Genomic DNA, 113,258 nt, shown 5'->3' with positions numbered 1-113,258 from the left:
GACCTGCGGGGCGATGGACACCGCGAGCAGGCTGTTGATGCCGAGACCGGCGGCGATCGCGAACGGATAGTTGGCGACAAGTCCGAAGACGATCGACATGATGCCCGCGACCAGTGCCGTGACGGCCGCCACCTGGGCCATCGGGAGCACGTTGCCCAGGACATCTGCGTTCTTGGAGTTCCCGGGAACGCCGCCGATGATGATCGGGTTGAGCACCACGATGTAGGCCATCGTGAAGAAGGTGACGAGGCCGCCGCGAATCTCGCGGGAGAGCGTCGAATTGCGTTGGGTGATCTTGAAATACCGGTCGATCGCCGACACCGGTTCCTTCTGTTCGGTGTCGTTGCTGCTCTCGATTGCCATCCCGCGTGCCCATCCCGGTCGACCGACAATGGTCGCAACCGATTCGTCCGCGATCGTACAAAGGATTCGCCGGCTGATACAAACGTCTGTGCCAGGCGGTTTGGGTGTCTGCTGGTTTCAGCGCGGACGGCGTGACAGCGTTTGTGTTTACAACGTGAGATGACAGGGAATCTTCTGCCGCAAGACCCACCGCGCCGACCGTGGTGGGTCGACCTACCGCAGATCGACGCGAGGAGCCTGACCGATGGTCGCAACACAGCCACTGCCGACAACACCGATCGTTGATGTGGCAACGGTGTTCGATGTGCTGCGCGTGCCCACCGGCGTGTATGCACCCCAGGATGATTCACGGCTGCTGCTGACGGCGATGGCCGAGCGGGATCTCGTCGCGGGCCGTCGGGTGCTGGATTTGTGTTCGGGCAGTGGGATCCTGGCCATCGGTGCCGCACTCCTGGGTGCCGACGAGGTCGTGGCCTTTGACATCTCGGCACCCGCGGTTGCCTGTGCCATCGACAACGCGACCGTGTGCGGCGTGGAGATCGATGCGCGAGAGGGGTCGCTGCCGGAGGCACTCGCGCTCGGGCCGTACGACGTTGTCGTGTCCAACCCGCCCTACGTCCCCGACAGCAACGCCCTGCCACCGAAGGTGGGATTGTCCCGCGCCTGGCATGGTGGCCACGACGGGCGTTCGGTGCTCGACCCGCTGTGCCTGGTCGCGCCGGAGCTGTTGTCGGATGACGGGACGATGCTGTTGGTCCAGTCCGAATTCGCCGATGTCGAACGATCGCTGACGATGTTGCGTGCGGGCGGACTGCATGCGCGTGTTGTCGAACGTCTGCGCATTCCGTTCGGGCCGGTGTTGACCGCGAATGCCCGGTGGCTCGAAGCGGTCGGGATGCTCGAATCAGGCCGACGCTACGAGGAGCTCTGTGTGATTCGCGCGGACAAGTCGGCGGGCTCGGGCCATGATCTCGGCGGCTGATCGACGCGTGGTCCGGGTGGTGGCGGGCGGACCACTCATGGTCGAGGGGCCGGTGAGCATCGAGATGCCCGACGGCAGGGTCGTCGAGTCCGACCGGTTCATGGTGGCCATCTGCGCCTGCAAGCGCAGCAAGAACTTCCCGCTCTGCGATACCAGTCATCGGCGGAAAAGCTCGACGAGTCAGGCAGATTGACTCAGGCAGATTGACGTTCGTCGACGCGCCCCGGTGATCAGCGCTCGGGTGTGATGAGCGAGGTGCGGCCTTCGCTCCAGCACGACATCAGGTGATCGGCGAATTTGTCTTCCAGATACAGGAAAGCCGCGACTCCGAAGACCAGGTCTGCTTCGAGCTCGGGCTCGCGGTCCAACAGGTCGCTGATCACGTCGTGCCGCACCACCTGTTCGTGCATGGCGTCGGCTTCGACGTGTTCACGGTAGAAGTGCACGCAGGCGTCGGGGGCCTCGAGGCGTTCGAGCGCCTGCACCAGTCGCGCCGACCCTGGCGGCGAGGTGATCTCGGTGGCCGCGAAGTGGCCGATCGTCGCTGCCCGACGACTGCGATGCAATCCGAACATCGACATCAGGTTCACCAGCGCCAGGGACTCACCGGGAACCTGTTCGAGATACGCAAGGTAGTCGGCATCCAGGCCGGCGGCCTCCAGGAGATCGCCGAACAGCTTCTGGTGCACGTGTTCTCCGTGGCCGCCGCCGTATTCGTCGAACTCGATCGCAACAAATGAGGCCTTGGCCTGTCCGGTGAGCCGCGGGATCGCGAACGCGTGTGGGTCGGCTTCCTTGAGGTGGTAGATCGAGCGATGGATGAAGTACTCCCGCATCTGATCCCACGTGCCGGTGTCCTTCAGAAACCACGAGGGCCCGCTGCCGTGTGCCGGCTCGGTCAGCAGCGCGTTGACGGCCTCGGTCGCGCCGCCGGCGGGGTTGACGTCGGCGGTGAGTGCGGTGGAGAACCGATGCTCCAGCTCGGCACGGAACCGAAGCAGGTCAGGATTCCATTCCCAGTCGTCGTCGACGTCGGTGAACCCGCGATAGTGCAGCTCGTAGCAGATGTACAGCGCGAGTTGCAGGTCGACACCGTAGGGATCGCAGTCGACGGTCTCGACGGAGATCGGGCTGCTCGACGATGCCGGGGCGGACAGCGCAGCGATGAGCGCCGACGACAGCGGACCGCACGGGCGGGGCAATGCCCGTGTTGTCGACCGTGCGGTGGAGACCTTCGATGGTGATGTCACTCGGTACTCCTACCCGGTGTCGAAGTGGTGGAAACCTGGCGGTACTCAGACCCTGGTCGCGGCGCTCAACGCCAAGCGAACACCGGTTGTTCGAAGTCGGCAACCCGGGTGCTGCGCCCACTGAGGACAACTTCGGCGAACTGGTGCATCACTGCTCCGGTGGGGGCGTGGATCAACGAACCGACCAGCGGCATCTGGATCACCGGACGTTCTGATTCCGGGATGGCGATGAACCGCGGTGTCACCTGCAGGTCGTTCATCGGGATGAAGAACAGGCGAGCCACTTCGCCCGGATTCGGGTTTGTCTCGCGGTCGGGCCCAGCCCAGCAGACGATCGGTGTGATCACGTATCCGGACCTGGTCACGTAGTCGTCGAGGCGTCCTAGGACATCTGCGCGATCGACGTCGACTCCGAGCTCTTCGTGGAGCTCACGGAGTGCGGCGGTGGCATAGTCTTCGCCCTCGTCGATCCGCCCACCCGGCAGGGCGAACTGGCCCGGATGTTCTCGCATTCGTGACGGTCGTCTGGTGAGCCAGATGCCGTACTCGCCGTCGCGGCTGGTCACCGCGAGCACCACCGCTGCCGCTCGGGCGCCGTTGAGCTCTGCGGTGTGATGGTCGAACGTATCCAGCGTGGCGACGATGGTGGCGCGGATCGATTCGGGATCGCCGCTCTCCCAGAACCTGGAACCCGGATTCGCCTGTGTGTCGCCGCTCATCACTTCACTGTGCCGTATCGGCCGGATGAACCGAACTCAGGCCTCGGTGGAGTCGTCGTCGGGCTGCACTTTCTCGTAGCGCTCGTGGAGGCGGGCCCTGATGTCGTCGGGCGTATATGCATTCCGCTGGCGGACATCTCGCCCGACCAGCACGCCGCCTGCGGCCACCCCGACAACACCCGCGAGTCCGACCCATTTCCACGCACTGTGCACACGTCGAACAATAGCCGCCGAGCAATCGGCGCGCTGCCGATGACCGCGGCGTTTAGTCTTTCGGTTGTGCATCCGAAAAGGACCGAGGCGATTTCCCTCGACAAAGCGCTCGAGTCCACCCGTACGGGCGACGTGTGGCTGTTTCGGGGCAAGTCCGGGCCTGACCGCGCGATCCAGGCGCTCACGAACAGTCCCGTCAATCACGTGGCGATGGCTGTGGTGCTCGAGGACCTGCCCCCGTTGATGTGGCATGCCGAACTCGGCAACAAACTGACAGATATGTGGACCGGCAGCAATCATCGTGGCGTCCAGCTCAATGACGCGCGTGAGGCCGCGCTGCAGTGGATGGAGAAGTACGGCCAGCGTTGCTGGATCCGTCAGATCACCCCGATGGCGGGCCGTGAGCAGGAGGATCTGCTGCTCAAGGTGATCGCCCGGATGGACGGAACCGCATTTCCCACCACCGCCAGGCTGGCCGGGCGGTGGTTCAAGGGGCGGGTGCCCACGGTCGGCGAGATCACCAAGGGTGTACCGGTTCTGGACAAAACTCTGCGCAAGCGAATCGGCAGACATCGAGATGTCAACGACGACAAAACGGGACTCGAGACGGCATATTGTGCCGAGGTCGTGGCCATGACATACGAGGCGATGGGTCTGCTCGAGACCGAGAAACGCTCGAATTGGTTTGACCCCGGTCGATTCTGGAGCGGCGACAGGTTGCCGATGGCCCCTGGATATGCGCTCGGCTCAGAAATCGCGGTAGAAAACTAGGGTGGTTCGCCCGGAAGCCGCCGAGCGTGCCTTTGTCCGCTCGAATGTTCCTCGACGGCTCACCCGGTGATGGACAAAGGCACGCTCCTCGGCGTCAAGCCGGCTGTGTCACAGCTCGAACCGATGGTTCGGTCAAACTACAGAACGATGTTGATCGTGAGGCTGATGAAGTCGCCACCGAACACGTAGAAGCTGTCCAGGAACTGGGTGAGTGCGGGAAATAGGTCTGTCATCGGGTACCCCTCGTGTCGTGTGTGTTCCGCGTTCTGCGGCCACCAGATCATTGCATAGCCTACCCTTACTTCCAAGTGGGATGGGCGGTCGGTCGCAAGGCCTATGTCTGGTATTTGAACGATCGTGGAGGATGCATTGACGACTTTGGGCCGTCGAGCGTGCCTCCGTCGGACTCGAATGCTCCCCAAAAGGCTCACCCGGTGGTGGACGAAGACACGCTCGTTGGCGTCAATTCAACTGAATCGCAACCAGACTTGTCGTCATGGGGCGCAGCGTCGGGTCTGACATTAACTCGGCATCGGCCAATCTGCGTCGAAAATCGGAATTCTCGATTACCCGCCCGCCCACTCGAGGAGTCGTGTAAGTGGCCACGTGGTGACGATGCGGTCGGGATCGATCCCCAGCCTCTCGGCGCGTTCGCAGCCGAGCGCTTTGAAGTCGAGTTGGCCGGGTGCGTGGGCATCGGAATCGATGGCAAACAGGCAGCCGAGGTCGATGGCGATCTCGATGAGATCGTCGGGTGGGTCGACACGTTCGGGTCGTGAGTTGATCTCGACCGCGGTGCCTGACTCCGCGCACGCCTCGAATACCTTGTGGGCGTCGAACTTTGACTGCGCGCGTTTGCCACGTCCGCCGGTCACCAGCCGGCCGGTGCAGTGTCCGAGCACGTTGACATGCGGGTTGCGGGCGGCGGCAACCATCCGCCGCGTCATCGGACCGGAATCCATCGCAAGCTTGGAATGGACTGACGCCGTGACGATCTCGAGCTGGTCGAGCATGTCCTCGGTCTGATCCAGTGATCCGTCGTCGAGGATGTCCACCTCGATGCCGCGCAGCAGCCGAAACCGGTCGCCCAGTGCGCTGTTCATCTTGTCGACGACCCGGATCTGTTCGGCGAGGCGCTCGGCGGTCAGTCCGTTGGCCACGGTGAGACGAGGGGAGTGGTCGGTCAGCGCCAGCCAACTGTGATCGAGTTCGATCGCGGACAGGAGCACCTCGTCGATGGGGGATCCGCCGTCGCTCCAATCGGAGTGACAGTGCAGATCGCCGCGGGCCGCGGCGTAGAGATCGACGCCACCCGATGCCAGGGACTCGATACTCTTCTCCTGCAAAGACTTCAGGTAGTCGGGTAGCTCACCGCCGGATGCCTGCGTGATCACCGCGGCGGTCGACTTTCCGATGCCGCTGATCTCGGTCAACCTCCCGCCGGACACCCGGGTTCGCAACTCGTCCGGTGGGATCTTCTGGACAACCTTGAGTGCCTTGCGAAAGGCCTCGACCCGGTAGGTGCCCTCGCGGGACCGTTCGAGCAGGAAAGCGATGCGGCGCAACGCCTCCGCAGCACCAACCGGCGCGCTCAGCGGTTCGATTGATCTCACCGGTTGAGCTTATCGCTGACCCGTGGATCCTCGGCCGGAGTTGTGTCGTCTTCGTCCTGATGCATGCCGTCGAGCCGTGGAATCCATTCGAGCCATGTCGGGAACCACCAATTTGCCTTGCCCAATATCTCCATCGTCGACGGGACGAGCAGCAACCGGACGACACTGGCGTCGATGAACACGGCAACGGCCAGGCCGACACCCAGGATCTTCAGACTGCGGTCTGGCAGGAACACCAGCGACAGGAACACGCAGATCATGATCAGCGCCGCGCAGGTGATCACGCGGGCCGTGCTGGCCAGACCTTCGGCAACCGACGTGGTGGCATTGCCGGTGCGTACGTACCGTTCCTTGATCCGGGACACCAGGAACACCTCGTAGTCCATCGACAGTCCGATCGCGGTGACAAACAGCATCATCGGAACCCAGCTGTCGATCGGCCCAGCTCGTCCGACACCGAATATTCCTGCACCCCAGCCCCATTGGAAGATCGCGACGATCACGCCGAAGGCCGCGCCGAGTGACAGGACGTTGACGATGACCGCCTTGACCGGGACGACAATCGACCGGAACGCCAGCACCAGAAGAATGAACGCGGCGGCCAGCACCGCGGCGATGGTCCACGGCAGCAGGTCGAGGGTCACCTCCGCGTAGTCGATGGATCCGGCGCTCAGGCCGGTGATCTGGACGGTGACGTCCGAATCGGGACCGAGTGCGTCAGGGATCGTTTCGTCGCGAAGACGGTTCACCAATTCCGTGGTGGCCTCGTCCTGTGGACCGCTGACCGGGTTCACCTGAATGATCGAGATGTCCTTGCCGTCGGCTTGCCCTACCTGAAATGCCGGGGCCACACCGTTTTCGGCGACCTGGGGGTCGGCCGCGATCGCCGTGCGCAACGTCTCCAGTTCTGCTTGCGGATTCGTGCCCGCCGGGTAGTCCGCGACCACGATCAGTGGGCCGTTGGCGCCGACGCCGAAGCCTTCGGTGACGTAGTCGTAGGCGACGCGGGTGGTGGCACTGGTGGGCCGGTTGCCGGCATCGGAGAAACCGAGTCGGAGCTGGAATGCCGGGATCGACAGGATGAGAAGGATGAGAACCGCGCCTGCGACGCCAACCCACGGCGTCCGCTGAATCCGGGCACTCCACTTCTTCGCCCACACACCTTCGAGTGCCTTGTTGGGGTCTTTGCCTTTGCGTTTACGTAGCCAGTGGAGTGACAAGCTGTTGATGTGCGTGCCGATGACGGCCAGCAACGCAGGTAGCAGCGACAGCGACGCGATGAGCGTGGCGAGAATGCCGGCGATCGCGGCAAACGTCAGGGCTGGGCCGAGGTTGCCTCCGGAAAGGAGGATGCCGCCCATCGCGATGATGACGGTGCCGCCGGCGAACAGGACCGACCGGCCGGCGCGGACCATGGCGACCGTGACGGCCTGGTTGACATCCAGTCCGTCGTGTATGCCTGATCGGTAGCGGGTCACGATCAACAATGCGTAGTCGATGCCGACGCCGATTCCGAGGATGAGCGTCACCGAGATCGCGAAGTTGGGGATGTCCATGAAGTTCTGCACCAGGAACAGCACCGATGCACCGACGCCGATGCCGAAGAGTGCCGACACGATCGGAAGACCGGCCGCCACAACAGATCCGAATGCGATCAGCAAGATGATGAGGGCGAGGAGCACACCGACACCTTCAGCCGCTCCATTCGGTGGGGCATCGTCGAATCTGGGATCGCTGAATTCGACGTCGACTCCGGCTATTTGGTTGTCCTCGGCGATTGCCTTGATGTCGTCGATCCGGTCCTGGACCTCGGCATCGGTTCCGGTCCCGACGTCGAGTGATGCCACTGCGATTCGGCCGTCGGCCGAGATCTGGGACTGCGGGCCGTAAGGATCGGTGACGGTCACGTCGGGGGAGCTGGCGGTGATGTCGCTCACGAGTGCGGTCACCTGCGCCTCGACGTCGGGATTGCGCACACCACCGTCGATCTCGGGTGCGGCGATGACTATCTGTGTCGCATTTGCTTGTTTCTCTTGGCCGGCCTGCTCCAGGAGCTCAGCGGCCCGGCCGGCTTCGGTCCGGGTGTCCGAGGTGAACGATGTGGTTGTGGGGCCGGCCCACATCGACGCGGCGAAGATCGCGCCGATGAGGACCACCACCCAGCCTCCGATGACCAGCCAGCGGCGGCGAATGATGAATGCGGCATAACGGTCCATGTCGGCCTCCGGGGGCAACGGCGTTTGGGACGGTTTTAATCGACTTTTTCCAGTTTGGACCCAAAAAAGGTGTCGATCTATAAGGGAGGACCCTGAAGTTCCCTGAAATTCATCGCCGTCCCGCGACAGCGTCCCGAACTTCTCCGGATGTGCCTATGCCCGGAGTGTGTGGACCCGGTTCTCAGTTGTCGCCGGGTATCGCGACGTGAAAGCCGCCGGGCAGCGGCGCGATGTGCAGGCGGGTCAGCTTCGAGCGGCTGATCCGCCAGCCGTCGTCTGTCCGGGTGTACTCCTCGTGGTAGTGCCCGGAGCCGGTGAGACCCTTCTCGGGGTTGCCGCCGGCGTGGAGTTCGTCGGCCATCGCCCATACCCCGTGTGCGGTGGTCGGGGAGTCGACGGTGATTTCTGCGGTGTGGCCGTGGTGCACCGTGATGATGCCTTCGAGGGAGGCGGAGACCCTGTCTCGGATGGTGGCGGACCCGGTGATCGTCCACGCGCCGGAATCGAGGATTGCGTCAGGTGTGAACACTGCGGCGAACCCGTCCCAGTCCTTGGTGTCGAGCATCCGGAAATAACGGGCCTTCAACTGCCGAATCTCTTCGATGGCAAGCAGTTTGAGCAGGGTGTCCTGCTCATTGGCGAGTGTTGAATCAGACATGAGAACGACATTATCGAAACCGGCATGCCCGCGAGTCCTTATGGGTGGATGGCCTTCAGGACCAGCCGGACGGCGTGCGCGACCACGAGGTCGAGATCGTCACCGAGGTTTCCGGCGAGCCAGTCCTGGGCGAGCTCGGCCATCGCGCCGGTGTACATCGACGCTCCGACCCGGGCCGCGATCGGATTGGAGTCGGGGTGGGACTGTCCGCTTTCCAGGAGGACGATGTCTCGCAACATGTCCTGGGTGAGGGCTCGTCGGGAGATGAGGACCGGGTTGGCCCGGGCATCGGTGAACAGGACCCGGCCGCGGCGGGGGTCGGCGGAGCTGAAGCCCAGCACCGCTCGGATACCGGCCGCCATCCGGTCGCGGATGGAATCGGCCGACGCGTCGATCGCCTGCTCGACGGCTTCCCCCAAGCCGGTCGCCACGTCGTCGTAGACCGCGCCGAGGAGGTCGTTGGTGTCGGTGAAGCTCTCGTAGAAGTAGCGGGTGTTGAGACCGCATTCGCGGCAGACGGAACGAACCGACAGGGCGGCTTCGCCACCCGCGCCGAACAGGGTGAAGCCGGCCTCGACGAGCAGGGCGCGCCGCTCGGTGCGGCGGTCGCTCAATGGCACACCGGCCCAGCGGGTGGGGGTCGACATGTCCGCAGCATACGTCCGCCGGAAGTCGTTTTTCTATCTTCTGGTCACAGGCGTCACCAGAGCATATTCTGGTCACATACGTATCCACACATTGGAGGGGATGCTCGATGTTGCCACCGTTGCCTCATCAAATTGCTGGCCACTGGGTCAATCAACGCTTCGACCGAGATATCCGCAGTCACTATTTCCGAGGGATGGAGTTCGCCGGCCCGGAGGGTGATCCAGGTTGGTTCGGTCCCGACAGTGCGGTGTGGCACGTCCACTCGCACACCCCGGCCCTGATCTTCGGGCTGCAGTGCGCCTCATACCTCGAGCGTCTCGACCCGAGCATCTTCTGGATGGGGATGCATCACTCCAGGCTCATCGGCAAGGACGAGTCAGGTCACTCCACGGGCCGGCTCGACCCGGCCGGGATCCCGGTTCGGCTGGGCCATTCGGTCGCATTCTTCATCGGAACCGCGTACGGGAATACCGACACCGCGGAGCGGCTCGCGACGACGGTCCGGGCGATGCACCACACCATCAAGGGGACACGCCCCGATGGGCTGCCGTATGACGCCGACGAACCGGAGTGGTTGCGCTGGAACTATGCGACGGTCGTCTGGGGTATTGCGACGGCGCACGAGATCTATCATCCGCGGCCGTTGCGCGGCAAGGCCCTCGACCGCTACTACGGGGAGTTCGTGCGCGTAGGCCACGCCCTCGGAGCCGAAGATCTGCCGACCACCAAGGCCGAGACGTTGGACTGTCTGGAGTCGTATCTGCCGAGGCTGGGACTGACCCATGGCAACGCGATGGCCACGGGGATCAACCTGACCGACCCGATCCAGGGTGCCGTCGACTGGGCCATCCGCGACACCATGCCGAGCTGGGCGGCTCAACTGGTCATGTACAAGCCGCCGAACATTCTCGAGCGCACCGCCCGCCGGACCGCGGTGTGGACGTCGCTCAATGGTCTGTACGCGGCGATGGGATCGACACCGGAGTTCGAGGAAGCAAAGGCTCGGGTGGCCGGGGGAACAACCGCTGTGCACACCGAACCGAAATATGTCCTCGGCACCGACCCGGCGCGCGATCGCCAGACCGTGGAAGCCGAACTCGTCTGACCTATCCGATGTTCGGAGGTACCTGACTCACCGTGTGTGCTGCCCCGTTTTCGTCTCCGGTGGGTGCGTCTGTAAACTCCGTAGCGCGCTGAAACCCAGTGGGTTCGGCGAGCTTGCCCCTTTAGCTCAGTTGGTAGAGCTACGGACTTTTAATCCGCAGGTCCTCGGTTCGAGCCCGAGAGGGGGCACCAGCGTGACCAGGCACTTCGTCCTCCGGCGAGGTGCCTTTCACTTTTGGAGCAGATTTGGCTGTCGCAGCTGGAAACCTGCTGAAACCGGTCTGGAAGTTATCGGGGTGGTCGCTGCGATCCAGCGATACCATCAGCTGACTTGGTCCCACATGGGGCGGCTGACGCAGGACAGCGAGAAACGCGATTTCTCCGCGCCGTAGTTGCAAATGAGTGGGGCGACAAATGTCTGGCTTGAGTTTATTTGCGCCGCGAGTCAAGAATCTTCGTCGGACCGGCGCTTGGATGAGCGTGTCTGTCGGTGTCGCAACGCTGGTGGCGATGGCCGCGGTTCTGCCGGTGTCGGCGGCGTCGGCAGATGAATCGCCTGCTGACAGAACCGCCTTGATCTTGGGCGGTACCACCATCCCGACACCCGACGCCGCGTACGTCGACGTTGTGATGAACCAGTACATCGAGCCAACCCATCCGAACGAGAACATAAGGCCCGTCGCGGTCACCACGCCCCAGGAGCTATGGCCCGCCACCGGGGTCGGCCGCCTCGCCGGGCTCGCGCTGGGTCCTTCGAGCCTCTGGGGGCTTGGTGGTCCGGGGTGGCCCGATGAACCGTGGTGGAAACTCTCGGGGCTCTTCGACCTCACCGCCAATCAATCAGTGCAGGTCGGGGCGGCCGATCTGGACGCCGCGATCGCCAGAAACGGCAGCGACCATCTGGTGATCTACGGCTTGTCGCAGGGCGCGGGCGTGGCAAACGTGTCGAAGAAACGGCTGGCCGAGCGGTACCCGGCGGGAACCAAGGCCCCCGATATCGACTTCGTGTTGAGCGGTGACCCCAATCTGCCCAACGGCGGCTTGATGTCCCGGTTCGCAGGCGTCTACATTCCAATCCTCGATTTTCCGTTCAACGGCCCGGCAGCGACCGATACCCAGTTCGACACGGTCGAGATCAACCGGCAGTACGACGGGTTCACCGATTTCCCGTTGTATCCGCTCAACCTCGTCGCCGACTTGAACGCGGCTCTGGGCATCGTCTACCTGCACGCGTACTCGCTCGATGTGAGTCTGCCTCCCGACCCGACGACATCTCCCGCCTACCAAGGCACCCACGGCGACACCGACTACTACTTCTTCGAGACGCAGGACCTGCCATTGTTCGGTCCGGCGCGCAGCTTGGGGGTGCCAGAGTCGGCGATCGATGTGGTCGAACCGTCCGCCAAGGTGATCGTGGACCAGGGCTATGACCGCAGCATCCCGGCGTGGGAGCCCACCCCGGCGCGGTTCCCGACGCTCGACCCGGCGTCGGTGGTCACCGATTTTGTCGACGCAGTTGGTGCGGGCGTCAACAACGCCATGGCCCTCTCGGGGTTGTCGCCGCTGCTGACGATCCCCGCACCGTAGTTGCAGCGAGGGGGTGAACGGCAAATGATTGGTTCGAGTCTGATCGCTCCGCGACTCGGGAGTCTCCGTTTGACTTCCACTTGGATGAGCGTGTCGATCGGTGTCGCGGTGCTGGTGGTGATGGCCACGGTTCTGCCGCTGTCGCCCGCGTCGGCGTCGGCGTCTTCGGACGTATCGCTGCCTGGTAAAACGGCCTTGATCATGGGCGGGACCACCGTCCCAACGCCTGACGCCGCGTTGATCGATGCTGCGATGAACCAGTTCATCGAGCCGACCCATCCGCACCAGAACATAAAGCCCGTCGCAGTGACCGCCCCCCAGGAGGCTTGGCCCCTCACCGGGTTCCTTCGCCTCGTCCTGTTCTCGCTCGGGCCCCCGATCTTCGGTTTTGATGGTCCGGCGTGGCCCGACGAGCCGTTGTGGAAGCTCTCGGGGCTCTTCGACCTCACCTTCGATCGGTCGGTAGAGCAAGGGGTCAGCGATCTGGAGGCGGCGATGGCCGAGAACGGCAACGACGATCTGGTGATAACCGGCTATTCGCAGGGCGCAGTCGTCGCGAACGTGGAGAAGCGCAAGCTCGCCGCGCAGTACCCGGCGGGAACCGAGGCCCCCGATATCGACTTCTTGGTGAGCGCTGATCCCAATCTGCCCAACGGGGGCCTTTTTGCCAGGTTCCCCGACCTTCACCTCCCGATCCTCGATTGGTCTTTCAATGGCCCTGCAGCCACCGACACCCAGTTCGAGACGGTCGAGATCAACCGGCAATATGACGGCTTCGCCGATTTCCCGTTGTATCCGCTCAATCTTGTCGCCGACTTGAACGCGGTTCTGGGCACCGTCTATGTGCATGCGTACGGGTTCGATGTGAGTCTGCCTCCCGACCCGACGACATCTCCCGCCTACCAAGGCACCCACGGCGACACCGACTACTACTTCTTTGAGACGCAGGACCTGCCATTGTTCGGTCCGGCGCGCAGCTTGGGGGTGCCAGAGTCGGCGATCGATGTGGTCGAACCGTCCGCCAAGGTGATCGTGGACCAGGGCTATGACCGCAGCATCCCGCCGTGGGCGCCCACCCCGGCTCGGTTTCCGACGCTCGACCCCGCGGTGGCCACCGATCTCGCCAACACAGTCGGCGAAGGCATCAACAACGCCTTGGCCCTCACCGGGTCTCTGCCGCTGCCGACGATCCCCGCTGTCGGCACTGGCTCGGGATAGCCTTCAATCCGTAGAGCACCGATCAGCGCCGTGGCGTTGAAGGAATCCCTCAATTCCAGACCGCCGCGATCTCCCGGCGGTAGTGCCTGCCGCCGCCGGAGGCTGGAGTGGATCACCGAGACGGTGGTAGGCCAGTTCTTTCCGTGACGGGCGGGGTTCACACAGACACGCCTCGCTCATGTTCGAGGACGAGGAGGAGTTCCTCGTAGGGCCCGACAACGTACGCATCGTCGCCGGCCGCGAAGCTGGTGCCGCGGCGCGGCGGGTATTCCAGCTGACCAGTTGCCGCCCGGCGGATCGCGATGACCCGGGTGTTCGCCGATAACTGGCTCATCGCCACCCCGTCGAGGCCACCGCCGGCGGCAATATGCACCAGCCCGATCATGAAGGATTGGGTACGAATTGAGAAGGTGCCCAACACATCCAGCCCGAGTGCTGCACCGATGAACCACGGGGCCGCGAGTTCCGCAGTCGACCGGACGTAGCGGAATCCGAAGCGATTCGAAACCGCGACGCCCAGCGGCCGGTCGAACACCCGGAGGACCACCGGGACGCCCGGGGTGCCGGACCGATCGAGCCAGCGCGGTCCGAGGATTCCTTTCACCGCGATACCGGTCTCGATGTTCACCATGTCGTCGCTGGTCAAGACGGCAACCGCCGCCGCGCGGTCCACCCTGGCATCGACCAGGGTCTCCGACACCGTGGCATCGCCGATCACGATCGGGATATCGAGCTGCCGTGCGGTGGATATGAACCGATTGTCCGCGTAGCGCTCGATGATGACGACATCGCGCCCACGGGCCTTCAGTTCTCGCGCCACGCGAATCCCGAACGCTCCCAGGCCGATCACCACCACATGGCCGCTCATGTATCGGGCTCTTCGGCGGCCGAGTGACTGAGAGAGGCGGCGAGTGATGAGGAGCTCGGCAAGGAATGCCATGATCATGGCGGTCGTGGTCACGCCGGCAAACATCAGCAGAATCGACCAGATGCGCAGCCACGTCGGCTGATCGGCGAAGTTGAAGTCGCCGTAGCCGACTGTGGCAATGGTCTCGGTGCTGAAGTACACGGCATCCAGACCGGTCATCCCGGGTCTCTGATATCCGAAGCGCAGGACCGCGGTCGAGATCACGAGTAGGAGACCGAGCACTCCCACCATGCGGAAGAAGTTCGGATTCGCGTCTTCGACAAAGCCTCGGGAAGCTCCGGCGATCCGGTTGAACATATGCGGACCACTTGAGGTGCGAGGTTGTGGTTCCTCGCCGCTGATCAGCGGAATCTTCAAGGCGGCGAACTGTTCTGGAGTTCCGATCATCGTGGCGTAGTCGCCGGCAGCGACGGCGAGGTCGCGGCCCGGACAGGCGATCAGGTCAGATCCGTGCTCGGATTCTTTGCCAACCACCGCCACCGGGGCAAGGTCGCCGAACAGTGTCCGCAAGGTGGCGTTCGTCGTCACCTCGAGATCGGCGGCCACAAAGCTGTGACCGCCGATATCGAAGTTGTGCACAGTGATTCCGAGGCATGCCTCCACGACGGAGGGTGCGGCGAGGTCCGCCGGATCGAGGACCAATCCGGGTGTGGTCGCGTCGTTCATGGCACCGCTGACGGTGGCATTGCTGACTTGGGCGATCACCCGCAGGTCTGGCCGGATCTCGCCGGCTATCAGTGCAGTCTCGAGATTCCACAGCTCACGTTCCTCGACGCAGATCACGGCGATTGCGGTCGCAATTCCTGCTTCTTTCAAAGCATCGGCAACACTGACGACGGCGGTGTGAAATGGGACCTGCCAGCGCTCGACGGCCGCATCCAACGCCGGTTCGACCGACCGCACCACCAACGTCACCTTCTCGCCGGAACTGACCAGCTGGTCGATGATGCGCATACCGATTCCGGCGAAGCCGCAGACGATCACATGTCCGGTCATCTCGGGTCGGGCAGCTGTCGGCACTGATGAGTTCTGCCCGGACACTTCGGCACCTCCGGTGTTGTGCTGACTGGCTGAGATGACGATACGACTGCTTTACCTGGTCGGTAGTCCGATAGGAGGATCTGAGCCCGGGTCAAGAACCCGGCGTCCGCAAGTGCCTTCGTTCTTTCGACTCGGCTCAACCCCTCGTTGGTCAAGCTCGGTCTTGCGTGTTCGTTTTTTTCGAATTACGCTTTGGTATGACCGCATTGATGGAACGAACCCTGTTGCCCGCCTCCGGCCCGCAGGAATCTGACCAACTCATTGATATTCTCGCAGTCCTTGCCGAGGATCGCGCCGTCTCGATAACCGCTGGTGAACACTCCGCCGCCCTCCCCGAGCCGCTGCGGCAGGTCCTCGTCGATGTGCTTCAACATCTGTCTCGGGGCACTGCAGTTACCGTCGAACCGCACCGGACATTACTCACGACGCAGGAAGCCGCCGACATCCTTGGCGTCACGCGCCCGACTCTGGTGCGACTGCTTGAAGCCGGAGAGATCCCGTTCACGGCTCCCGGACGCCACCGTCGCGTCGAACTCACTCACGTTCTGGCCTATCAGCGCGATCTCCAGGGGCGTCGGACCAGCGCCTTGAAAGAGTTGGGTGCGACCGAATCAGGTTCCAGCGGTTCAGGGTTCGTGTCCACGCGATAGGGCATGGCCAACACCTTTCGGGTTGTTCTCGACGCGTGCGTGATGCTGCCGCAAAATCTGAACAACCTGTTGCTCACTCTGGCCGACGACGACTTGTTCACGCCGGTCTGGTCAGCAGAACTCCTTGACGAAGTTGAACGCAACCTCGTTCAGAAGTTCAACGCGACCGCCGCCCAGGCGTCACACCGCGTCACAAATATGCGACGCGCATTCCCGCATGCTGAGGACTACTGTGCCGGATACCTGGGAATCATCGACACCATGACCAACCACCCGAAGGATCGCCATGTGCTCGCTGCAGCGGTCATTTCGCGTGCGGCAATGATCGTTACCGCAAATCTCAAAGACTTTCCCCCACGGGCTCTGTCACCGTATGGCATCGAGGCGGTCCATCCTGATGATTTCCTACTCGACCAACTCGCCTTGGATCACAACCGCGTGTTGGCAGCCATGATCACGGTTGTCCAGCGCAATCATTGGCCGCCAAAAACACTGGGTGAATTGAGAGAGGCGCTCCGGAGTTTCACCCCCACGTTTGCTGTAGCCGTCGAAGAACTCACATAGTGCGTCAGGTCGAAAGTCTCACCGCTGTGCAGCATCCTTCTGCGCGCGTTCCGCCAGTTGATGCCTCTGTGAGGTGGCATAGCGCTCAATAAGTCGGCACACTCGGCATGTGGAGGAACGGTTTCCGGGTGAATTGGCGACGCTCCGCGCGGACAACATCAGGTTGCGCCGGCTACTCGAGTTGAGCGAGGCACAAGCCCGTGCTGTCGATCCCGACCAAGCGGCTCTGGCCGACGCGGTGTCGGGTCCGGTCAACATGGGTTCGCCGCCCGCGGCGAAGGTGGCGTTCTACGCGGGACTCTTCCGTTGTCGCACCGACATTTACGCTGTCCGCTGGGAGAACCGCCGTGACGGTCGCTCGGGATGGATGCCAGCGATCGAAGGTCGCTGGCGTAAGGGTATGAGTCGCGCCGAGGCCCCATACCTTCCACTGACGTCCGATGTTATGGCCGCTCACCTGCGCGGCGATCACCACATCGGGCTGTATCCGCTCGCCGACAACGACACGTGCTGGTGGGTGGCCGCGGATTTCGACCGTGACTCCGCGATGCTCGATGCCCTCGCATATCTGAAAGCCGCTCGTGCGTACGGAATTCCGGCCGCACTCGAGGTTTCACAATCGGGCCGGGGTGCGCATGTATGGATCTTTTTCGCCGATGCGGTGTCGGCGTCGATGGGTCGGCGGATCGCCACCAGTCTGATAAACGAAGCAACTCAACTGCGCGGTTCGATGAGTCTGTCGAGCTACGACCGACTCTTCCCGTCCCAGGATGTTCACACCGGCCGTGGGATGGGGAATCTGATTGCTGCGCCGTTGCACGGCAAGCGTCGATTGCACGGCACCACATTGTTTTTGGACCCGACCACACTCGAGCCATTCGACGACCAATGGGCTTATCTGTCGACGGTCGCTAGGCTTTCGGTGAAAGATGTTACGGCGCTGGCGCGGCAACTTCCAGATCCGAGAGTCGGTCGCCGCGTGCGGAGCCTGCAATTGCCGACGTCGTCGAAGATCGTGCCGCGGCCTGCCGCGATCATCCGTGCATCCTTTGGGGCGCGTCTTCGCCTGTCCGTGGTCGATCTCGGTCCGGCAATGATCTCGGCAGTCAAGCATGCCGCGTCGATCTTGAATCCGGAGTTCTACGCTCGGCAGCGAGCCCGCCGAAGTACCTGGGATACACCACGATTCTTGAGGAGTTACGACGAGACCGTCGAGGGAGACCTAGTTTTGCCGCGTGGTCTGCACGCTCTGCTGAGCCGGATCGTGGAATCGGCGGGCAGTGAACTTCGCATCGAGGATCAGCGAGTCCTCGGAACTGTACACACGTTCGTGCTTGCTGCCGAACTGCGACCAGAGCAGGTTGCGGCAGTCCGAGAATCGGTGGCGGAGGACACTGCGGTGCTGATCGCGCCGCCCGGCGTCGGCAAGACGGTGATGGCCTGCGCGGTGATTGCCGAGCGGGCCACTTCGACATTGATCCTGGTCGACAGGAAGGCGTTGGCCGACCAGTGGCGGCAACGTTTGCTGACTCACCTGGGGGTGAAATGTGGCCAGATCGGTGGAGGACGTTCGAAGATCACGGGCGTTGTCGACATTGCCTTGTTACCGACACTCGCGCGACGGGGAAACGCTCAGGAGTTCGCCGACGGGTATGGACTTGTCATCGTCGACGAGTGCCATCACGTCGCCGCTGCAGCATTTTCTGATGTGCTCCAGCAGATTCCGGCTCGATATTGGTTGGGCCTGACGGCCACGCCCGAACGGCGCGACGGACTCGAAGACCTCATCTATCACCAACTCGGCACCAACAAGATCTCGGTGTCCGCTCCCGTCGCCGGCGAATTGTCCGCCGTCGACCAACATCAACCTCCACAACCGGTCTTGCATGTTCATGCCACCCGCTTTCGATACTCGGGTGCCGCAGACCCCGGTCAGCCCGGTGGGATGGCTGAGATCTATCGAGCTCTGGTTGCAGACGAGGACCGGCTCGAGATGATCGTTACCGATGTCTTGGCTTCCCATCGAAACGGCCGCAACGTCCTTGTGCTCACGACGTGGGTGAGTCACCTCACCGCGATCATCGACAAACTCAACGAAGCGGGCTGCGAGGTCATAGTTCTCCGCGGTGGAATGAAGTCAGCTGATCGGCAGAAGATCTTGACCCAACTCGCTGAATATTCACCCGAGGATCCACCTCTCCTGGTGGTGGGAACGAGTTCGTTCATCGGCGAAGGGTTCGACTGCCCTGCGCTCGACACGCTGTTCCTTGCCGCTCCGATCACTTTCAAGAATCGCCTCGTCCAGTACGTCGGTCGGGTCATCCGGGCATTTCCCGGCAAAGAAACGGCGATAGTCCACGACTACCACGACGAGCACACACCAGTGTTGGCTTCCTCCCTGCGTAAGCGTGCTCCCGGATACGTTGCGCTCGGGTTCCCCGATCCGCGGAAACACTCGGGATAGTCACTTTTACGCCGAGTGAATTCGTTTCGAACACGGGGTGATCGTTCGGAATTCGTCCTGCGCGCTTCGGGATCGGGGGTGATGGAACTTGTGCGAGTTGTCGGATTCGTGAACTATTCCGAGCATGTCGATTTCTCGTTCACGCTCTCTCGCCTTGACGTTGCTGGCGACCGTAGCGCTCGTTCTTCCCATCGGTGGTGGGGTTGCCGCCGCGGACACTGCGCCTCAAGCGTTCAGTCCGGCGGAGCTGGTCGGTCCGTACCCGTCCGATTTCCCGCCGGGCGGCACGTATATCCCGGTGCTCGACGGCTTCACCGCACTCAACGACAACAATCCTGCCCTGATTGCGCAGAACCTCCAGACCGTCGTGCGGATCAACAACGACGCGACGCCGGCGGCGCAGCAAGACGCCATCGACATCAACTACGACGACCGCCTCATCTCGTTATCGGTTGCGCTCGGCGCAAAGCTCGGCCCGGTGTTCCTCGATCTGCTGGACGCCGGCAAGCTGCCGAAGGTTGCCGCACTCGCCGAAGGCGAGCTCGCGCGCACCGGACTGCCCTCGGCAACAACGCTCCCCGAGAAGGAGTACTTCGACAATCCGCGCCCATTCGTGGCGGCTCCGGCCCAGATCAAGCACTACGACCGTCCCGGTGGCGACCTGTACGCGCAACTGGAGACGAACGGATCGTACCCGTCGGGCCACAGCAGCCAGGGTTACTGGAAGGGCGCGCTCCTGGCATCGTGGCTACCGGAACTCGGGCCGCAGATCATCGCCCGCGCCGGTGAAATCGGTCTCGGCCGCGTCGTTCTCGGTGTCCACTACCCGCTCGATGTCATGGGTGGCCGCCTGATGGCGATGGATCTCGCCGCAGCGCGCCTCACCGACCCGGCGTTCGATCGTCTCATCGACGACGCCGGCGTACAGCTGCGTGAGCAACTCGAGAAGGCTGTCGGAGTGCCGCTGACGCAGTTCATCTCTGCCGACACCCCGTACCTGACGACCGAGCAGGCCGTCGCGGAGCACCGGCAGTTGATGACCTACGGTTTGCCCCGCGTGGCACCCGATCAGCAGAATTCGATTCCGGCCGATGCCGCAGCCCTTCTGGAGACCAAGTTCCCGAACCTGACCAATGCGCAGCGTCTGGCCATCCTCGAGCGGACGGCCATCCCGGCCGGTTACCCGCTCGACAAGTCGGGCCCTGACGGTGGCTGGCTGCGGATCGACCTCGCAGCGGCATACGCGGTGGACTCCCTGTCCTGGAGTAAGTAAGGCTTCGAGTCACCACTGAGATCGATCGAGGCCCGACCGGAACATCCGGTCGGGCCTCTTTCGTCGTGACCACCGGTCGGCGACCGGCTCAGGTCACATGCTGGGGGCGGGTTCGACTCGCGTCACCAAGCGTCCTCGGCTGATGATGGCGTCGTTCTCCAAAGTCGTTACTGCCTCGACCATTTCGCGTCGCAGAAACTCGAGTACCGGTGTCATCTCGGCACTCAACTCGTGGTCCTTGGAATACTCGGTCAGAGTTTTGTCGAGTCGGCGAGCCGTTGGTGGAAGGTCCAGACGTTCGAGCATGACTACTCCTGTGGTTGTTGGTAGTGGTGAATGACGTCCGACAGCGTGGCGCCGTGATCGAGCAGGGCGTGGGTCCAGACGTCGTTGACGCTTGACATGGAGACGCCGTCCGCCAGCAGGATGATCGGATGCGAATCCGGAGTCGTGATGGTTGTGCGCGAATGACGTGCCCGCCGCAGCGTCCGGCGCGCGATGACGTCACCGAGATTCTTGTCGGGAAGCCCTTCCAGATCTGCGACAAAGAGAACGTCCCACTCCGCAAGCAGGTCGCCGGTGACCAGTTCGGGTTCTTGCTCTTGAATGCCGGTGACCACCGGCGTGGCGTCACTGGACTGATCGGGGCGAGATCGGTGGTAATTGAGCAGGTCTGCGAAGACGCGTTGGTGTGGAGCAGCTGCACGGATTGGAGGTGCACTCATGGTGATCAGCCTGATTCGGCTACGAGCCGAAAATGACCAACGGGATTCCGCGAGCTATGAGGTTCGACTGGCTTCAGCCTACTCGCGGCCGGGCAGGCGCCTCGGGGCAAAGTATGATCTTGAACACAGGCCGGGGTGGGCTGGGGTCGGGCTAGGTCTGGACCCTCCACACGCTGTACTCCCGGTGGCGGGTGGCAAATCCGGCCCAGGGAGCCCTCCATGCCGGGAAATGGCACCTGAACAGGGGATTTGGGATTTGTCGCATCTGTGTCATATTCTGATTCAGCTCCCATACGGGGAACACCGGCCCCCTTCGTCTAGCGGCCTAGGACGCCGCCCTTTCAAGGCGGTAGCGCGGGTTCGAATCCCGTAGGGGGTACGCATTGCCAGTGACGATGGCAAAGCACTGCAAGGCCCTGTGGCGCAGTTGGTTAGCGCGCCGCCCTGTCACGGCGGAGGTCGCGGGTTCGAGTCCCGTCAGGGTCGCAAGTAATTGCGACTAGGTATTCAGGTTCGCCTGGGTTTCGTTCGGCCAGGTAGCTCAGTTGGTACGAGCGTCCGCCTGAAAAGCGGAAGGTCGTCGGTTCGATCCCGACTCTGGCCACATTATGTAGGTCAGAGAGGTTCTGACCAGAAGATCCGGTTCTCATCGAGAACCGGATTTTTGCGTCTTCGGTGTACGACAAGCTCGCGCGGTTTGGTCGGCGCCGCAGCCGGGTAATCGCCATACCCGCCGCCAACCAGGTGGTGGGACGACGGTGGAGGCAATGATGTCGAACAAACCGGGCGAGCATCTGCAAACCGAGCCGCAATCCGAACGCGGCGAGCCGGGCTCACGGGACACCGGGGCCGACGGACCGGGCGGCGGTCCGGCCGATCGTCCTGCTGGATCGTTCGAACATGAGGAGGTCCAGTCCACTGACGAAGATGCTGGGACCGAGGATTCTCGTGAAAGCTAGTGGCGCGGCAGCGTATGGCCGGCGATCTCCGGCTAACCGACTAGCCACCGATTGACGAGATCGAGTGTCGCTGCTGTCCCCAGTTCCAACGCCTCGACGTCCGCCGCGCCGAGCTGCCCGCACACCCAATCCCAGTGCGCGGAGACCACGTCGCCCTCGACCGGCGCGGCGGTGAGTGCGGAGCCACCCCTGCGCCACCGCACGACCTCCGTCGCCGGTCTGCCCAGCGCCAAGCTCCGACCGTCGTACTCGAGCGGTGCCGACATCAACTCGACCTCATCGCCGACGACTCGCTGCACCGCCCCCCAGCGAATCCGGCAGGACTGCAGCACACGCAGCGGCGTCGACGCATCTCCACGTCCGAAAAATCGCACCCACGGGTACACCACGCAGACATGAAAGCTGTGGTGTGCGGTCGCGGACGGCACGTCCGCGAGCAACCCGGTCGCCTGGCCGGCGAATGCGGAGCGCAGCCGGTTGAGTAGCGCATCGGGATCGAGATCGTCGAGTAGCGGGCCGCCGACCCAGTAGGTGCGCACCACAGCCGGATCAAGCGGGTCGGCGCCGGTCGCGGCCGCGATGGCCTCCAGGTACGGCCAGGCGCCGTTGAACTCTCGTGCGCGGTCCGCGAGTTCGTCGAGACCGGTTCCCTCCGGCCCGCAGTAGCCGAGCTCGTTGGGTGGAAAGGCGTACCGGGCGAACAGCTCGTGGCCCTCGCGCGGTGACATGCTCATTCAACAGATCCGCGGAAGTTGCTCGCCCACCGGCAGATCCACCACGCGTGTCCCGCCGAGCGCGGTGCGGGTCACGACAATGCCCGGATGCTCCGCGACGCACTTGCCGATCACCGTCGCGCGGGTGCCGAGCGGATGCGCCCGCATCGCGTCGAGAATACGTTCGGCGTCTGCGGCGGGGACGAACGCGACGAGCTTGCCTTCGTTGGCCACATAGAGCGGGTCGAGTCCGAGCAGCCCGCACGCGTCGCGGACCTCCTGCGGGATCGGCAGCATCCGCTCGTCGAGTTCCACCCCGACGCCGGCGGCCTTCGCGATCTCGTTGAGCGTTGCGGCCACTCCGCCGCGGGTCGGGTCGCGCAACACATGCACGTCCGCGCCGGTGTCCAGCATGGTCGCCACCAATCCGTGCAGCGCGGCGGTGTCGCTCGACACGGTCGTGCCGAACTCGAGTCCTTCCCGGCAGCTCAGCACCGCAATGCCGTGCACACCGATGTCACCGCTGATCAGCACCGCATCACCCGCGGTTGCACGGTCGGGACGGATATCGGCACGCGGGTCGATCAGCCCGATCCCCGCGGTGTTCACGTACACCCCGTCGCCGTGTCCGCTGTCGACGACCTTGGTGTCCCCGGTGACGAGCTTGACGCCCGCGGCGAGTGCAGCTGTGCCCAGCGCGCGGGCGACGTGCGCGATCTCTTCCAGCGCAGTGCCCTCCTCGAGGATGAACGCGGTCGAAAGCACCAGCGGCTGCGCGCCCGCCATCGCGAGATCGTTGACCGTACCGTTGACGGCGAGGTCGCCGATGCTGCCGCCCGGGAACACAAGTGGGCGTACGACGAACGAGTCGGTGGAAAACGCCAGCCGGGTGCCCGCCACCTCGACCACCGCCGAGTCACCGAGCGCGGCGTCGGCGGCGGGACCGAACGCGGGCAGGAACAGGTGCTCGATGAGCTCGGCCGACATGGCACCGCCACCACCGTGACCCATCACGATGTTCGGCGCATCCCGCAATGGCAGGGGACAGACCCACGCCCCCGGGTCAATGGATGCAGCATCGATGGACACTTCAGGCATGGGTCACCTCGAGCCGTCGGTACAGGTAGTACGCGGCGCATGCGCCTTCCGAGGAAACCATGGTGGCGCCCAACGGATTTCGAGGGGTGCATTCTTTGCCGAATGCGGCGCACTCGTGTGGTTTGATGTGGCCCTGCAGTACCTCACCGGACCGGCAGATCGCGGACTCGGCCGTGTGCAGGTCCTCGACGGCGAAGCGGTACTCGGCGTCGAACTCTCGATACTTCGGGGCGAGTCGCCAGCCGCTGCGGGGAATCGTCCCGATGCCCCGCCAGGCGCGGTCGGTGACTTCGAAGACATCGGCCAGCATCGCCTTCGCCGGTTCGTTGCCCTCCGCCCGGACCGCGCGCGGATAGGCGTTCTCCAGTTCGTGGCGTCCGGATTCGAGCTGAATGACGGTGCGGCGGATACCCTCCAGGATGTCGAGCGGTTCAAAACCGGTCACCACGATCGGTACCCGGTACTTCTCGGTGAGCGGCGGGTATTCGGCGGTACCCATCACGCAGCACACGTGTCCGGCGGCCAGGAAGGCTTGTACCCGACAGTCTGGTGACTCCATGATGGCAGCGACCGCGGGTGGCACGAGAACGTGCGAGACCAGCAGCGAAAAGTTTTGTACCCCGAGTCTTTTGGCCTGATAGACGGTCATTGCGTTGGCGGGAGCGGTGGTTTCGAACCCGATACCGAAGAACACCACCTGCCGGTCCGGGTTGTCGCGGGCGATGTTGAGCGCGTCCAGCGGCGAATAGACGACGCGGACGTCGCCGCCCTCGCTCTTGACCCGGAAAAGGTCCTTGCTGCTGCCGGGCACGCGCAGCATGTCCCCGAACGAGCAGAAGATCACGTTCGGCCGCGCCGCGATCTCGAGCGCCTTGTCGATGATCTCCAGCGGCGTGACGCATACCGGGCAACCCGGGCCGTGAATCATTTCGATCTCATCCGGAAGCAACTGGTCGATCCCGTGCCGGATTATCGAATGTGTTTGCCCACCACAGACTTCCATGATCGACCATCGCTTGTCCGTGGCGGCGTGAATCTGGTCGAGCAGCTTGCGGGCCAGATCTGGATCGCTGAACTCGTCGAGATACTTCATGATGCCGTCTTTCCGTTCGGCTGGGGCACTTCAGTCGGTGAGGGCAGACCGGCCTGCTTGGCCGCGATCTCGAAGCCGTCGCCGAACTCTTCCTTCAGCACGCCGAGGTGTTCGAACTCGGCGAGAGTCGAAATAGCGGATTCCTCATCGAGCCGCTGGATCGCGAAGCCGACGTGCACCATCACGTACTCGCCGACGGAGGCGTCCGGGATGTACTGCAGGCACACGTCTTTTCGGACGCCGCCGAAGTCGACCACCGACATCAGCGTGCCGTCCCGGTCCTCGAGGCTGAGGATTCTGCCCGGTACCGCAAGACACATAGCGACCTCCTAACTCGCGTTTCCGACCATGACTTGTCCGAGCGCGAGCCCGCCGTCATTGGGCGGCACACGCCGGTGGGTGAGCACATCGAACCCGTGTTCCATCAGCAACGCGGTCGTGCGGCGCAGCAGCGTCGGGTTCTGGAAGACACCGCCGGACAACGCAACGGTGTGCTGACCGGCGCTCTCGGCGAGTGCGACGATCAGCGCAGCAATGGCTTCGTGGAATCGCGCGGAGATGACGCCGGGTGGCACTCCGCTCCGCACGTCGTGGACGATCGAGCGCAGGATCGGGGCCGGGTCGAAACCATCTGTCCCGATGCCGAATTCGTACCCGTCGGCGACAATTCCGCGACCGATGCCCTCGAACTCGATCGCGGCCTGGGCTTCGTAGTCGCAGACCTGCCGGACTCCCGCGAGCGCGGCGACCGCGTCGAACAACCGGCCCATGCTGGACGTGGGCACGCACCCCAGTCCGGTGTCGAGTTGGTGCGCCAGCACCCGGCGTTCGGTGGGCGGGCACGCTGCCACCGCCGGCAGGTCCTCGTCCCACGCGACCCCGGCGGCGCGCAGGTGCGCGAGCGCCATCCGGTAGGGCCGGCGAACGGCGAGGTCGCCGCCGGCGAGTGGAGCGTAAGTGAGATGGGCGAGACGGTGAAATCCCTTGTAGTCGGCGAGTAGCACCTCACCGCCCCAGACCGCGCCATCCGGTCCGAAGCCGGTGCCGTCGAACGCGAATCCGGTGACGCGCTGCGAACCGTCGAGTCCGTGTTCGGCCATGACAGCAGCGATGTGGGCGTGGTGGTGCTGCACGGTCCGAACCGGCCGACTACCGGCATGGCGGTGGGCCCACTGGGCGGAGCGGTATCGCGGATGTGCGTCCGCGACCAGGAGGGTCGGGGCGACGCCGGTGAGTTGTTCCAGGTGCTGCTCGGCCGCGGCGAACGCCGAAAGGGTGGCCAGATCGTCCATGTCACCGATGTGTCCGCTGAGCCAGGCGTAGCGGCCGTCGGCGAGCGCGAACGTGTTCTTCAGGTCGCCGCCGACCGCGAGTGTCGGCACCACCGGCACCGGAAGTGCCACGGGTAGCGGGGCATAACCGCGAGAGCGCCGGAGCGGGAACTCCGGGCGCAGCACGGAGTCGTCGCACGGCACCAGGATCGGGCGGTCATGGCGCAGGAAGCCGTCGGCGAGCCCCGCCAGCCGCACGCGAGCGTCCTCGTCGGTGTGACAGATCGGCTCGCCCGCCAGGTTCCCCGAGGTCATCACCAACGCGTCCGGCATGGGGTCTTCGAGCAGCAGTTCGTGCAACGGGGTGTAGGGGAGCATGACGCCGAGGTCGGGGTTGTGCGGTGCGACCGCCGCGGCGACCGGGGCGTCCGGACGGCGGGGCAGCAGCACGATCGGGTGTTGCACTCCGGCGAGCAGGCGTTCGTCGTCGATCTCGACCAGGGTTCGAGCGCAGTCCAGGTCGCGCACCATCACCGCAAACGGCTTGTCCCCGCGCTGTTTCCGCTCGCGTAGCCGCGCGACCGTGTCGTCGTCGGTGGCGTCGCAGGCGAGGTGGTAGCCGCCGATCCCCTTGACGGCGAGGATTTTTCCGTCGCGGATGAGGTCTCGCGCGGCCGCGAGTGCTGCTTCGCCCACCAGCTCGCCGAAGTGCAGTGTCGGCCCGCAGTTCGGGCAGCAGATCGGCTGGGCGTGGAAGCGGCGGTCGGCGGGGTCGGCGTACTCGTGGGCGCAGTCGGCGCACATACCGAACCCGGACATCGCGGTGCTCGGCCGGTCGTAGGGCAATGCGGCGATGATGGTGAACCGTGGTCCGCAGTTGGTGCAGTTGACGAACGGATGCCGGTAGCGGCGGTTGGTGGGATCGCGCAGCTCGGCAGCGCAGTCCGCGCACATGGCGACGTCGGGAGACGCGAGGGTCCGGGCGTTGCCGTCCCTGGTGGTGTCGGCGATGTGGAAACCTGTGCCACCGGCCGGCGGAAGATCTCGCCGCGTCAGCGATTCGATGACGGCGAGCGGCGGTGGACTGCTGCCGAGTGCGTGTTCGAACGAGTCGAGATCGGCTGCATCGCCTTCGATTTCGATGAGGGCGCCGGACGGGTCGTTGCGCACGGATCCGGTCAGCCCCAGCGCGGCGGCGGTGGTGTAGACGAATGGACGGAAGCCGACGCCCTGCACGACGCCGCGCACCTCGATCCTTCGCCGCACCCGGTTCATATCGGCTCGCCTCGGCCCATCAGGTTCAGTCCGCTGAGTGCGGCTTCGGCACCGGCGCGGTCGGTTCGTTCCACGACGAATCCCAGGTGGATGATCACCCAGTCGCCGGGTCGGAAGGTTTCCTCCGGCAGCATGCCGACGTTGACCTTGCGCTCGGCGCCGCCCACGTCCACGAGCGCGAGCATGTCGCCGTAGCCGTCGAGCATTCGCACCACGCGGCCGGGGATTCCGAGGCACATGGCTCAGCCCGCCAGGTCCGCGAGGACGGTTTCGAGCGCCTCGACAGCGGGACCGACCGCGGCCGACACCGGTTCGCTCAACCCCATCCTCTCGCCGACGTCTGCCGCCTCGCAGCCGACGACGACGGTGCGTGGTGGACTGCCGCCGAGCGCGCGCAGACTCGCGAAGACGGCCGACGGGTCCATGCTGTGCGCGTCGAGTCCGGGTGTGCCGGGCAGCGTCTCGTGGTCGGCCTCGAACACCCGCAATGCACCTGGGTGACCGGTGGATGGCACCGCGTCGATGAGCACGAGCGCGTCCCAGTCGTCGAGCAGGTCGTAGGCCAGGTGCATGCCACGGATCCCGTAGTCCTCGATCCGCACACCGTCCCGCTCCGAACCGGTCGCGCGGCGTACCACCTCGGGCCCGAATCCGTCGTCCCCGAGGAAGATGTTGCCGATACCGGCGACCAGTATTCGCGTCACATCTGGCGAATCTTGAGGTACCGCTGAATGTCCGGGATCGACTTGATTCCGATCACCACACCCAGCACGACGACGACTACCGCCGTGAATGTCGCGAACTCACCGACGAGTTTCATGGTTGCGCTCCTATCGGTTCGACTTCTTCTGGTGCGAAGTACAGGTAACGGCCGTACCAGTCGTGCAGGTCGGCTGCCGGATCGTCCTCGACGACGACCGCGACGTGCTTGTGCCCGTCGACGTCTTCGTGCACGGACGTGACCCGGGCGGTCTTGCCGTCGAAGAACAGGTCTTGTGCGTCGGCACGTCTGGACGGATGCAGACGCACCCTGCTGCCCTTCGCGACCGGCACACCGTTCACCAGCACCGCGTCAGAGTCGGGTTGGACTGCGTTGTCGGCAAAGGGGTCCCACCAGTCGATGCCGTCCGGAACTTCCGGGATCAGCGAGTGCGGTTCGCGCAGGGTGCCGTGCAGGCGCTGCATCGCCTCGGGCGTCATGGCGTCGCACTGGTCGATGATCGCGGCCGCGCGCGGATCGGTGGCGCGGGCCAGCGCCTTCTCCTCGTCGGTCATCGTCATGACCCGGAGTGTGAGGATTTCGTCGATCTCGGTCGCGTCGAACAGTGCGCCCTCGCTCTGTTCGGCGACCTCGGGATGGTCGTAGAGGATGATCGGCGAGATCAGTAGCAGGTCGTGCTCACCGGGCTTGCCGGCCAGGACGGGAAAGCAGCGGTGCTGGGTACACTTGGCAACGGCGGACCCAGCCTCGGGCGGTGGTTCCAGTAGCGAGACGAACTCGCCCTCGGCGATGACGTGGGTGCCGATCATCGGTTGTGCCACATCGCGATTGCGCACTGTGAGGGTGACCCGCCACAGGTCGCCGTCGGGTTCGCTGCGCACGACGAGTACTCCGGTCATCGGCTCGCGGGTGCGCACCAATCGTCCACCGTCGACCGGTTCGATGTCGCGCCCGCCCGGCACGTTGAGCGGCATCGTCTGGTCCAGCCCGGCGACCTCGAATGGCCCGAAGTGCAACTCGCACTCGATGCCCTCGTCCCAGGTGAGCCAGGTCCGGCCACGTGCGCTCAGTTCCCGGACCGGCTCGAACCCGCCCGGCCCCGCACGCTCGACCCCGCGGTGTTGCAGTTGCAGGAACCGCACACACAGCGTGATCCGCCCGGTGCAGATGAACTGCGCTGCAATCGAATCCGGCTCGTCGCCGCCTAGCACACCCCACTGGAATCGGGCGACGTTCTTCATCGAGTCGGCGCGGTACGGGTAGAGCAGGTATCCCTCGTACAGCACCGCGTCGGCAATGGTGCGCGCTCGCTCCCAGGCTGCTTCGCTCATCGCGGGTCTCCGTTCGCGATCAGCTTCTCTATGGCCTCGTCGAGCGAAAGCAACCCGTGCGCCGACTTGTATCCGGCGAGCGCGGTGATGTTGTCGTGGCGCAGCCGCACCCAGCCGGCGTCCGGGTAGTGCTGTGCGACGAGATCGCGCCAGACGGCGACCGGCAGGTCGTAGTTGGTGTCTCGGTCCCACGGCACCTGCTGCACGGCGAACCGATCTCCGGTGACGAAGATCGTTCCGCTGAACAGGAATTGCAGGGGGACCGTGCCTTCGCGCAGCGCGTGCAGGTATTTCGACGCGGTGACCTCGAAGTCATAGGTGCATTCCAACGGCATCGCGACATCGGTTGTGCCGGTGAAGCCGGGCACCATCGCGGTTGTGTGCTGCCAGAGGAACGTCCGCTGGGTGTTGGCCCAGCGCTCACGCGGCCCGAACATGTCGTGCAGGCCTTCGCCCTCCGCGTCGGAGTAGCCACGCCGCAAAGGATCGATACGGACCTGGGCGCGCAGCGCGATCGCATGCACCGGGGACGATGCCGTCACCGCCACCCGCGCGGTCAACATGGGTGTCACCGCGTACTGTTCGGGCGCGACATCGACTACGGCGAAGCTCACCTCGGCCATGGCGTCACCTTCGCCCGCTCGGCGAGCCCGGCAAAGAATGTATCGATGAACTCGTTCGCCTCCTGCCCGCCGTCGAATCCGCGCCACAGCATGCGCAGCCGGCCGACGAGTTCGTAACACGCATCGATCGGCACCAGGTAACACTCATTGTCGTGGACCAGCAGCGCCTCCACATCGTCGGCGAGCAGATCGACGCGTGGCTCGGCGGTGCGCACCGAGTCCCAGGAATCCAGCGACAACTCCGATTCCGTCGCCCCTGCCGAACCGGGATAGAACCCGACCATCCGGCCGAGCGCCGAGTTGCGGAAGAAGAAGGCCAGCCCCACCGGAATTTGCAGCGCGGCCAAGTCAACGTGCGCATCCGGGAATGCCAGATACCGATCCGGAACCGACCGGTAGCGCAGTTCGGCGTGCTCGTCGGTGAACAGCAAGTAGCAGCCCCGGCACACGCACATCAGCTGACGGCCGGCGACATTGACGACGTGCTGATGCTCGTCGGCGATCTGTTCGGCGCACATCTCGCATCGCTCCCCGGGTGGTTGCGCTTGGCGACCGTCCCGGATCTTGGCGAGCACGTCGTACGGCGTCGTCATCCCGCTACTCCTGCCAGCGAGAGCACGCCGTCGCGTTCGAGTAGCGGCAGCGGATCGAGGTGCCCCGCGGCGATCCCGGCGCCCGCGTGCACGACGTCGAATCCGGCACCGCATGTGCAGCTCAGCATGCCGCCGTCGAGCGTGGATCCGGCCAGGCTGCCGTCGCAGGCCGGGCAGTGGTCGCGGTAGGCGAAGAGGTCCGGACCGACCCGGCAGGCGAGGAATACCGTCTCGTCCACCGCGAACCCACCGACTTCGCCGGGCGCGAGTGCGGCCACCTCCGGCACCGCGTGCCAGGCATGGTCGCGGTGCTCGTGCCGGATGTGCTCGAACAGGGAATCCGTCCCGATGACGGCCGACTCCGGTTCGGCCGCAACCACTTCGATCGAGGTGATCTCCGGTGCCGCGGCGCGCACCGCGTCCTCGACGGCGAGTTCGAGCGTGACCGAGGACGACGGGCAGGTCTTACAACTGCCGCGAAGCTCCAGACGCACCACGTCACCGGCCACCTCGACGAGTGAGACGTCGCCGCCGTGCGAGCCGAGGTAGGGCCGCACGCTGTCCAGTGCGTCGCAGACCCGGCGCTCGACCGGATGTGGGTGCAAGCCATGAACCAGCAGGAGGCTCGCAACGAGATCGTCTTTGACAAGTAGCTCGGGGTCGATCAACGACGTGATGCGTTGCAGACCTGCGCCATAGAGGTCGACGACCTCGCGTACCAACTTCTCGGAACGCTCCCGCGCGAGCGCGCCACCGGACGCACTCGCATCCAGCAGCGTCGCTATGCGGTCCCCGGCCTCGCGCCACCTGCCATCATCGTCGGCGTGGTTCGAAGGCGTTGTCACGCCGTCACTCTCCGGTGGGTGACCCGGTGGGCGAATGCACCATCTCCAGCGTCTTGCCCTTGCCGAGATACATGTGCACACCGCAGGGCAGGCAGGGGTCGAAGCTGCGCACAGTGCGCATGATGTCGATGCCCTTGAAGTTCTCCCGGTCGTTCTCCTCGAAGATCGGTTGTCCTTGCACCGCATCCTCGTACGGACCCGGCGTGCCGTAGCTGTCGCGCGGGTTCGCATTCCACGGGGTCGGCGGGTACGGATGATAGTTCGCGATCTTGCCGTCGCGGATCACCATGTGATGCGACAGCACACCTCGCACCGCCTCGGTGAACCCGCAGCCGATGCCCTCGTCGGGTACCTCGAACTTCTCCCACGTCTTGGTGCGCCCGGCGCGGATCTCGACGAGCGCCTTCTCCGCGAAATGCAGTGCGCACGCCGCCGCGTACGCCTGGAAGTATGTCCGTGCGCGATTGCGTTCGATGGTGTTGCTGCCGTATTCGGGGATCTTCCATTCGAATTCGACCGGCCCCTTCAGTGCGGTCTTGGGCAGGTTGATCTGCACGCTGTGCCCGGTGGACTTGACGTAGCCGATGTCGACGAGATTCGCGAGCGCCGTCGACCAGAGCCGCGCCAGCGGTCCGCCGCCGGTGTCGAGCGCGAGGTGGTCCTTGCCGTCGTACCACCGCGGCGACATCACCCAGCTGTACTTGTCCTCCAGGTCGCGCTTCTGCGGCTTGGGGTTGGTGTGCTGGTTCCACGGGTGCCTCCGGTCCACCGGGTTGCCCAGCGGATCGGTCTTGACGAACATCTCCTGATCGGACCAGTCGTCGTAATATGAAGAGCCCAAAAGGATCCGGATTCCCAGGTTGATGTCCACCAGGGACGTGGTCACCAGCTTGCCGTCGACCACGACACCCGGGGTGACGAACATCTTGCGTCCCCAGGTCTCCATGTCCTTGTAGGCAAAGTTGCAGAACTCCGGATCCTGGAACGAACCCCAGCAGCCGAGCAGCGTGCGGCGCAGGCCCACCTTCTCGTAGCCGGGCAGCGCCTCGTAGAAGAAATCGAACAGGTCGTCGTGCATCGGCACGACCTTCTTCATGAACTCGACGTAGCGCATCAGCCGGGTCATGTAGTCGGTCATCAGCTGGATGGTGGCGACCGTGCCGACCCCGCCCGGATACAGCGTGGACGGGTGGACGTGGCGGCCTTCCATCAGGCAGAACATCTCTCGCGTGTAGCGGCTGACATGCAGTGCCTCGCGGTAGAACTCGCCGGTGAAGGGATTGAGAGCGCGCATGATGTCGGCGATCGTGCGATACCCGTGCGCGTCGGCGTGCGGTGCCTGGGTGTTCTCCGCTTTGGCAAGCACGCCGGGGTTGGTCTCGGCGACCATCTTCTCGCAGAAGTCCACGCCGACCAGGTTCTCCTGAAAGATGTTGTGGTCGAACATGTATTCGGCAGCTTCGCCGAGATTGACGATCCACTCACCGAGGTGCGGCGGCTGCACGCCATAAGCCATGTTCTGCGTGTAGCAGGAGCAGGTGGCATGGTTGTCGCCGCAGATCCCGCAGATGCGGCTGGTGATGAAGTGCGCGTCGCGCGGATCCTTGCCCTTCATGAAAATCGAGTAGCCGCGGAAGATCGACGATGTGCTCTTACACTCCACGACTTCCTTGTTGTCGAAATCGATCTTTGTGTAGATGCCGAGGCTGCCGACGATACGAGTGATCGGATCCCACGCCATTTCGACGAGGGCACCGGGTTCCGCGTTCATCTGCGAGGGCTCGGGGATGATCTGAGTCATCGTGCCTTCCTTCGGTGTTACCAGGTGCGGGTGGCTCCGGTTACGAGCTCGGTGCCGCGATGCCGCCAGCGCGGCTCCTTGTCCACGGTCTTGCCCGTGATGTCGCGCAGATTGCGGATCACCGTTCCGTACAGTCCCGACGCGGCGGTGGACAACTTGCCGCCGGGCGGTTCGTCCATGAACGGCTGGAACTTGTCCGGGAAACCGGGCATGGTGCAACCGATGCAGATGCCACCGACGTTCGGGCACCCGCCTACACCGTTGATCCAGCCGCGCTTGGGCACGTTGCATTTGACGACCGGGCCCCAACAGCCCAGTTTCACAATGCATTTGGGTGACCCGTACTCGGTGGCGAAATCGCCCTGCTCGTAGTAGCCGGCCCGGTCGCAGCCTTCGTGCACGGTGGCACCGAACAGCCATTTCGGACGAAGAGCGTCGTCCAGCGGGATCATCGGCGCCTGATCGGTCGCCATGTAGAGCAGATAGGTGAGTGTCTCGGACAGGTTGTCCGGGTGGGTTGGGCAGCCGGGGACACAAACAATCGGGATTCCGGCTTTGCTCTTCCAGTCCCAGCCGAGGTAGTCGGGCACACCCATCGCACCTGTCGGGTTGCCTGCCATGGCGTGAATACCGCCGTAGGTGGCGCAGGTACCGGCGGCGACGATGGCGGTGGCCTTCGGCGCGAGACGGTCGAGCCATTCGCTGGTGGTCATCGGCTGCCCGGTCGCGGGGTTGTTGCCGAACCCGCACCAGTAGCCCTCGTCGTGGAGTTGTTCGTTCGGGATCGACCCCTCGACCACCAGTACGAACGGATCCAACTCGTCGCGATCGGCCTTGAAGAACCATTCGAGGAAGTCATCGGCTCCCCCGGTAGGTCCGCATTCGAAGTCGATCAGCGGCCAATGGACGGCGATCTTCGGGAGTCCGGGGAGCGCGCCGAGCGCGATCTCCTCGACACTCGGTTGGGTGGCGGCAGTCAGCGCCACCGAATCGCCATCACAACTCAGACCGGCGTTGATCCACAGGACATGGATCAAAACCTCTTCCGCTTTGACTGCTGCCTCGCTGGGCATGGGCTGCAGCTTTCCGGGACCGGGCGAAATGGCCCCTGCCCTGCCGGAGTCGACCCTCGGCCCACTTGTGCAGGGCTAGGTTTTTCTCTACTCCGGGTGGATGGTCTTGTCAACGGGCGATAGCCGAGACTTCGCTCGTACGCGCGGCGATCCAGTCGTACCACCGTTGCAGGCCATCGCCTTTCGTCGCCGAGACCGGGATAATCTCGACGCCGGGATTGACCGAGCGGGCGTAGGCCGAGCACGCGTCCAGATCGAAATCGACGTACGGCAGCAGGTCGGTCTTGTTGATCAGAACCAGGCCCGCGGCGGCGAACATGTGCGGGTACTTGAGTGGCTTGTCGGTGCCCTCGGTGACCGAGATGATCACGACCTTGCAGTGTTCACCGAGGTCGAAGAGGGCGGGGCAGACCAGGTTGCCGACGTTCTCGATGAACAGGACGGAGTCGGGTGCGGGGTCGAGGTCGTGCAACGCGTGATGCACCATGTCGGCGTCGAGGTGGCAGCCCGCGCCGGTGTTTATCTGGACCGCGTCGGCGCCGGCGGCGGTGATCCGGTCCGCATCGATGAGAGTGTCCTGGTCACCCTCGATGACGGCGATGGGACGGTCGAGATCGCGGATGGTTCGCTCGAGCAGGGTTGTCTTGCCCGCGCCGGGAGAGCTGGTCACGTTGAACGCGAGAATATTGCGTTCGGCCAGGTGAGCGCGGTTGTGCTCGGCGAGCTCGTCATTCTTGGCCAGGATCTTCTGCTCGAGCGTGATGGTCTCGGTGTGGTCGTGGCCGTGTTCGTGCTCATGGGTCGTCGGGGGTGCCTCGGGATTGCCGCAGCCGCAGGTGGCGCACATCGGGTCACTTCACTTCCATGGAGAGGATCTGCAGTTGACGCCCAGAAATGACCCGGACGTTCGCACTTCCGCAGTTCGTACAGAGCAGGATCGGATCCGGGAGCTCGAAGTCCTGATCGCATGTCTTGCAATGGGCTCTGCCTTTGGGCATGTCGATGTGTAGCTGGGCGCCCGCGGCGACGGTGCCTTCGGCGGCGAGGTCGAAGCAGAACCGCATGGTGTCGGGAATCACCGCGGTGAGAGTGCCGACTTCGAGGTTGACCGCGAGCACGCGGCGGCCGGCGGCGTGGGTGCACACCGCATCGACGACGCTCTGCGTGATGGCCATTTCGTGCATGGGTGGCCGTTCGTTGGGTGGGTTCCAGGGTATGCGGGGGTGAGGTGGGACACAACAGGCGGAGTCTGCGCAGCCGTTGTACCAACTCACCCCCCGCAGTAAGCTGATCGACATCGAAAGGCGCTGATGTGTAGTGGCCAAGGTTCACCCGGTGGATGCAACACCCTAAGGGAGAGAGGGTGTTTGGATGGATGCTCGCCGACCCTCCACTGAGAACGGATGCAGCAGATGCCGATCCACCTAGAGACGCCAACCGTGCGGTCCGCGCCGGATTCCGCCGGCGGCGAGCACCGCACCGAACGAACGCGGCTGATGATCACGCTGGCTGTCGTGATCGGATTGCACATCGTCGGCTTCGGGCTGGTCGGACTCGCGGCGATGTCAGGCTTCGGACACGTGCTCGGTGCCGGGGTCGCGGTGACTGCATATCTGGCCGGCGTGAGGCACTTCGCCGACGCCGACCATCTGTGTGCGATCGACAACGCGACGCGCAAGTTCGTCGGTGAGAAACAGCGACCGACGAGTGTGGGGTTGGCGTTCAGCCTTGGCCATTCGACTGTCGTGTTGCTCATGTCAATCGGCGTCATAGTCGCGACCAGCTCTGCCGGGGCGCTGCTCGCCGAAGGCAATCCCGTCGTCGGCACGCTCGGCATTGTCGGCGGGGTTGTCTCGGGCGGATTCCTCGTACTGATCGGTGCGTTCAACCTGGCCGGCATCCGCCGGACACGTCGCTTACAGAGCGAGGGTGACTCGTCGGCCGAAACCGGCACGGTGATGTCCCGTCTCATGGCTGCACCGCTACGCCGGGTCCGTCGGCCCCGACACATGTACCTGATCGGTTTCGCCTTCGGTGGCGGCTTCGACACCGCGACGCTCATCGGTTTGCTCGTACTCACCGCGACCACCGTGGCCTCGGGGGCGGCGGCCGTTTACGCGGTCGCGCTGCCGTTGTGTTTTGCAGCCGGGATGACCCTCGGTGACTCCCTCAACGGGTATTTCATGATGCGCATGTATGCACGCGCTGCCGACGATGAGCGTGCCCCCCGGTTCAACCACGTGGTCACCGCGATGTCGGTCGTATCCGCCTTGGCCATCGGGACACTCATTCTGGCTGCGACGGCGCGGGAGGCGTTGGGGTTGTCGGACGTGTTAACCGAACATCTGGCCGCGATCGATCTGGAATACGCCGGTTTCGGGCTGATGGGTGTGTTCGCAATCGCCTGGGTGGCATTCCTGATTCACCGGCGACGCCACGGCGACCCGAGCACCCTGTGATGCGACCGGTGCCTACCGACAAGGTTGTCGATAGGCACCGGGTACACATGCCACGGCTGGCGGCGACTTGCACTTCAACTCACAGAACAACCTGTTGTCGCGCGTCGATCAGGTCGCCGAGGAGTTGTTCGGCCATTGGCCACGGGCCGTAGCCGGCTGCGGGATTCAGGTGGCCGACCGCGCCGACGGAAACCAGACGGCTGCCCCACGCCTGTGCCATGTCGGCGACCCGGCGCGGGTCGGCAAGTGGGTCGTTGGTGCTGGCGGCGACGATGCTCGGGAAGGGTAGTTGTCGTCGGGGGATGGGGTTCCAGCCGCCGCGTTCGAGGTCATCGGTGGTCGGATACCCCTGGGGCAGTGGATTTTCCACGTCGGCCGGGGTGGCCAGTAGGGCACCTTCGATGCGGCGGGTCGCTTCCTGCGCCCAGTGCACCGTCGTCATGACGCCTGCACTGTGGGCCACCAGGACCACGGGGCCGTCGACGGAGTTCACCACCTCGTCGAGCGCGGCGACCCGGGCGACGCGGCTGAGCTTATCGTGCTCGAGTGGCGGAACGGTGACGGTGTTGTCGAGCTTGTCGGCCAGGAAAGTCTGCCAGTGCTCGGCGACGTGATCGCGAAGGCCGGGCACGATCACCACGGTGACGGTCGATTCGGTCATGAGTGTTGCTCCGCCCTGGTTGTGGTTGCGGCGTCGAGGGCCCGGAGTTTGGCCAGGCCTCGTGGGTGCAGACGCTTGCCGAGGACCATGGCGGCGGCCGCGGGAATGTAAGCCACCGGTGCCCACTGGAGGGCGCCGAGCAGGCCGAGGTGGTCTGCCAGTATGCCGACGACCATCGGGCCCAGCGCCAGGCCGAGCAGGTTGTTGGAGAGGGTCAGAGTGCCCATGCCCGAGGCCTGTACCGACCGGTGGGTCAGACCGGCGACCATTGCCGCCGTGGTGCCCGAGGAACCGGCGCAGAAGAACGCGCCGATGGCGAGCAATGCCAGTTGGGTCGGGCCGGTCTCGACGCGGAATGCGATCATGAGACTGGTGAAGCCGATCACGCAGTACCCCACGCCGACCGTCCACTTGCCGGTGATATCGCTGCGGCTCAACCGATCTGCGATGAAACCGCAGACGATCATCCCCGCGGCCATCAGCAGAACGAATGCGGACGCGACCACCGCTGCGCGCCCGGGTACCAGGTCGTAGGTGCGGTTGAAGAAGCTGGGAAGCCAGGCAAGCATCACCGCGGCCATGAACATCTGCAGGCCACTGCCGACGTAGGCGCACAGCACCGCCGGATTGGTGAAGAGGCTGGAGAACGGTGCGCGCCGCACCACCACATCCGCCTCAGGCCGCTGCACCTGGTACTTGGCGACCCGGCGTTCGGTGATCAGCAGCTTGAACGCGGCGGCGAGTATCAGGCCCAATACGGCCATCGCAGCGAAGGACCAACGCCAACCGAGGCTGGTGGCGATCACGCCACCCAAGGCCACACCGATCACCGAGCCGAACGATCCACCCGCCATGAATGCACCCGCCAGTGCGGCGTGCACCCTGGGCGCGAACACGCTGAGTACCAGCGCAATTCCCACGCTTCCGTATGCGGCCTCGCCGACGCCCACCAGGAAGCGAGCGACGAGCATGTGCTCATAACTGCCGGCGAGGGCGCAGGCGAGGGTGGCGACGCTCCAAAGGACCGCCATCAGAACCAGGCTGCGGACGCGACCCCACCGATCGGCCAGGATCGAAATCGGCAGCGTGAGCAAACCGACCATCAGTGCGACCACGGACGTGAGCGACGCGAGCTGCGAATCGGCCAGCGCCCATTCGGTTTTGAGAAACGGGAAGACGGCGCTGAGTACCTGCCGGGACATGTAGTCCGACAGCAACAGTCCGAACGCGAGCGCGAAGACGATCCATGGGTAGATCCGACGTTTACGGGGCGAAACTCTTTCGGACGTCGGCGCCGTGGTGGACTCGCCGAGCGAAGGTGCGATGGCAGTCATTTTCTTTGGTGTCCTTTGGATTCCGTCGCGGGTCTATGCGTGACCGGTGAAGCCGACTTGGCCGGGCAGGCGGTTCGGCGCGTAGCCGAGCTTGGCGAGGGTTTCGTCGACGCTGGAGTACTGTTCGCCGATCCGGTAGATGTCGCGAGCCTCCTTGCCGTCGGCAACCTCGCGGCCCAATTCCTGGGCAATCCGGACCAGCTGCTTGACCTGGTCGACGGACTTGATCTTCTCGCCCTTGCGGCCCCAGAGCGTGTCCTCATTGCCGCACCTGGCGTGCAGGCCCATCGCGATGGCCATTGTGTTCACCGGGAGTACCGAGCGCATCAGCGTCTCCAGTGTGAGGATCGCGCCGTCCGGCACGCGCTTGACGAACTCCATGATGTTGTACGGGTTCGGGCCGTCGAAGCCGCCGCCGATGCCTACCCAGGTCACGTTGAAGGGACCCATGTACTTGCCGCGCCGGATCAGCCGCTCGACGGTCTCGAGCTGCGGGATCGACGAGAGCTGGAAGTGCGGCTGGATGCCCGCGGCAGTCAGGCGACGCAGGTGCTCCTCGACCCATGCCGGGCCCGCGGGCACCGTCATCTCGCGGTAGGTGTCGGACAGTTCGGGGCGAGTCATGGACGTGCCGGCGATGTCGGAGTCGGTCATCAGCTCCATGATGTTCATCTGGCTGGTGTTGATGGCGATGGTCACCTGATCGGGCTTCGGATCCAGCTCGGCGAGCATGTGCCGAGTGTCGTCCGAGAGCCATTTGGCGTCTTTGCCGTCGCCTTCGGGTGCGAACGAGATCGAGCCGCCCACCTGGAGGATCATGTCCGGCACGGCCTCGCGCAGGCCGGCGAGCAACTCGTTGAACTTCGAGAGGCGCTTGCTGCCCTTGCCGTCCATCTCACGGACGTGGATGTGCAGAACGGTGGCGCCGGCCTCGTAGCAGTCGACCGCCTGCTGCACGTGCTCCTCCATGGTGAGCGGCAGGTCTTCGCGGAAGTCGTCTATCTCCCATTCGGGACCGTACGGGGCGCAGGTGATGACCAGCTTGTCCTGGACCTCGGGGAACAGTGCGTCGTCGTGGAAATGCATGGGAAATATCCTTTGGGTTGGGTTGGGCTGCAACAAGATTGGGTCGAACGAGTGTTCAGAAAGGGCGATCGCCCATGATGGCCGCGCGTTCCATGCGGCGGACGGCGGGCCAGTAGTCCTGCACCGCGTAGTGCTGGGTGCAACGGTTGTCCCAGATGGCAAAACTGTTGGGTGTCCACCGCCACCGCACCTGGAACTCGGGGATCGTCGCCTGGCTGATCAGGTAACGCAGGAGATCCGCCGCGCCGGGGGCGTAGTCGATCCCGAAGCGCACGTTCTCCGGGGTGTGGAAGTTGGTGAAGTGCGTGGTGAACGCATTGACGAACAACGCTTTCTCACCGGTTTCCGGGTGTGTACGAACCACCGGATGCTCGGCATCGGGGAACGCGCGATGAAGATCCGCGCGCTTCTCGGGCGTCATCGCGGCACCGAAGGAGGACTCGATGCTGTGCCGTGCCCGCAGACCTGCGATGCGCTCCTTGATGTTCTCGGGCAAGCGCTCGTAGGCGGCGACCATGTCCACCCAGATCGTGTCGCCACCGACGGCCGGACCTTCGACGCACCGGAGCACCGAACCCATCGGCGGGTTCTCCCGCCAGGTGGCATCACAGTGAAAGGCGTTCTCGTAGTGCTCGGCCGGGCTGTCGAGCTCTTTGTAGATGCGCACGAGGCCGGGATGGTCGGGGTCGGAGCCCGCCATCGGGTGGTCCTCCAGCGTGCCGAATCGCTCGGCGAGCGCCACGTGATCGGCCCGACTGATCGGCTGGTCGCGCACGAACAGCACCTTGTGCTCCAACAGAAGGGACCGGAACTGCTCGAACAGTCCGTCGTCGTGCGCGACTTCGGCGAGGTCGATGTCGAACAATTCGGCGCCGAGGGTGGCGGTCAAGCGCTCTGCGCGGATCACTGTCTGTGATGTTCGGGTCGCTGCGGTCATGGCGTTACCTCGAATTTCTGGTTGCTGGGTGGGTGATCAGACGGTCAGTACGGACGAACCGACGCTGATGCCGGCTTCGAGATCGGTGTGCGCGCGGACGGCGTCGGCGAGCGCGTAGCGCTGATTGATCTCAACGGTGATGCGGCCGGCGGCGACGTGGTCGAACAGTTCACCGGCGAGCTCGGCGCGTTCGGCGGGGTCCGCGATGTAGTCGGCGAGGGCGGGGCGGGTGACGAACACCGAACCCTTGATCGCGAGCTGCATGGCATCGATCGGCGGAATCGGGCCGGATGCGGTGCCGAAGCAGACGAGCAGGCCGCGGCGGGCGAGGGAGTCCAGCGAGGATCCGAAGGTGGTCGCGCCGATGCTGTCGAGCACCACCGGCACGCCCTTTCCGTCGGTGAGCTCCCGGACTCGCGTCGCCACGTCCTCGTCGCGGTATCGGATGACGTGGTCGCAGCCACGGGCTCGGGCGATCTCGGCCTTCGCCTCGGTCGAGACGGTGCCGATTACGTTGAGACCCAGCAGCTTTGCCCACTGGGTGACGATCTGGCCGACACCGCCTGCTGCAGCGTGCAGCAGGATCGTGTCGCCCGCACTGTAGGTGTGGATGCGGCGCATGAGGTAGGCGGCGGTGAGCCCGCGCATGGTCATGCCGGCAGCGGTCTCGAAGTCGATGGCGTCCGGCAGTGCGATCAGGTGCTCGGCGGGCATGACGCGCATGGTGCTGTAAGCGCCGAGCGGGCTGCCCGTGTAGGTGACGCGATCGCCGGGCGCGAACCCGGCAACGTCCGGGCCGACAGCCTCGACGACACCGGATGCCTCGACGCCCATGCCGGCGGGCAGCGGCGACGGGTAGAGGCCGGTGCGGAAGTAGGTGTCGGCGAAGTTCAGGCCAACAGCCTCGTGACGTACCCGCACCTCACCGACACCGGGTTCGCCGACCTCAACGCTTTCCCAGCGCAGGACCTCCGGCCCACCGGTCTCGTAGAAGCGAATTGCCTTGGCGTCCGTCTGCGTTGCCACTGTGTGTCCTTTTCTGCCTGCCTGCCGGCCGTTGTGCCGGATGTGATGTAGATGACATTACGGCGCTGGGGAGGGGGTAAACTATTCCTCGCGGGACGGAGTTTTATTCAAATCGGGACATGAGGAGATCTGCCTCACATCTATGGAGGTGTCGTGAAGCCCCTCGTGCGGTACGCCGCGTTGGCCAATTACGTCGAGCTGACGCGTACCCTCGGCGCCGACCCGGGAGCGCTACTGCGCTCGACGGGCCTGGACCCGGGCGGTGTCCGTTCGCAGGATCGGTGGGTGCCGGCGGAATCAGTCGTGGAGCTCCTCGAGCGCACCGCGTCGCAGACCGGGCGGCCGGACCTCGGCCTGCGGTTGGCGGAGCTGCGGCGGCTGTCGCACCTCGGCCCGCTCAGCCTGGTTCTGCGCGAGGAGCCCGACGTGCGCAGCGCGCTGCAAGTGCTGATCCGGCACGAGAGCATGTACAACGAGGTGCTGCACACCCGAGTGACCACCGCGGACGGAATCGCTTCTGTGCGGATCGATTTCGACCTGGGTACACGTCAGACACACCGCCAGTCCGTCGACCTCGCCGTCGGGGTGTTGTTCGGCCTGCTGCGCGGCTTTCTCGGCCCGGACTGGCGGCCGCTGGCAGTGTGCTTCGGGCATCCCGAGCCCGCCGACACCACAACGGCCCGGCGCATGTTTCCGGCCGTGGTGCGCTATGACCACGAGTTCGACGGTGTGGTGCTGTACGAAAGCGACCTCGACCGTCCCAACGCGATGTCCGACCCGCAGCTGCGGACCTATGTACAGCGGGTGCTCCCACCGGACGGCTCCGGTGACAAGCAGCCGCGGACGGCCGCGCGGGTGCGGGAGTTGATCGAGATGCTGCTCCCGACGGGACGGTGTTCAATCGAACAGATCGCCCGCAGCATGGGCGTCGACCGGCGCACCGTGCACCGCCGTCTCGCCTCGGAGGGCGCGACATTCACCGCCGTGCTGGACGACGCCCGAGCCGACTTGGCGCGGCACCTGGTCGAGGGCCGGCGCCACTCGTTCACCGAGGTCGCCGAGTTGCTCGGATTCGCTTCGCCAAGCAACTTCTCCCGGTGGTTCCGCGACCGGTTCGACGCCACTCCGCGGCAATGGCGCGCGCGGTCACCGCGCTGACCCGCAAGAACACCTGATCAGCCTGAACGCGCCGGTAGCGCTCCCCGGCGCAGAGGCACATGCTGCAGTCACAAGCGCACGTGCGAACTCGTGTTTGTGACTGAAGCGCGTGCTTCTGCCAGTCACAGCAACAGGAGGGTGTACGCACTCCATTCGGGGCGGTCGGTCATTGCAGCGGTGTCGACGAATGTTGCTGTGGCCCAGATGTCGGCCCACATCAGATCCGGACCGATGACCGTGGTCGACGAGCGACGTCGTACCGGCGCCCCGGTTCGCGGGTCGATGATGTGGTTGCCGCGGGCCACGGTGCCAGACGTCGCAAGGGCCCCGTCCACGACGTCGACGACGCGGGCGATGATGTCGGGCCGATTCGGGTCCTGGATGCCGATGCGCCAGGGACTCGCGAGTGCGGTGCTCCCTCGACCCAGTCCGCAGACGATGTCACCACCGGCGTTGATGGAGAACCCGATGTGGTCGATGCCGCGCAGGTGCTCGGCGGCGTCGCGGACGGCCCATCCCTTGACCAGGCCGGTGGGGTCCCAACCGCGGGTTCCGTCGGGTCCGAGGAGGTCGCTGGTGAAGAGTCCACCGGTCGCGCCTGTGGCTGCGCGGCAGAGCTTGTCGACCTTCCCGATCCAGGGGTCCAGGTCGGAGGCTGCGACCCGGCCGTGGCGCGAGCGCATCAGGTCGCTGTCGGGGCTATATGTACTGAACACCGAGTCGGCCCGACGGAGGTGGGTGAAGACCTGTTCGACGGCGTGCCTGATCTCCGCGCGATCGATGTCGAACGCGCGGACATGCACCGAGATCGGCATACCCATGATCTGTTCCACCCACGCGCGAGTCGTGATCATCCGAGCCTCGCCTGATCGATGGCAGATTGCAGACTCTGGATATAACCGTCGGAGGTGACAGTTGCACCCGAGACCATGTCGATGTCCGCGCTCTGCGACGTGACGGTCTCTTGTTCCAGGACCGGCACGGCTTCGGCGTTGATCTCCTGATCGCGGTGGTTGTTCTGTGGGTAGACCACCGCGGTGGCCGACGTGATCTGCCCGTCCGCCACGGCAATTCGCACCTGGACCGGTCCCCACCGGGTGTCGACACTGCTTCCGGTGTAGGTCTGGGCGGCCGATGTCGTCGTGTCCGTGGTGTTGGGGCTCGAGTCGCTCGACGGGGAATCGGTCCCGGCGGTGCCGGGCGCCGGCGTCGTGGGTGCGGTGATGGGTGCAGCGACCGAGGTGGCTGTGCCCGTGCCGACGCCGCTGTCGGTTGACGTGTGGTACGAGAAGAGGAGAACGAAGACGGTGGCAGTGACCAACAGCCACATGGTGATTCGACGCATTTCGGGTGATCCCTTTCAGAGCTCGAAGAGTTCGACGTGGATATTGGCGGCCGGCACTCCCGCGCGACCGGCAGCCTTGCTGAATGCGTGCACCCAGGCCGGCGGACCGCAGACGTAGACATCCCGGTGGCTGACGTCGGGACAGATCCCGAGCAGCGCCCGTGCGTCGTCCCACGCCGCAGCGGTCTCGGGTAACCAACTGGCGCGGCCGTGGATACGCCCACCGGCCAGCACATGGTGCTGCGCGCCGAGTTCATCGGCAAGGCAATCGATTTCGTGCGCGAGGATCGCCTCCGTGTCAGATCGAACCCGATTGATGATCATCACGTCGCCGGGCGCCTGGGGCAGCGACTCCAGGAGCGCCCGCATCGGGGTGATTCCGATACCTGCGCCGACGAGCAGCACCCGTTGGTTGGTGCGGGTCCCGGGGTGCATCCGACCATAAGGACCCTCGACGAGTACCCGTGTGCCGGGTCGTAGTGCACCCAGCGCGTCCGTCCCGTCGCCGACCCGAGCTGCTGTGAATCGGAGGGTTGACGAAGTGGGTGCGGCCGACAGCGAATACGGATGTGCCCGTGTCCATCCGGGTCCGTCGAGGAACCTCCATTGGAAGAACTGACCCCCTTGCGCGCGGAGGTGTTTGACGCCCGGGCCGCCGACGGTCACTGTGGTGGCGTCGGGACCTTCGGCACGAACATCGAGCACCCGGATCGGCTCTCGCGTCGACCTCCACAGTGGTAGTCCCAACCGGAATACCACCACAGCGGCGAGGCAGACGGCGTAGAGGGTCCACCAGAACACCGTGGAAACGGGGGAGGCGAGGAAGTCCTGGCCCGTCCATAGTTGGTGTGGCAGAGCAAGACCCGCGCCGAGGTAGGCATAGAGGTGGATCAGATGCCACGACTCGTACCGGAGGCGACGCCGCGCCACCCTGAAAGACGTCACCACGACCATGCAGAGCGCGCCGAATCCGGCGATCCCGAGCAGCATGCCGGGGTAGTTCAGGGTGAGGTCGACGATCGTGGACCAGATCAGGTGCGGCTGTGCACTGGCGTAGCCGATCACGATCAACACCACATGACCCAGTAGCAAGGTGAATGAGGTGAATCCGACAACCCGGTGCAGCCGGGTCAACTCATCCTGACCCCATGCCTTCTCTATCCACGGCACCCGTGCCATCAGGAAGACCTGGATCAGCAGTAGCGCTGACGCGACCAACCCGGTGAGTCGGCCCAGCGATGTGAAGCCGTCCGCGGCGGAGGTGAATTGCGCGAGGCCACCGTTCGAGACCCACAGGGCGATGACGAACATCGGGATCGCCCAGAGCCCGATGACCGACGCATCCCGCCACCATCGGGGCACCACACGAACCGGCGTGTCATATCTCATCCACCGAGAATGGCAGCGGTCCCGGCAATTCCACTGGCAGGAAGCTGTGGATCCGCTGTGACCGACTGCGCCAATCTGGTCGCAGCGCCTCGTTAGATGCCGGCGCCGATGCTGTAATGGTCCTTTGTGTGAATGTTCAAGTCCGGCAGCCGATGTGCGACAGGTGCCTGGAGCCCGAGGTTCTCGCGAAGTGTTGATCCCGGGTATGCGTCGGGATAGCTGCCCCGGTTCTGCAGTTCGGGTACGAGTCGGTTGACGACGTCGTCGAATCCGCCAGGCACAGAGTTGGGCGTGAGGTTGAGACCGTCGATGGCGCCGCATCGCACATAGTGCGTCAATTCGTCGGCCACAGAGTCCGGGGTGCCGACGAACTCGACGGTCTTGTTCAGGTGGGCCACCAATCCTCGAATCGACAGTCCGCGATCCTGCGCGAGCTCCCGCCACTGTCTCGCGGTGTGTAGCGGCCTATCACGGCTGTTGACAACTCCGTGGGTGGTCGTCTGGTCGGCCTTGACCGGATCGAATGCAGGTAGAGGTCCATCGATGTCATGGTCGGAAAGGTCGCGACCCCACACACTTTCGATCACCGCGATGATCCGCCGGTCGGTCCAGGTGTTCTCGTAGAACCAGCGCGCCTTGTCATGCGCTTCGGCTGTCGTGTCGCCCAGGGTGATGTGCGCGCCAGGGATGATCTTGATCTCGTCACGTCCTCGGCCGTAGGCGTGCAGACGACGGGTCAGGTCGCCGGCGAACTCGAGTGCCGGTTCCAGTGCGAGGTAGCGGGAGAACACTGCTTCGGCATGGCGGGCGGCAAAGTCGCGGCCCTCGTCGGATTCGCCGGCCTGGAACAGCACCGGATGCACCTGGGGGCTCTGTGGGACCGATGGCTGCGCAACGACGTCGTAGAAGTCGCCGTGGAAGTCCACCGACTGCTGATCCCAGAGCCGCTGTGCGATGGTCAGGTATTCGAGCGCGTGCCGGTACCGGTCTTCGTTGCGCAGGTATCCGCCCTTGCGGAAGTTCTCACCGGTCCAGGCGTTGTCGGTGGTCACCAGGTTCCAGCCGACTCGTCCTTCGCTGAGGAGGTCGACGGTGGCGATGCGCCGCGCCAGGTCGACCGGATCGCTGTACGTCGTATTCAGTGTCGCCACGAATCCGATTCGTTCGGTGACCGCTGCCAAATGCGAGTACAGAACCAACTGATCGGGGCGCCCAGTCACCACGGTGTCGGTGATCCGTCCGAGATGTTCGCGTAGACGTTGACTGTCTCCCAGGAAGATCGCGGTGAACAGCCCGCGTTCGGCTGTGCGGGCCAGCTGCGCGAAACTTTCGAACTGGTAGTAGATTTCCGGGCTTTCCGCCTCGTCCCACACGTAGTTCGGCCCGAAGGGAAAGAACCCGTTGAGATGCAGTCTGGCGTCCGGTCGCTGATCGTCCGAGGTGGTCATCGACGCGCTCCCGTCTCCTGTAGATGTGTTGTGGCGTAGCGGCTCCGCGGCCGCGGAAGCCCGAACTGTTCGCGCAACGTCAAGCCGGGTCGTGGTCTTCGGAGTAGGCCTGAGGCTTCGAGTTCGGGCGCCACGTCGCGCAGCAGCGACGGGAGCTGCGCATCGGGTTCGGTGGGGTAGAGCACAACTCCGTCGACGTGATGGCGCAGCCGATCAAGCAGCGCCGGGATCGTGGAATCGTCGCTGCGGCAATGTAACCGCTGCTCATCATGGATTGCGGACTCGCTGCGGTCCGAGACAACGATCTCGGCCAGCACGCGGGCTGTGCCTGCACTGCGAGCGCGTTCTGCTGCCCCGATCAGTTCCAGCTCGGTCCCCGCTGACACCAGTGCGACATCCACGCCGGCCGAACCCAGATCAACCGGTGCGAATACGGGCGGCTGCCCTTGCACCGGCCGCGGCATCAGCGCCGGACCTCTGATATCGAAGAACTCACCGGTGCCGTCGATGTAGTGGATCTTGTCCGCATCGAGGAATCGACCACTACGAGCGTCGGCGAGCAGGGCGCCGTCTTCCCACGAATCCCAGAGCCGGCGGGTGGTGTCGATGACTGCCGCGGCCTCGCGTTGCGCGGTGCGGATATCGGGTGCCGAGGTCGAAAAGGCTTGTGCCCATGAGGTGGAGATATCGATTGTTGCAATCCAGCCCGCCCGGCCGTTGCTTCCCCGATCGAGACTCGAGAGTTGATTGGAGACGTGGAATGGTTCGGCGTGGGTGGTCGGTATTGCCGCAACCAGGCCGATCGCGGAGGTCAGTGCCGTCGCGTAGGCCGCAACCTCGACGGCGCTGAGCAATTCGTGTTCTGTTGTCGACTCCGGATCGCGCGCGCCGAAGACCAAGAAGTTCAGTCCAGCCGCTTCCGCCGTCTGAATCCGGTCGGCGAGTAAGCCGGGACTGGTTCCGCCACTGCGCAGTGAGAGTCCGACAAGCAGTGAGCCCGCACCGTTGGACCAGTTTCCCGAGACCCCAAGACCCCGTGCCTCTTTCGTTGTGGGTCCGGTGTGAGTAGTGTTCGGTGCCATGTCAACTTCTCCGTCCATTCGTCCATCTGCCGAACCCGATTCGATCGGGCTTCTCGAGGCACTGCAGAGCACCCCTGCGCGCCGATACCTGTCCGAGAGGCCGATCCCGGAGCACGTGCTCTGGGATGTGCTCGATGCCGCCACTCGGGGGCCGACCGGAGGCAACCGTCAGGCCTGGGGGTGGGTTGTCGTCACCGATCCCGCGATCAAAGAACAGGTCGCTCAGTGGTATCGGGAAGGCTGGCAGCGCGCCTACGGGCCTCGGCGCGAGGAAGTGTTGGGTGCGGCCCCGTCCGATACCGGGCTCAGTCCTGCGGCCTATCGCGCAACCGAGCACCTGGCCGATCACATTCAGGAGGCGCCCGTGTGGGTTATTCCGGTGTTGCGCAACGCCGCCGACTCGCAGGATCCGCGACTGGGAGCGTCGATTTACGGTGCCGTACAACAGCTCACCCTGGCAGCCCGCGCCCACGGACTCGGCAGCACCCTGACCAGTTTTCATGTCGCGCACGAAGAGGAACTGCGGACGTTGCTCGGACTGCCCGCCGACGCGCTGAGCATGGCGCTCATCCCGCTGGGCTACCCGGCTCGGGGCAGGTGGGCACAACCGAAGCGGCAGCCGGTCGAAGCCGTCGTGCACTGGAATACCTGGGGCGAAGTTCGACCCCGCGAATAGATTGCCGGTACCGCTCAGCGTTCGGGGCGCTGTGGGTCGAGCGCTGAGCGTGTTGCACATCTGATCAGGTTTACCAGGCAGTTGTCAGGCACGGTACCCAGAGTTTCGCTGCTGCAGACGATTTCGTCACCAGGACGCGCTGGCCTGCGGGTCAGCGTCGTTGTCGGTTTGAATCAATGAGATCGCAACTGGAGAGTCATCCGCCCGTGCGGGCGATCAACCCAGAAACGGGAGACCCCACGGCCCGCGAGAAACGGACTCGTCGGCGAACATGGCATCGCCGAACTCGTTCGGCACGCCGGGCGGAGTGATCGCGGTGATGTAGTTGTGCGGTAGGTGGTCGTTGATGGAGACCTGGAACGGTATCCATCGCAGAACGCTGAATTGACGGGCAGCAAATGCCAGGAAGGATTCGATCACCCGCAATGGGTTTGAGGCCTGGGTGCTGTTGGGCACATCGGCCCAGCCGTCACCGATCCGGTAGCGCCGCTCGGATCCGAAGTGCGCGAACTCCCCGGACACGGTTGGGGGAAGCTGCGGGACCGGATCGCGGTCGTACACATAGCGGTACACCATTGGCCCGAGGTCAGGGCGCCGTTCCGATGCGCGTGCCAATGCTGGTTCACCGATCATTGGTGCGCCGAATGTGTAGGTGCCCTTCAATTTTGATGCGATCTCGGAATAGGGTTCCAGGGTCCGCACCATGACGGTGAGCATCGACGCCATGGCGCCGCCGAGGCTGTGGCCGGTGATGTACAGGGTCTCCATCCGGTTCGGCATCGGGCCGGCCGAGTCCGAGGCTGACGTCGGTGCTTCGTCGGAGTGGTCGTCGGATTCAAATCGGGATTGCGGTGGTGGTCCTGGACGGATCGACTCTCCTCGGAGCGCTCGGTTGAGTGCTTTTGCTATCTCAAACCGAGTCGCGCGCACATTGCGGTAGAAGCCGGCGTGGACGTCGTATTGGCGTGCTTCTTCGGTGGGGTCGTCGGGGTTGTCGAAATCGATCGTGATCTTGTCCGGATAGACATCGGCATCGGTCAGCCAACTGACCAGGTTCGTCGGTTCGGTTCCTCGATAAGCCAGAATCACGACGCGGCCGTCTGCGCTTTGGATGAGGTAGGCGGTTGACCTGATGAACATCGCATCGACAGTCATCTCGATTCCCAGCCACTGGCTTTCCGGCAGCCCCATCCTCGCCATCATCGTCGCTATGGTGGTGCCGTCGGAATACGCGTACCCGGACGCCACGGCAAGGGCGTGGGCGACAACCGGGTCCCGGCCGGGCTCGGGGGCAACGAGTTTGTCCACCAGGTCGGCGTAGACCGGGAAGGTGCTCGAGGTCGAGGGCATAATCGGCCGAAGATCGTCCAACGTTGGGCCGACTCCATGCGCGATCGACATTCTTCGAGAATATGACAATCGAGTTTGTGCGGCCGGTGTTTCAATAACTCTGACAAGAGCGTGGCGCGTAACAAAAGCTACGAATGCTCAATACCTCTGCGCAACAACCGTTTATCTGGCCAATTGTTTGGCATCGCCGGCCCGGGTTCAGTTGCTGTACACACGTTCCACGCGTACGAACACCAGAGCCCGGCCCTGCTCGGCCATCACGCGGTCGTACTCGTCCCAATCATCATGTGTCCCACCGGCAGCGACGAATACCTCCCGACGAAGCGTGCGCAGACGCTCGTCGTCGAGCCATGGCTGCGGATCGTCGGGACCGGCAATTTCGGCAACGCCTTCCACCGTGGCCCACTTCCAGCCCTGCTGGAAAGTGGTGGTGACCTGTGGGCGGGCGCGCAGGTTCTTCAGCTTGACCTTTCCGTAGGTGACAAAAGCCAGGACCTGTTCCTTGGTGTTCGGGTGGGGAAGAAGTCCGACATTGACCATCGACGCCTGAATTGTTCCATTCTCGCGCAGGGTGGCGACCACGGCGAGACCGTTGTTCTCACGGGCCAGGGCCACCGCATCTTCGAGGGTGTGATCACTGGGCATTTTCAGCCTTCTTCTTGACGGCGGGAACCGAAGCCGGGAGTACGTTGATCAATACGAAAGCAACCGCGACGGCGACGACCACCTGCGGGGTCACCGTCACGCCGTCTGCGCCGAGCAACACGACGGCCAGGAGTGCGGAGGTCAACGGGAGCCGCAGCATCGCCGCACACATCGCGCCGATACCCATCCCGACGGCCGGCGCCAAGCTCATGCCCGGCAGTCCGCTCATCGCAATGCCGAGGACGGCGCCGACGAACATCGCCGGGAATACCGGTCCGCCGCGGAACGCACCGAGTGAGAGTCCGTACATGAGTGTCTTGCAGCCCGCCAGCAGGATCAACACCCAGACCGAGTAGTCGGCGGCATGCTCGACCACCAGCGGTAGCGCGTCCTGACCGGAGAACAACACCTGGGTGAAGCTGTTGTCCGAGACGAGCTGATACACCATCGCGGTGAGGCCGATCAGCAGGCCGAGAACCGCCGTCACGAGGATCCGGTTCACATGCACGATCGGGCGCAGCGACAGGCCCAGACTGTGGATGAGCCAGCCCAGAACCGCTGCGATCGCACCGACGACGACGGCCCAGGCCAGTGTTGCCACCGTGGGGTCCGGCGCCGGTGGAATCGAGGTCAGTGACAGAGAGAACGTGCCGAGTCCGGTCCAGTCGTCCAGACCGATGAAGACAAGCGCACCGATTCCGGAGGCGAGGAGACCCGGCACTGCCATCAGACTCAGTGTCGCGCCCCCGATGCCCGCGATTTCCATGATCAGGAATGCGGCGAGAAGGGGCGAACCGAGCAACGTACTGATCGCAGTGAAACTGCCGGCTGATGCCATGATGACGACCGCCATCGGTGGCGCATCCTTTTTCACCAGATGGACGGTCAACGCGGCAAGACCACCGCCGATCGCGATCAGTGGTGCCTCGGGACCGAGGACTGCACCCAGACTCAGTGTGGCAAGCGCCGCGAGGATGATCCCGGGGAGTTCCTTGTCGACTGGGGGACCCGCGTCGTTGTGGAAACCGAAAGCCGGTGAATGTCCGCCGTTGCCCGGCAAATATCGGACTGTCAGTGCGGTCAGGAGCCCACAGAGGACCAACCACGGAACCGGCCACCACGCGGGTGTGCCGCCGCTGAACACGTCCTCGGGAAGGTCGTCGAACACGAACTTCTGAATCTTCGATACCGCTGCCAGAAAGCCGTACGCAGCGAACGAAATCGGGATGCCGAGGATTGCGGCCATGACCAGTGCCACGAAATAGGGTTTCGACCGCATGACAGCGAGGGGGTCGACCGGTGGCGATTGACTGGGTGCTTGCTTGGCGTCGGGCGGATCAGCGCGTGATGAGCCTGCCGGACTCTGCGAATCGGTCACGGTGATCAGTGTCGCCGATCTGGACCGGAATGGTTGGATGATCCCTCAGTGTCACGATGGCGGCGAGCGAGCATCTGGGATATTCCGCAGGTCACGGGCCCGATTTCTCACATTCGGTTTCTGTGTCATATGCTGAGTCCGCTCCCATACGGGGAACACCGGCCCCCTTCGTCTAGCGGCCTAGGACGCCGCCCTTTCAAGGCGGTAGCGCGGGTTCGAATCCCGTAGGGGGTACGCATGCCATTGACACCGGCAAGCACAGCAAGGCCCTGTGGCGCAGTTGGTTAGCGCGCCGCCCTGTCACGGCGGAGGTCGCGGGTTCGAGTCCCGTCAGGGTCGCAAGTAATTGCGACTAGGTATTCAGGTTCGCCTGGGTGCCGTTCGGCCAGGTAGCTCAGTTGGTACGAGCGTCCGCCTGAAAAGCGGAAGGTCGTCGGTTCGATCCCGACTCTGGCCACAGCATGTAGGTCAGTCGGTATCTGGCAATCAATCCGGTTCTCATCGAGAACCGGATTTTTGCGTCCCGGGGCAGATCTCGCCGATGCACCGTCGCTGGTCGAGGCCCCAACTGGAGCGCGCGAGGCGCCTACCGCCGAACGTGCCAAAGTCGCCGTCGAGCGTGCCGTAGTTACCGCCGAGCGGGCCTTCGTTACCGTCTAGCGGGCCTTCGTTACCGTCGAGTGGGCCGCAGTTTTTTGACGCAAACGATTCCAGAAAGCCTTTGTCACACAACACTTTACGGGTGGATAAATCAGGAAGCGTTGTCGCTGGAAAAGTCCGCGCCATCACAACCACCGAAACGCCGGTCGGACCACATCAAATCGCCTAACATCCAACAGACTCGCACTACCTTGGGGCGACTGGTCGCAAGCTTTCCACCGGATAAAGGAACCCAATGCCCATCAAGATGCTCATCATGGCCAAGCGCAGACCCGATCTGACGCCTGAGCAGTTTCGCGAAGGCTATGAGCAGAGTCATTCCCGAATCGCCGTCAACCTGTTTGGTCACCTGTGGACGAGCTACAGCCGGAACTACCTCGTCGAGGGGCTTCGCTTCAAAGCGGTGGGTGCGGGCTGGACCGGCGGGCCGGCGGACCTCCACTACGACGTGATCTCCGAATACATCTTCCGCGACGCCGAGGCGGTAGAGGAACTGGGTCGTATCGCCCTCGATCACATTGAAATGATCAAGGAAGACGAGGCCCTCTGGTTCGACCAGGAGAACAGTTGGTCGGTGACCTGCGAGACCGTCGATGAAGACTTGACCGCACCCAAGCCGCCTCTGCGCCGGTGGGCGGACGTCACTGCCTCAGATTGATCCCCTTCACCACTACCGACGGCAACCACGTCGACGATTTCGTCCCAACGGGTTGTTGTTCTCTTCAGGCATTGAGATCTCCCGCATGATCGGCATTGAGCAAGACCACGCCCGCGGGCCGGTCTCCTGACCGGTCACGCTAATTGGCGCAGTGGCACAGGGAAACCGATCATTCCGATGGACGGAACGGACCGCCCGCGAACCAAGTCGTCCGCGTTGCTGCCGGCAAGTGCAGAAGAGCGCGCACTGCGAGCGGGCCGTTGCGAAAGTGGAACGAGGCACTGGTGACCGATGTGTACTTCGTTATACAACTGATAGTGGTCGGTGTAGCTTGGCGGAGTCGTCCTCAGGCGCCTGCTCTGATTCTCCACCTGAACAGATGTGACGGCATCGAGTGCTGAACAGAGACGCTGACTGTAGCGAATGACGTTGTACCACTAAGGAGTCCACGTGCACACTGCCCCCGGCAGAACGAGCTACCGAGTGACCTTTGCCGTTCTCGCGGTGGGCGTCGCGGCCTTCGCATTACTGCAGTCGCTGGTGATTCCAGTGTTGCCGACCATTCAATCCTCGCTCGGAGCCACGCAGACCGACGTCACGTGGGTTTTGACCGGTTACCTGTTGTCGGCCTCGATTTTCACGCCGATCATGGGTCGGCTCGGCGACATGTACGGGAAGAAGCGATTCTTTGTGGTCGCTCTGGCTGCGCTCGCGGCCGGCTCCCTTCTCGCCGCACTCGCCACCGCGCTCCCGGTGATGGTTGTGGCGCGAGTGATTCAGGGTGTCGGCGGCGGCGTGCTTCCGTTGACGTTCGGGATCATCCGTGACGAGTTTCCGAAGGAGAAAGTGCCGGGCGCGGTTGGAATGGTCGCTGCGCTGACATCTGTGGGTGCGGGGCTGGGTACCATCATCGCCGGTCCAATCGTCGACGTTCTCAGCTACCACTGGCTTTTCTGGATCCCGCTGATCATGACCACGATCGCCGGTGTCTCCGCGCACTTCCTGATCCCCGAGTCCCGAGTCCGGACTGAGGGACAGGTCAACTGGATTACCGCTTTTCTTCTCTCCGCCTGGCTCGTTGCCTTGCTGCTCGCAGTCAGTCAGGGGCCGACCTGGGGCTGGGCCTCACCACGCGTCATTGGACTGTTGGTGACCGCTGTGGTCGTGTTGGTGATCTGGATCTTCGCCGAATCAAGGTCGTCCAACCCACTGATCGACATGAAGATGATGCGGATTCGCACCGTGTGGACCGCCAACCTTGTTGCGCTGTTGATCGGATTCGGCTTGTTCGCCGCACTCGGATTCGTCCCGCAGTTCTTGCAGACACAATCCTCAGCCGGCTATGGGTTCGGTGCGTCCATCACGCAATCCGGGTTGATGATGCTGCCCAACACAGTGGCGATGTTCGTGTTCGGGCTCGGCGCCGGTTGGCTGGCTGCACATTTCGGCTCGAAGAACCTTCTGATCGCAGGAGCCGCCATCAGTTCGGTCGGCTACTTCTACGTGGCATTTCAACACTCGACCGAGCTGGACATCTACATCGCGATGTCGTTTACGGGTATCGGGCTTGGCCTCGCATTTTCGGCAATGGCGAATGTGGTTGTCGCGGCGGTACCACCGGAACAGACAGGCGTTGCCAGCGGGATGAACGCGAACGTTCGCACGATCGGTGGATCGATCGGTGCGGCGCTCATGGCCACGGTTGTCACGGCCGGTGCATCGCCGTCGGGCCTGCCACAAGAATCCGGCTACACCAACGGATTCATCATGCTTGGTGGGGTGGTCGCGATTGGGGCCGTTGCCGCGATGTTCATACCCAAGATTAAGCGAGACAACAAAACCGGAGTCGAAAAGTCTGCCGATCTGTCGCACGCAGAACTCGCGATGGTTGCTGGCGGGACGCTTGCGGGTGATGAATCCGAGTGAGCCCTAAGCGGGGCTAGTGTTCGTCACCACTAGCGTCGTAGCCCCGTGAGACATTGCGTTCGAGGGCACCCTCCGGTGGCACTAGATGCGCTGTGGCGGTGACTGTGTCGAGACTGGTGAACCGTCGTCTCGTCATCGTCGGAGGGCTTGTCGGTGGGCCGCGTTATCCTGGGAACATACTTTCGAAGAGTTGATCCGGGGGGGTCGATGTCGGATACACCAGCAGCCACGTCGGTTCCGGACGCGGTCAGTGCGGCCGCCGAGGTGGAGGCGGCGATCGAGCGGCTTCTGGCAGCTGACCTTTCGGTGCTGTCCGACGAGCAGAGCGCCCGGCTGGTGGAGAAGATTGAGGTCGGATCACGGAAGTTGTCGTATGCCGGGTTGACTGCCGCGGCCGGGATCGATGCCCGCCGGGCGTACGCGAAGGCCGGGTATCCCTCGACGTACGGGTTTTTGAAAGGTCAACTGCGCCTGGGTGATGGTGCTGTCAAGCGCCGGATCGCGGCGATGAACAATCTTGTCTCGCGGATCACTCCGACCGGTGAGGTTCTCGATCCGGTGTGCCCGGCCACCTCAGAGTTGCTGCGGCACGGGGTGATTGATCTCGACCACATTCACGCAATCTTGGGCACTCTCGACGAGATCCCGTCGAATATTGCGGCTGAGGAACGTGAGAGCGCCGAGCGGACGATGGCAGGATTCGCTGCCGACTACACCCCGACCCGCTTGTCTGCGCTGGGTGATCGGCTGATCGCGCATCTCAATCCCGACGGGTCGTTGACCGACGAGGGTGATCGGGTCCGCAAACGCAGCCTGCACCGCGGGCGACAGGACAAAGATCTGATGGGCAAGATCACTGGTCGTTTGGATCCCACGACGCTGGCGTTGTTCGATGTGTTGCTGGCTATTTGGGCTGCGCCCGGTATGAATGATCCGGGCAACCCTGACTCACCGTCGGGTGCTGCTGATGATCCGGCGATCGATGCCGATGTGCTGCGGGCGGCGGCGCAACTCGATTCCCGTAGCCAGGACCAGCGCAACCACGATGCCCTCTCGGCGATGCTGAAGTATCTGATTTCCTCTGGTCAGCTCGGTAACACTCACAATGGTCTGCCGGCGCAGTTGATCATCACGTTGAGCAAGGCTGACCTGGAGGCCGCAGCGGGTGTGGCGCACACCGCAACAGGGGTGGACATTCCGGTCCAAGACCTTATCGATCTGGCCGCCGACTGCGATCCGAATCTGGCGGTGTTCAAAGACGGTTCCAGTGAGGTCCTCTATTACGGGCGGGCGCGCCGTGGTGCTTCGATGTGGCAGCGGATGGCGATGGTCGCCGCCCAGCGCGGTTGTACTCACCCGGGTTGTGATCAACCTGCGGCGTGGTCTCAGGCCCACCATGGGGCAAAGGATTGGGCCGATGGCGGATTGACCGATATCGACAGTCTGGCCTGGGCGTGTGGGCCGCACAACCGGATAGTCGGGGACGGACCCGGTCAATGGCGAACGTTTGTTGTTCCTGATGGACCCGACGCGGGCAAGATCGCTTGGGTTCCACCGGAATACATCGACCCTGAACGCAAACCCAGAATCAACCGGGTCCACCACCCTGATGAAGCATTGGCGCGGGCACGGGCGGCACTTTTGGCCGAACGCCGCGAGGCGGCCGCCGCGCGAGAACGCGAGCTCCGCGGCGAAGCGCCCGGCGAGTGCGACTCCGATCCCGACCCCCCCGAGGTGGATGATCCACCGCCACACTAGGTGCCGCGAAATGATCACTCCGATTCGATCGGGAAAGCCTCGACGCTACGCCATGATTCGGCAACGTGTGCATCGTTGTCGAATTGAACTCGGAATGATTGTTGGGCTGGTCGGTCGCCTCGGGCTGTGGTCTGATCTGCGAGAACGCAGCAAAGACCAGGAGCGAGGCAACGGGTGAGACGGTATCGGTGCCTCGTCGCGCTGGTGGGTGCGGTGACGGTCTTCTCCATCATCCTCACCAGTTGCAGCGTCGCACCTGTTCATACTCGCGGGCTGTCGACAACAACTACGGACAATGTCGTTCGCATCCAGCCACTGTCGGCGGTCACAGTTGAACGAATCGCGTATCCAACGATGAATATCCCCGATCCACAACAGAATTGGGGTGATTTATATCTGCCGGCCGGACCCCAGATACCGGACTCGATACCCCTGGCGGTACTCGTTCACGGCGGTGGGTGGCAAGCGCCCGCTGGTGCCGATCGCTTCGATTCATTCGCGCGTGACCTCGTAGCCCGCGGCATCGCGGTCTACAACATCGAATACCGACGCGTCGGCTCCGGGGGCGGCTGGCCGACAACCTTCGACGACGTCGCCGCCGCTCTCGCCCATGTACCCCAGATCACGAAGGAACATCCACAACTGGCCGCCGACCAGGAGATCATCGTCGGACACAGTGCGGGCGCCCAACTCGCTGTCTGGGCTGGCACCCACGTCCGGTCGAGTGCTGTCGAACTCGGCGCCGATCGCACCCCCGGACCCGCACGGATCGTGGCGTTGGCCGGTCCCTTGGACATGGTCGAAGCAGTCGCGCGCGGCGATCTTTACATCGAGCAAGCGCTCGGCGGATCACCGCAGCAGGTGGCGAGCCACTACGCCGCCGTCGACCCGATTCAGAACATCGACCCGACCATCCAAGTGATAGCGGTACACGGAAGCGACGACACCGTGGTGCCACCTGCCCTGTCGGAGCGGTACATCGCCCGACTGCACAGCCGCGGTGGCAGTGGCGAACTGGTGCTGCTCGCCGGGGAGAGTCATGGATCGATCATGGACGCCACATCACCGGCCTATCAACGTGTCCTGGATATCGTCACCGCAGCGGCAACACAAAAGGGTCGGCACCTGGACGAGCGATGAGGTCAGCGAACGTCACTGACGCGAAGTCCAGAGACTGGCTAGTCCCTGTCGATCTGGCCGCCCGCTTCGCTGAGCTCGCTGAGTCTGTCGAGTGACGCCTTTAGGTTGTCGGCGGTGATTGAGCGTGCCCGGACAAGTCGTTTCTCGTCGGTGAGGTCGGTCCAGTCGTAGGTGTGCGTAACGCGGGTGTGCGTGTCGTCGAGCGGCTCGAGCTCCCAACGCCACAGGTGTCCGGGCGGCTCCGCACCGATCTCGGCGGGAAGCCACGCGATGAGACGGCCTTCGTCGAACTCCACGATGTGATTCTCCCGAACGGCTCCGTTTGTGAGCGTCATCGCGAACACATCGCCCACGGCGCGGACACGCTGATCTGCCGCTGCCACGGTCAAGTTGTTGTTGGCGTCCCATCGTGGTTGCTCTGAGGGGTCTGCTATCAGCTCAAAGATCTGCTCTGCATTGGATGCGATGTCGCGGGTAGCGGTCACTACCCTGATCTCGGTGTCGTGGGCCATCACTCGATGAAAGCACATCTGGGCGGGCATTTGTCGGGCCGATCGACTACGGGTGCGTCCACAGGGCGCGTTCTTTGGCTGTTGTTCCGCCCCAAACACCGTATGGTTCCCCGCTGGCCAGGGCATGGTCCCGGCACGGGTTCCGGACGGGACATTGCCGGCAGATTCCTTTTGCGCGAGCCTCGAGCTCCTCGCGTGCCTTGCCGCGAGAGCCATTGGGCGGGAAGAAGATGGCCGAGTCATTGCCTCGGCAGCGGGCCTGTCGCTGCCAGTCCCATTCCTCCGCGACAGGCACGGGAAGGGTGGGGGATTGGGTTCGATAGCGGGAAATGATGGCATCGATGGACATCGTGCTGGGCTCTTCCTCGGTGTCAAGCAGAAGCGTCTGCAGAGGTCAGTCGGGCGTCGTGGTTGAGTGCGATCTTGTGGCCGATGTGCTCGAGGAGCCGGCGCGTCAGGGCAGGGTCGCGCGAGGTGTTCTCCGTGGTCAGGTCGGCCAGTGCATAGATCCATTCGAATCCGTTGACGGACCAGCGATCCCGCGGCAGCGTGGTGCGACCTGCGACACCGATGACGGGGGTGGGACGGGCGCGGTCGATGAGGACCGTGAGGAGCTTGCCGTGCTCGGTCTGGTCGTCGATGCTGCCTTCTCCGGTGATGACCAGGTCTACGCCTGTGAGCGCGTTGTCGAAGTCGAGAAGATCGAGAAAATATCCGGCCCCCGAAACGACGTGACCACCCAAGATCATTGCGGCAAAACCTATTCCACCGGCGCTGCCGGCTCCGGAACTCCCCGCGATCTGCGAAGCGCGTGGATGACCGCTACGTTCGAAGGTGGCCACCAGGTTGTCGAGGCCGGCGTCGAGCAATCGGACGTCGTCGTCGCTGGCTCCCTTTTGGGGACCGTAGACCGTTGCCGCACCGATGGGTCCGGTGAGAGGGTTGGTCACATCCGTTGCGACGACGACGTCGATGTCGCGCAGATCGAGAGCGTGGGTGCTGTCGACGGTGTGTACCAGCGACATGTTGCGTCCCGAGGGTTGCAGTGCGTGGCCGGCGGTATCGCGGAAGACATGTCCGAGAGCGGTGAGCATTCCCATTCCACCATCGGTGCTTGCGCTGCCCCCGAGGGCCAGAACCATTCGCCGTTTGCCGAGCTGGAGTCCGGCGCGAATTGCTTGCCCCAGTCCCAGGCTGGAGGCACCGAGTGCGTCGCCGGCGTTGTCGGGGAGAGTCGCGAGTCCACAGGTGTTGGCGACCTCGACGAGCACGGTGCCTTCATTGAATGCCAGTGTCGCTGAGTGACTGTGGCCGGTCGCGCCGGCCACAGTCACCTGGTGGGGTGTGAATCCGGCTGCGATGGCGGCGTCGACGCTGCCATCGCCGCCGTCGGCCAAGGGGAGTTGCGTGCTGCTTGCTCCTGCCCGCGCCAGGCCGGCGGCCAATCGATCGGCAACTTCTCCCGCGGACAGTGAGCCTTTGAACTTGTCCGGGGCGATGAGGACCTTCATGATGACCGGCTGGAGTTGCCTGAAGACGTGGTGTCAAGGCGTTCGTGCTCGATGCTCCGGCTGCCGCACTCCTTGTTGAGGGAGAGGACCTCGCCTGCTCGATGGTGCTTGTCGGCCGGTTCGTGTTCGAGAACTTCCATGTCGAAGTCGTTCTCGACCTCGCCCTCCGGTGGGGGAAGGATCTCGCCGGCGAAGACTCGTCGTGCCCGATCGACGTCGAGTTCTTTGTTCCACTTCGCGATGAACAGGGTGGCAACCGCATTGCCGATGAAGTTCACCATCGCCCGGCACTCCGACATGAACTTGTCGATCCCGAAGATGAGCATGATTCCGACGACCGGGACGGTACCCAGAGTGCTCAGTGTGGCTGTCAGAGCGATGAATCCGCCGCCAGCCACACCCGCCGCGCCTTTGGAGGTGAGGAGCATGACCGCGAGAAGGCCGAGCTGCTGCCCGATGGAGAGTTCGGTGTTGGTTGCCTGGGCGATATAGAGAGCGGCGAGGGACAGGTAGATTGCGGCGCCGTCGAGGTTGAAGCTGTACCCCGTCGGGACGACGAGACCGACAGTTGTCTTCTTGATGCCGGCGTACTCGAGTTTGCGCATCAATCCGGGCAGTGCGGGTTCGGCGGTAGACGTACCGAGGATGAGAAGCAGTTCCTCCTTGAAGAAGCCAAGCATGCGGAAGATGTTGAGCCGCAGGAAGGCCATCACCGATCCGAGGAAGACGACGACGAAGAAGATCGAGGTGGCGTAGAACAACAGGATCAGACTGCCCAGGCTGGTGAGGGTGCCGACGCCGTACTTGCCGATGGCGAAGGCCATGGCGCCGAACGCACCGAGTGGGGCAAGTTTCATGATGAAGCTGAGCACCTTGAAGACCACAGCGGTCAGGCGTTCGACGGTGGCCTGGATTGGTTCAGCGATGGCGCCGACCGCGTTGATTGCCACACCGAAGATCACGGCAAGGAAGATGATCTGCAGGATGTCGCCTTCGACGAAGGGGCCGAAGACGCTGTCGGGAACGAGGTGGGTGATGAACTCCCACCACTTCTTTTCTTCGCCGGCGACGATGAGTTTGTTTGCCGAGTCGGTGGTTTCGGATTCCAGTGATGCAACGTCGGCGTTGACGCCGTCTCCGAGGCGGAAGATGTTGATCGCGACCAGACCCGTCAAGAGTGCCAGGATGGTGCCTACCTGGAAGTAGGTGAGTGCTTTGATGCCGGTCAATCCGACCTTTTTCAGATCCGCGACGCTGGCGATTCCGCCGACGATGGTCAGGAACACGATGGGTCCGATGAGCATCTTCATCGCGGTGATGAAGGTGGTGCCAACCGGTTCCATCGCCTCGCCGGTGGATGGCCACAGCCAACCGACCAGGATGCCGAGGACGATCGCGACCAACACCCAGAAATAGAGTTGTTTGTACCACGGTTTTTTCACTGTTACCGGTTGATAACTTGCTGTGCTGCTTGGCATTTCCATGACGATGACCTCGGGTCAGAGAGTGTGTGGCTGTGGATGGTTGGTCGCGATATCAACCGGTGGGTGGTGGTCTGACTCGGCCGACTTCGCCGGCCGAGTCGGACCGACAGTGATAGCTGAATCAGGCGGGGGCGAGCGCGGTCTGCAGCGCGTGGACGATGGCCTCGGTTACTTCGTCGGTGTTCGACGCGCCGCCGATGTCGCGTGTCAATGCGCCGCTGCCGGTGGCGGTCTCGATCGCGGCTTCGACTCGCCGCGCCTCGTCGTGGAGTCCGAAGTGGTCGAGCATCAGGGCCGCGCTTGCGATGGCGCCGATCGGGTTGCTGATGCCCTTGCCCGCGATGTCCGGGGCCGAACCATGCACGGGTTCGAACATGCTCGGAAAACGTCGCTCCGGGTTGAGGTTGGCGCTCGCGGCGATGCCGAGGCTGCCGGCAAGGGCCGAACCCAGGTCGGAAAGGATGTCGGCGTTGAGGTTGGAAGCTACGACAACGGACAGTTCCTCGGGATGCAGCACGAACTTGGCGCTCATGGCGTCGACGAGCACACTCTCGGTGGTCACATCCGGGTAGTCGAGCGCGACACGCTTGAACACGTCGTCCCACAACACCATTCCGTACTGCTGTGCGTTGGACTTGGTGACGCTGGAGACCTTCTTGACCGTGCGGGTCCGGGCCAGGTCGAAGGCGAAACGCATGATCCGCTCGCAGCCCTTTTCGGTGAAGAGTGCCGTCTGCAGGGCCACCTCGTTGCCGGGCCCGCGTCCGCTGAGGTTGCGGCCGCCGAGACCGGCGTACTCGCCTTCGCTGTTCTCCCGTACAACCACCCAGTCGAGCTCGGTGTTGTCGGCCTTGCGGAGAGGGGACTCGATGCCGGGAAGGAACTTGACCGGGCGGATGTTGGCCCACTGGTCGAAGTTCTGGGTGATTTTCAGGCGCAGACCCCAGAGGCTGATGTGGTCGGGTACGTTTTCCCAACCGACGGCGCCGAAGTAGATGGCGTCGAAGTTTTTCAGGGTCTCGAGGCCGTCATCGGCCATCATTTTGCCGGTCTTCTCGTAGTAGCCGCAGCCCCACGGAAGCTCTTCCCAGTTGAAGGTGAACTGTCCGCCCGACTGCTCGGCGATCACGTCCAAGACGCGGCGGCCGGCGGCGACCACCTCTTTGCCGACGCCGTCGGCGGGGATCGATGCGATGTTGAATGTTTGCGTGGCCATGATTTCCTCCGTGTGCTTCAAGTCACATTGTGTACTGCAACCATTAACCCGTCACTTCGATCAGAGGTCCAAGACCAAATTTCGATGAAATGCATAGGTGTGGACTATGTGTTGTACCGTTTGTGCAGGTCAACGCCTTATGTACCGAAACGCAGGAGGTGGAAGTGGACGCGAGGCAACTCAAATACTTTCTGGCTGTGGTGGACAACGGTGGGATCAGCAAGGCGGCGCAAGCTCTGCTGATTGCGCAACCGTCGCTGTCTCAGGCCATCGCGACGCTCGAACGTGACTTGGGTGTTCCCCTGTTCCATCGCGTCGGACGGAATGTTGTTCTCAGCGAAGCGGGAACGGAATTGGTGGGTCCGGCACGAGTTGTGCTCCGAGACCTCGACGACGCTCGGGCTTCGGTGGAGGCACTCAAGGGGTTGCGAACCGGGCGGGTGGATATCGTGACCATGCCGTCGCCGGGCATCGAACCTCTGACGACAATTCTGACCCGGTTCGCTGTCACCTATCCCGCCGTGACGGTCAACTCCGAGGCCGCGTTCACGCCGGAAGAGGTCCTCGAGGCCGTGCGGACGGGAATCTGTGAGGTCGGCATTCTCGGCTCGCCCGACGAAATGCGGGCACCGGAGTTGGACGTGGTGGCACTCGAGAGCCAGCCACTGATCCTCATCTCGGGTCAGTCGGCGATGAGTGGCGCGGTCGGTGACATCGACCGCCTCGATCTACAGGGTCTGCGGCTCATCGTTTCGCAGCGGGGCTCGCTGATGCGGACCCTCGTGGACGATGTTCTTGCCAGCGGGGTCGACGCCACGATCGCAGCCGAAGTGGCTCATCGCACATCGATCCTGCCAATGGTGCTGAGCGGCTTCGGGCACGCCGTCATGCCGTCGGCGTGGGCGCCGTCGGCCAGGCAGGCCGGCGCCGTTGTCCGTCGTATCGTCCCCGAGTCCTACCTGCACGTCGCGGCGGTGAGTCGCAGAACGCATCTCACGCCGCCGGCGCGGGTGCTGATGGACGAGGCCCGGAACTACGCCGAACATCCGGTTGTGTCCTGGGAGAGCTGAGTTCGTCAGAGCCACAGCCGTTTTGTCGGTGCCGTCACTGCTCTACCCGGATCTCGAGGCGGTGGGTCACCGGCGATCGCCATGGGTCGCCGGTCACCACGTCGATCACCGCGTTGCCCGGTGCGGTTGCACGGAACAGGACCGTGTTGGGTGCACCCATCGGACTGACTACGGATCCGTCGGTTCCCAGGACGCACTCGGCGAGGATCCCGATGAGTTCGACGGCCGTACCCGACCGGAGATGACCGCCGGTTGCGGCGAATCGGAGCACATCACCGACACCGACGACCAGCTCGGTCGGCAGTTCCTGCAGACCGGGCTGGATGTCGATGAGTCTGCTCACGTCGCACGCTCCCGGCGGTCGATCGTCCCGATCATCCAGCGGATGAAACGAGCCCATTTTCCGACGATGCCCAGTCGTCCTCGGGTGTCACGTCTTCCGACGCATCCCAGTCGTACTCGGTGGCTGTGGCCGCATCCTGGTCGGTGGCTTCGATTGCGGCCTGGACCTTCGGGTAGATCAGTCCGGCGAAGGTGCGGTCGGTGGCATTGATGTCGGTCCCGCCGCGGATCGGTCGTCCGTCCTTCGTGATCGTGCCGGGCAGTTGGTAGCACATGATCGAGTCCTGGTCGGCCGGCGTTCCGACGATCGACCTCTCGTCCAGCGCGGTCAGCACCTGCTGGTCGACCATCGTCTTGGACCAGCCCTGTGTCCGTCCGAAATACTCGTACGCCTTCGCCGGGTCGATGCGGTTGACCAGGGCCCGGCGCATGTGTTCGTGGGGGAAGCCGAGTGTATGGCCTGCCTCGTGCCGGATGACCCGCCGATACTCGGAATCCGGAGTGTTCATCGTGAAGTTCTGCAGGTTCATGGTCTGCCGGTTGGTCGGAATGAGTTTGATGTCGGTTCCGAGGTACGAGTAGTAGCCGCCCGGTCCGCGGGAGATACGGACCTCGCCGGTGCCGGACGTCTGGACGAACGAGATGCACGCTGTTGCGGTCCAGGCATTGAGGTGGCTGACGATACGGGTTCTGAGATCGGCCGGCGTGGACTCCATGAAGCTGACGGTCAATCGCCTCGGCCGCGGTCCCCAGTACTTGGCGGTGGTGATGGTGAGACTGAGCGGATCGTCGGGCAGACCGCTGAGTTCCTGCAACGGAGCATTGACCGGGTTGATGTGCGCTGCGTACGCCGCTGCCTTCTCCCGCAACCGGGATGGTAACGCCATGATTCGGCAGCCGGTGTCCTCGCTGCTCGGGCCGCCGTCGGAATGGTCGGCATCTTCGGTGAAACGTCCTGCGACGCGTGCGATCTCGCGCAACGCGTCCCGGTATTGATCTTCGTTGTTCGTCATCGGACTTCCTTGCTTCGGTGTTGATGGAATCGTGTGAGACCAGGATCTGTGACTGGTCAGAAATAAAGCGGCAGTCGGCCCTCCTGTTCTCGAGGGCGATCGCTTGATCGGGTGCGCACAGGAACTCGCGAGCTCATGGGCCAAGTGTTGTTTCGTGCCGGGCAGCTGACGCGAGTAGTGAACTACTCGACTTCTGAATCTTTGCCCTTTTGAGCATCCCGATCGGGCATGGCTGAGAGTGCCGCCGAAAAGACACCCGCCAGCTCGACTTCGGTCCGCGCTGTACCGGGGCAGGGCGACGTGCAAGGGTCGACACGTGATCGGCGACTGGTATCGCAGCGTGCTGTTTCGGTTCTACCTCGTAGGGGGCGCCAGTGCGGTCGCCTATGTGGTGTTGTTCGTTCTGCTGCGCAGCTCGATGCCTGCCCAGATCGCGAATTTTCTGGCGCTCTTGATCTCTGCGATCGCAAACACTGCGGTCAATCGTCGATTCACGTTCAGGATCCGGGGAACCGACGCAATCGTGCGGCAATACGTGCAAGGCCTGGCCGTCTTCACCCTTGGGCTCGTGGTCACCAGTGGGTCTTTGTGGCTGCTACACATCTGGATACCGGATCCGTCGCGAGTGGTTGAGGTTTCCGCACTGATCGTGGCCAACCTCGTGGCCACCGTTGTGCGGTTCTTGGGGCTACGTCGGGTGTTCACTCCGGAGTGACCGAACGTGTCGGCGCATCCCGGTTGTGTCGTTGGACGAGGACGAGAATTATTGCCATCAGCCAGATGATGCCAAGCGCGACGAGAACACCGAGGCCGTAGGGGCGGTCGAGGATGGTGGCGTTATCGGGGTACTTGTCCTCCGAACGCGGCAGGAGTACCGGCAGGGCGAGGATCAATACGATCAGACTTGCCGATGCCGCGATCAAGACCGGCGGCCACCAGGCTTGCGGGAGTAGCTTTTTCGCGGCGAACCCGAGAGCGATGCATGCCGGTGCGAAGAGTGCGTCGTGGGCTATCAGTCCGCCTGCGAGCCAGAACACGATGGAGAGCTGATCTGGACGTGGCATGGCCCAGAGGAGCGAGAGCCCGTAACAGCCCAAAGCGAGAGCCATGAGGATCAGGAACAGCCGAATTATTCGCAGTGTCATAGGATCTCGATCCGGGTCAACCATTTTGTCTGTAGTACGCCGGGCCGGTTCGGGGCGATGAGCCGGCACGGGTAGCCGTGGTCGATGGACAGGGGTTCGCCGTGTAGTCGGAGGGCGACGAGTGAGAGTGGGTCGTCGGCAAAGTTCGCGGGTAACGTGCTGCTTCCGTAGAGGCCGGCCTCGAGGGAGATGAAGCGGACGTCGTGGTCACGGTGGCCGCCGACGAGCGCGACCAGGTCGCGTACCCGGACTCCGTCCCATTTCCCGTGGGCACTCCACCCTTCCACGCACGCGATCGGTAGTTCACTGCCATGTTGTGGCATGGCCCGCAACTGATCGATGGTTAATTCCTTGGTCAGGGCTCCGTTGCTGATGGTCAACCGGTACTCGGGATCGCGGGCGGTCTCGAGGACACCCGCCGCCGCTGCGGTGCGGTTGATCGGAACGCCTTGCGGCCCTTCGCCTGATCGCGGAGCGAGGAATGCCAGCGAGCGCAGGAACGGCACTGTCTGCCCGGCGAAGGCCAGCACCGAGAGAGCGCTGACGACAATGGTGCCCCGAAGGACGGTGCGTCGCGAGACCACATCACGCGAGCCCGGGGGAGGTGTGGGTACAACGGTTGCCGATGGTCCGGGCGTGTTGTCGATCGAGTCGGTGGCCTCCAGCGGGCTGCTCAGAGCGCGTTGGATGATGGGCAGTTTGACTGCGACGTGGACGAGCACGGATGCCACGACGAGGAACGCCATGGCGTAGTGGGTGGTGGTGAAGAAGAACTTCCACGGATACCACTGCGCGGTGTTGAGTAGACCGGTCAGGAGTTGAAAGATCGTCGAACTCACCAGCACGGCGATCGAGGCCCGTTCCACAGCGCGTGCGGGCGTGCCGATGACCGGACGGATGAAGAGCTTGGGATAGACCAGTTGCAATTTGATGAGCAACAGCGGGATCGCCACCACGCCGGTGGTCACATGCAGTCCCTGGGTGACTCGGTAGAGCCACACCGGACGTGATGGCCAGTAGAACCACCCCGGCGGATGCTGGATCCAGTGACTGAGCAACCCGGTCACGAAACACACCGTGATGCAGAGCCCGAGCAGCATTCCCACCCGGGCGACCAGCCGAGGGCTACGTATCGCGGTATCTCCGTCTGCGGTTGACGCGACGTCGTTCATATCGTCATGCCGAACCCTCCGTCAACATCGCTGCGATGACTGCGAACCGGCTGCCGGGTGCGCACTGGCGGGCGACGCCGTAGATATCCTCGGGGTGATCGAAGTCGTTCAGTTCGGGCAGCTCGGTCACCCGAAGCCCGATGTCTTCCAGCGCTGCCCGAGTCGTTGCACCGGTGTCCGCCGACGACATCCGGATGCCACAGAGCGTGTGTGCGCCGCGAGCACCGTGAAGTCCCAGCCCCCACCAGCCGCCGTCGGTGGCCGGGCCAAGGGCCGCGTCTGTTTCGGACACAGCTGCGAGCGCTGTCCGGAACTGGTCTGCGGTGACCTGCGGGGTATCCATCCCGACCTGGAACACGGCTCCATGAACCACCTCGGCGGTGTCACGATGGGCGTTCTGCAGTCGCTCGCCAAACGTGTTGCCGTGTTGGGATATCACCGTCGCGTGACGCAGCCGCCGGCCGATCTCCTCGCCGTGGACGGCATCTTCGAGCCGGCCCGTCATAGCCACGACGACCGGAGCCGACCGCACCGACAACGCGGTATCGAGGGTGTCGAGAAATGCTGCAGCTGCGAGATCAGCCGCTTCGATCTCTGAGAAATTTTCTGTGAGACGGGTTTTCACCTGCCCGGGTACGGGGGCCTTGGCAACGATCAGGATTGCCTGGGCTGTGTCAGTGCGCACCGTTGTCCTCCATCCGATGAAGAACGGACAGGAAGTCGCGAGTGGCCCGGAACGTTCCCTTCAGAGATCCCGACACTTTTGATCTACCGCCGGACCTCGGCAGGTAGGTGATGTCCAGTTCGGTTATCTGCCATCCCGCACCCCCGGCCCTTGCCAATAATTCCACCGGATACCCGAAGCGGCGATCGGTGATCCCCAGGGCCAGCAGCTCATCCCGTCGTGCCGCTCGCATCGGGCCGATGTCATGTATCGGTATGCGATAGCGATGTCGGAGCCGACGCGCGATCAACTGCGTCCCGAGACGGGCGTGTAGCGGCCAGGTTCCACGGTTGACGGGCCGCCGCCGGCCGACGGCGAGGTCTGCGCCCGCGGTCACGGCGGCGACCAATCGCGTGAGATCGACGGGGTCCATCGAGCCGTCGCCGTCTATGGTGCAGACGATCTCCGTGTTGCAGGCCTCGATTCCGGCGTGCACGGCCGATCCGTAGCCGGGAATCGGTTGATACACAACGGTGCAACCCAGTTTGACCGCCACATCGGCGGTGCCGTCGTTGCTGCCGTTGTCGACAACAAGTGGGTGGAGATCGGGCGGCAGAGCACGAACGAGCGCAGGCAATGAACCGGCTTCGTCGCGGCATGGGATCACCACGGTGGCACTGATCGGTGATTCGCCCTGATTCCCCATGTCTTCGACGGTATGGGCGACTGTGGGACATGGCCAGCTCAATCCGGTGACAGACGAATGACGTCTGCCCGAAGCCCACATCGACCCAGGGTGTGGGCGCCTACGTTGTACTTGTGACCGAAACGCTGGGCACCGCTACCGAAACAGACAATTCGGAACACCGGCGCTGGATCAGCCGGGGAGATCTGGTGTCTCTGCTGGCGGCATCGGCTTTGCTGTCCGCCGCTGTCATCGCACCCATGCTCGGTGATCCCGAGTGGCGTATCAACATCTTTGTGCTCGCACCGCCCCTCTTCGGCGAGTACGGGCCGCATTTCGGATTCGGCACCGCGGCTGCCGTTCTCATCGCGCTTGCCGTCATCGCCTACGGACCCACGCTTGCGGTCCGCATGTCTTGGCGACTCGTCGTGTTCACCAGCATGGTGACCTGCCTGGCCTGGACATTCTCACTGGCCATGATCGATGGCTGGGATCGGGGCTTCGCGGGTCGCCTGATCAGGCCTGACGAGTACCTCGCCGAGGTGCCCGGTGTGTCGAGCATCCCGGCGATGCTCGACGAGTTCTCCGGCCGGATTCTGGACTTCCAGCCCGATTCGTGGACCACGCACGTCTCTGGGCATCCGCCGGGATCGTTGTTGACATTTGTCCTACTGGATCGCGTCGGCCTCAGCGGGGGCGCGTGGGCCGCGTCCTGGGTTGTGCTCATCGGCTGCAGTGCTGCCGGGGCCCTGCTGATCACCACGGCACGTCTGAGCGACGAGGCAACGGCCCGGCGTATCGCACCCTTCGTCGCACTCACCCCGGGCGCGGTCTGGATGGGTGTATCCGCCGATGGCTACTACATGGGGGTCGCCGCCTGGGGGATCGCGCTGCTGGCCATCGCCGCGACCACCACGGGCAAGCGCGCAGTGATCGCCGGCGTCGGGAGTGGCCTCGTACTGGGATTCGCGATCTTCCTCAACTACGGTCTCGTTTTGATGGGTGTCGTGGCCCTTGCAGTTCTCGTCATCGCGCGAACGTATCGACCCGTTCTCTGCGCCGTCCCGGCGGCGCTGGCCGTGGTCGGGATCTTCGCTGCCTTCGGTTTCTGGTGGCTCGACGGCTACCACCTGGTGGTCGAGCGGTACTACCAGGGCATCGCGACCCGGCGGCCATTCTCGTATTGGGGCTGGGCCAACTTCGCCTCCGCACTGTGTGCTGTCGGTCCGGCGGCTGCTGTCGGCCTCGGACGAGCGCTGCGACCTGGCCGGATTCGCGGGCGTGAAGCTGTTGTGCTGCTGTCGCTGGCCGGTCTGTTGGCGATGATCATCGCCGACGTCAGTGCGCTCAGCAAAGCCGAGGTAGAGCGGATCTGGTTGCCGTTCAGCGTGTGGCTTCTCGTCGCGACCGCGTTGCTGCCGCGGCCGTCGCAGCGGTTCTGGCTGGTTGGTCAGGCCATCACGGCGCTGCTGATCAACCACCTTGTGTGGACCTATTGGTAGAAGCCCCGACGCTGACGCAGCGGCGCGGTCGCGAACTCGCGCAGGCCGCACTCCGGCATGATCGTGGCCCGGAAGCCAAGTGTGGCAGCGGCTCGCCGGGGGTCGGCGACGATGTGCCGGACATCTCCGGGTCGGTAGCGTCCGGTGGTCACCGGCGCCGGTCCGGAGATACCGGTGGTGAGTGACTCGGCGACCTGTTTGATCGAGATCGGTTGTCCGGAACAGATATTGAATGCCTCGAACTCGCCCGTCCGCACGATACCGGAAGTCAAACGCTCGATGGCTGCGACGTTGGCGGTGGCGATGTCGGTCACGTGGACGAAGTCCCGCATCTGGCCGCCGTCCTCGAATACCGTTGGTGCCTTTCGGGCTTCGAGTTGCGACCGGAAGATGGACGCAACACCGGCGTATGGGGTATCCCGGGGCATGTATGGTCCGTACACGTTGTGGTATCGCAGGGCCGTCACGGCACCACCGGTCTCGAGTGACCAAGCTCGGCAATAGGATTCCTGCGCAGCCTTACTGGCGGCGTAGTAGCTGCGAGGAGCCAGGGGAGCATCTTCGGGTGTCAGCGCCCACTCCGCGGGCTCCCCATCGGGCAGATACCGCTCGAATCTTCCGGCCTCGAGATCGGCGACGGCACGTGGCGGCGGAACGACGACCTGCCCGGACCGGTCGTGATAGGTGCCGTCGCCGTAGACGACCATCGATGACGCGAGTACCAGCCGATGACAACGGGTTTCGAACATAGCGGACAGCAGTCGCGCGGTGACGAGATCATTGTCGGCCGCATAGTCGGGGGCATCTCGGGCATCAACCCCGGCACCTACCCGGGCGGCCTGATGGCAGACGAGGTCGACGCCGTCGAGCATCTCCGCGAGTGATGAGGTTCGCAGATCCGCCACCCGCACCCCTTCAGGTGCGGTTGCGCCCGGTCCGTGTGCGGCCGGCACCATACCGTCGACGGCGACCACGTCATGGCCGCCGGCGGTGAGTGCGGACATGATGTGAGATCCGATGAATCCGGCGGCGCCGGTGAGGAGCACTCGGGTCACCGGCCGACCTCCATGACAGATGAACAAGCCGGTTGCCGCAACTGATGGCCTACTCGGGTAGCGGCGTGACGCCGGTGAGTTCGTAGTGCAGTGTCGGGGTGCGCAACAGCTTGTGCGCCAGACGGACCGCGAACCGTTGCAAGATCGGGAATTTCTTGTCGATCAGGGCGCCGGCGGCCTGTGACTCCTGGCCGGTCAGCAGTCGCGCAGTCGCTTGCGCGGGCTCACCGGTCGGTTTGCCGGACCACGAGCAGGGACGGATGCGGACTTCGGAATAGTTGCGCAGCCGTTTGTTCTTGGACGCCTTGCCCGGGGTGCGGAAGTACGCCCGATCGCCGTCCACGACAAGGTTGACGGGAGTGTCCACCCACGTGCCGTCCCGCTTGCGTGTCTGCAGTTGCACAACTTTCACCGCGGTGAAGCGCGCCAACGCCGATGATCCCTGGTTCGTCATGGTGATGTCCTGGTTCTCGGGAGTTTCAAGCCTACTGCGCCGGTGGCTGTCGATCCAGGTCACGGTGCTGGCGTGATTGCTCCTGGGCTGGGACACTTGACGTGTCCGAGTGGAATGCGATCGTGTCAGGTGAACTCGGGTCGAGCCCAGCGGCCTACCGGTGTCGGCAATACTGCCCACCGCTCGGGGCTGATGTCGGTGTTTGCGTAGATGCGGTCCGCGTCCTAGGAGTTGCGCATGCAGGCAAATGTCGCTCGCAAATTGATCGAGTCACATCTCGAATCCGGGTCGATGGACCCGGGCGAAGAGATCGCGATCCGGATCGATCAGACCCTGACCCAGGATGCGACCGGAACGCTTGTGATGCAGGAACTCGAGGCGCTCGAACTCGATCGCGCCCACACCGAGCTCAGCGTGCAATATGTCGATCACAATCTGCTGCAGACCGACGAGAAGAACGCCGAGGACCACGAGTATCTGAGGACCGCGTGCCGGCGGTTTGGTCTGTGGTACTCCAAGCCCGGGAATGGCGTCTCCCATCCGACACATATGCAACGTTTCGGTGTGCCGGGCGCGACGATGGTGGGGTCCGATTCACACACCCCCGCAGCCGGCTCGCTGGGCATGCTCGCGATCGGTGTCGGCGGCCTCGAAGTCGCGCTCGCCATCGCGGGCCACCCGCTCAACATTCGGATGCCGGAGATCTGGGGTGTACGGCTGGACGGTGAACTGCCTCAATGGTGTTCGGCCAAGGACGTCATCCTCGAGATGTTGCGACGCCACGGCGTCAAGGGTGCGGTGAACCGCATCATCGAATACCACGGACCCGGACTGGCAACTCTGACGGCGATGGATCGCCACGTCATCGCCAACATGGGTGCCGAACTCGGTGCCACCACAAGCGTCTTCCCGAGCGATGATGCCGTCCTCGAATTTCTGCGTGCTGAAGGTCGGGAGGACGACTGGGTCGAGTTGCTGGCCGATGACGGCGCCGAATACGACATCGAGGAGTCCATCGACCTGTCGCAGATCGAGCCCATGATCGCCACACCGTCGTCGCCCGGAAACGTGGTTCCGGTGCGTGAGGTTGCGGGCGAGGATATTTCGCAGGTCGTGATCGGTTCGAGTGCGAACCCGGGCCTGCGTGACTTCGCGATTGCCGCCGCGATGGTCGCCGGCAGGCAGACCGCGCCGCAGGTCAGCTTCGACATCAATCCGACCTCGCGCGAGATCCTCACCGATCTCACGAAAATGGGTGCAACCGCCGAACTTCTCATCGCCGGTGCCCGGATCCATCAGGCCGGGTGTATGGGGTGCATCGGAATGGGGCAGGCGCCGGCGACCGGCAGCAACTCCCTTCGGACCATGCCGCGTAATTTTCCCGGACGGTCGGGAACCAAGGAGGACTCGGTCTGGCTGTGCTCGCCGGAGACAGCTGCCGCATCGGCGCTGACCGGAAAGATCACCGATCCGCGGGACTGGGCCGCGGACGTCGGCATGGACTATCCGGAACTCGATCTGCCACAGCAGCATTCGATCAACACCGAGATGCTGGTACCCCCACTCGACACGGATTCCGCAGCAGAGGTGGAGCCGGTGAAGGGACCCAACATCTCGAGCCTGCCCGAACTCGACGACCTTCCCGATCAGCTCGAGGTGCCGGTGCTGCTGAAGGTCGGCGACAATATCTCGACGGACGATATCTCGCCGGCCGGGGCGCGGGCACTTCCGTTCCGTTCGAACATCCCCAAGCTCGCGATGTTCAGTTTCACCCGCGTCGACGAGACCTATCCCGAACGGGCACAGCAGAATGGCGACGTCGGCCACATCATCGTCGGCGGCGACAACTACGGCCAGGGATCATCTCGTGAGCACGCTGCGATCGCACCCCGGTACCTCGGTCTGCGGTTGGTCATCGCCAAGTCGTACGCCCGGATCCACTGGCAGAATTTGGCCAACTTCGGAGTGCTCGCCGTCGAGTTCGACGATCCGGCCGACTACGACGGCATCGATCAGTCCGACGTTCTTCACCTCGAGGAGCTTCGCAAGACGATCGAATCCGGCGATGTGTTGACGGTTCGCAATGTCACCAAGGAGACGTCGTTCACGGTGCGCCACCGGCTATCGGAGCGGCAGGTCGCCGATGTGCTGGCCGGTGGGCTCATTCCGCGCCTGGCGAGCGAGGGGGAGTCGGACGTGCAAGAGGCCAAAGAGACGGTCTTGCAGGACAGCGGCGAAGTCAGCTGAGTGGTCGTCCGGCTACCCGTCCGACCGACAACGGCCGCCCGATCGAGCGCGGAGTGAAACGCTCGGTCGGACGGCCGTGGTCAGAGCCGGGGCTTACTGTTGCGCGGAGGTCAGAGCGTCGTTGAACGTCTTGCTCGGGCGCATCACTGCGGTCGCGGCCTCGGGGTCCGGCAGGTAGTACCCGCCGATTTCAACGGGCTTGCCCTGTGCCTCGTTGAACTCCTTGACGATGGTGTCTTCGTTCTTCGCCAACGTATCTGCCAGTCCCGCAAAGTGTTTGGCCAGATCCGCGTCCTCGGTCTGGGCGGCGAGCTCCTGTGCCCAGTACAAGGCGAGATAGAACTGGCTTCCGCGGTTGTCGAGTTCACCGGTCGTGCGCGAGGGGCCCTTGCTGTTTTCCAGCAACTTGCCGGTCGCGGCATCGAGCGTCTTCGCCAGGATTGTCGTCCGCTGATCACCGGTCTTCTTGCCGAGATCTTCCAGGCTGACGGCTAGAGCGAGGAACTCGCCGAGCGAATCCCAGCGCAGGTGATTCTCTTCCAGCAACTGCTTGACGTGCTTGGGTGCCGAACCGCCGGCGCCGGTCTCGTACAGACCGCCACCTGCCATCAGCGGCACCACCGACAGCATTTTGGCGCTGGTGCCGAGCTCGAGGATGGGGAACAGGTCCGTGAGGTAGTCGCGGAGGATGTTGCCCGTCGCGGAGATCGTGTCCAGGCCGCGGACCACCCGTTCGAGGGTGTACCGCATCGCGCGAACCTGCGACATGATCTGGATGTCGAGGCCCTCGGTGTCGTGGTCCTTGAGGTAGGTCTTGACCTTCTTGATCAACTCGTTTTCGTGCGGGCGGTACGGATCGAGCCAGAAGATCACCGGAATTCCGGAATCCCGGGTGCGCGTCACGGCCAGCTTGACCCAGTCGCGGATCGGCGCGTCCTTGACGATGCACAGACGGAAGATGTCGCCGGCCTCTACGTTCTGCGACAGCAGGACCTCGCCGGTGGCCAGGTCGGTGATGTTGGCGATGCCGTCCTCGGAGATCTCGAAGGTCTTGTCGTGCGACCCGTACTCCTCGGCCTTCTGTGCCATCAGGCCGACGTTGGGCACGGTGCCCATGGTGGTCGGGTCGAACTGGCCGTTGGTCTTACAGAAGTTGACGATCTCCTGGTAGATGCGGGAGAAGGTGGACTCCGGGTTCACGGCCTTGGTGTCCTTGGGGCGACCATCTGCGCCCCACATCTTGCCGCCGGCGCGGATCATCGCGGGCATCGATGCATCCACGATCACGTCGCTGGGTGAGTGGAAGTTCGAGATGCCGCGTGCCGAGTCGACCATGGCGAGTTCCGGACGATGCTCGTGGCACTTGTGCAGATCGTCGATGATCTCTTCGCGCTTCGACGCGGGCAGTGTCTCGATCTTGCTGTACAGGTCGGACAGGCCATTGTTGACGTTGACGCCCAGTTCGTCGAACAGCTCGCCGTGTTTCTCGAATGCATCCTTGTAGAAGACGCGGACGGCGTGTCCGAAGACGATCGGGTGCGAGACCCGCATCATCGTGGCCTTCACGTGGAGCGAGAACATGACGCCCGTCTTGTAGGCGTCCTCCATCTGCTCCTCGTAGAAATCGATCAGCGCCTTCTTGCTCATGAACATGCTGTCGATGACGTCGCCGTCGTTCAGGGAGACCTTGGGCTTGAGGACGATCGTCTCGCCACCCTTGGTCAGCAGCTCCATCTTCACGTCGCGGTCGCCGTCGACGGTCATCGACTTCTCACCGTGGTAGAAATCGCCCTCACGCATGTGCGCGACATGGGTCCGCGAGGCCATCGACCACTCGGTCATGCTGTGCGGATGTTTGCGCGCGAATTCCTTGACGGCCTTGGGTGCGCGACGGTCGGAGTTTCCTTCGCGCAGCACGGGGTTCACGGCGCTGCCGAGACACTTGGTGTAGCGCTCCTTGATCGCGATCTCTTCGTCTGTCTTCGGGTTCCCGGGGTAGTCGGGGAGCTTGTAGCCCTTGTCCTGAAGCTCCTTGATGGCCGCGAGCAGCTGGGGAACCGAGGCGCTGATGTTCGGGAGTTTGATGATGTTGGTCTCGGGGAGCTGCGTCAGACGACCCAGCTCGCCGAGGTTGTCCGGCACGCGCTGTTCCTCGGTGAGGTAGTCGGGAAACTCTGCGAGGATGCGGCTTGCCACAGAGATGTCGGTTGATTCGACATTGATGTCGGCGGCACCGGCGAACGCACGCACGACAGGCAAAAATGCGTGTGTCGCAAGCATCGGCGCCTCGTCCGTCAGGGTGTAAATGATGGTCGGCTGCTGTGCGTTCATATTCGCCTTCGTCTCCAGTTCGTCGCGTCGTGCATTGTTCGAGTCCTCCCCCGACCGTAATCCTAAGACCCGGCCGATCTGTGAGGGCGGCCACCTCGGTGGAACTTTATTGACCGTCACACAATTGCGGACTGTTTCTGTCCTCTATGGGTCGTAGCGTCATGGCTGTTCCCCTGAAGCCCTCGAAAGGACTCACCATGGCCGGCACCTACACCGCCGTTGTTCTCTCTGTTCCCGTCACCGGCGAAAAGGCGGACATCCTCACTTTGCTCGCCGATCAGCGAGCAATGCTGAAGGTCACCGCCCGCAACCTCACCGATGCCCAGGCCCGCACCCGGACCACAGTCAGTGAACTCACCATCGGCGGCCTGATCAAGCACTTGGCCCAGGGTGAGCGGGGGAACGCGAAGACGATCAGTGAGCGCGACGAGGACGCCGAGTTCGACATGAGTGAGGTTGCCGACGCCTACCTGCTCCGCGACGACGAGACGCTGGGGTACTGGCTCGATGAATACGACCGCGCCGCCGCCGACTACGACCGCGTGATCGCGGAGGTGGCGAGCCTCGACGAGTTGATCCCGCAGCCGACAGCGCCCTGGCAGCCCGAGCGGGAATGGTGGTCGGTCCGCAAAATGGCGTTGCATCTGCTGCGTGAGACAGCGCACCACTGCGGGCACGCCGATATCATCCGCGAGGCCCTCGACGGACAGTCGACGATGGCAGCGATCTCGGAAGGCTCGGACTGGGCTGACGGCGCGGCGGAGTAGAGGTCAGAGGGGACGCGGCGCGTCCAGGACCTCGAGGAGCAGATGCATCGCAGCGGTGGCCGAGAGCGCGCGGACGGTCTTCCGGTCACCGGGGAACCTGCGGGTTCGTGTCACCGTCGGTTGGCCCGCGATCGCGACGGCGAAACAGACGGTCCCCACCGGTTTGAGGTCGGTCCCGCCGCCGGGGCCGGCGATCCCGGTGGTGGACACCGCGGTGTCGGCCCCGAGTCGGCTCACTGCACCCTCGGCCATTCGCGCGGCCACCTGTTCGCTGACCGCGCCGTGTTCGGCGATCACGTCGGACGGAACGTCGAGAAGACCGGTCTTCAGCTCGTTGGCGTAGGCGACCACGGCGCCGACGACGTACGCCGACGACCCGGCCCGGTCGGTGAGGCGCGCGGCGATCTTGCCGCCCGTGCACGACTCTGCGGTGGCGATCTTCCGGCCGGTCAGCCTATCTGCGATCAGCTCGTCGATGGTCGAGCCGTCGGTCGAGAAGATCTGTGCTCCATGATGTTCCGCAACTGTCGTCGCGAGCCGGTCGTAGGCGTCGGCTGACGACGCGGGATATCGGGTCACCATCTCGAGTTCTCCGAGCTGCAGACAGGTGGTGATTTCGAGCGTCTCGAACCCGGCGGTCTGTTGCTCTGCGGAGCGCAGCGTTGCCGCGAGATCGGCTTCGGAGAGACCGTACGCGCGAATCGTTGCCTGCCCGAATACCGACCGCCTGGCCAGGACATCGGCGACGGCGGCGGTGTCGAGGGCCGCCGGCCACATCGCCTGCAACTCGCCGGGTGGCCCCGGCAACACGAGGATGGCAGGCAGGGTCCCGGTCGCCGCGATCGCGACGCCCGGCGCGGTTCCTGTCGGTGGAATCGATTGTGCACCTTCGGGAACCAGGGCCTGCTTGCGGATGCCCGCCCGCAGCGGCTCCGGATCCGGGACAGCGGACATGCGTCCGCGCCAGCGCGAGATGATTGCGGCGATGTGCTCTTCGAGGTCGGGGTCGAGATGCAGTTCGCGACCGCAGAAGGCCGCGACTGCCGCGACGGTCAGATCATCAGCGGTCGGACCGAGGCCCCCCGTGGTGACGATGAGGTCGACACGCTGATCGGCCAGGAATTGCAGCTGGGCGGTCAGGTCATCCGGACGGTCACCGCACACGGTGATGTGCGCGACGTCCACACCGAGATCGAGGAGACGCTGCGCAACCCAGGGACCGTTCTGGTCGGTGACCCGACCGCTGAGAACTTCGGTTCCGGTAACAACCACACCCGCCCGCACTGTCATGATGCCGAGCCTAGTTGGCGGACTCCCGCTGACCTGAGCGTCTCGCGTGCCCCGGTGCACACATAACGAGTCGAGGAGTCACATCCGGCCCTTCGGGCACGATTTGTGTGCAACCACGCACCGGGCGTGTTCAGCGTGCCCGCAGGGGATCGACGGTGGCCGGGGCCTTCAGCGGAACGGGTGGTGACGAGATCAGGTTGCGTCGCCGTCTGATGGCCTTCTCGACCTCCACCACGATCGGGATGATCAGCGCCCAGCCGATGCAGGCGAGCCACTGTGCGCCGGTCAAGGACGTCGTCATGAGGAGGTCCTGAAGGACCCCGGCCTGCACCGCGAACACCGTCACGACGATCGGGACCGACAGAATCTTCAGTGCGCCGAGAACCGGTGCTACGAGGCCGGATTCCGGATCTCGCCGCATGACCAGGCCGGCGAAGATCGAACCGATCGACAGGACCACGAACGCCGTTGTCATCGGGACATTCGCCTCGGTCGAACTCATCTCACCCGGGGCGAGGAGCATCGCGGCGAGGGTGACGGCGAACTGCAGGATGCCGTACCACAACCACTGGATGAACGACGGCCGGTTGGCGATCGGCATCTTGGGGTCGCGCGGTGGTTTGTCCATCAAACCCGGCGACGGTGGGTCCACCATGATGACGGCCACCGGGAACAGCGTGATGAAGAAGTGCTGGAAGAGCACCATCAATGGGGTGAGCGCGACACCGTCGTTGATGTTGAAGATACTCGCGACGAGGAACAGGATCACCAGCGAGAACAGCTTCGCCATCTGATAGCGGATATAGGAGACGATCTTTTCGTAGATGTTGCGGCCCAGCCGGATAGCGGTGATGAGTGTCCCGAAATTGTCGTCGGTGAGCACCATCTTTCCGGCCTGTTTGGTCACCTCGCTTCCGGACCCCATGGCGACGCCGATGTCCGCCTTCTTCAACGCAGCGGCATCGTTGACGGCGTCTCCGGTCATCGCGACGACATCGCCGCCTCGCTGCATGATGTCGGCCAGACGCAGTTTGTCCTGTGGGGTGACCCGGCCGAACACGTGCAGGTTCGGGAGGGCCGCAGACAGTTCGTCGTCGGACATGGCTTGCAGTTCCGCACCGCTGATCGCGCCGGGTCCGAGGCCGAGTTCAGCGCCGATTGCCGACGCGGTGATCGCATGGTCGCCGGTGATCATCCGGACGTCGATGCCCGCCTGGTGGGCGATTCGCACAGACTCGATGGCCTCCGGCCGAAGCGGGTCGATGATGCCGACCATGCCGACGAATGTCAGGTCCTCGACAAACGACATGGGGTCGGCCACAGCGGCCTCCTGCTGTCCGTCGAGGCGCCGGACCGCGAACGCCAGGACACGAAGCCCCTTCTCGGACATGGTCCGATTCGCTTCGGTCAGCTCGTCCATGACCTCGTCGATGGGCACCAGCTGCCGTCCCGGCCGGAAGGCGGACGTGCATCGGGCCAGGACTACGTCGGGTCCACCCTTCACCAGTTCCACGAACTCGGGTGTTCCGTCCACCGGGAGGTTGTGGAACGTCGCCATGAACTTGTACGCGGAGTCGAACGGTACTTCAGCGACGCGCGGATAGGTCCGCCGTGTCAGCGGGGCATCGACACCGACCTTGGCCGCGAGCACCACCAGTGCGGCCTCGGTGGGGTCACCGACAACATCTCCGACGGCCGAGACGGTCGCGTCGCTGTCGAGGCACAAACCGTAGGCGAGGAGCGTGAAGTCCGGGACGGCCTCGCCCGCGACCTGGGTGATCTTCCCGGACTTCGAATAACCCTCACCGTCGACGAGGTACCAGCCACCGTGGAAGTACAGGGACCGCACGGTCATCTGATTCATCGTCAGAGTGCCGGTCTTGTCCGAGTTGATCACACTGGTCGCGCCGAGCGTCTCGACGTCCGTGAGGTTCTTCACGATGGCCTTCGCATCGGCCAGTTGTTTCGCGCCGAAGGCCAGCATTGCCTGGACAAACGTCGGCAGGCCGGTGGGAATCGCGGAGACACCCATCGAGATACCCAGCAGCAGAAGCGTAGTCATGTCCTGGCCGCGAATCAGCCCGATGATCACGATGATCGCCACCGCCACCCAGGCGATGATGCCGAGAAGTCTGGTGAGCGAGTCCAATTCGCGCTGGAGCGGAGACTTGCTCGGCGGGACCGCGGACAGCATTGATGCGATCTGACCCATCTGGGTGTGCATGCCCGTCTCCGTCACCACAATGGTGGCGGTGCCACGGGTGACAGAGGTGTTCTGGAAGACCATGTTGCTGCGGTCACCGAGAGAAACATCGACGGCGTCGATGGTTTCGGGGTCCTTCGCGACGGGCGCGCTCTCACCCGTCAGTGCGGCCTCCTGGGTCTCCAGGGTGGCCGTCGCGAGCAGACGGCCATCGGCGGGCACGATGTCGCCTGCCTCCAGCTGCACGATGTCGCCCGGCACCAGGTCGGTGGCGTTGAGCTGGATCAGGGTGGCGTCGCGGATGACGCGGGCCTGTGGTGTCTGCATTTTCGCCAACGCGTCCACGCTGGCGCGGGCTTTCAATTCCTGCCGGGTGCCCAGAATGATGTTGAAAGCGACGAGAACTGCCACGATGAGCGCCGTCGGTATCTCGTCGATCACGATGCTGACGATGGCCACCGCGACCAGCATCAGGTTCATGGGGTCTTTGAGCTGCTGTAGCGCGACCGACCACATCGATGTCGTCGGTTCGGCGGCTATTTCGTTGGGGCCGTATTGACGCCGACGTTCTTCTACCTCACCGGCCCTCAGACCGAGCTGCCGATCGGAGGTCAGCGCAGACACCACGGCGTCGCTGTTCTGGGCATGCCAGTTGGTTGTCGCTTGTCCGTCGATGCGTTCGATGTCGGCACCATTCGGCGTGGATTCGGTCTTGGCCATAAAAGCTTGTTTCCTTTCGCGGCCCCGGACTTTTTTAGAACGGGGTCGGAATCCAGTGCAGTTGTTGGGTTGGCTCCTCGTAGTCGCCGGCGGGCTGCCGCTCCGGCAGTGTCACGTCGGGGCGATGGAGGGGTTCGTACGGGATTTGGCCGAGAAGGTGACTGAGGATGTTGAGACGTCCGCGTTTCTTGTCATCGGTCTTGACGACAAACCAGGGTGCCCAGCCGGTGTCGGTGAGACGGAACATGTCGTCCCGGGCTCGTGAGTAGTCGTGCCAGTGGCTGTACGACTTCAGATCCAGGTCCGAAAGCTTCCAGATCTTTCTCGGGTCGTCGATCCGGCTCTGCAGTCGCAACGTCTGCTGTTCCGCGCTCACCTCCAGCCAGTATTTGAGGAGGATGCATCCCGAATCGACAATCGCCCGTTCAACGGTCGGGGTGAGCTCGAGGAAACGCTGCGACTGTTCTTCAGTACAGAACCCCATCACGCGTTCGACACCGGCGCGGTTGTACCAACTGCGGTCGAAGATGACGACCTCCCCGGCTGCCGGGAGATGAGTCAGGTACCGCTGGATGTACATCTGCGATTTCTCGCGCTCGGTCGGGGCCGGCAGGGCGACGACCCGGAACACCCGGGCACTCACCCGCTCGGTGATCGCCTTGATGACGCCGCCCTTACCGGCGGTGTCACGGCCCTCGAAAACAATGCAGACCTTAGCGCCGGACTCTTTTACCCACTCTTGCATCGCAACGAGTTCGGCCTGCAGCGGCTCGAGCAGTCGGCGGTACTCCTTGTACCTCATCCTGTCTGCCGCGTCGGGCTGCTCCGCCTCAGGGCCAGATAGCTCGAGGTCGGAGTCCTTGTGCTTCGACTTCTTTCCCACGGCGTCCTCTCTCCAGCCGCTGCCGGCTGTGTGCGTGGCGGCCGACTCCGTTGACCGGCCACTCGATTCTTGCCGAGTTCGGCGGCGTTCGCCCGCGAAGTCCCGATACTGCCTTCCGGCGTGTCTCGGGGTTATGCCAGGGCTGCGGCCAGGCGACGCCACTGCTCGCGGGGGTACGCGCGCGGGTCGGCGTCGAGTACCTGAATGCACACGTGGTTGGCGCCGGCGGCGTGGTGTTCGCGGACCCGGCGAAGGATGGCTTCTTCGTCACCCCAAGCGATGATCGCGTCGAAGACCCTGTCGCTGACCGTGTCGATGTCTTCTTGCGTGAATCCTGATCGCAAGATGTTGTTGGCGTAGTTCGGCAGCCCGAAGTAGCTGCGCAGCCAGTCGGCTCCGATGGCCCGGGCCTCATCACGATCGGTGGTCAGGATGACGGTCTGCTCAGGGAGCAGGAGTGGACCATCGCCGAGCGCTGCTCTGGCCTGCGCGGTGAATTCCGGCGTGACCAGGTAGGGGTGTGACCCGTTGGCGCGAGTGGCGGACAGTTGCAGCATCTTCGGTCCCAACGCGGCCAGTACTCGTCGCTCGACGGGCACCGGCTGCTCGGTGGCATCGATTGCCTCCAGATACGCCCTGGTGGCGGCGAGGGGCTTGCTGTAGCGCCCGGGTTCGCCGGCGTCGATCAGCGGCGCGTGACTGACACCGATGCCGAGCAGGATGCGATCGCCGTGCTCGGTGACCAACTTGTTGTAGTTCGTCGAGACATCGGCCGGTTCGTGCATCCAGAGGTTGAGGATGCCGGTTGCGATCACCACCTGCTTGGTCGCCTGGAGGAGATTGCCCACGGAGTCGAACACCGGACCGCCGACGTCGGGGATCCAGAGCGCGGTGTAACCGAGCTCTTCGAGTTCGGCCGCGGCCTCGGCGGACGCGGCGGGATCGCCGTACCGTAGTTGAGAACTCCATACGCCTACACCTGCGAGCTGCATGACCACCTCTTCCGTCCCCGAATTCGTCCACGATTGGTACGCCGACCCTGTAGGAGTAGCACATGTGCTCCCGCTCACGTTTTTCGGGCCCGCGCGCTCGAGTCGGCAAACGCGCGCTGACCACCGATGAGATCGCCTATGCGCGCGATGTTTTCGTCGACAGCATCGACTACACCGGAATCCGCATCACCCGCGGCAGCATCTTCGCGACCGGTTCGGCGGTCACACTGGGCACGACGATTCACCTCAAGGTGGGGTGGGGTCATTTTCGCGGTGACGGGCTGGAACTGACCGAGCGCGGCAAGTTCACCCTCATCCACGAGATGACACACGTCTGGCAGTACCAGAATGGCGGGTTGGCCTACGTTCCGCGGAGTCTGCTCGCTCAACTACGGGCGACATTGCGTGGTGGGGACCGAGGGGGAGCCTATGACTGGCGTTCGGCGCACCAGGCGCAACGGCCCTGGGCGCGTTGGAATCCTGAACAGCAGGCCGAGGCCGTGGAGGACTACAACAAGTTGCTGCGGAGGAGTGACGCCAAGGCGATGTCGGCGCTCGAAGCCGCAGACCTTGATGCGTTGACGCAGTACATGCGCTACGTGCGAAACCGCGAAGGCGCACCCGGCTGGCGATGACCGATTCGAATTCGGGTAGTGCAGTACTCGTGTCCTCGAGCCGGCCGACTGGCAACGTCGCAGTCAAGATGCAGTCGATTTGCTGGGGTGATCCACATGACGTCCATTGCCGAGATTCGGCGTCGCAGCCGTAAGCTCCTGTTACAGGCGGTGATTGGTGCCGCGGCGATCGTCTGGGCGACGATCGTGGTTGCCTTCGGTGACGATTCGTCGACACCGCAACACGTACCAACCCAGACGCAGGCAACTGTGCATACAGTTCCGCTACCAGCGACAGATGGCAAGTCTGGATCTTAGGACCGCTATAGACGAACATGTTCGGCCACCCGACTGCGGCGATAAAGCTCATCGCAGCAACCGCAGTGACCGAACGCGCTCGTCGACTGGCGCCACCGAAGAAGGTGGCGCCGGGTATCAGCTGGCGAGGATCTTGGCCTTTTCGGCCGCGAACTCCGCCTCGGTGAGAACTCCCTGTTCCTTGAGTTCGCCGAGTTGTTTGAGTGCTCCGATCCGATCGACCGGTGGCGGTGCGGCGGGAGCAGGAGGCGGCGCGTACTGCGGTTGCTGCTGAGGAGCCTGCTCCTGTGCCTGTTGCGCCCAACGGTTACCTTGTCGTCGCGACACCCGGTTGGATACGGAGGTGGCGGTTCCGGCGATGACGGCTGTGCGGGCGACCCCGCGAAGTAGTCCGGGCATGGGAGATTCCTAGCCTTTCAGTTCGGCATCGAGTGCGTCGAGGGAAGCCAAGAGCGCCTGGGTCTGGATACGTCCGGAGGCGACCAACTGCGCCCCGTTGTGCCTCAGCTTCGAGGCAAATGGTGCGGCCCAATGGTTTTCGTAGATCAGGACCGCGCCGGAACAGCCGGGTTCGAGGACAGCTGCTGCCTCGTCGAGGTCGGTGCGGTCGATGAGGCCGGATGTGGCCTCGGCAAACAAGGTGATGTCGAAGTCGCCGGTCAGCCCGAAGTCCTCGATGGCGATTCCGCTCACCGATCCATCGACCTCTTTGCGTACGAACGTCAGATCCAGGACCCGGATCACGTTGCGCTCCACGAGATCGACGAGCAGCGGTAGGGCTGAGCCGTCGGGATTTCGGTCGGCCGGGAACTCGATCACCAGATAATCAACTGGGCCGAGGTCGTCGAAATCGAGTTCGGTCATGGTTGGGTCTCCGTTCGGAGGTTTGAATTGTGCGCATAGCGGAGTAGTACGGATTCGAGTGTGCTTCGCCTCCGACCGGAAGTCCTCACCTGTTTAGGATGAGATCCCGCCTGACGACTGCCGGGTGGTCACGCAGCCACGCGGCGATACGGGACTGATGCGATCGATTCGATTGTGCGACTCAGGATTCGGTCCGATGATGTGCGTCAACGGGACAACGAAGTAGCCTTGCGACCCGCCGTCGAAAGCGTTATCGATCGCTTGGGATCCGAGCCCGACAGTTGCTCGAACATCGATTCGAAGTCGCCGCCCGCTGGGTACACTGTTCTGCGAGTCGGTGAAGCCTACGCCGTGAGTTTTTGGCATGAAGGGGCGGTGGCGAGATGGATGGCGAAGTGCACCGATCGATCGCGGAATTGGCGCGTGACATGCACAGATTGTCGTCGTCGGAAGACAACGTCGACGCCGTGGTCGCATCGATCACGGCGGGTGCGGTATCGCAGGTTCACGGCGCGCAGTTTGCCGGGGTGCTGTTGGTCGACAAGAAGAAGAACTTCGAAACCATCGGGCTCACCGATCCTGTTGTGCAGACCCTCGACACCATCCAGAAGGAAGCAGACGAGGGGCCGTGCCTCGAGGCCGCCTGGGAGCATTCGACGGTCCGGATGAACAATTTCGACGACGAACCGCGGTGGCCGGCCTTTGCAGCGCGCGCAGTTCGTGAGACCGCTGTCAGGTCGAGTTTGTCGTTTCAGTTGTTCACGCACGAAGGCGCGATGGGAGCGCTGAATCTGTTCTCGGAGAAATCGGATGCGTTCAGCCGGGAGTCCGAGGAGCTGGGATTGATCTACGCCACCCACGCGGCCCTGGCCCTGTTTCGGGCGCGCCAGGAGGAGCAATTCAAGAGTGCGTTGGCCAGTCGTGACCTCATCGGGCAGGCCAAAGGGGTCATCATGGAGCGATTCTCCGTTGATGCCATCCAGGCCTTCGACCTCCTTCGCAAGTTGTCGCAGGACAGCAACATTCCACTCGTGAAGGTGGCGCAGAAGTTGATCGAGGCCCAATAGATCTCATTTCGCTCGTCGCGGGGCGCGGAGGATGCGATGGACCGGCTTCGGGCGATACCCGTACTCAGCTGTTGACCCCTGTCGTATGTAATGCTTTTCGTCATGGAGGAACGATTTCTGCGACTGATCGACAGCCTGCCGTTCCAGGGCCGTGGTACATCGACGCCCGAGGATATGTCGAGCCGGATCAGTGCTCTGATCTACGGCAATATCCTCGTCCTCGCGGCATTGATCCCGGTGACGCATTCGCACGACAGTTTCGGTATCGCGGTCATCGTCGGTGCAGCACTGACAACCTTCATCGCGCACTACTTTGCCGAACTCGTCGGACGGGCCGTGCGACAAGGCACGGTGGCTGACCACCAGATCCGGATGAGCGAGTTGCGGGACAGTCTTCCGATCTTGTACGCCGCGGTGATCCCGAGCCTGATCCTCGCGCTCGCTGTGTTCGGCCTGCTCGAACCCCGAACCGCCCAGTTGATCGCCGAGTTGTTCATGGTGGTTCGAATCGCGACGATCAGCTACGTGATCGAACGAATTCGTGACGAGAGGGTGACGGCGAAGACGCACTGGACCGCACTTGCGGTTGGTGGGGTGGCCCTGGTGATCGTCGGTTTGAAGGTGGCGTTGGGCCACTGAGTCCGACGGTGATCTGCGTCCGGTCGGCGCGGGGAGTTCAGGGGTTGGGGCGCTCGTAGCGCGAGAGGCGGTTGTGTAGCTCGCGGAGGGTTTCCTCGACTTGGTCGAGGAAGTTGTCCACATCGTCTTCGTTATATCCGCGTCGGCCCAATGGTGGCTTCCCGAATGCGGCCTTGCGTACTTCAGACGCGGTGATCAGGTGATGCGAAGAATTATCTGTGGTGTGCATGATGCCGGCCTCCTAAGGCTTGCCCCGACCCAGATAACTATCGAGCATAACGGCTTTACCATCATGCACAAGGTTGCGGTTTCGGCGTGATGTGCAGGTCCAGCGCCCGCACCCTCCGTCGAACGTGCCGAAATTCCCGTCGAACGTGCCGCAAATGCGCTGATCGCACGGGACTCAGCCGCTGTCTGTCAGCCCAGCGTCGACCAATACCACCAGAAATGCTGGATGATCAGGCCGACGATCGCGAGTATCCACAGGACCGGAATCAGGGAGTGGATGCTCAGCACCGCGTTCAGGATCTTTCGGGCCACACCGCCTCTGATGTAGTCGTCGGCGTTGCGCAGCGTCACGTACCAGAAAGCGACAATCGTGGCGACCCAGACCGCCATGCAATACGGGCACAGGGCGTCGATGCGGTAGAGGCTCTGGAAGATCAGCCATCCGATGAAGACGACGCCGGCAGTGAGTCCGGCCTGCATGCCGAGCATGATCAGCGCAGAGGTCTTGCGTCCCATCATGACCGCGATCGTCAGCAACGCCGCGAAACCGGTGATGCCCAGCAGCGAGTTCGGGAATCCGAAGACCGCCGCCTGGTCGGTATCCATGATCGAACCGCAGTTCAGTACCGGGCTGATGCTGCAGCTGGGCACGTAGTCCGGGTTCGATGCCAGCTCGAACTTCTCGACTGTGAGGGTGAACGACGCCACCAGTCCGACGACGCCGCAGACGCCGAGGATCCAGGGGAGAAGTCGGGGGAAGAGCACGGCTGGAGCGTCGTCGGTGGAAAGCTCTGTCACTGCCGCGTCGCCCTGCTGTTCATGACATCGAATCTACCTGCGAGGTTTCAGGCGACTGCTTCTTCGCCGACCAGCGTGGTCCGATGCATCAGCCGGCGTGAGGTCGCGGTGTACGGAATCGCGCGGTGGAGCATGCCGGTGTTGTCCCACAGGACGAGGTCGCCGCGATGCCAGTGATGACGCAACGCGAAGCGCGGTTGGGTGGACCAGTCGAGCAGACGTTTGATCAGTGCCTGGCCCTCCTCGGGTGACATGCCGACAACCTCGCCTGCGGTGGCGCCGATCAGCAGTGATTTGCGCCCGTTGCCCCGGGTCCACACCAGCGGGTGAACCCGGGTTGGAACCCGAGCCCAGGAGGCCCGCTGTTTGTCGGTGGGGTCCGGGTTGGCGAGCAGCTGCGCGGTGGCGAAGCTGTGGACGACCTGCAGGTCAGCGAACTGCGCCTTGTCCTCGTCGGGTAGCGCGTCGTAGGCGGCGTAGGTGTTGGCGAACTCCGTGTCGCCGCCTTCGGTGGAGACCTCGATCGCGGTCAGCAAGGTCCCCAACTGGGGGATCGCGTCGGTGGCGCCGTCGATATGCCAGTGAAAGGTGCCGGTGTTGTACGAGGCCAGGACGGTCTCCGCGGGGTCGAGGCTGATCGCCGAGACCTCTGGATGGTCTTTGCCGCCGCCCATCGGAGGTACGACCACCTCGCCGAGCAAGCGGCTCAGTGTCACCAGATCGCCGTCGCCGATATGGCACTCCCGAAACAGGACCACGCCATGGCGATCGAGTGCTGATCGGCACCACTGGGCCGCCTCGGCAGAGGCAAGTTGCGCGCCGGACACCCCGCTGACTTCGATGCCGATCGCGGGTGTGATCGGGGTGGCGGTATCGAACATGGTGGCTCCTTACGTTCCGGGACAGCAGATGCAATACAGTCGTATAGTCTCCCAGAATAACCATACCTTCAAAGACAGGCCGAAACGATGCGAATTGGATTGACCGGCGGCGCCTCGTCGACCGACAAGATTGTGGCGCAGGCGCAGCGCGCTGAAGCCGATGGCTTTACCTCTCTCTGGTACGCCAGCACGGTCGCCGGTGATCCGCTGGCGGCGCTGGCGGTGGCCGGTCGCGCCACCACGTCCATCGAGTTGGGAACCGCTGTTCTGCAGACCTATCCGGTGCATCCCCTGCTGCAGGCCAACCGGGTGGCCGCGGTCGCCGAAGCGATGGGACGTCCCGGTTTCACGCTGGGGTTGGGGCCTTCTCATGGCCCGCTCATCGAAGAGGTCTATGGATTGTCGTACCAGCGACCCGGCCGCAACACCGAGGAATACATCCGGATCATCACCGCACTACTCCGCGGCGAGGAGGTGGATTTCCAGGGACAGGACTGGAGTACCAAGAGCGCCGGCCGGATGACAACGATCAAACACCAGGTGCCCGTGCTGCTTTCTGCGATGTCTCCCCGGATGCTGCGTGTGGCAGGACAATTCGCTGACGGGACTGTGCTATGGATGGCCTCGGCGAAGGTCATCGAGTCCCAGATCGCGCCCGCGATCGGTGCTGCGGCATCGGGAGCCGGTAGGCCGGCGCCGCGGATCGTGGCAGGACTGCCGGTGGCAGTTCATGATGATGTCGCCGAAGCGCGGGCCGCGGTTGCCGCAACGTCGGGCATGTACGCCGGAATGCCCAATTATCAGCGCGTCATCAGCGCCGGCGGTGCCACTGACGCGGCCGACATCGCCATCGTCGGCAATGAGGAATCGGTCCGCGCCCAGCTGCAGAATCTCATCGATGCGGGTGCCACCGATGTCTGGGCGGCGATAACTCCGGTGGGTTCCGATCCCCGGGGGTCGATGCGGCGCAGCCGGGACCTCCTCCGTGACCTGGCGGCCGGGTAGCGTTCCACCCGACGCCTGCGAAGATTGTCGATAGGAGATGCGACGTGACCTCTACCGCTGATGCGGACCGATTCTTTGACGGGGCTGATCACGACGACGATCCGATCGCCCGGGCGGTGGAGTCGGTGCGACGGGTCACAGCTGGGCTGGTCAGAGCCGGTCATCGTGCGGACCTTTCCGAGATCGCCGGTCGGATACATGCCCTTGCCGATGATCTCGAGGCGCGTGTCCCCTCCGCACACGACCGGATGGAATCGATGGACCGAGAGGGCCGTGGGTCCTTGTACAGCCCGGTGGTCGGTTCGCACAATGCGATCGCACCACCGGTCGCAATGCGGGCGGCCGAGGGTGGTGCCGAGGGTTCGGTGACATTCTCGGTTGCCCATGAGCGAGCACCCGGTGTTGTCCACGAGGGCCTGGTGGCGATGCTCCTCGACGCGGCACTGGCCAACGCAAACGTGGTTGCCGGCGTGGCCGGCATGACCGCACAACTCACCATCCGGTTTCATCAGCCGGTGCCATCAGGGCAAGAATTGACGATCAGATCGCATCACGATCGGATCGACGGCCGCAAGGTGTACTCACGCTCGGAGGTGCGGCTGGGTGACGAGATGTTGGTGAGCTCGGAGGGATTGTTCATCTCCCCACGGAACGGCTCGGATGGGTTGTTCATCTCCTCGAGGAACAGGATGACAGATGTGTAGCGGCGACAACGGCCGGCGAGATCTCGAGTCGGCGGCCGACGGACTACGCCGGCTCACTGATCTGCTCCTTCGAGTGACCGATGATGACGGCGGGCCGACCGCCGTGGCAGACGAACTCGACACGATCGCCCGGATGCTCGACGAGCAGACTGACGATGAGACATCAGGTGTTCGGGATCCGGTGTCGGGCAAGGGAAATGCGATCGCGCCACCGATCGACATGGACATCGATGACAGCGGAAACGTCTCGGCGACAGGTCTTCTCGGATTGCCGTACCAGGGTCCGAAGACGTTGGTGCACGGCGGCATGTCCGCGCTGCTTCTGAGTCATGTCCTCGGAGCAGCCGGCACGGTGGCGGGAGAACACGCTGTGGTGCAGGAGTTGTCGGTGCGCTATCACCGGCCGACGCCCCTGTTCACCCCGTTGGAGATCTCGGCATCGCTGACCGATCCGGCCGGCGATCACGCGCGCGGTTCGATCGAGGTGGACGGGGTCACCACCGTGTCGGCGGAAGCGCGGCTCGCGCTCCCGCCGCAGCAGTGACTGTCAATCCTTCGCTCCTGAAATCTCTTTCGCCTTTGCCGCGAAATCGGCAAAGCTGGTGCCGGACTTCTCGCGGGTACTCCACGCATGGGTGCTGACGTCGTGTCCTTCGGCGGCTTTGCGTAGTGCCCCGACGGTGGCCTCCTCCCGGGGTACATGGGTGAACGGATCAAACGAGTACCACCGCATCGCGTTCTCGTAAGTCATCTTGTTGATCTCGGCGTCGGTGACGTTGTATTTGCTGAACACACCCTCGAGTTCCTCCGGAGCATTCGGCCACATCGAATCGCTGTGCGGGTAGTCCATCTCCCAGCAGATGTTGTCGATACCGATCTCGTTGCGCAACTGCACTCCGACCGGGTCGGAGATGAAACAGGTGAGGAAATGCTCGCGGAACACTTCGGAGGGGAGTTTGCCTTTGAAGTCCTGATTGGTCCACGTCGAGTGCATGTCGTAAGTGCGATCGATACGTTCGAGGAAATACGGGATCCAACCGGTGCCACCTTCGGACAGCGCGATCTTCAGGTCGGGGAACACCTTGATCGGGTTCGACCACAGCAGGTCTGCGGCGGCTTGCACGATGTTCATCGGCTGCAGCGTGATCAGCACATCCATCGGGCTGTCCGGAGAGGGAATCGACAACCGCCCGGACGAGCCGATGTGGACATTCATCACCGTGTCGGTCTCGACCAATGCTTTCCACAGCGGATTCCAGTGGTCGCTGTGAAAGCTCGGGTAACCCAGCGCCGAAGGGTTTTCGGTGAAGGTGAGCGAGTGCACGCCCTTCTTCGATACCCGCCGAACCTCCTGCGCGCACAGTTCGGCATCCCAGATCGCCGGCAATGCCATCGGAATGAACCGTCCCGGATGGGCTCCGCACCACTCGTCGATATGCCAATCGTTGTACGCCTGAACCAAAGCCAACGAAAAGTCGGCGTCATCGGTGGCGAACAACCGAGCGGCGAACCCGGGGAACGACGGAAAGTTCATCGTCGCCAGCACACCGCCGGCGTTCATGTCCTTGACCCGCTCAGCGGCGTCGTAACAGCCCTGACGAATCTCGTCGAGGCCCTGCGGTTCGAGGCCGTACTCCTCTTTCGGCCGCCCGGCGACCGCATTCAGGGCGACGTTGGGGATGACCGTCTCGCGGAATTGCCAGGTATCGCTGCCGTCGGGATTGTGGACAAGGCGGGGTGCATCGGCTTTGTATTTCGCCGGCAAATGGTTGTCGAACATGTCGGGTGGCTCGATGATGTGGTCGTCGATGCTGATCAGGATCATGTCGTCTTTGTTCACGCCCTTGCCCTTCCACTGGGGATGTGGCCGGCCGCCAGGGCCGGCTCAATACTGTACAAGCGTATTGTGATTGATGATTGTTGTGGGCGAATCGTCCGAATTGTCAGACGTGGATACGGGCCTGCTCTTTGCGTTCGGTCACCGGTCGGGCGAGCTCTTGTTCGACGCAGATCCGTTGCAGATTCTCCAGCGTCTCGTCCAGACCTGCGCCGACTCGTGGGCCAGGAGTGAATGTGGCCGGTAAGTAGCGCATCCCCTGGATGACTCCGATGGTCTCGTAGTGGACGGTATTTTCGGGCACGCAGCGATAATCAGGCATTCGATCGAGCACCGCGCACAGCATCGATTTGAACACTGTGCGAGCAAGGTTGGAACCGATACACCGGTGCATGCCGATCCCGAAGCTGAAATGTCGATTGCCGGTGCGGTCCAGGACGATGTCATTCGGATCGTGGAAGATCTCCGGATCGCGGTTGGCCATCGCCCAGGACAACCAGAGCCGGTCGCCTTCCTTGAGTTGCTTGCCATCGAGTTCCAGATCTGCGGCGATGGTCCGCCCGTCGCCGGGCGCCGGGGTGTAGAAGCGTAAGAACTCTTCGGTTGCCGGGTCGAGTAGATCATCGCGGTCGCGACTGAGCACCTCACGCTCGTCGGGATTTTCCGAGAGCCATTCCAGGGCATGGGCTGTCAGCGCCGTGGTGGTGTCGAAGCCGCCTCCGATAAGCAAGTTCAACATCCCGAGCAGTTCCATGTCGGGGGCGGGTTCGCCATTGACGCTCAACCCTGCCAACGCGTTGATGATCCCGGGGCGGGGCTTGTCCCGAATCTCGGCAAGGTTTGCAAAAAGATCCATGCCCATGGCCATGTACAGCTCCAGCACACGCGGCGCGTCCGGTGAATCGGGTGCCGTGTACACCGAGGCGTGCGCCGGTTCGTTGTACATTTCCCACTTCTGCAACGGAATACCCAGCATTGCGAGTGTGACCACGGCGGGGACGATGTTGGCCAGATCGTCGACGAAGTCGATGTGGCCGGTCTCGATCTTCTCATCGAGGCAAGCGCGCACCACATCGTCGATGAACGGCTCCCACCGCTTGATGGCGGCGGGCGACAGGTAGGGATTGAGTGCGCCGCGATAGATCTTGTGCTCAGGATCGTCCATTTCCAGCAAGCCGCCGCGGATGCTGACCTCCATCATCTTGGGTATCGAAATGCCTTGGTAGCCGCGACGTTCACCGTTGACGTCGTGGTCGGCAGATACGTCAGCGCTGCGGGCGAGTTCGAATACAGCGCGGTTGTCGGCCGCGACCCAGTGCCCGTTGTAGGTATCGGACCACGCGAGGGGGCACTTGCTTTGCATCTCCTCGGTGATATCGGTGAACCGCTCGCGGTATTCCGCGGTGTGGCGATCGAAGTGGTAGCGGGGCATCTTCCGGTCGCTGTCGCTGCCTTGATCAACACTCATACGGTGTCTCCTTTCATTGAGTGGCAACTGGTCTGGTGCCCGCCTGGTTTCATAGAGGCTCCTCGAAGTGCTGTACATACGTACAGCTAGGAATGTGTATAGCACGGTGGCGCACGCCGCGGTACGGAAATGCGTCAGCCGATGATCGCCGGCATCGAATCCCAGCCGCGCACTATGGAGCTGCGTGCCCGGCGGGGGTCTGACGGGTCAGCTTCTGCCGCGGGTGGCGCTCTTTCGGCGACGAGTGGATTTGGCCGGTTCAATCGAATTGATGAACGTCTCGAACGACGCGACGACATCTTTGTGGGAAGCCGTGATCCCGGCTCCCTTTTCCAGATTGAGCAGCTTGGGGATACCGGAGATCAGGACCACCAATCCGCCGGCATCAAGGGGGAACTCGGCGTTGCCTGTGGTGGCCGACCGCTCGGTCAGGACGTCGAGTTGGATCTGCCGAATCCGTGCGGTGACCTGCGCGATCTCGGCTCCGATGGCGGGTCGGTGGTTGCCCAGTGCCATGAACTCGGTGACGAGGGCGCCCTGTGCCTCGGCCCAGCTGAACTCCCACATGACGTGCAGCGGTTCTTCCGGCCGTGCCTGTAGTGCTTCGCGTAGGCGTTGCTCGTTTTCCGCGGTGCGTCGACGGATGGTCGCGAGGAAGATGTCGTCGAGGGTGGGGAAGTAGTACTGGACGAGGCTCGGTGTGACGCCGGCCTTGGCGGCGACCACCCGATAGGTGACGCTCGGATAGCCGTCGGAGACCATGATCTTCTCGACGGTGTCGAGGATGGTGTCCCTGGTCTTCGACGTTTCGGCGCCTACGCGCCGGGCCGTTGGTGGCATGTTCACAACCTGTCTTCTCGAGAGTCCCGCCATTTTCGCACCTCGTCCGCGCTGTACAACCGTATGGTGAGTGTCGGGTCGGTCGCAGCCGAATGAGCCATGTGACGGTCGCCGATCCGCACCGAACAGGAAAGCGCGAAATGGAGAAACTCTTGACGCTCGAATCGACTCTGGAACAGTTGCAGGCAGATGTTCGCTACCTCAAGGACCGCACCGAGATCCTGGACTGTGTGGCGAGGCATGCGCGCGGATGCGATCGCCACGACATCGACCTCATCACCGCGGCGTATCACGACGATGCTGTTGATGAGCACGGGTACGCGTCCAATGCGGGCCCGGAATACGGGGAGTGGGCCAACCGGGTTCACGCTGAGACGTCGCTGGTGCACACCCACAACATCACCACCCACTCGTGCGACATCGATGGTGATACCGCCCATGCCGAGAGTTACGTGCTCGTGGTCCTGATCGGCACTGACGGCACCACCGCGCAGTTCATCAGTGGTCGCTACCTCGATCGGCTCGAGCGTCGAGAGGGGCAGTGGCGCATCGCGATTCGACGGTCGACCGTGGAAGCGATGTTCCTGGGTGACGCGCGCGTACTCAAGTCGTCGTTCTTCACCGAGAAGGGTTATCTCGTTGGCACCCGTGATAGAAGCGACCTGTCGTACGAACGGCCCCTGAAATTGGACATTCCGGCACCTGCGCGGTGGTGATCGGGGTACCGTTGCCCGCGGCGCGACCGCGTGTTCTGCGTTCTATGATCCCCGGACATGTTCTGCTGCAAGGAGATAACGATGACTGACGTTCAGGTCGAGACCGGGCTGCTGGCCGGCGATCAACGCATGCTGATCGACGGGGAGTTGCAACACACCGCAAGCGGCGCGCTCTTCGACGTCGTACATCCGGGTTCGGAGCAGGTGGTGGGCCAGGCGACCGACGGCACCGTCGCCGACATGGAACGCGCGGTGGGTGCTGCCCGTCGGGCCTTCGACGAGACCGACTGGTCCCACAATGTCGAGTTCCGGTACCACTGCCTCACGCAGTTGTACGAGGCACTCGTCCGAAACAAGGAACGGATTCGCCGGATCGTGGTGACCGAGGTGGGTTGTCCGGTCAGCATGACCGGCAGTCAGGTCGATTCCCCGATCGAAGAGGTCAAGCACTGGGCGGAGTACGGTCGCGCGTTCAACTATCTCGAGGACACCGGCGTTCACGAGACGGTGATGGGGCAGGCGCGGCACCTGATCCACTACGACCCGGTGGGGGTCGTCGGAGCGATCACGCCCTGGAACGTGCCGTTCTACCTGAACATCGCCGAGACGGTGGCGCCACTGATGGCCGGGAACACCGTTGTACTCAAGCCCGCTCAGTGGACACCCTGGTCCGGCACTGAACTCGGCAGAATCGTGGCCGAGGAAACCGACATCCCGGCCGGGGTGTTCAACGTTGTCGTCTCGAACGCCAACGAGGTGGGCGCAGCGTTGTCGGCTGATCCGCGGGTCGACATGATCACGTTCACCGGGTCCACCGCCACCGGCCGGGCAATCCTCGCGGCCGGTGCCCCGACGGTGAAGAAGGCGCTGATGGAACTCGGTGGCAAGTCTGCCCACATCGTCTGCGATGACGCCGATTTCACCGCGTGCCTGCCCATGGCCGCGATGATGGCCTGTGCGATGTCGGGACAGAGCTGCATCCTGCCCAGCCGAATCCTGCTGCCGCGTAGTCGCTATGAAGAGGGTTTGGCGATTCTTGCGGCCACCATGGAGAACATTCCGATGGGTGACCCCTGGCAAGAGGGCATCATGCAGGGACCACAGATCAGCGAGACTCAGCGCAACAAGGTCCTCGGCCTGATCCGGTCGGGCATCGACTCCGGTGCCCGGGTGATCATCGGCGGTGGTACTCCGGAAAATCTGCCGACCGGCTATTACGTCCAGCCGACGTTGCTCGCCGACGTCGATCCCGATTCCCAGGTGGCACAAGAGGAGATCTTCGGCCCGGTCCTCTGCGTGATCCCATACGACACCGACGAGGACGCCATCGCCATCGCCAACAATTCGATCTACGGATTGTCCGGGGAGGTCAGCAGCGCCGACAACGACCGGGCGTTGCGGATTGCGCAGCGGCTGCGGACCGGCAGCGTCACCGTCAACAGCAAGTCGTTCTTCGGTATCACCAGCCCGTTCGGCGGAACCAAACAGAGCGGACTCGGCAGGCGCAACGGCGACTTCGGCTTCAAGGAGTATCTCGAGATGAAGACCATCGGCCAGCCTGTCTAGACCTTGAATCGACCCGCGAATCCTCGGAGCGGCAGATCGGCGCTCGTGAGGATGCCCGGTCGTGCTTCGACAACACTCCGGATCGCGTTGAGGGCCGGAAGTCCGGTGACAGTCATGCCGATTGAGGCGAAGTCTTCCGGATTATCGAGTTTCACACCTGGTTTCGGGAAGATCATGTGCTTGCTGTAGATGTTCGGGTCGCCGGAGATCTGGGTGATGTAGCAGCCCTTGATATCCCAGGAGGGGCTGGTGAAAGGGGTCATCTGCCATTCGAGATGCGATTCGATACGTGGTATCCCGTCGACCAGGCCCTGATACTTGATGTAGTTGGCGCCCAACGAACCTTTGGGTAGCTGATACCAGCCGAGATCGACATCCTTGGTACAGGCGCCGAGCTCGTAGGAAAAAGTCACCTCGTCGAGTTCGAGATCGAAACAGTCGGCCATGAGATAGACGCTGTCGGCGAATACCCGGGTGTACTTCTCGAGGGAGCCCGGGATGGACGGGTCGTCGACCGATACGCCGTAGCCGACTTCCTTCCAGGTGTCGACCGAGTGATGGCAGGAGACGTCGACCGATTCGATCACGGTGACGTTCTCGATCTCGGATACGTCGGCGCTGTGCACGATCGCGAGAATCTGGTTGAGACCGGGATTCATGCCGGTGCCGTAGAACGTCGACCCCCCACGCAGGCATGCGTCCTGCAGGACCTCGGACACCTTCCGCCCCGACGGGTGGGGATGGTTCTGGTTGCGATGGTGCCCGGTGATCCAGTCGGCGGTCGTGACGATGTTGATCCCGGCTTCGAGGACCTTTTCGTATAGTGCCTCGTCCGGAAACACCCCGTGGAAGGTGAGTACATCGGGCCGGGCGTTGATGATGTCCTCGATGGTGCCGGTGGCCGTCACACCGATCGGATCGAGACCGGCGATCTCGCCGGCGTCGCGGCCGACCTTTTCTGGTGTGTAGCAGTGCAATCCGATCAGCTCGAGGTCGGGGTGTTCGCCGATGCGCTTGATCATCTCGGTGCCGACATTGCCCGTCGCCACCTGGAAGACGCGGATCGGATCGGCCTTGGATGTACTCACTGGAGTCCTTTCGAGGGATAGAACTGCGTCGCCCACTGCCGCAGTTGGGTGAAACCTTCGTATTCGCCACGGGACAACGCCGGTGGGTCGGAGTAACGCTGATGAGACCAGATGTGGATGTCGGCGACGAACTGCTCGATCACGGCGTCGGCGAGAAACTTTGCCCCGGAAGGTATCTCGGTGCGGTCATCGCCTGCCTTGCGGCCGATCCAGACACTGAATCGGATGTCCGAGGTGAGGTCGTCGACGGGGGTCACCGCGGTGAGTGTGCGGTTGTCGATCATGCCCCAGCTCTTGGTCGCGGCGACTCCCAGCCCGGCGTTGATCGCCTGCACGCCGCTGTTGACGTCTTCGGCCCTGGTGTTCTCGTCGAAGGCGATGGTGAAGTCGACGTAGGAGGTGGGTTCGGTGAAATCGTGCCGGGTGATGTCCGGCATGAACGGGACCTTGTGGACGAACTTGAAATGCGCGAAGTCCACGCCGTTCTCCATGACGTATTGCGGATGCAACTCCAAGCCCGGGCGAAACAGTGTGGCCGCGGGGTAGGAGGGGTAGTAGTCGGCGGCGGTGCAGTTGTCGTCGAATCCGGCCAGGACGTCCGGTACATCGAAGTACGGCGGGGCGCCATCGACGTCGTGCCAGATGAAGATCGATTCGTTCAGTTCGGCCACCGGATAAGTCCGGATGCGCCGGCCCTTGTTCGGGCGTTTCTCGTAGGGGATGCAGACGTTGCGGCCATCGCTGTTCCACTCCCAACCGTGAAATGGGCAAACGATGCGATCACCTTCGACATGTCCGCCGTACCCGAGGTGGGCGCCGAGATGTTCGCAGTAGGCGTCCATGACCGACACGTCACCGGTGGCGGATCGCCATCCGACCATCTCGGTGTCGAAGTACTTCATCTTGTGGACCTCGCCGACCCCGATCTCGGCGGACCACGCCACCTGAAACCAGCCGGTGGGTTTCATCGGCAGGGGAGTTCTGGCCATCTGGCATCCCTTCGTCCGGCAGTCGCCCGACTCGATCTGTGCAGAATCGTAGTGGGGTCTGTGAAAAAAGAACAGAGGGTTCGGTGAAACTAGGTGAGGGCGCGCGCAACGGATAGAGTTGCCCAGGTGAGCGGACCGGGAGTGGTGGGCAGGCGCAGTAACAAGCGCGGCCTGGCCACTCGAGAATCAATGTTGGACACCGCATTGCGTTCGTTGGCGACAGGCGACCCGGCGGCGGTGTCCGGGAATCGGATCGCCAAGGAGATCGGCGCGACCTGGGGCGCGGTCAAATACCAGTTCGGCGACATCGACGGGCTGTGGGCGGCGGTGCTGCATCGCACGGCCGAGCGCCGGGGTGATCTGCCGGTGAGCGCGCCGGCGGACGCATCGCTGGAAGTGCGGGTCGGTGCCATCGTCGACAACATGTACGAGGGTCTGACGGTGGGGGATTCGCGGGCGATCGAGAATCTGCGGGCTGCGCTACCGCGTGATCGCGAGGAGCTCGAGCGCCTGTACCCGCGTACCGCCGCGGAGTTCGCGTCGTGGGGTCAGGCCTGGCTGGACACCTGCCGGCGTGCCTTTTCCGGACTTGACGTCGATCCGCAGCGGGTGGCCGAGGTCGCGGCATTCATCCCGGGTGCGATGCGGGGCATCGTGTCCGAGAAGCAACTCGGCACATACACCGACCTCGACCTCGCACGGCGTGGGATCACCAACGCGATCGTCTCCTACCTGCAGCCGCAGTGATCTGGTGGCGATTATTGCGAAAACCGTATTACAGACGGATGTATTGAGTATTGGACTGATCGTAATAATGGCGCAATAGTGTTTGTCATGGACACGCTCAACCCGGACGTACCCGACGACGTCTTTGCCGACATCCTCAAGCAGGTCAACCAGTTCGTGCGGACACGTGTGGTGCCGCGCGAGCTCGAGATCATGAACACCGACGCGATTCCCGACGACCTGCGAAGCCAGGCCGCCGAGATGGGGTTGTTCGGTTATGCGATTCCCCAGGAGTGGGACGGCCTCGGGCTCAACCTGATCCAGGACGTCGAACTCGCGATGGAACTGGGGTACACATCGTTGGCGCTTCGTTCGATGTTCGGGACCAACAACGGGATCGCCGGTCAGGTCCTGGTCGGATTCGGAACCGACGAGCAACGCTCACAGTGGTTGCCGGGCATCGCTACTGGTGATGTTGTCGCATCGTTCGCGCTCACCGAACCCGGCGCGGGTTCCAACCCGGCGGGCCTGAAAACCACCGCCCGCGTCGACGGTGACGGCTGGATCATCGATGGCGGCAAGCGATTCATCACCAATGCGCCGAATGCGAACCTGTTTGTGGTTTTTGCCCGGATCTCACCGGCACCGGACACCGGCAACGGCATCGCTGTCTTCCTGGTTCCGGCGTCGGCGGACGGGATCGAGGTCGGCCCGAAGGACGCAAAGATGGGGCAAGAGGGTGCGACCACCGCCGAGGTGAGTTTCAACGGCGTCCGCGTCGGCCCCGAGTCACTGGTCGGTGGCAACGCCGACGTCGGATACCGCGCCGCGATGACCTCGCTGGCGCGTGGACGGGTACACATCGCGGCCCTGGCGGTCGGCCAGGCCCAGCGGGCGCTCGACGAGTCTGTTACGTATGCGGCATCGGCTACGCAGGGCGGAACCGCGATCGGTGATTTCCAATTGGTGCAGGCGATGCTTGCCGAGCAATTCGCCGGCGTGATGGCGGGCCGCGCGATGGTGCGCGATGCCGCGCGGGCCTGGGTGACCGAGACCGATCGCCGGATCGCACCGTCGGCGGCAAAGTTGTTCTGCACGGAGATGGTCGGCAAGGTCGCCGATCTGGCCGTTCAGATCCACGGCGGATCCGGATACATGCGGGACGTGCCGGTGGAACGGATCTATCGGGACGTCCGTCTGCTCCGCCTGTACGAGGGAACCAGCGAGATTCAGAAGCTGGTCATCGGTGGCGGGCTGATCCGGGCCGAGAAGAAGAGGTTGTCGTCGTGACCTTGCCGCTGGCGGGATTCACCGTGGTGTCCGTCGAGCAGGCGGTGGCAGCGCCACTGGCCACGCGCAACCTCGCCGATCTCGGTGCCCGCGTGATCAAAGTCGAACGGCTGGACGGAGATCTGGCGCGCAGCTATGACCACCTGGTCGAAGGCACGGGCGCACACTTCGTCTGGCTCAATCGGGGCAAAGAGTCGATTGCCGTCGACCTGAAGTGCGCCGACGGCCTCGATGCAGTGCGCCGGCTGATCGCCCGGGCCGACGTCTTCGTCCAGAATCTGGCACCCGGGGCGGCGGAGCGACTCGGGCTCGGTGCCGACGACCTCCGGGAAGGCCATCCCGAGCTGGTGGTGGTGAACCTCTCCGGATTCGGTGCCGGTGGTCCGCTGGAGCAGCGGAAGGCCTACGACATGCTCATCCAGGCCGAGGCCGGTCTCATCTCGGTCACCGGTACGCCGGAAACCGCGGTGAAGACCGGAATACCCACGGCCGACATCGCATCCGGAATGTATTGTGCGCAAGCAGTTCTCGCGGCATTGCTGCGTCGGGCCACCACCGGTGAAGGCGCGGTGGTCGATGTGTCGATGCTCGAATCGACCGTCGAATGGATGGGCCATGCGATGTACTCGCAGATGTACACGGGCGCCCCTCCGCCACGAATGGGGTTGAGTCACATCTCGATTGCGCCCTACGATGCATTCCCGACCAGCGACGGACAGATCCTGATCGGGGTGCAGTCCGATCGCGGCTGGCGGGAGTTGGTGACCGAGGTGTTCGGTGCGCCGGAACTGGCGGACGATCCGCGCTTTGTCACCAACGTGGCACGCGTCGCGAATCGGGCGGCCTGCGACGCGGAGGTGAGCACCCGTACCCGCCTGCGCACCACCGCCGACCTCGACGCCGCGCTCGCGGCCGCGGGCATCCCGGCCGCGCAGATCAAAGGGCTCGATCAGGTGATCGATCACCCGCAACTGGCCGCCCGCAACCGGTGGCGCACGATCGGGACCGAACACGCACAGGTCGAGGCACTCCTACCGCCGGCCACATTCACCGACTTCGAAGCACCGATGGGGGATGTGCCCGCGCTCGGGCAACACACCCACTCGCTGCTGGTCGAGACCGGTCTCACCGACGACGAAGCCACGAGCATGATTGCCCGCGGTGACGCACTACAAGCCACTGGATGACCATCGCGAAGGCGTGCGGTGAAAGCCGCTGTCTCGCAAGATCACACCCCATCGAAAGGACATCATGCTCGCCAATCGCACCGCCGTCATCACCGGAGCAGCCCAGGGTATCGGCCTGGCCATCGCCCGCACGTTCGCCGAGAACGGCGCCCGTATCGTGATCGGTGATCTCGACGAGGCCAAGGCCAAGGAGGCTGCCGCGTCGCTGCCGACCGAATCGATCGGGGTGCGGTGCAACGTCACGTCCGCCGACGACGTGGCAGCACTCCTCGCGGCGGCGACCGACACCTTCGGCTCGCTCGATGTCATGGTCAACAACGCCGGAATCACCCGCGACGCCACGATGCGGAAGATGACCGAGCAGCAGTTCGACGACGTGATCGAGGTCCATCTGAAGGGCTGCTGGATCGGAACCCGGCTGGCGTCGGGCATCATGCGCGAGAACGGTGGCGGATCGATCATCAACATGTCGTCGATCTCGGGCAAGGTCGGGATGATGGGACAGACGAACTATTCGGCGGCCAAGGCCGGAATCGTCGGCCTCTCCAAGGCCGCATCGAAAGAGGTTGCGCACCTCGGGGTTCGGGTCAATGTGATTCAGCCGGGTCTCATCCGCACCGCGATGACCGAGGCCATGCCACAGAAGGCGTGGGATTCGAAGATGGCGGAGATCCCGATGGGACGGGCCGGCGAACCAGAGGAAATCGCCTCGGTCGCGCTGTTCTACGCCTCATCGATGTCGTCGTACATGACCGGTACCGTCGCCGAAGTCACCGGCGGACGCCACATCTGAATGGTCAGTCGGAGACGCCGGGAGCCGATTCGTGGTGCCGGCGTCCGTGAGTTCTTCGGCGCTCTTTCATCTCCGCCTCGAAGACATGGCGGACTCCGCCTTCCAGCTGGTCGCGGACACGTCGTTCGTGATCGCGGAACACCGACCAGTAGGTGTCGTCGAACTCTTCGACGATCTGGAATGTCCACCGCCCTTCGATGACGTTGCGGCCGACCAGATCTTCGTCGAGACAGTCGGCGATCTCGCCATGCCCGGCCGCGCGAAGGTCGTCGGTGGCGTCACCGAGCAACAGGTCGGTGTGACCCATCAACTGGTGGAACGAATACAGATGACCGCGGGCGCGCTCGAGGCACTCCAGCGCTTCCGAAAGTTTTCCGACAGCAGCGACGGTGTCGTCATCGACACCGTCCGGGCGTCGAAGGGCAGGCAACGGTTCTCCATTGGCTTCGGACACAGATGCCAAAGTACCCCGCACCAGCGGACGTCAATCCCGTATCGCAGGTTATCGCTGCTGGTCGCCGAGGAGTGAAACTGTGCGGTCCGGAGTTGTCGGGGACATCACCTCGACCCACCACGAATCGAGTGGGCTCGGCTCGGGCCACCGGACGTCCGGCCGGTTCCACGTCTCGATCACCTCGTCGACGGTGTCATGCAGGTCGAGTACCTGTTCGAGCTGCAGGGCAGTGATCGGGCGGGTGATGGAGGGTCGCGCCGCCGCGACGGCGAACATTGCTCCGTCCTTATCGGCTCGCGCTCGGGCCTGTTCCAGCGTCTTCAATCCCGCAGACGCCAAGAATGTGGTTTTGGTCAGATCGACGAGCAGATTGGCGGTACCGCCGCTGAATGCAGCATCGACCGCGTCACGGAGACGGTTGATCGTCAGCAGATCAATGTCACCGCAGACGGACAGAATGGTGATGTTCCCCTGCCTGACGGTCGAGGTCGTGAACGGTGGGGCGGTGTGATCCGGGGTGGTTGCAAATGCGGTGAAGGCGTACATGGGTGAGAATTGCTCCCTTGCCATGGTCGGGAGCGCAGGCAACCAAGGACTGCCTACGCAAAACGCGGCTTGTCCTAAACCTCATCTCATCGTTGCAGCGTTCACGACTGTTTGCAACCCTCTGACCGAGGCAATGGCCGAACGGCTTGACCGCCGGATGTCGGTTATGCCGGGTTCAGATTGCGGCAACCGAATACGCGTGCCGCAGAAGCAGCTCGACCGCATGTTCGACGACTCCGGCAACGATGGCGGGCGGCGGTCCGTCGAAGATCTTCTGCGTCGCGGTTGTCAGACCCGGCTCGACGATGCCGAACCAGACCGTTCCCGGGGCGACACCTGTTTCCTGCGGATCGGGGCCGGCTTCGCCGGTGACTGCCAATGTCAGGTCAGCTCTCAACAGATACGCGGTTGACTCGGCCATGGCGATGGCAGCCGTCTTGTTGACGACGGGACCGGGCGGAACCTTGAGGAGGCCGTGCTTCACCCGCCGGTGGTAGGCAACGATCCCGCCGAGAAACCAGTCGCCGGCTGCCGGCGCCCGGCCCAGGGCGGCGGCGATGTTGCCCGCGGTCAGGGACTCGGCGGTCGCGACCTTGAGGCCATGCCGGGTAGCCACGCCGGAGAGCTCTTCGGCGAGCGCCGAGATCCTCTCGCTGTTGTCGGTGGCCGTCACAGCATCAGTTGTGGCCATTTTCCGCGATCATGGTCAGGCGCTTCAAGCATTCCTCGAGCCGTGGCGCGACAGTCAGGCGCTGAACGTTGTCCGGAATCCACCGAATGGGTGCAGATTCGGCGGTCTCGTCCATCGTCACCAAGGATCCGTTGCCGTCCTTTTCGACGTGCACCCGAACCGTCGCAGTTCCGGCAGGCAGCGCGCGAGCGGACAGTACAAGTAGTCCGGCGGACGATTCGACAGATTCTGTCTTGTCGTCGATCAGCGCAGGCCAAAGACCTACCGAGTGTTCGATCTTCGATCCCGACTGCGGCCATTCCTGATCCACATTGCGGATCCGGGACGCGCCGACCACCCAGGAGCTATATAGCCAACCGTTGGACAGTACGGACCAGACCTGGGCTGGAGTCGCGGATGTTTTGCGTTCGACCTGGATCATCGATGCGGTCCTTTCGTCGGTTGTGCAGGCTTCTTGGGAACCTGTGGTTGTCAGCCGGGCAGTGTTTCTCCGCCGATGGGCGCCAGTACCTCGCCGCTGTAGTAGGACGACATCGTCTCCGATGCGAAAAACACGTACGAAGGTGCTATCTCGTCGGGTTGCGCGGCTCGACCGTAAGGAACTTGCTCACCGAAATCGGCCACCTTGTCTGCGGGCATGGTTGCCGGAATCAAGGGAGTCCACACCGGTCCGGGGGAAACGCAATTGACGCGGATACCGCGGTCGAGAAGACTCTGCGCGAGCGAGTACGTCAACGCGATCACCGCACCCTTGGTCGCGGAATAGTCGATGAGCGACTTGTTGCCGCGCAAGCCGTTGATCGAACCGGTGTTGATGATTGACGAGCCGGGCCGCAGATGTTTCAGAGCTGCCCGGGTCACGTGGAAGAAACTGTTGATGTTCACGTCGAAGGTTCGCTGCCACTGCTCGGACGTGATGTCTGCGAAGTCGTCGACGACTTGTTGGTACGCAACGTTGTTCACCACGATGTCGAGCGAGCCGAGATCTGCGACGGTGCGTTCGACCACCTGCACGCAGTGCTCGGGGTCGGCGAGGTCACCGGAATACGTGCGGCACGCAGCGCCGGCCTCTTCGACTCTGGACCGGGTGTGGTCGGCGTCGGCCGTTTCGGAAAGATAGGCGATGGCGACGTCCGCGCCTTCTTTGGCGAACGCAATCGCAACCGCACGACCGATACCAGAGTCACCGCCGGTGATCAGGGCCTTCTTGCCCTCGAGGAGACCACGACCGACGTACGACGCCATCTCGTCGTGTGGCTGGTCGATCATGTCGGCGGTGTGACCAGGATAGGGAATCTTCTGGCGTGGGTGCTCGCTCATACGGTGCGGATTACCCCACGGTCGAACGTCAAAACATCAGTCCGCCGACTACTTCAGAGATTGCGGACTCGCGTGCAGACCGCGTCATAGATCGTCAGCAGATCAGCGTCGGGCAGATCCGGTTCGCAGGCGTTCACCCACTCGTCAAAGGCACAGTGAATGGCCAGCTGTGCGACCTCGAGGGTCATCTTTATTCGTGAACGTGTTGTCGCCGAGCATCTTTCGTCGACCAGGGCCAGCCAGCGCTGTGTGTTCTCGGCGCAGCGTCCGAGTGCGGCCCTGGACAGAGCGGGGTTGGTGCAGACCAGCTTTCGAATTCGCAGCACCGTTGCGGCGACCTCGCCCTGATCGTGCCGGAAGCCGATGATGGCGCCTCGGAAAGCCTCCTCGATGTCGGCCAGCGAAAACGCTGCCAGAGTTTCCTCGGTGGCGCAGGCAGCCTTCAGGCTCGCCTGCAGCGCCTCGTCGAACCCATGCGTGTCGCCGAGGATGGACTCCTCTTTGGTGGCGAAATACCGGAAATACGTTCGTGGGGAGATCCCGGCGGCGCGGGCGATCTCATCGACCGTGGTGTCGTCGAAGCCATGTAGTTCGAACAATTCGAGTGCTGCCTTCTGCACTTCTATCCGCGTCGCGGTGCGGCGCCGGGTCCGCAGATCCGGTGCGGTGCCCGCGGAAGAAGTTGGCATGGCGCCGATCCTACGTCATACGGTGCCAAACTGGCAGTGACTGCCACTTGGGCTATGCTTCGCACAGTTGTTATGTGGCCGACCGAGTGGATGTGATCGTGACCGAGAGTGTGGATGTCGGCGTCAGAGCCGACCGTCGTGGTGAAAGTCCGGCCGGCAGTGTTCTTCTGATATCGCTGCTGCTGGTCGCGACATTTGTGGTCATCCTCAACGAGACCATCCTGGGTGTCGCCCTGCCGACCCTGATGAAAGATCTCGACATCACCGCGGCCACCGCGCAGTGGCTGACAAGTGGCTTCTTGCTGACGATGGCGATCGTCATCCCCACCACCGGCTTCATCCTGCAGCGGTTCAGCATCCGCTGGGTGTACGTGGCGGCGATGTCGTCATTCACCCTGGGCACGCTTCTGGCTGCCGTCGCGCCGGGCTTCGAGGTCTTGATGGTGGCCCGGGTGATCCAGGCCGTGGGCACCGCCATCATGATCCCGCTGCTGATCACGACCATCTTGAACGTGGTGCCCGAGCATTCACGCGGCCGCGTCATGGGGCTGGTCTCCGTCGTGATCTCGGTGGCACCGGCCATCGGACCCACCGTGTCCGGTCTGATTCTCCAGTCGTTCAGCTGGCGGGCGATGTTCTGGATCGTGTTGCCGGTGGCGGCGGTCGTGCTGATCCTGGGCGGCATCCTCGTGCGCGACGTGGCGGAGCGGCACCCGGCGCATCTGGACGTCGTGTCGATCCCGTTGTCGGCCCTGGGCTTCGGTGGAATCGTGTACGGGCTGAGCAGTATCGGCGAGTCGTCGTCCGGGCACACACCGGTGCCGCCGTGGGTTCCGCTGGCGATCGGAGTGCTCTCGTTGGGCCTGTTTGTCGTCCGGCAGATGAAGCTTGTCGAGCGTGGTCGGGCCCTGTTGGATCTGCGGACCTTCAAGATCCCCCAGTTCAGGCTTGCGGTGGTGTTGATGGGCGGGCTGATGCTGACGCTGTTCGGCGCGCTGATCCTGCTGCCGCTGTACTTGCAGAACGTCCTCGACAAGAGTGTCCTGACCACCGGACTGGTCTTGCTGCCGGGCGGTCTGGTGATGGGCCTGCTGGGACCAGTTGTCGGTGCACTCTTCGATCGATTTGGTGCACGACCGCTGGTTTTGCCCGGCGCGATCGCAATGAGCGCCGGCACGTGGTTGCTGGCCACACTCAATGCCGACTCCGAGTTGTATAGGGTCATCATCGCTCACGTGATCTTGAGTGCCGGCATAGCGTTTGCTCTCACGCCCTTGATGACGTCGGCGCTGGGTTCGCTGCCGCCGGCATTGTATTCACACGGCAGTGCCACCGTCAGCACGATCCAGCAGGTTGCCGGCGCGGCCGGTACGGCACTGTTCGTCACCTTGATGACGCGCGGTATCGAGACGTCGTCCGCTGACGGAAACTCCGAGACCATCGCAAACGCTGACGGAATACATGCGGCGTTCCTCGTCGGCGGCGTCATCTCGGTTCTGCTCGTGCTCGGTGCAACGTTGGTGCGATCTGGTGCCAAAACGGCCACCGTTGTAGAGGTCACCGAAGTCTGAGTCGGGGTGCCCTCGGCAAATTTCGGGGAATCGTTTCACTTCAGTTCCGGTGCAGAAACGTGAAAGAAACTGGAACACGAGGAGATCTCTCATGGATTTTGGCGTCTTCATTCCCATCGGAAACAACGGCTGGCTCATCAGTGAGGCTGCACCGCAGTACAAGCCGAGCTTCGCACTCAACAAAGAGATCGTGCAGAAGGCCGAGGCCGTCGGTTTCGACTTCGCGCTGTCGATGATCAAGTTCCGGGGATTCGGCGGCAAGACCGAGTTCTGGGACCACAATCTCGAGTCCTTCACCCTCATGGCAGGTCTGGCCGCCGTCACCGAGAAGATCAAGCTCTACGCTTCGACAGGCATCCTGGCACTGCCACCCGCTCTGGTTGCGAGGATGGCATCGACCATCGACTCGATTGCGCCGGGACGCTTCGGAATCAACATCGTCTCGGGTTGGGCCCCGGCCGAGTACACCCAGATGGGCCTGTGGCCGGGCGATGATCACTTCAGCAACCGATACGACCGCGCCACCGAATACGTCCAGGTCATCCGCGATCTTCAAGACACCGGCGTCAGCACCCGCGACGGGGAGTTCTACCAGATGGACGACTGCCGGCTCTCGCCGCAACCTGAGGGCGGGACGGTGCCGATCGTTGCTGCCGGTCAGTCCGCCCGCGGCATGAAGTTCGCCGCCGACCACGCCGACTACAACTTCGTTCTCGGCTCGGGCGTCAACACCCCGTCCGCGTTCGAACCGACCGTGTCCGCGATGGTGGCGGCGGCGGAGGAGTCGGGCCGCGATGTGGGCGCCTTGGCATTGTTCATGGTGATCGCCGACGAGACCGACGAAGCCGCACAGGTGAAGTGGGATGATTACAACAAGAACGTCGACGTCGATGCGCTGAGCTTCATGGTCGAGCAGACCGAGACCGACAAGACCGCCACCGAAGGTTCGACGGCCAAGACGATCTCGTTGCCCGAGGGTGCGGTGAACCTGAACATGGGAACGATCGTCGGCTCGTACGAGACCTGCGCGGGGATGCTCGATGAAGTTGCCGCGATCAAGGGCGTCAAGGGGATCATGTTGGTATTCGACGATTTTGTCGCGGGCGTCGAGAACTTCGGGAGCAGGATCCAGCCACTGCTCGCGTGTCGCAAGGACGTCGTCGGCGTCGGATCCTGATCTGATGATTTGGGAAGACAACCGCGAAGGCAGTTACGCCACAGGTGGTTTCGACGGAACGCTGGAGCCGGGGACTCGGCCGGCACTGTTGATCGTCGATCCGGCGCGCGCCTACGTCGACCGGGAATGTGGACTCTACGTCGGGCCATCCGGGCTGCCCGTGGTCGAAGCCATGCGTTCGCTCCTGGCCGCGGCGCGCGCCGCCGAGATCCCGGTGATCGTGACCGAGGTGGTGCTGCGGCCGGACCTGGCAGACGCAGGGGTGTTCGGACGCAAGGTGCCTGCACTGGAAGCCTTCACCCGGGGGAACCCGTTCGGTGAGTTTGTCGATGGGCTCGAACCCGCGGATGGCGAGCTCCGTCTGACCAAGCAGTATCCGAGTGCCTACTTCGGCACACCATTGGCCGCATATCTGACGTCGTTGAAGGTCGATACGGTCCTGATCGCCGGATTCTCGACCAGTGGATGTGTGCGCGCTTCCGCCCTGGACACGATGCAGTACGGGTTCGTGCCGATCGTGGTCGCCGACGCGGTCGGTGACCGGGTACCGGCGATCCATGACGCAAACCTGTTCGACATCGGAGCGAAGACAGGGGAGGTGTGGTCGCTGGAGCTCGCAGAGAAATACTTGGTGGAGCTGGCAAGGTGAACAACCTATGGTCGCGGTCGCGTGAGTCCGTCGTGAAGTGAACTGTCGCAGAATATTCGGTGAAGCCTGACGTCGATTCGGCTGAGCGTGAGCATGTCTCGTTACGCTGGGACCAGTGATCTCACGCGGCCGGACGCAGCAGTCCGTGGTGGTTCGGGCCGTCGTTGTGGCGGCAGTGCTGATTGCGCTGGCGATCGCCGCGTATCTGATCCCGTTTCCGTCGGTGGAACGCCTCCGCGAATGGGCTGATTCATTCGGATTCGCGTTCACAGCGCTGTTCTTCCTCGGCTATGGCGTGATCACGATCTTCCCGGCACCGAGGTCGGCATTCAGCGTTTCCGCGGGACTGCTGTTCGGATCGGCAACCGGGTTCCTCGGATCGATGCTGGCGACAACGTTCGCCGCTGTCGTGGCCTTTGTCCTCGTCCGCCGCTACGGCCGGGAACGGATCAAGCCCTACCTACGGTCTCCGGTGGCCCGTTCGATCGAACTGCGGATGGAGCGCCGGGGCTGGCTTGCGGTGGGGTCGCTCCGGTTGATCGTGCCCTTTCCGTTCACCGCCACCAACTACATCGCTGCATTGTCGTCGATCAGATTCGTTCCATACCTGGTGGCAACAGTTGTCGGTGTCATGCCCGCAACCGCCGCCGTGGTCATCGTCGGTGACGCACTGTCCGGGAACGGCAGCGCGGGGATGATCGCACTCTGCGCCGGCCTGTTCTCGCTGGGCATCATCGGATTGTTGATCGACGCACGCCTCGGCACACCGGACGCCGCGGCGTAGCTCCGGACGGTCAACGGGGCGGTGCCGAGGCCTGAATCGCTGCGCCGGCGGCGGCCGTTCCGCTCTCCTCATTCTCGAGTTGTTGCAGGTATGGCGCCACTTCATCGTGGATCGCGGCGTTGTACGCCTCCGGTTGCTGCATCGGATTGGCATGCCCCGTACTCGTCATTCGCACCACAAACAACCGGCCTTGCGGTCCTCCGGTCTCCTCGAACAGAAGCTCCTGTGAGTAGTCGACGTCGACGACCGGGTCGTCGGTACCGAAGTCCGGGCGCATGAACACGATGGCGGGGAACGGACGATCATCCGCGGAGTCATCGATCGCGGCGAGATCGTCGGTGGCGCCGGAGGCGACGATGGTGCGGAACTGGGATTGGATCAGTCCGTTGCTGGCGGAGTTCGGGTTGAAGATCTTCTGTCGCAGGACGCCGCGGATGGTGGTGACGAATGCCCCCGGGTCGAGCACCGGGTGTGCTTCGTCGTCGGTCAAAACGAAACGATTCTTTCGTGCCGCCGTTTCGACGAACAGTCGTAGGCCGCGACTCTCCCTGGCCCCGGGCAGCCATCCCATCCAGCGGAGCAGGTCTTCACCGGCGCTGCGGCTGTGGGCCCGGACGGCATGCAGATTCATCGGTGTGCAATCGAGTATGACCGCTCGCAATCTGACGTCGGTGTTCTCGACGATGTGCGTGGCCACTTCGAGCGCGATGATCCCGCCCATGCTGTGTCCGATCAGCACGATCTGGTCGATGCCCAGCGATTGCGCGTAGGTGGTGATTATTCGGCTGATGACCGCGGTGTCGATACCGTCGTTGTCATATTGCACCGCCCACACCTGTCCGATGCCGGACAGCGCCGGCAGCGACCGCGCGGTTCTGCTGGCGTTGAGGTTGCCCAGGCCCACGAGGTCGACGACCGCGGTGTCCCGGTTGGCTGGATCTGCGGCGTCGTAGATGTGATGAATCTGCGGCTGGGTGGTCGCCAGGCGCTCTCGCTCGGGGCCCACGTCGTGCGCCCAATACTGTGAACACAGGATCATCACGGCCACCAGGGCGAACCCGATGCGGACCAGGGAACGTCGGAGTCCGCCGAAATGAATCCAGTTGTGGCCCAGTCGAGTTGATCGAAGCGCTTCTTTGCGCCGCTCATCGCTCCAGTCGGTGACCGGATGATGTGACGAACCCAGATCCCGTGCCATTCCCTCCAGCGTAGCCACTTTCCACGCTCCCAAACGGGCTGTGTTTGCGAGGGCGCTCCAGCCACTGCGAGTGTGTGATTCCATGGCATACATGGATTTCGGAATCTCGACATTTGTCACCGACGAGGGAATTCGCCCCGATGTGCTGGGCAGGGCACTTGAAGAGCGCGGATTCGATTCGTTGTTCCTGGCCGAGCACTCACACATCCCGGTGAGCCGTGAGTCGCCCTATCCCGGTGGGGGTGATCTGCCGCGGGTGTACTACCGAACTCTGGATCCCTTCCTTGCGTTGACCGCTGCGGCGGCCGTCACCACGCGGTTGGTGCTGGGAACCGGTATCGCGCTGCTTCCGCAACGGGACCTGATCCACACCGCGAAAGAGGTTGCGACGCTTGATCTGCTCTCCGGTGGCCGGGTCGCCTTCGGCGTCGGTGTGGGGTGGAACCGGGAGGAGATGCGGAATCACGGAACCGATCCACGGACCCGCGGCGCACTGATAGACGAGCAACTGGCTGCACTGAAGGCCATCTGGACACAGGATCAGGCCGAGTTCCACGGGGAGCACGTTGACTTCGATCCGATCTACTCGTGGCCGAAGCCCGTCCAGTCACCGCATCCGCCGATCTATGTCGGGGGTGAGAGCGCCGCGGCTCTGACTCGGCTGGTCACGTACGGCGACGCGTGGCTGCCGCGAGCCAACACAAGTGCGGACGAGCTCATCCGGGTGCGTGGGGTGCTTGCAGAGCGCGGCCGGACCGACATCCCGTTCACCATCTTCGGGGCCCGATCGTCGGCCGGGGAACT

113 protein-coding genes and 7 tRNA genes (2 of these 120 running past the window's edge) are annotated in these 113,258 nt (G+C 63.6%); 46 read left to right on the top strand and 74 right to left on the bottom strand.

Going from position 1 to position 113,258, the window contains the following annotated elements:
- Nucleotides 1–363 carry the 5' portion of an NCS2 family permease gene (locus tag H290_RS0101635; protein ID WP_020105007.1) on the bottom strand. It extends 1,113 nt beyond the left edge of the window, so only the first 363 of its 1,476 coding nucleotides appear in the window; it begins with the start codon at nt 361–363; its stop codon lies off the left edge, out of view.
- A 244-nt stretch (nt 364–607) separates the two neighbouring features.
- Here H290_RS0101635 and H290_RS0101630 point away from each other — a divergent pair, with 244 nt between their 5' ends.
- Together H290_RS0101630 and H290_RS0101625 are read left to right on the top strand one after the other, a co-directional pair.
- A complete protein-coding gene (locus H290_RS0101630) occupies nt 608–1,345 on the top strand; it encodes a HemK2/MTQ2 family protein methyltransferase (RefSeq protein ID WP_020105006.1) in 738 nt (245 codons plus the stop codon).
- On the top strand, nt 1,329–1,538 hold the full coding sequence (locus H290_RS0101625; protein ID WP_036517667.1) for a CDGSH iron-sulfur domain-containing protein: 210 nt from the start codon (nt 1,329–1,331) through the stop codon (nt 1,536–1,538). The genes H290_RS0101630 and H290_RS0101625 overlap by 17 nt, the downstream gene beginning before the upstream one ends.
- A gap of 37 nt (nt 1,539–1,575) precedes the next feature.
- Here H290_RS0101625 and H290_RS0101620 read toward each other — a convergent pair whose 3' ends face one another.
- The 3 genes from H290_RS0101620 to H290_RS31375 all read right to left on the bottom strand — a co-directional run bounded on the left by H290_RS0101620 (nt 1,576) and on the right by H290_RS31375 (nt 3,527).
- On the bottom strand, nt 1,576–2,595 hold the full coding sequence (locus H290_RS0101620) for an iron-containing redox enzyme family protein (protein WP_020105004.1): 1,020 nt from the start codon (nt 2,593–2,595) through the stop codon (nt 1,576–1,578).
- A 65-nt stretch (nt 2,596–2,660) separates the two neighbouring features.
- Nucleotides 2,661–3,314, bottom strand: coding sequence for a CoA pyrophosphatase (locus H290_RS0101615; RefSeq protein ID WP_020105003.1), 654 nt, complete (start codon nt 3,312–3,314; stop codon nt 2,661–2,663).
- Nucleotides 3,315–3,350: 36 nt separating this feature from the next.
- Nucleotides 3,351–3,527, bottom strand: coding sequence for a hypothetical protein (locus H290_RS31375; RefSeq protein WP_020105002.1), 177 nt, complete (start codon nt 3,525–3,527; stop codon nt 3,351–3,353).
- A gap of 39 nt (nt 3,528–3,566) precedes the next feature.
- On the opposite strand from H290_RS31375, the gene H290_RS0101605 reads away from it, so the two are divergent.
- Nucleotides 3,567–4,298: a hypothetical protein gene (locus H290_RS0101605; RefSeq protein ID WP_020105001.1), complete on the top strand. Its 732-nt coding sequence runs from the start codon at nt 3,567–3,569 to the stop codon at nt 4,296–4,298.
- 566 nt (nt 4,299–4,864) lie between these two features.
- Here H290_RS0101605 and H290_RS0101595 read toward each other — a convergent pair.
- From H290_RS0101595 to H290_RS0101580, 4 genes are all read right to left on the bottom strand, one after another.
- Nucleotides 4,865–5,911: a PHP domain-containing protein gene (locus H290_RS0101595; RefSeq protein WP_020104999.1), complete on the bottom strand. Its 1,047-nt coding sequence runs from the start codon at nt 5,909–5,911 to the stop codon at nt 4,865–4,867.
- The gene (locus tag H290_RS0101590) at nt 5,908–8,127 is read right to left on the bottom strand and encodes an MMPL family transporter (protein ID WP_020104998.1); all 2,220 of its coding nucleotides are present in this window, start codon (nt 8,125–8,127) and stop codon (nt 5,908–5,910) included. The genes H290_RS0101595 and H290_RS0101590 overlap by 4 nt, the downstream gene beginning before the upstream one ends.
- 181 nt (nt 8,128–8,308) lie before the next feature.
- Entirely contained in the window at nt 8,309–8,785 is a 477-nt protein-coding gene (locus H290_RS27520; RefSeq protein ID WP_020104997.1) for a nuclear transport factor 2 family protein, read from the bottom strand.
- A gap of 38 nt (nt 8,786–8,823) precedes the next feature.
- Complete coding sequence (locus tag H290_RS0101580; RefSeq protein WP_020104996.1) at nt 8,824–9,432, bottom strand: TetR/AcrR family transcriptional regulator; 609 nt, start codon at nt 9,430–9,432, stop codon at nt 8,824–8,826.
- Nucleotides 9,433–9,539: 107 nt separating this feature from the next.
- Between H290_RS0101580 and H290_RS0101575 the strand changes: the two genes are divergently transcribed.
- The 4 genes from H290_RS0101575 to H290_RS0101560 all read left to right on the top strand — a co-directional run bounded on the left by H290_RS0101575 (nt 9,540) and on the right by H290_RS0101560 (nt 13,342).
- Nucleotides 9,540–10,538, top strand: a complete 999-nt coding sequence (locus H290_RS0101575; protein ID WP_051121833.1) for an oxygenase MpaB family protein — start codon at nt 9,540–9,542, stop codon at nt 10,536–10,538.
- A 115-nt stretch (nt 10,539–10,653) separates the two neighbouring features.
- Nucleotides 10,654–10,729 (top strand) — tRNA-Lys (locus H290_RS0101570).
- Between the two features lie 282 nt (nt 10,730–11,011).
- Nucleotides 11,012–12,124 (top strand): PE-PPE domain-containing protein, encoded by a 1,113-nt coding sequence (locus H290_RS27515; protein WP_020104994.1) that lies wholly within the window; start codon nt 11,012–11,014, stop codon nt 12,122–12,124.
- 84 nt (nt 12,125–12,208) lie between these two features.
- A complete protein-coding gene (locus H290_RS0101560) occupies nt 12,209–13,342 on the top strand; it encodes a PE-PPE domain-containing protein (protein ID WP_020104993.1) in 1,134 nt (377 codons plus the stop codon).
- Nucleotides 13,343–13,499: 157 nt separating this feature from the next.
- Here H290_RS0101560 and H290_RS0101555 read toward each other — a convergent pair whose 3' ends face one another.
- Nucleotides 13,500–15,266, bottom strand: coding sequence for an NAD-binding protein (locus tag H290_RS0101555; RefSeq protein WP_020104992.1), 1,767 nt, complete (start codon nt 15,264–15,266; stop codon nt 13,500–13,502).
- A 242-nt stretch (nt 15,267–15,508) separates the two neighbouring features.
- On the opposite strand from H290_RS0101555, the gene H290_RS0101550 reads away from it, so the two are divergent.
- From H290_RS0101550 to H290_RS0101535, 4 genes are all read left to right on the top strand, one after another.
- Nucleotides 15,509–15,961, top strand: coding sequence for a helix-turn-helix domain-containing protein (locus tag H290_RS0101550; RefSeq protein WP_020104991.1), 453 nt, complete (start codon nt 15,509–15,511; stop codon nt 15,959–15,961).
- Nucleotides 15,962–15,964: 3 nt separating this feature from the next.
- Nucleotides 15,965–16,525 (top strand): PIN domain-containing protein, encoded by a 561-nt coding sequence (locus H290_RS27510; protein ID WP_020104990.1) that lies wholly within the window; start codon nt 15,965–15,967, stop codon nt 16,523–16,525.
- Nucleotides 16,526–16,634: 109 nt separating this feature from the next.
- Nucleotides 16,635–18,989, top strand: coding sequence for a DEAD/DEAH box helicase (locus H290_RS0101540; protein ID WP_020104989.1), 2,355 nt, complete (start codon nt 16,635–16,637; stop codon nt 18,987–18,989).
- A 124-nt stretch (nt 18,990–19,113) separates the two neighbouring features.
- Nucleotides 19,114–20,262, top strand: a complete 1,149-nt coding sequence (locus H290_RS0101535) for a phosphatase PAP2 family protein (RefSeq protein ID WP_196809479.1) — start codon at nt 19,114–19,116, stop codon at nt 20,260–20,262.
- Nucleotides 20,263–20,355: 93 nt separating this feature from the next.
- Here the strand turns inward: H290_RS0101535 and H290_RS27505 are convergent, their stop codons facing one another.
- Nucleotides 20,356–20,568 carry a hypothetical protein gene (locus H290_RS27505; protein WP_020104987.1) on the bottom strand — a complete coding sequence of 71 codons (213 nt, stop codon included), beginning with the start codon at nt 20,566–20,568 and terminating at the stop codon, nt 20,356–20,358.
- A 2-nt stretch (nt 20,569–20,570) separates the two neighbouring features.
- A complete protein-coding gene (locus tag H290_RS0101525; RefSeq protein ID WP_081631455.1) occupies nt 20,571–20,987 on the bottom strand; it encodes a hypothetical protein in 417 nt (138 codons plus the stop codon).
- Nucleotides 20,988–21,293: 306 nt separating this feature from the next.
- On the opposite strand from H290_RS0101525, the gene H290_RS0101520 reads away from it, so the two are divergent.
- From H290_RS0101520 to H290_RS0101510, 3 genes are all read left to right on the top strand, one after another.
- Nucleotides 21,294–21,366 (top strand) — tRNA-Glu (locus tag H290_RS0101520).
- A gap of 33 nt (nt 21,367–21,399) precedes the next feature.
- A tRNA-Asp gene (locus H290_RS0101515) sits at nt 21,400–21,473 on the top strand.
- A gap of 44 nt (nt 21,474–21,517) precedes the next feature.
- Nucleotides 21,518–21,591, top strand: a tRNA-Phe gene (locus tag H290_RS0101510).
- 387 nt (nt 21,592–21,978) lie between these two features.
- Here H290_RS0101510 and H290_RS0101500 read toward each other — a convergent pair.
- The 15 genes from H290_RS0101500 to H290_RS0101425 all read right to left on the bottom strand — a co-directional run bounded on the left by H290_RS0101500 (nt 21,979) and on the right by H290_RS0101425 (nt 35,567).
- Complete coding sequence (locus tag H290_RS0101500) at nt 21,979–22,680, bottom strand: DUF6390 family protein (RefSeq protein ID WP_020104984.1); 702 nt, start codon at nt 22,678–22,680, stop codon at nt 21,979–21,981.
- On the bottom strand, nt 22,681–23,757 hold the full coding sequence (hypE, locus tag H290_RS0101495) for a hydrogenase expression/formation protein HypE (protein ID WP_020104983.1): 1,077 nt from the start codon (nt 23,755–23,757) through the stop codon (nt 22,681–22,683). It lies immediately after the preceding gene.
- Nucleotides 23,750–24,850, bottom strand: a complete 1,101-nt coding sequence (gene hypD, locus H290_RS0101490; RefSeq protein WP_020104982.1) for a hydrogenase formation protein HypD — start codon at nt 24,848–24,850, stop codon at nt 23,750–23,752. Before hypD ends, hypE begins: the two co-directional genes overlap by 8 nt.
- Nucleotides 24,847–25,170 carry a HypC/HybG/HupF family hydrogenase formation chaperone gene (locus H290_RS0101485; RefSeq protein ID WP_020104981.1) on the bottom strand — a complete coding sequence of 108 codons (324 nt, stop codon included), beginning with the start codon at nt 25,168–25,170 and terminating at the stop codon, nt 24,847–24,849. The genes hypD and H290_RS0101485 overlap by 4 nt, the downstream gene beginning before the upstream one ends.
- 9 nt (nt 25,171–25,179) lie before the next feature.
- On the bottom strand, nt 25,180–27,396 hold the full coding sequence (gene hypF / locus H290_RS0101480) for a carbamoyltransferase HypF (protein ID WP_020104980.1): 2,217 nt from the start codon (nt 27,394–27,396) through the stop codon (nt 25,180–25,182).
- Nucleotides 27,393–27,635 carry a HypC/HybG/HupF family hydrogenase formation chaperone gene (locus H290_RS0101475; RefSeq protein ID WP_020104979.1) on the bottom strand — a complete coding sequence of 81 codons (243 nt, stop codon included), beginning with the start codon at nt 27,633–27,635 and terminating at the stop codon, nt 27,393–27,395. Before H290_RS0101475 ends, hypF begins: the two co-directional genes overlap by 4 nt.
- Before the next feature lie 3 nt (nt 27,636–27,638).
- Entirely contained in the window at nt 27,639–28,100 is a 462-nt protein-coding gene (locus H290_RS0101470) for a hydrogenase maturation protease (protein ID WP_020104978.1), read from the bottom strand.
- Nucleotides 28,101–28,212: 112 nt separating this feature from the next.
- On the bottom strand, nt 28,213–29,448 hold the full coding sequence (locus tag H290_RS0101460) for a hypothetical protein (protein WP_020104976.1): 1,236 nt from the start codon (nt 29,446–29,448) through the stop codon (nt 28,213–28,215).
- Nucleotides 29,445–30,071 (bottom strand): DUF6084 family protein, encoded by a 627-nt coding sequence (locus H290_RS0101455; RefSeq protein WP_020104975.1) that lies wholly within the window; start codon nt 30,069–30,071, stop codon nt 29,445–29,447. The genes H290_RS0101460 and H290_RS0101455 overlap by 4 nt, the downstream gene beginning before the upstream one ends.
- On the bottom strand, nt 30,059–30,664 hold the full coding sequence (locus H290_RS0101450) for a DUF5947 family protein (RefSeq protein ID WP_020104974.1): 606 nt from the start codon (nt 30,662–30,664) through the stop codon (nt 30,059–30,061). Before H290_RS0101450 ends, H290_RS0101455 begins: the two co-directional genes overlap by 13 nt.
- Nucleotides 30,661–31,509, bottom strand: coding sequence for a NifU family protein (locus H290_RS0101445; protein WP_020104973.1), 849 nt, complete (start codon nt 31,507–31,509; stop codon nt 30,661–30,663). The genes H290_RS0101450 and H290_RS0101445 overlap by 4 nt, the downstream gene beginning before the upstream one ends.
- A 4-nt stretch (nt 31,510–31,513) precedes the next feature.
- Nucleotides 31,514–33,310, bottom strand: coding sequence for a nickel-dependent hydrogenase large subunit (locus tag H290_RS0101440; RefSeq protein ID WP_020104972.1), 1,797 nt, complete (start codon nt 33,308–33,310; stop codon nt 31,514–31,516).
- 17 nt (nt 33,311–33,327) lie between these two features.
- A complete protein-coding gene (locus H290_RS0101435) occupies nt 33,328–34,383 on the bottom strand; it encodes a hydrogenase expression protein HypE (protein WP_020104971.1) in 1,056 nt (351 codons plus the stop codon).
- Between the two features lie 109 nt (nt 34,384–34,492).
- Complete coding sequence (gene hypB / locus H290_RS0101430) at nt 34,493–35,230, bottom strand: hydrogenase nickel incorporation protein HypB (protein WP_020104970.1); 738 nt, start codon at nt 35,228–35,230, stop codon at nt 34,493–34,495.
- A 4-nt stretch (nt 35,231–35,234) separates the two neighbouring features.
- Entirely contained in the window at nt 35,235–35,567 is a 333-nt protein-coding gene (locus H290_RS0101425; protein ID WP_020104969.1) for a hydrogenase maturation nickel metallochaperone HypA, read from the bottom strand.
- Nucleotides 35,568–35,786: 219 nt separating this feature from the next.
- Here H290_RS0101425 and H290_RS27500 point away from each other — a divergent pair, with 219 nt between their 5' ends.
- Entirely contained in the window at nt 35,787–36,842 is a 1,056-nt protein-coding gene (locus H290_RS27500) for a HoxN/HupN/NixA family nickel/cobalt transporter (protein WP_020104968.1), read from the top strand.
- 79 nt (nt 36,843–36,921) lie between these two features.
- On the opposite strand, the gene H290_RS0101415 is transcribed toward H290_RS27500, so the two are convergent.
- The 5 genes from H290_RS0101415 to H290_RS0101395 are packed head-to-tail and all read right to left on the bottom strand — an operon-like array spanning nt 36,922 to nt 41,886.
- Entirely contained in the window at nt 36,922–37,503 is a 582-nt protein-coding gene (locus tag H290_RS0101415) for an alpha/beta hydrolase (RefSeq protein WP_020104967.1), read from the bottom strand.
- The gene (locus H290_RS0101410; RefSeq protein ID WP_020104966.1) at nt 37,500–38,837 is read right to left on the bottom strand and encodes an MFS transporter; all 1,338 of its coding nucleotides are present in this window, start codon (nt 38,835–38,837) and stop codon (nt 37,500–37,502) included. Before H290_RS0101410 ends, H290_RS0101415 begins: the two co-directional genes overlap by 4 nt.
- 33 nt (nt 38,838–38,870) lie before the next feature.
- Complete coding sequence (locus tag H290_RS0101405; protein ID WP_020104965.1) at nt 38,871–39,923, bottom strand: 3-keto-5-aminohexanoate cleavage protein; 1,053 nt, start codon at nt 39,921–39,923, stop codon at nt 38,871–38,873.
- Nucleotides 39,924–39,978: 55 nt separating this feature from the next.
- Nucleotides 39,979–40,860: a TauD/TfdA family dioxygenase gene (locus H290_RS0101400; RefSeq protein WP_020104964.1), complete on the bottom strand. Its 882-nt coding sequence runs from the start codon at nt 40,858–40,860 to the stop codon at nt 39,979–39,981.
- 36 nt (nt 40,861–40,896) lie between these two features.
- On the bottom strand, nt 40,897–41,886 hold the full coding sequence (locus H290_RS0101395; protein WP_020104963.1) for a quinone oxidoreductase: 990 nt from the start codon (nt 41,884–41,886) through the stop codon (nt 40,897–40,899).
- Between the two features lie 153 nt (nt 41,887–42,039).
- Here H290_RS0101395 and H290_RS0101390 point away from each other — a divergent pair, with 153 nt between their 5' ends.
- Nucleotides 42,040–43,044, top strand: coding sequence for an AraC family transcriptional regulator (locus H290_RS0101390; protein ID WP_020104962.1), 1,005 nt, complete (start codon nt 42,040–42,042; stop codon nt 43,042–43,044).
- Nucleotides 43,045–43,166: 122 nt separating this feature from the next.
- Here the strand turns inward: H290_RS0101390 and H290_RS0101385 are convergent, their stop codons facing one another.
- From H290_RS0101385 to H290_RS0101365, 5 genes are all read right to left on the bottom strand, one after another.
- Nucleotides 43,167–43,898 (bottom strand): FAD:protein FMN transferase, encoded by a 732-nt coding sequence (locus H290_RS0101385; protein WP_020104961.1) that lies wholly within the window; start codon nt 43,896–43,898, stop codon nt 43,167–43,169.
- Entirely contained in the window at nt 43,895–44,389 is a 495-nt protein-coding gene (locus H290_RS0101380; protein WP_020104960.1) for an FMN-binding protein, read from the bottom strand. The genes H290_RS0101385 and H290_RS0101380 overlap by 4 nt, the downstream gene beginning before the upstream one ends.
- Nucleotides 44,390–44,404: 15 nt before the next feature.
- Nucleotides 44,405–45,778 carry a ferric reductase-like transmembrane domain-containing protein gene (locus tag H290_RS0101375; protein ID WP_020104959.1) on the bottom strand — a complete coding sequence of 458 codons (1,374 nt, stop codon included), beginning with the start codon at nt 45,776–45,778 and terminating at the stop codon, nt 44,405–44,407.
- A 92-nt stretch (nt 45,779–45,870) separates the two neighbouring features.
- Nucleotides 45,871–47,226, bottom strand: a complete 1,356-nt coding sequence (locus H290_RS27495; RefSeq protein WP_020104958.1) for an LLM class flavin-dependent oxidoreductase — start codon at nt 47,224–47,226, stop codon at nt 45,871–45,873.
- The gene (locus tag H290_RS0101365; RefSeq protein WP_020104957.1) at nt 47,223–48,308 is read right to left on the bottom strand and encodes an LLM class flavin-dependent oxidoreductase; all 1,086 of its coding nucleotides are present in this window, start codon (nt 48,306–48,308) and stop codon (nt 47,223–47,225) included. The genes H290_RS27495 and H290_RS0101365 overlap by 4 nt, the downstream gene beginning before the upstream one ends.
- Here H290_RS0101365 and H290_RS0101360 point away from each other — a divergent pair.
- Nucleotides 48,307–48,984 carry a nitroreductase family protein gene (locus H290_RS0101360; protein ID WP_020104956.1) on the top strand — a complete coding sequence of 226 codons (678 nt, stop codon included), beginning with the start codon at nt 48,307–48,309 and terminating at the stop codon, nt 48,982–48,984. The genes H290_RS0101365 and H290_RS0101360 overlap by 2 nt on opposite strands.
- 216 nt (nt 48,985–49,200) lie before the next feature.
- Here H290_RS0101360 and H290_RS0101355 read toward each other — a convergent pair whose 3' ends face one another.
- From H290_RS0101355 to H290_RS0101345, 3 genes are all read right to left on the bottom strand, one after another.
- Nucleotides 49,201–50,385: a lipase family protein gene (locus H290_RS0101355; protein ID WP_028462632.1), complete on the bottom strand. Its 1,185-nt coding sequence runs from the start codon at nt 50,383–50,385 to the stop codon at nt 49,201–49,203.
- 147 nt (nt 50,386–50,532) lie between these two features.
- Nucleotides 50,533–50,979, bottom strand: a complete 447-nt coding sequence (locus H290_RS0101350) for a TIGR03618 family F420-dependent PPOX class oxidoreductase (protein WP_020104954.1) — start codon at nt 50,977–50,979, stop codon at nt 50,533–50,535.
- Nucleotides 50,969–52,357, bottom strand: a complete 1,389-nt coding sequence (locus tag H290_RS0101345; protein WP_020104953.1) for a chloride channel protein — start codon at nt 52,355–52,357, stop codon at nt 50,969–50,971. The genes H290_RS0101350 and H290_RS0101345 overlap by 11 nt, the downstream gene beginning before the upstream one ends.
- A gap of 161 nt (nt 52,358–52,518) precedes the next feature.
- On the opposite strand from H290_RS0101345, the gene H290_RS0101340 reads away from it, so the two are divergent.
- The 7 genes from H290_RS0101340 (at nt 52,519) to H290_RS0101310 (ending at nt 58,499) form a co-directional block, all read left to right on the top strand.
- Nucleotides 52,519–52,591: transfer RNA gene (locus H290_RS0101340), tRNA-Glu, on the top strand.
- Nucleotides 52,592–52,622: 31 nt separating this feature from the next.
- Nucleotides 52,623–52,696, top strand: a tRNA-Asp gene (locus H290_RS0101335).
- Between the two features lie 44 nt (nt 52,697–52,740).
- Nucleotides 52,741–52,814, top strand: a tRNA-Phe gene (locus H290_RS0101330).
- 438 nt (nt 52,815–53,252) lie between these two features.
- On the top strand, nt 53,253–53,675 hold the full coding sequence (locus H290_RS0101325) for an EthD domain-containing protein (protein ID WP_020104952.1): 423 nt from the start codon (nt 53,253–53,255) through the stop codon (nt 53,673–53,675).
- A gap of 450 nt (nt 53,676–54,125) precedes the next feature.
- The gene (locus tag H290_RS0101320) at nt 54,126–55,601 is read left to right on the top strand and encodes an MFS transporter (RefSeq protein WP_028462631.1); all 1,476 of its coding nucleotides are present in this window, start codon (nt 54,126–54,128) and stop codon (nt 55,599–55,601) included.
- Nucleotides 55,602–55,808: 207 nt separating this feature from the next.
- Nucleotides 55,809–57,359 carry an HNH endonuclease signature motif containing protein gene (locus H290_RS27490; protein WP_020104950.1) on the top strand — a complete coding sequence of 517 codons (1,551 nt, stop codon included), beginning with the start codon at nt 55,809–55,811 and terminating at the stop codon, nt 57,357–57,359.
- A 174-nt stretch (nt 57,360–57,533) separates the two neighbouring features.
- The gene (locus H290_RS0101310; RefSeq protein ID WP_231373481.1) at nt 57,534–58,499 is read left to right on the top strand and encodes a S9 family peptidase; all 966 of its coding nucleotides are present in this window, start codon (nt 57,534–57,536) and stop codon (nt 58,497–58,499) included.
- Nucleotides 58,500–58,537: 38 nt separating this feature from the next.
- Here the strand turns inward: H290_RS0101310 and H290_RS0101305 are convergent, their stop codons facing one another.
- The 5 genes from H290_RS0101305 to H290_RS0101285 all read right to left on the bottom strand — a co-directional run bounded on the left by H290_RS0101305 (nt 58,538) and on the right by H290_RS0101285 (nt 63,222).
- Nucleotides 58,538–59,011: an SRPBCC family protein gene (locus H290_RS0101305; protein WP_020104948.1), complete on the bottom strand. Its 474-nt coding sequence runs from the start codon at nt 59,009–59,011 to the stop codon at nt 58,538–58,540.
- 46 nt (nt 59,012–59,057) lie between these two features.
- Nucleotides 59,058–59,360 carry a WhiB family transcriptional regulator gene (locus H290_RS30515; protein WP_081631453.1) on the bottom strand — a complete coding sequence of 101 codons (303 nt, stop codon included), beginning with the start codon at nt 59,358–59,360 and terminating at the stop codon, nt 59,058–59,060.
- Nucleotides 59,361–59,382: 22 nt separating this feature from the next.
- A complete protein-coding gene (locus tag H290_RS0101295) occupies nt 59,383–60,522 on the bottom strand; it encodes a glycerate kinase (RefSeq protein WP_020104946.1) in 1,140 nt (379 codons plus the stop codon).
- Nucleotides 60,519–62,006: a C4-dicarboxylate transporter DctA gene (gene dctA, locus H290_RS0101290; RefSeq protein ID WP_028462630.1), complete on the bottom strand. Its 1,488-nt coding sequence runs from the start codon at nt 62,004–62,006 to the stop codon at nt 60,519–60,521. The genes H290_RS0101295 and dctA overlap by 4 nt, the downstream gene beginning before the upstream one ends.
- Nucleotides 62,007–62,127: 121 nt before the next feature.
- A complete protein-coding gene (locus H290_RS0101285) occupies nt 62,128–63,222 on the bottom strand; it encodes a tartrate dehydrogenase (protein ID WP_028462629.1) in 1,095 nt (364 codons plus the stop codon).
- A gap of 164 nt (nt 63,223–63,386) precedes the next feature.
- On the opposite strand from H290_RS0101285, the gene H290_RS0101280 reads away from it, so the two are divergent.
- The gene (locus H290_RS0101280; RefSeq protein WP_028462628.1) at nt 63,387–64,292 is read left to right on the top strand and encodes a LysR family transcriptional regulator; all 906 of its coding nucleotides are present in this window, start codon (nt 63,387–63,389) and stop codon (nt 64,290–64,292) included.
- A gap of 34 nt (nt 64,293–64,326) precedes the next feature.
- Here the strand turns inward: H290_RS0101280 and H290_RS0101275 are convergent, their stop codons facing one another.
- Both H290_RS0101275 and H290_RS0101270 read right to left on the bottom strand, forming a co-directional pair.
- Nucleotides 64,327–64,635 carry a hypothetical protein gene (locus H290_RS0101275; RefSeq protein ID WP_020104942.1) on the bottom strand — a complete coding sequence of 103 codons (309 nt, stop codon included), beginning with the start codon at nt 64,633–64,635 and terminating at the stop codon, nt 64,327–64,329.
- 31 nt (nt 64,636–64,666) lie between these two features.
- A complete protein-coding gene (locus H290_RS0101270) occupies nt 64,667–65,647 on the bottom strand; it encodes a M12 family metallopeptidase (RefSeq protein ID WP_020104941.1) in 981 nt (326 codons plus the stop codon).
- Between the two features lie 316 nt (nt 65,648–65,963).
- Between H290_RS0101270 and H290_RS0101265 the strand changes: the two genes are divergently transcribed.
- Nucleotides 65,964–66,362 carry a GtrA family protein gene (locus H290_RS0101265; RefSeq protein ID WP_020104940.1) on the top strand — a complete coding sequence of 133 codons (399 nt, stop codon included), beginning with the start codon at nt 65,964–65,966 and terminating at the stop codon, nt 66,360–66,362.
- On the opposite strand, the gene H290_RS27485 is transcribed toward H290_RS0101265, so the two are convergent.
- The 4 genes from H290_RS27485 to H290_RS0101245 are packed head-to-tail and all read right to left on the bottom strand — an operon-like array spanning nt 66,349 to nt 69,334.
- Nucleotides 66,349–66,792, bottom strand: coding sequence for a hypothetical protein (locus H290_RS27485; RefSeq protein WP_020104939.1), 444 nt, complete (start codon nt 66,790–66,792; stop codon nt 66,349–66,351). The genes H290_RS0101265 and H290_RS27485 overlap by 14 nt on opposite strands.
- Nucleotides 66,789–67,964: a molybdopterin-dependent oxidoreductase gene (locus H290_RS0101255; RefSeq protein ID WP_020104938.1), complete on the bottom strand. Its 1,176-nt coding sequence runs from the start codon at nt 67,962–67,964 to the stop codon at nt 66,789–66,791. Before H290_RS0101255 ends, H290_RS27485 begins: the two co-directional genes overlap by 4 nt.
- A 4-nt stretch (nt 67,965–67,968) precedes the next feature.
- Nucleotides 67,969–68,649 (bottom strand): DUF2064 domain-containing protein, encoded by a 681-nt coding sequence (locus tag H290_RS0101250; protein WP_020104937.1) that lies wholly within the window; start codon nt 68,647–68,649, stop codon nt 67,969–67,971.
- Nucleotides 68,639–69,334, bottom strand: a complete 696-nt coding sequence (locus H290_RS0101245; RefSeq protein ID WP_020104936.1) for a glycosyltransferase family 2 protein — start codon at nt 69,332–69,334, stop codon at nt 68,639–68,641. Before H290_RS0101245 ends, H290_RS0101250 begins: the two co-directional genes overlap by 11 nt.
- 113 nt (nt 69,335–69,447) lie before the next feature.
- Between H290_RS0101245 and H290_RS0101240 the strand changes: the two genes are divergently transcribed.
- Nucleotides 69,448–70,815, top strand: a complete 1,368-nt coding sequence (locus H290_RS0101240) for a hypothetical protein (RefSeq protein ID WP_020104935.1) — start codon at nt 69,448–69,450, stop codon at nt 70,813–70,815.
- On the opposite strand, the gene H290_RS0101235 is transcribed toward H290_RS0101240, so the two are convergent.
- On the bottom strand, nt 70,806–71,870 hold the full coding sequence (locus tag H290_RS0101235) for an NAD-dependent epimerase/dehydratase family protein (RefSeq protein ID WP_036517658.1): 1,065 nt from the start codon (nt 71,868–71,870) through the stop codon (nt 70,806–70,808). The genes H290_RS0101240 and H290_RS0101235 overlap by 10 nt on opposite strands.
- A gap of 49 nt (nt 71,871–71,919) precedes the next feature.
- On the bottom strand, nt 71,920–72,324 hold the full coding sequence (locus H290_RS0101230; protein WP_028462626.1) for a PPOX class F420-dependent oxidoreductase: 405 nt from the start codon (nt 72,322–72,324) through the stop codon (nt 71,920–71,922).
- 237 nt (nt 72,325–72,561) lie between these two features.
- Here H290_RS0101230 and H290_RS0101225 point away from each other — a divergent pair, with 237 nt between their 5' ends.
- Nucleotides 72,562–74,571 (top strand): aconitate hydratase, encoded by a 2,010-nt coding sequence (locus H290_RS0101225; protein WP_020104932.1) that lies wholly within the window; start codon nt 72,562–72,564, stop codon nt 74,569–74,571.
- 93 nt (nt 74,572–74,664) lie between these two features.
- On the opposite strand, the gene H290_RS0101220 is transcribed toward H290_RS0101225, so the two are convergent.
- Nucleotides 74,665–76,902: an NADP-dependent isocitrate dehydrogenase gene (locus H290_RS0101220; protein ID WP_020104931.1), complete on the bottom strand. Its 2,238-nt coding sequence runs from the start codon at nt 76,900–76,902 to the stop codon at nt 74,665–74,667.
- A 197-nt stretch (nt 76,903–77,099) separates the two neighbouring features.
- Between H290_RS0101220 and H290_RS0101215 the strand changes: the two genes are divergently transcribed.
- Nucleotides 77,100–77,669: a DinB family protein gene (locus H290_RS0101215; protein WP_110260839.1), complete on the top strand. Its 570-nt coding sequence runs from the start codon at nt 77,100–77,102 to the stop codon at nt 77,667–77,669.
- 3 nt (nt 77,670–77,672) lie between these two features.
- Here H290_RS0101215 and H290_RS0101210 read toward each other — a convergent pair whose 3' ends face one another.
- From H290_RS0101210 to H290_RS0101195, 4 genes are all read right to left on the bottom strand, one after another.
- Nucleotides 77,673–78,959 carry a competence/damage-inducible protein A gene (locus H290_RS0101210; protein WP_020104929.1) on the bottom strand — a complete coding sequence of 429 codons (1,287 nt, stop codon included), beginning with the start codon at nt 78,957–78,959 and terminating at the stop codon, nt 77,673–77,675.
- Between the two features lie 130 nt (nt 78,960–79,089).
- Nucleotides 79,090–81,882, bottom strand: a complete 2,793-nt coding sequence (locus H290_RS0101205; protein WP_020104928.1) for a cation-translocating P-type ATPase — start codon at nt 81,880–81,882, stop codon at nt 79,090–79,092.
- 34 nt (nt 81,883–81,916) lie between these two features.
- The gene (gene ppk2 / locus H290_RS0101200; protein WP_020104927.1) at nt 81,917–82,765 is read right to left on the bottom strand and encodes a polyphosphate kinase 2; all 849 of its coding nucleotides are present in this window, start codon (nt 82,763–82,765) and stop codon (nt 81,917–81,919) included.
- A 131-nt stretch (nt 82,766–82,896) separates the two neighbouring features.
- Nucleotides 82,897–83,757, bottom strand: coding sequence for an LLM class F420-dependent oxidoreductase (locus H290_RS0101195; RefSeq protein ID WP_028462624.1), 861 nt, complete (start codon nt 83,755–83,757; stop codon nt 82,897–82,899).
- Nucleotides 83,758–83,819: 62 nt separating this feature from the next.
- On the opposite strand from H290_RS0101195, the gene H290_RS30020 reads away from it, so the two are divergent.
- Entirely contained in the window at nt 83,820–84,392 is a 573-nt protein-coding gene (locus H290_RS30020; RefSeq protein ID WP_020104925.1) for a hypothetical protein, read from the top strand.
- Between the two features lie 414 nt (nt 84,393–84,806).
- Here H290_RS30020 and H290_RS0101185 read toward each other — a convergent pair whose 3' ends face one another.
- Nucleotides 84,807–85,088, bottom strand: a complete 282-nt coding sequence (locus H290_RS0101185) for an SHOCT domain-containing protein (protein ID WP_020104924.1) — start codon at nt 85,086–85,088, stop codon at nt 84,807–84,809.
- A 9-nt stretch (nt 85,089–85,097) separates the two neighbouring features.
- On the bottom strand, nt 85,098–85,553 hold the full coding sequence (locus H290_RS0101180) for a DUF6325 family protein (RefSeq protein ID WP_020104923.1): 456 nt from the start codon (nt 85,551–85,553) through the stop codon (nt 85,098–85,100).
- 383 nt (nt 85,554–85,936) lie between these two features.
- Here H290_RS0101180 and H290_RS0101170 point away from each other — a divergent pair, with 383 nt between their 5' ends.
- Nucleotides 85,937–86,620: a GAF and ANTAR domain-containing protein gene (locus H290_RS0101170; protein ID WP_020104921.1), complete on the top strand. Its 684-nt coding sequence runs from the start codon at nt 85,937–85,939 to the stop codon at nt 86,618–86,620.
- A gap of 102 nt (nt 86,621–86,722) precedes the next feature.
- Nucleotides 86,723–87,259 carry a hypothetical protein gene (locus H290_RS0101165; protein WP_051121853.1) on the top strand — a complete coding sequence of 179 codons (537 nt, stop codon included), beginning with the start codon at nt 86,723–86,725 and terminating at the stop codon, nt 87,257–87,259.
- A gap of 37 nt (nt 87,260–87,296) precedes the next feature.
- On the opposite strand, the gene H290_RS30510 is transcribed toward H290_RS0101165, so the two are convergent.
- The 3 genes from H290_RS30510 to H290_RS0101150 form a co-directional block, all read right to left on the bottom strand.
- The gene (locus H290_RS30510; protein ID WP_196809478.1) at nt 87,297–87,488 is read right to left on the bottom strand and encodes a DivIVA domain-containing protein; all 192 of its coding nucleotides are present in this window, start codon (nt 87,486–87,488) and stop codon (nt 87,297–87,299) included.
- A 188-nt stretch (nt 87,489–87,676) separates the two neighbouring features.
- Nucleotides 87,677–88,285, bottom strand: coding sequence for a vitamin K epoxide reductase family protein (locus tag H290_RS0101155; protein WP_020104918.1), 609 nt, complete (start codon nt 88,283–88,285; stop codon nt 87,677–87,679).
- A gap of 47 nt (nt 88,286–88,332) precedes the next feature.
- Complete coding sequence (locus tag H290_RS0101150) at nt 88,333–89,166, bottom strand: TauD/TfdA family dioxygenase (RefSeq protein WP_020104917.1); 834 nt, start codon at nt 89,164–89,166, stop codon at nt 88,333–88,335.
- 87 nt (nt 89,167–89,253) lie between these two features.
- On the opposite strand from H290_RS0101150, the gene H290_RS0101145 reads away from it, so the two are divergent.
- Genes H290_RS0101145 through H290_RS27470 form a run of 3 tightly spaced genes read left to right on the top strand, consistent with a single transcriptional unit; the run spans nt 89,254 to nt 91,419 of the window.
- Nucleotides 89,254–90,171: a TIGR03564 family F420-dependent LLM class oxidoreductase gene (locus H290_RS0101145; RefSeq protein WP_020104916.1), complete on the top strand. Its 918-nt coding sequence runs from the start codon at nt 89,254–89,256 to the stop codon at nt 90,169–90,171.
- Between the two features lie 44 nt (nt 90,172–90,215).
- Entirely contained in the window at nt 90,216–90,875 is a 660-nt protein-coding gene (locus H290_RS27475) for a PaaI family thioesterase (protein WP_020104915.1), read from the top strand.
- The gene (locus tag H290_RS27470) at nt 90,868–91,419 is read left to right on the top strand and encodes a hotdog domain-containing protein (protein ID WP_020104914.1); all 552 of its coding nucleotides are present in this window, start codon (nt 90,868–90,870) and stop codon (nt 91,417–91,419) included. The genes H290_RS27475 and H290_RS27470 overlap by 8 nt, the downstream gene beginning before the upstream one ends.
- A gap of 3 nt (nt 91,420–91,422) precedes the next feature.
- Here the strand turns inward: H290_RS27470 and H290_RS0101130 are convergent, their stop codons facing one another.
- The 3 genes from H290_RS0101130 to H290_RS0101120 all read right to left on the bottom strand — a co-directional run bounded on the left by H290_RS0101130 (nt 91,423) and on the right by H290_RS0101120 (nt 95,020).
- Nucleotides 91,423–92,715 (bottom strand): amidohydrolase family protein, encoded by a 1,293-nt coding sequence (locus H290_RS0101130; RefSeq protein WP_020104913.1) that lies wholly within the window; start codon nt 92,713–92,715, stop codon nt 91,423–91,425.
- 103 nt (nt 92,716–92,818) lie between these two features.
- Nucleotides 92,819–94,180: a cytochrome P450 gene (locus H290_RS0101125; RefSeq protein ID WP_020104912.1), complete on the bottom strand. Its 1,362-nt coding sequence runs from the start codon at nt 94,178–94,180 to the stop codon at nt 92,819–92,821.
- A gap of 207 nt (nt 94,181–94,387) precedes the next feature.
- Nucleotides 94,388–95,020: a TetR/AcrR family transcriptional regulator gene (locus H290_RS0101120; protein ID WP_028462622.1), complete on the bottom strand. Its 633-nt coding sequence runs from the start codon at nt 95,018–95,020 to the stop codon at nt 94,388–94,390.
- Between the two features lie 140 nt (nt 95,021–95,160).
- Here H290_RS0101120 and H290_RS0101115 point away from each other — a divergent pair, with 140 nt between their 5' ends.
- Entirely contained in the window at nt 95,161–95,736 is a 576-nt protein-coding gene (locus H290_RS0101115; RefSeq protein ID WP_036517779.1) for a nuclear transport factor 2 family protein, read from the top strand.
- Nucleotides 95,737–95,817: 81 nt separating this feature from the next.
- On the top strand, nt 95,818–97,302 hold the full coding sequence (locus H290_RS0101110; RefSeq protein WP_020104909.1) for an aldehyde dehydrogenase family protein: 1,485 nt from the start codon (nt 95,818–95,820) through the stop codon (nt 97,300–97,302).
- Here H290_RS0101110 and H290_RS0101105 read toward each other — a convergent pair.
- Nucleotides 97,299–98,324 (bottom strand): dihydrodipicolinate reductase, encoded by a 1,026-nt coding sequence (locus tag H290_RS0101105; RefSeq protein ID WP_051121852.1) that lies wholly within the window; start codon nt 98,322–98,324, stop codon nt 97,299–97,301. The genes H290_RS0101110 and H290_RS0101105 overlap by 4 nt on opposite strands.
- Nucleotides 98,325–98,386: 62 nt before the next feature.
- A complete protein-coding gene (locus H290_RS27465) occupies nt 98,387–99,379 on the bottom strand; it encodes a Rieske 2Fe-2S domain-containing protein (protein WP_020104907.1) in 993 nt (330 codons plus the stop codon).
- 189 nt (nt 99,380–99,568) lie between these two features.
- On the opposite strand from H290_RS27465, the gene H290_RS0101095 reads away from it, so the two are divergent.
- The 4 genes from H290_RS0101095 (at nt 99,569) to fabG (ending at nt 103,375) form a co-directional block, all read left to right on the top strand.
- On the top strand, nt 99,569–100,126 hold the full coding sequence (locus tag H290_RS0101095) for a TetR/AcrR family transcriptional regulator (RefSeq protein WP_020104906.1): 558 nt from the start codon (nt 99,569–99,571) through the stop codon (nt 100,124–100,126).
- Between the two features lie 87 nt (nt 100,127–100,213).
- Nucleotides 100,214–101,395, top strand: coding sequence for an acyl-CoA dehydrogenase family protein (locus H290_RS0101090; RefSeq protein ID WP_020104905.1), 1,182 nt, complete (start codon nt 100,214–100,216; stop codon nt 101,393–101,395).
- Complete coding sequence (locus tag H290_RS0101085) at nt 101,392–102,582, top strand: CaiB/BaiF CoA-transferase family protein (protein ID WP_020104904.1); 1,191 nt, start codon at nt 101,392–101,394, stop codon at nt 102,580–102,582. The genes H290_RS0101090 and H290_RS0101085 overlap by 4 nt, the downstream gene beginning before the upstream one ends.
- A gap of 64 nt (nt 102,583–102,646) precedes the next feature.
- Nucleotides 102,647–103,375, top strand: coding sequence for a 3-oxoacyl-ACP reductase FabG (gene fabG, locus H290_RS0101080; RefSeq protein WP_020104903.1), 729 nt, complete (start codon nt 102,647–102,649; stop codon nt 103,373–103,375).
- Nucleotides 103,376–103,379: 4 nt separating this feature from the next.
- Here fabG and H290_RS0101075 read toward each other — a convergent pair whose 3' ends face one another.
- From H290_RS0101075 to H290_RS0101045, 6 genes are all read right to left on the bottom strand, one after another.
- Complete coding sequence (locus tag H290_RS0101075) at nt 103,380–103,829, bottom strand: hypothetical protein (RefSeq protein WP_020104902.1); 450 nt, start codon at nt 103,827–103,829, stop codon at nt 103,380–103,382.
- A gap of 48 nt (nt 103,830–103,877) precedes the next feature.
- Nucleotides 103,878–104,399, bottom strand: a complete 522-nt coding sequence (locus H290_RS30015; protein ID WP_081631450.1) for an STAS domain-containing protein — start codon at nt 104,397–104,399, stop codon at nt 103,878–103,880.
- A gap of 151 nt (nt 104,400–104,550) precedes the next feature.
- Nucleotides 104,551–105,066, bottom strand: coding sequence for a CinA family protein (locus H290_RS0101065; RefSeq protein WP_036517650.1), 516 nt, complete (start codon nt 105,064–105,066; stop codon nt 104,551–104,553).
- On the bottom strand, nt 105,053–105,487 hold the full coding sequence (locus tag H290_RS0101060) for an SRPBCC family protein (protein ID WP_020104899.1): 435 nt from the start codon (nt 105,485–105,487) through the stop codon (nt 105,053–105,055). Before H290_RS0101060 ends, H290_RS0101065 begins: the two co-directional genes overlap by 14 nt.
- Before the next feature lie 50 nt (nt 105,488–105,537).
- Nucleotides 105,538–106,386, bottom strand: coding sequence for an SDR family oxidoreductase (locus H290_RS27455; protein ID WP_020104898.1), 849 nt, complete (start codon nt 106,384–106,386; stop codon nt 105,538–105,540).
- A 53-nt stretch (nt 106,387–106,439) separates the two neighbouring features.
- A complete protein-coding gene (locus H290_RS0101045; protein ID WP_020104897.1) occupies nt 106,440–107,075 on the bottom strand; it encodes a TetR family transcriptional regulator in 636 nt (211 codons plus the stop codon).
- A 110-nt stretch (nt 107,076–107,185) separates the two neighbouring features.
- On the opposite strand from H290_RS0101045, the gene H290_RS0101040 reads away from it, so the two are divergent.
- The 4 genes from H290_RS0101040 to H290_RS0101025 all read left to right on the top strand — a co-directional run bounded on the left by H290_RS0101040 (nt 107,186) and on the right by H290_RS0101025 (nt 111,256).
- Nucleotides 107,186–108,646 (top strand): MDR family MFS transporter, encoded by a 1,461-nt coding sequence (locus H290_RS0101040; RefSeq protein WP_231373494.1) that lies wholly within the window; start codon nt 107,186–107,188, stop codon nt 108,644–108,646.
- Between the two features lie 91 nt (nt 108,647–108,737).
- Nucleotides 108,738–109,823: a pyrimidine utilization protein A gene (rutA, locus tag H290_RS0101035; RefSeq protein WP_020104895.1), complete on the top strand. Its 1,086-nt coding sequence runs from the start codon at nt 108,738–108,740 to the stop codon at nt 109,821–109,823.
- Nucleotides 109,824–109,827: 4 nt separating this feature from the next.
- On the top strand, nt 109,828–110,472 hold the full coding sequence (locus tag H290_RS0101030; RefSeq protein ID WP_020104894.1) for an isochorismatase family protein: 645 nt from the start codon (nt 109,828–109,830) through the stop codon (nt 110,470–110,472).
- 115 nt (nt 110,473–110,587) lie between these two features.
- Nucleotides 110,588–111,256, top strand: coding sequence for a TVP38/TMEM64 family protein (locus H290_RS0101025; protein ID WP_020104893.1), 669 nt, complete (start codon nt 110,588–110,590; stop codon nt 111,254–111,256).
- A 10-nt stretch (nt 111,257–111,266) separates the two neighbouring features.
- Here the strand turns inward: H290_RS0101025 and H290_RS0101020 are convergent, their stop codons facing one another.
- Nucleotides 111,267–112,454: an alpha/beta fold hydrolase gene (locus H290_RS0101020; RefSeq protein WP_020104892.1), complete on the bottom strand. Its 1,188-nt coding sequence runs from the start codon at nt 112,452–112,454 to the stop codon at nt 111,267–111,269.
- Between the two features lie 91 nt (nt 112,455–112,545).
- Here H290_RS0101020 and H290_RS0101015 point away from each other — a divergent pair, with 91 nt between their 5' ends.
- A protein-coding gene (locus H290_RS0101015) for an LLM class F420-dependent oxidoreductase (RefSeq protein ID WP_028462617.1) crosses the window boundary here: on the top strand, nt 112,546–113,258 show its 5' portion. 118 nt of this gene lie beyond the right edge of the window; the window shows 713 of its 831 coding nt (coding positions 1–713); the start codon lies at nt 112,546–112,548; the stop codon falls past the right edge of the window.

This window comes from Nocardia sp. 348MFTsu5.1, assembly GCF_000383535.1.
In the GTDB taxonomy this organism is placed as follows: Bacteria; Actinomycetota; Actinomycetes; order Mycobacteriales; family Mycobacteriaceae; genus Williamsia; species Williamsia faeni.
This window is presented reverse-complemented; position numbering and strand designations above follow the sequence as displayed.

Coding starts and splice junctions, on each gene's coding strand:
- H290_RS0101630 (WP_020105006.1), top strand. CDS start 608: ATGGTCGCAACACAGCCACTGCCGACAACACCGATCGTTGATGTGGCA.
- H290_RS0101625 (WP_036517667.1), top strand. CDS start 1,329: ATGATCTCGGCGGCTGATCGACGCGTGGTCCGGGTGGTGGCGGGCGGA.
- H290_RS0101615 (WP_020105003.1), bottom strand. CDS start 3,314: ATGAGCGGCGACACACAGGCGAATCCGGGTTCCAGGTTCTGGGAGAGC.
- H290_RS0101605 (WP_020105001.1), top strand. CDS start 3,567: ATGACCGCGGCGTTTAGTCTTTCGGTTGTGCATCCGAAAAGGACCGAG.
- H290_RS0101590 (WP_020104998.1), bottom strand. CDS start 8,127: ATGGACCGTTATGCCGCATTCATCATTCGCCGCCGCTGGCTGGTCATC.
- H290_RS27520 (WP_020104997.1), bottom strand. CDS start 8,785: ATGTCTGATTCAACACTCGCCAATGAGCAGGACACCCTGCTCAAACTG.
- H290_RS0101580 (WP_020104996.1), bottom strand. CDS start 9,432: ATGTCGACCCCCACCCGCTGGGCCGGTGTGCCATTGAGCGACCGCCGC.
- H290_RS0101575 (WP_051121833.1), top strand. CDS start 9,540: ATGTTGCCACCGTTGCCTCATCAAATTGCTGGCCACTGGGTCAATCAA.
- H290_RS27515 (WP_020104994.1), top strand. CDS start 11,012: ATGAGCGTGTCTGTCGGTGTCGCAACGCTGGTGGCGATGGCCGCGGTT.
- H290_RS0101560 (WP_020104993.1), top strand. CDS start 12,209: ATGAGCGTGTCGATCGGTGTCGCGGTGCTGGTGGTGATGGCCACGGTT.
- H290_RS0101555 (WP_020104992.1), bottom strand. CDS start 15,266: ATGACCGGACATGTGATCGTCTGCGGCTTCGCCGGAATCGGTATGCGC.
- H290_RS0101550 (WP_020104991.1), top strand. CDS start 15,509: ATGACCGCATTGATGGAACGAACCCTGTTGCCCGCCTCCGGCCCGCAG.
- H290_RS27510 (WP_020104990.1), top strand. CDS start 15,965: ATGGCCAACACCTTTCGGGTTGTTCTCGACGCGTGCGTGATGCTGCCG.
- H290_RS0101535 (WP_196809479.1), top strand. CDS start 19,114: ATGTCGATTTCTCGTTCACGCTCTCTCGCCTTGACGTTGCTGGCGACC.
- H290_RS27505 (WP_020104987.1), bottom strand. CDS start 20,568: ATGCTCGAACGTCTGGACCTTCCACCAACGGCTCGCCGACTCGACAAA.
- H290_RS0101525 (WP_081631455.1), bottom strand. CDS start 20,987: ATGAGTGCACCTCCAATCCGTGCAGCTGCTCCACACCAACGCGTCTTC.
- H290_RS0101500 (WP_020104984.1), bottom strand. CDS start 22,680: ATGAGCATGTCACCGCGCGAGGGCCACGAGCTGTTCGCCCGGTACGCC.
- hypE (WP_020104983.1), bottom strand. CDS start 23,757: ATGCCTGAAGTGTCCATCGATGCTGCATCCATTGACCCGGGGGCGTGG.
- hypD (WP_020104982.1), bottom strand. CDS start 24,850: ATGAAGTATCTCGACGAGTTCAGCGATCCAGATCTGGCCCGCAAGCTG.
- H290_RS0101485 (WP_020104981.1), bottom strand. CDS start 25,170: ATGTGTCTTGCGGTACCGGGCAGAATCCTCAGCCTCGAGGACCGGGAC.
- hypF (WP_020104980.1), bottom strand. CDS start 27,396: ATGAACCGGGTGCGGCGAAGGATCGAGGTGCGCGGCGTCGTGCAGGGC.
- H290_RS0101475 (WP_020104979.1), bottom strand. CDS start 27,635: ATGTGCCTCGGAATCCCCGGCCGCGTGGTGCGAATGCTCGACGGCTAC.
- H290_RS0101460 (WP_020104976.1), bottom strand. CDS start 29,448: ATGAGCGAAGCAGCCTGGGAGCGAGCGCGCACCATTGCCGACGCGGTG.
- H290_RS0101455 (WP_020104975.1), bottom strand. CDS start 30,071: ATGGCCGAGGTGAGCTTCGCCGTAGTCGATGTCGCGCCCGAACAGTAC.
- H290_RS0101450 (WP_020104974.1), bottom strand. CDS start 30,664: ATGACGACGCCGTACGACGTGCTCGCCAAGATCCGGGACGGTCGCCAA.
- H290_RS0101440 (WP_020104972.1), bottom strand. CDS start 33,310: ATGACTCAGATCATCCCCGAGCCCTCGCAGATGAACGCGGAACCCGGT.
- H290_RS0101435 (WP_020104971.1), bottom strand. CDS start 34,383: ATGCCCAGCGAGGCAGCAGTCAAAGCGGAAGAGGTTTTGATCCATGTC.
- hypB (WP_020104970.1), bottom strand. CDS start 35,230: ATGTGCGCCACCTGCGGCTGCGGCAATCCCGAGGCACCCCCGACGACC.
- H290_RS0101425 (WP_020104969.1), bottom strand. CDS start 35,567: ATGCACGAAATGGCCATCACGCAGAGCGTCGTCGATGCGGTGTGCACC.
- H290_RS27500 (WP_020104968.1), top strand. CDS start 35,787: ATGCAGCAGATGCCGATCCACCTAGAGACGCCAACCGTGCGGTCCGCG.
- H290_RS0101415 (WP_020104967.1), bottom strand. CDS start 37,503: ATGACCGAATCGACCGTCACCGTGGTGATCGTGCCCGGCCTTCGCGAT.
- H290_RS0101410 (WP_020104966.1), bottom strand. CDS start 38,837: ATGACTGCCATCGCACCTTCGCTCGGCGAGTCCACCACGGCGCCGACG.
- H290_RS0101405 (WP_020104965.1), bottom strand. CDS start 39,923: ATGCATTTCCACGACGACGCACTGTTCCCCGAGGTCCAGGACAAGCTG.
- H290_RS0101400 (WP_020104964.1), bottom strand. CDS start 40,860: ATGACCGCAGCGACCCGAACATCACAGACAGTGATCCGCGCAGAGCGC.
- H290_RS0101385 (WP_020104961.1), bottom strand. CDS start 43,898: ATGATCACGACTCGCGCGTGGGTGGAACAGATCATGGGTATGCCGATC.
- H290_RS0101380 (WP_020104960.1), bottom strand. CDS start 44,389: ATGCGTCGAATCACCATGTGGCTGTTGGTCACTGCCACCGTCTTCGTT.
- H290_RS0101375 (WP_020104959.1), bottom strand. CDS start 45,778: ATGAGATATGACACGCCGGTTCGTGTGGTGCCCCGATGGTGGCGGGAT.
- H290_RS27495 (WP_020104958.1), bottom strand. CDS start 47,226: ATGACCACCTCGGACGATCAGCGACCGGACGCCAGACTGCATCTCAAC.
- H290_RS0101360 (WP_020104956.1), top strand. CDS start 48,307: ATGTCAACTTCTCCGTCCATTCGTCCATCTGCCGAACCCGATTCGATC.
- H290_RS0101365 (WP_020104957.1), bottom strand. CDS start 48,308: ATGGCACCGAACACTACTCACACCGGACCCACAACGAAAGAGGCACGG.
- H290_RS0101355 (WP_028462632.1), bottom strand. CDS start 50,385: ATGTCGATCGCGCATGGAGTCGGCCCAACGTTGGACGATCTTCGGCCG.
- H290_RS0101350 (WP_020104954.1), bottom strand. CDS start 50,979: ATGCCCAGTGATCACACCCTCGAAGATGCGGTGGCCCTGGCCCGTGAG.
- H290_RS0101325 (WP_020104952.1), top strand. CDS start 53,253: ATGCCCATCAAGATGCTCATCATGGCCAAGCGCAGACCCGATCTGACG.
- H290_RS27490 (WP_020104950.1), top strand. CDS start 55,809: ATGTCGGATACACCAGCAGCCACGTCGGTTCCGGACGCGGTCAGTGCG.
- H290_RS0101305 (WP_020104948.1), bottom strand. CDS start 59,011: ATGGCCCACGACACCGAGATCAGGGTAGTGACCGCTACCCGCGACATC.
- H290_RS30515 (WP_081631453.1), bottom strand. CDS start 59,360: ATGTCCATCGATGCCATCATTTCCCGCTATCGAACCCAATCCCCCACC.
- H290_RS0101295 (WP_020104946.1), bottom strand. CDS start 60,522: ATGAAGGTCCTCATCGCCCCGGACAAGTTCAAAGGCTCACTGTCCGCG.
- dctA (WP_028462630.1), bottom strand. CDS start 62,006: ATGGAAATGCCAAGCAGCACAGCAAGTTATCAACCGGTAACAGTGAAA.
- H290_RS0101285 (WP_028462629.1), bottom strand. CDS start 63,222: ATGGCCACGCAAACATTCAACATCGCATCGATCCCCGCCGACGGCGTC.
- H290_RS0101270 (WP_020104941.1), bottom strand. CDS start 65,647: ATGACGAACAACGAAGATCAATACCGGGACGCGTTGCGCGAGATCGCA.
- H290_RS27485 (WP_020104939.1), bottom strand. CDS start 66,792: ATGACACTGCGAATAATTCGGCTGTTCCTGATCCTCATGGCTCTCGCT.
- H290_RS0101255 (WP_020104938.1), bottom strand. CDS start 67,964: ATGAACGACGTCGCGTCAACCGCAGACGGAGATACCGCGATACGTAGC.
- H290_RS0101245 (WP_020104936.1), bottom strand. CDS start 69,334: ATGGGGAATCAGGGCGAATCACCGATCAGTGCCACCGTGGTGATCCCA.
- H290_RS0101230 (WP_028462626.1), bottom strand. CDS start 72,324: ATGACGAACCAGGGATCATCGGCGTTGGCGCGCTTCACCGCGGTGAAA.
- H290_RS0101225 (WP_020104932.1), top strand. CDS start 72,562: ATGCAGGCAAATGTCGCTCGCAAATTGATCGAGTCACATCTCGAATCC.
- H290_RS0101220 (WP_020104931.1), bottom strand. CDS start 76,902: ATGAACGCACAGCAGCCGACCATCATTTACACCCTGACGGACGAGGCG.
- H290_RS0101215 (WP_110260839.1), top strand. CDS start 77,100: ATGGCCGGCACCTACACCGCCGTTGTTCTCTCTGTTCCCGTCACCGGC.
- H290_RS0101210 (WP_020104929.1), bottom strand. CDS start 78,959: ATGACAGTGCGGGCGGGTGTGGTTGTTACCGGAACCGAAGTTCTCAGC.
- H290_RS0101205 (WP_020104928.1), bottom strand. CDS start 81,882: ATGGCCAAGACCGAATCCACGCCGAATGGTGCCGACATCGAACGCATC.
- H290_RS0101195 (WP_028462624.1), bottom strand. CDS start 83,757: ATGCAGCTCGCAGGTGTAGGCGTATGGAGTTCTCAACTACGGTACGGC.
- H290_RS30020 (WP_020104925.1), top strand. CDS start 83,820: ATGTGCTCCCGCTCACGTTTTTCGGGCCCGCGCGCTCGAGTCGGCAAA.
- H290_RS0101185 (WP_020104924.1), bottom strand. CDS start 85,088: ATGCCCGGACTACTTCGCGGGGTCGCCCGCACAGCCGTCATCGCCGGA.
- H290_RS0101180 (WP_020104923.1), bottom strand. CDS start 85,553: ATGACCGAACTCGATTTCGACGACCTCGGCCCAGTTGATTATCTGGTG.
- H290_RS0101170 (WP_020104921.1), top strand. CDS start 85,937: ATGGATGGCGAAGTGCACCGATCGATCGCGGAATTGGCGCGTGACATG.
- H290_RS0101165 (WP_051121853.1), top strand. CDS start 86,723: ATGGAGGAACGATTTCTGCGACTGATCGACAGCCTGCCGTTCCAGGGC.
- H290_RS30510 (WP_196809478.1), bottom strand. CDS start 87,488: ATGCACACCACAGATAATTCTTCGCATCACCTGATCACCGCGTCTGAA.
- H290_RS0101150 (WP_020104917.1), bottom strand. CDS start 89,166: ATGTTCGATACCGCCACCCCGATCACACCCGCGATCGGCATCGAAGTC.
- H290_RS0101145 (WP_020104916.1), top strand. CDS start 89,254: ATGCGAATTGGATTGACCGGCGGCGCCTCGTCGACCGACAAGATTGTG.
- H290_RS27470 (WP_020104914.1), top strand. CDS start 90,868: ATGTGTAGCGGCGACAACGGCCGGCGAGATCTCGAGTCGGCGGCCGAC.
- H290_RS0101125 (WP_020104912.1), bottom strand. CDS start 94,180: ATGAGTGTTGATCAAGGCAGCGACAGCGACCGGAAGATGCCCCGCTAC.
- H290_RS0101120 (WP_028462622.1), bottom strand. CDS start 95,020: ATGCCACCAACGGCCCGGCGCGTAGGCGCCGAAACGTCGAAGACCAGG.
- H290_RS0101115 (WP_036517779.1), top strand. CDS start 95,161: ATGGAGAAACTCTTGACGCTCGAATCGACTCTGGAACAGTTGCAGGCA.
- H290_RS0101110 (WP_020104909.1), top strand. CDS start 95,818: ATGACTGACGTTCAGGTCGAGACCGGGCTGCTGGCCGGCGATCAACGC.
- H290_RS0101105 (WP_051121852.1), bottom strand. CDS start 98,324: ATGATCAAGCGCATCGGCGAACACCCCGACCTCGAGCTGATCGGATTG.
- H290_RS27465 (WP_020104907.1), bottom strand. CDS start 99,379: ATGGCCAGAACTCCCCTGCCGATGAAACCCACCGGCTGGTTTCAGGTG.
- H290_RS0101095 (WP_020104906.1), top strand. CDS start 99,569: ATGTTGGACACCGCATTGCGTTCGTTGGCGACAGGCGACCCGGCGGCG.
- H290_RS0101090 (WP_020104905.1), top strand. CDS start 100,214: ATGGACACGCTCAACCCGGACGTACCCGACGACGTCTTTGCCGACATC.
- fabG (WP_020104903.1), top strand. CDS start 102,647: ATGCTCGCCAATCGCACCGCCGTCATCACCGGAGCAGCCCAGGGTATC.
- H290_RS30015 (WP_081631450.1), bottom strand. CDS start 104,399: ATGGCAAGGGAGCAATTCTCACCCATGTACGCCTTCACCGCATTTGCA.
- H290_RS0101065 (WP_036517650.1), bottom strand. CDS start 105,066: ATGGCCACAACTGATGCTGTGACGGCCACCGACAACAGCGAGAGGATC.
- H290_RS0101060 (WP_020104899.1), bottom strand. CDS start 105,487: ATGATCCAGGTCGAACGCAAAACATCCGCGACTCCAGCCCAGGTCTGG.
- H290_RS27455 (WP_020104898.1), bottom strand. CDS start 106,386: ATGAGCGAGCACCCACGCCAGAAGATTCCCTATCCTGGTCACACCGCC.
- H290_RS0101045 (WP_020104897.1), bottom strand. CDS start 107,075: ATGCCAACTTCTTCCGCGGGCACCGCACCGGATCTGCGGACCCGGCGC.
- rutA (WP_020104895.1), top strand. CDS start 108,738: ATGGATTTTGGCGTCTTCATTCCCATCGGAAACAACGGCTGGCTCATC.
- H290_RS0101030 (WP_020104894.1), top strand. CDS start 109,828: ATGATTTGGGAAGACAACCGCGAAGGCAGTTACGCCACAGGTGGTTTC.
- H290_RS0101020 (WP_020104892.1), bottom strand. CDS start 112,454: ATGGCACGGGATCTGGGTTCGTCACATCATCCGGTCACCGACTGGAGC.